107 protein-coding genes, 3 tRNA genes and 3 pseudogenes are annotated in these 114,912 nt (G+C 55.3%); 58 read left to right on the top strand and 55 right to left on the bottom strand.

Annotation, left to right across the window (positions count from 1 at the left end):
• Positions 1-692 precede the first annotated feature (692 nt).
• Positions 693-995 carry a hypothetical protein gene (locus tag BLP93_RS08415; RefSeq protein WP_139162960.1) on the bottom strand — a complete coding sequence of 101 codons (303 nt, stop codon included), beginning with the start codon at positions 993-995 and terminating at the stop codon, positions 693-695.
• A gap of 342 nt (positions 996-1,337) precedes the next feature.
• Between BLP93_RS08415 and BLP93_RS08420 the strand changes: the two genes are divergently transcribed.
• Positions 1,338-2,135 (top strand): class II fructose-bisphosphate aldolase, encoded by a 798-nt coding sequence (locus BLP93_RS08420; protein WP_161946251.1) that lies wholly within the window; start codon positions 1,338-1,340, stop codon positions 2,133-2,135.
• Between the two features lie 80 nt (positions 2,136-2,215).
• On the opposite strand, the gene BLP93_RS08425 is transcribed toward BLP93_RS08420, so the two are convergent.
• Entirely contained in the window at positions 2,216-3,061 is an 846-nt protein-coding gene (locus BLP93_RS08425) for a methyltransferase domain-containing protein (protein ID WP_208596600.1), read from the bottom strand.
• A 699-nt stretch (positions 3,062-3,760) separates the two neighbouring features.
• Between BLP93_RS08425 and BLP93_RS08430 the strand changes: the two genes are divergently transcribed.
• Positions 3,761-4,345 carry a DUF1134 domain-containing protein gene (locus BLP93_RS08430; RefSeq protein WP_092119978.1) on the top strand — a complete coding sequence of 195 codons (585 nt, stop codon included), beginning with the start codon at positions 3,761-3,763 and terminating at the stop codon, positions 4,343-4,345.
• A 257-nt stretch (positions 4,346-4,602) separates the two neighbouring features.
• Here the strand turns inward: BLP93_RS08430 and BLP93_RS08435 are convergent.
• The 12 genes from BLP93_RS08435 to BLP93_RS08490 all read right to left on the bottom strand — a co-directional run bounded on the left by BLP93_RS08435 (position 4,603) and on the right by BLP93_RS08490 (position 11,725).
• A tRNA-Glu gene (locus BLP93_RS08435) sits at positions 4,603-4,680 on the bottom strand.
• A gap of 13 nt (positions 4,681-4,693) precedes the next feature.
• A tRNA-Gln gene (locus BLP93_RS08440) sits at positions 4,694-4,767 on the bottom strand.
• Positions 4,768-4,875: 108 nt separating this feature from the next.
• Complete coding sequence (locus BLP93_RS08445; protein WP_092119981.1) at positions 4,876-5,223, bottom strand: hypothetical protein; 348 nt, start codon at positions 5,221-5,223, stop codon at positions 4,876-4,878.
• 52 nt (positions 5,224-5,275) lie between these two features.
• Entirely contained in the window at positions 5,276-5,776 is a 501-nt protein-coding gene (locus tag BLP93_RS08450) for a DciA family protein (protein ID WP_092119984.1), read from the bottom strand.
• Positions 5,777-5,853: 77 nt separating this feature from the next.
• Complete coding sequence (metK, locus tag BLP93_RS08455; RefSeq protein ID WP_092119987.1) at positions 5,854-7,023, bottom strand: methionine adenosyltransferase; 1,170 nt, start codon at positions 7,021-7,023, stop codon at positions 5,854-5,856.
• A gap of 12 nt (positions 7,024-7,035) precedes the next feature.
• Positions 7,036-7,689 (bottom strand): DUF502 domain-containing protein, encoded by a 654-nt coding sequence (locus BLP93_RS08460; protein WP_092119990.1) that lies wholly within the window; start codon positions 7,687-7,689, stop codon positions 7,036-7,038.
• Positions 7,682-8,071 carry an aspartate 1-decarboxylase gene (panD, locus tag BLP93_RS08465; protein ID WP_092119994.1) on the bottom strand — a complete coding sequence of 130 codons (390 nt, stop codon included), beginning with the start codon at positions 8,069-8,071 and terminating at the stop codon, positions 7,682-7,684. The genes BLP93_RS08460 and panD overlap by 8 nt, the downstream gene beginning before the upstream one ends.
• Before the next feature lies 1 nt (position 8,072).
• Positions 8,073-8,930, bottom strand: a complete 858-nt coding sequence (gene panC / locus BLP93_RS08470) for a pantoate--beta-alanine ligase (RefSeq protein WP_092119997.1) — start codon at positions 8,928-8,930, stop codon at positions 8,073-8,075.
• A gap of 126 nt (positions 8,931-9,056) precedes the next feature.
• Entirely contained in the window at positions 9,057-9,932 is an 876-nt protein-coding gene (truA, locus tag BLP93_RS08475) for a tRNA pseudouridine(38-40) synthase TruA (protein ID WP_092120000.1), read from the bottom strand.
• A 9-nt stretch (positions 9,933-9,941) separates the two neighbouring features.
• The gene (locus BLP93_RS08480) at positions 9,942-10,544 is read right to left on the bottom strand and encodes a MotE family protein (protein WP_244148689.1); all 603 of its coding nucleotides are present in this window, start codon (positions 10,542-10,544) and stop codon (positions 9,942-9,944) included.
• A complete protein-coding gene (gene fliJ / locus BLP93_RS08485) occupies positions 10,537-10,980 on the bottom strand; it encodes a flagellar export protein FliJ (protein ID WP_161946252.1) in 444 nt (147 codons plus the stop codon). Before fliJ ends, BLP93_RS08480 begins: the two co-directional genes overlap by 8 nt.
• Positions 10,981-10,984: 4 nt before the next feature.
• Positions 10,985-11,725, bottom strand: a complete 741-nt coding sequence (locus tag BLP93_RS08490) for an adenosylcobinamide-GDP ribazoletransferase (RefSeq protein ID WP_092120006.1) — start codon at positions 11,723-11,725, stop codon at positions 10,985-10,987.
• A 371-nt stretch (positions 11,726-12,096) separates the two neighbouring features.
• Here BLP93_RS08490 and nifU point away from each other — a divergent pair, with 371 nt between their 5' ends.
• The 4 genes from nifU to BLP93_RS08510 are packed head-to-tail and all read left to right on the top strand — an operon-like array spanning position 12,097 to position 15,632.
• Positions 12,097-12,942 (top strand): Fe-S cluster assembly protein NifU, encoded by an 846-nt coding sequence (nifU, locus tag BLP93_RS08495; RefSeq protein WP_092120008.1) that lies wholly within the window; start codon positions 12,097-12,099, stop codon positions 12,940-12,942.
• Positions 12,939-14,120: a cysteine desulfurase NifS gene (nifS, locus tag BLP93_RS08500; protein WP_092120011.1), complete on the top strand. Its 1,182-nt coding sequence runs from the start codon at positions 12,939-12,941 to the stop codon at positions 14,118-14,120. Before nifU ends, nifS begins: the two co-directional genes overlap by 4 nt.
• Before the next feature lie 14 nt (positions 14,121-14,134).
• Positions 14,135-15,073 (top strand): serine O-acetyltransferase EpsC, encoded by a 939-nt coding sequence (gene epsC / locus BLP93_RS08505; RefSeq protein ID WP_244148690.1) that lies wholly within the window; start codon positions 14,135-14,137, stop codon positions 15,071-15,073.
• 52 nt (positions 15,074-15,125) lie between these two features.
• The gene (locus tag BLP93_RS08510; RefSeq protein ID WP_092120015.1) at positions 15,126-15,632 is read left to right on the top strand and encodes an FmdB family zinc ribbon protein; all 507 of its coding nucleotides are present in this window, start codon (positions 15,126-15,128) and stop codon (positions 15,630-15,632) included.
• Between the two features lie 261 nt (positions 15,633-15,893).
• On the opposite strand, the gene BLP93_RS08515 is transcribed toward BLP93_RS08510, so the two are convergent.
• Both BLP93_RS08515 and BLP93_RS08520 read right to left on the bottom strand, forming a co-directional pair.
• Complete coding sequence (locus tag BLP93_RS08515) at positions 15,894-16,718, bottom strand: SAM hydrolase/SAM-dependent halogenase family protein (protein WP_092120018.1); 825 nt, start codon at positions 16,716-16,718, stop codon at positions 15,894-15,896.
• Positions 16,719-16,720: 2 nt separating this feature from the next.
• Complete coding sequence (locus BLP93_RS08520) at positions 16,721-17,596, bottom strand: YitT family protein (protein ID WP_092120021.1); 876 nt, start codon at positions 17,594-17,596, stop codon at positions 16,721-16,723.
• Positions 17,597-17,950: 354 nt separating this feature from the next.
• On the opposite strand from BLP93_RS08520, the gene glmS reads away from it, so the two are divergent.
• The 4 genes from glmS (at position 17,951) to BLP93_RS08550 (ending at position 23,472) form a co-directional block, all read left to right on the top strand.
• Complete coding sequence (gene glmS / locus BLP93_RS08530) at positions 17,951-19,774, top strand: glutamine--fructose-6-phosphate transaminase (isomerizing) (RefSeq protein WP_092120027.1); 1,824 nt, start codon at positions 17,951-17,953, stop codon at positions 19,772-19,774.
• Between the two features lie 78 nt (positions 19,775-19,852).
• Entirely contained in the window at positions 19,853-20,230 is a 378-nt protein-coding gene (locus BLP93_RS08535; protein ID WP_092120030.1) for a hypothetical protein, read from the top strand.
• 69 nt (positions 20,231-20,299) lie between these two features.
• Positions 20,300-20,782, top strand: coding sequence for a hypothetical protein (locus BLP93_RS08540; RefSeq protein WP_244148691.1), 483 nt, complete (start codon positions 20,300-20,302; stop codon positions 20,780-20,782).
• 1,001 nt (positions 20,783-21,783) lie between these two features.
• Positions 21,784-23,472, top strand: a complete 1,689-nt coding sequence (locus BLP93_RS08550; RefSeq protein ID WP_161946253.1) for an AIPR family protein — start codon at positions 21,784-21,786, stop codon at positions 23,470-23,472.
• Positions 23,473-23,662: 190 nt separating this feature from the next.
• On the opposite strand, the pseudogene BLP93_RS17690 reads toward BLP93_RS08550, so the two are convergent.
• A pseudogene (locus tag BLP93_RS17690) lies at positions 23,663-23,832 on the bottom strand (transposase); the annotation flags it as partial.
• A 102-nt stretch (positions 23,833-23,934) separates the two neighbouring features.
• On the opposite strand from BLP93_RS17690, the gene BLP93_RS08555 reads away from it, so the two are divergent.
• On the top strand, positions 23,935-24,861 hold the full coding sequence (locus BLP93_RS08555; RefSeq protein WP_092120039.1) for a transposase: 927 nt from the start codon (positions 23,935-23,937) through the stop codon (positions 24,859-24,861).
• A 325-nt stretch (positions 24,862-25,186) separates the two neighbouring features.
• Here BLP93_RS08555 and BLP93_RS16900 read toward each other — a convergent pair whose 3' ends face one another.
• Complete coding sequence (locus tag BLP93_RS16900; RefSeq protein WP_153304281.1) at positions 25,187-25,441, bottom strand: hypothetical protein; 255 nt, start codon at positions 25,439-25,441, stop codon at positions 25,187-25,189.
• A gap of 425 nt (positions 25,442-25,866) precedes the next feature.
• Here BLP93_RS16900 and BLP93_RS08565 point away from each other — a divergent pair, with 425 nt between their 5' ends.
• Together BLP93_RS08565 and BLP93_RS08570 are read left to right on the top strand one after the other, a co-directional pair.
• The gene (locus BLP93_RS08565) at positions 25,867-26,388 is read left to right on the top strand and encodes a sodium:calcium antiporter (protein ID WP_244148692.1); all 522 of its coding nucleotides are present in this window, start codon (positions 25,867-25,869) and stop codon (positions 26,386-26,388) included.
• 155 nt (positions 26,389-26,543) lie between these two features.
• A complete protein-coding gene (locus BLP93_RS08570; RefSeq protein ID WP_208596601.1) occupies positions 26,544-26,912 on the top strand; it encodes a DUF1428 domain-containing protein in 369 nt (122 codons plus the stop codon).
• Positions 26,913-27,887: 975 nt separating this feature from the next.
• On the opposite strand, the gene BLP93_RS08580 is transcribed toward BLP93_RS08570, so the two are convergent.
• Both BLP93_RS08580 and BLP93_RS16905 read right to left on the bottom strand, forming a co-directional pair.
• A protein-coding gene (locus BLP93_RS08580; protein WP_425248222.1) for an IS3 family transposase occupies positions 27,888-29,032 on the bottom strand; the annotation gives its coding sequence in 2 pieces (ribosomal slippage) (positions 27,888-28,768 and positions 28,768-29,032; 1,146 coding nt in all).
• Complete coding sequence (locus BLP93_RS16905; RefSeq protein WP_153304282.1) at positions 29,007-29,171, bottom strand: hypothetical protein; 165 nt, start codon at positions 29,169-29,171, stop codon at positions 29,007-29,009. Before BLP93_RS16905 ends, BLP93_RS08580 begins: the two co-directional genes overlap by 26 nt.
• An 804-nt stretch (positions 29,172-29,975) precedes the next feature.
• On the opposite strand from BLP93_RS16905, the gene BLP93_RS08585 reads away from it, so the two are divergent.
• Together BLP93_RS08585 and BLP93_RS08590 are read left to right on the top strand one after the other, a co-directional pair.
• Positions 29,976-30,635 carry a nuclease-related domain-containing protein gene (locus BLP93_RS08585; protein WP_161946254.1) on the top strand — a complete coding sequence of 220 codons (660 nt, stop codon included), beginning with the start codon at positions 29,976-29,978 and terminating at the stop codon, positions 30,633-30,635.
• A gap of 356 nt (positions 30,636-30,991) precedes the next feature.
• On the top strand, positions 30,992-31,411 hold the full coding sequence (locus tag BLP93_RS08590) for a hypothetical protein (RefSeq protein ID WP_092120048.1): 420 nt from the start codon (positions 30,992-30,994) through the stop codon (positions 31,409-31,411).
• A gap of 57 nt (positions 31,412-31,468) precedes the next feature.
• On the opposite strand, the gene BLP93_RS08595 is transcribed toward BLP93_RS08590, so the two are convergent.
• Complete coding sequence (locus BLP93_RS08595; protein ID WP_092120051.1) at positions 31,469-32,104, bottom strand: energy-coupling factor transporter transmembrane component T family protein; 636 nt, start codon at positions 32,102-32,104, stop codon at positions 31,469-31,471.
• A 293-nt stretch (positions 32,105-32,397) separates the two neighbouring features.
• Positions 32,398-33,108, bottom strand: coding sequence for an ATPase (locus BLP93_RS08600; protein ID WP_092120054.1), 711 nt, complete (start codon positions 33,106-33,108; stop codon positions 32,398-32,400).
• A gap of 571 nt (positions 33,109-33,679) precedes the next feature.
• On the opposite strand from BLP93_RS08600, the gene BLP93_RS08610 reads away from it, so the two are divergent.
• The 6 genes and pseudogenes from BLP93_RS08610 (at position 33,680) to BLP93_RS08630 (ending at position 38,623) form a co-directional block, all read left to right on the top strand.
• Positions 33,680-34,213, top strand: coding sequence for a DUF2087 domain-containing protein (locus BLP93_RS08610; protein ID WP_092120060.1), 534 nt, complete (start codon positions 33,680-33,682; stop codon positions 34,211-34,213).
• 427 nt (positions 34,214-34,640) lie between these two features.
• Positions 34,641-34,883 carry a helix-turn-helix domain-containing protein gene (locus BLP93_RS08615; RefSeq protein ID WP_092120063.1) on the top strand — a complete coding sequence of 81 codons (243 nt, stop codon included), beginning with the start codon at positions 34,641-34,643 and terminating at the stop codon, positions 34,881-34,883.
• Positions 34,883-35,197 (top strand): annotated as a pseudogene (locus tag BLP93_RS17695) (HipA N-terminal domain-containing protein); the annotation flags it as partial. The gene BLP93_RS08615 and the pseudogene BLP93_RS17695, both read left to right, overlap by 1 nt.
• Positions 35,198-35,486: 289 nt before the next feature.
• Positions 35,487-36,206: a HipA domain-containing protein gene (locus BLP93_RS17190; protein WP_244148694.1), complete on the top strand. Its 720-nt coding sequence runs from the start codon at positions 35,487-35,489 to the stop codon at positions 36,204-36,206.
• A gap of 187 nt (positions 36,207-36,393) precedes the next feature.
• Positions 36,394-37,359, top strand: a complete 966-nt coding sequence (locus BLP93_RS08625) for a calcium/sodium antiporter (protein ID WP_092120066.1) — start codon at positions 36,394-36,396, stop codon at positions 37,357-37,359.
• A 253-nt stretch (positions 37,360-37,612) separates the two neighbouring features.
• A complete protein-coding gene (locus BLP93_RS08630) occupies positions 37,613-38,623 on the top strand; it encodes an ExeA family protein (RefSeq protein WP_279615055.1) in 1,011 nt (336 codons plus the stop codon).
• Between the two features lie 275 nt (positions 38,624-38,898).
• Here the strand turns inward: BLP93_RS08630 and BLP93_RS08635 are convergent, their stop codons facing one another.
• Positions 38,899-39,750, bottom strand: a complete 852-nt coding sequence (locus BLP93_RS08635; RefSeq protein ID WP_092120407.1) for an aldo/keto reductase — start codon at positions 39,748-39,750, stop codon at positions 38,899-38,901.
• A gap of 324 nt (positions 39,751-40,074) precedes the next feature.
• On the opposite strand from BLP93_RS08635, the gene BLP93_RS08640 reads away from it, so the two are divergent.
• The 5 genes from BLP93_RS08640 to argJ all read left to right on the top strand — a co-directional run bounded on the left by BLP93_RS08640 (position 40,075) and on the right by argJ (position 49,647).
• Entirely contained in the window at positions 40,075-42,156 is a 2,082-nt protein-coding gene (locus BLP93_RS08640; RefSeq protein ID WP_139162961.1) for a M1 family metallopeptidase, read from the top strand.
• Positions 42,157-42,364: 208 nt separating this feature from the next.
• Positions 42,365-45,052 carry a hybrid sensor histidine kinase/response regulator gene (locus BLP93_RS08650; protein WP_092120078.1) on the top strand — a complete coding sequence of 896 codons (2,688 nt, stop codon included), beginning with the start codon at positions 42,365-42,367 and terminating at the stop codon, positions 45,050-45,052.
• Positions 45,024-46,424 (top strand): sigma-54-dependent transcriptional regulator, encoded by a 1,401-nt coding sequence (locus tag BLP93_RS08655; protein ID WP_167353021.1) that lies wholly within the window; start codon positions 45,024-45,026, stop codon positions 46,422-46,424. The genes BLP93_RS08650 and BLP93_RS08655 overlap by 29 nt, the downstream gene beginning before the upstream one ends.
• 98 nt (positions 46,425-46,522) lie before the next feature.
• The gene (locus BLP93_RS08660; protein WP_092120083.1) at positions 46,523-48,367 is read left to right on the top strand and encodes a sensor histidine kinase; all 1,845 of its coding nucleotides are present in this window, start codon (positions 46,523-46,525) and stop codon (positions 48,365-48,367) included.
• 98 nt (positions 48,368-48,465) lie between these two features.
• A complete protein-coding gene (gene argJ / locus BLP93_RS08665) occupies positions 48,466-49,647 on the top strand; it encodes a bifunctional glutamate N-acetyltransferase/amino-acid acetyltransferase ArgJ (RefSeq protein WP_092120086.1) in 1,182 nt (393 codons plus the stop codon).
• A 183-nt stretch (positions 49,648-49,830) separates the two neighbouring features.
• On the opposite strand, the gene lgt is transcribed toward argJ, so the two are convergent.
• Entirely contained in the window at positions 49,831-50,613 is a 783-nt protein-coding gene (lgt, locus tag BLP93_RS08670; RefSeq protein ID WP_092120089.1) for a prolipoprotein diacylglyceryl transferase, read from the bottom strand.
• A gap of 258 nt (positions 50,614-50,871) precedes the next feature.
• Between lgt and BLP93_RS08675 the strand changes: the two genes are divergently transcribed.
• On the top strand, positions 50,872-51,363 hold the full coding sequence (locus BLP93_RS08675; protein ID WP_092120092.1) for an acyl-CoA thioesterase: 492 nt from the start codon (positions 50,872-50,874) through the stop codon (positions 51,361-51,363).
• Positions 51,364-51,378: 15 nt separating this feature from the next.
• Here BLP93_RS08675 and BLP93_RS08680 read toward each other — a convergent pair whose 3' ends face one another.
• Complete coding sequence (locus tag BLP93_RS08680) at positions 51,379-52,107, bottom strand: hypothetical protein (RefSeq protein ID WP_092120094.1); 729 nt, start codon at positions 52,105-52,107, stop codon at positions 51,379-51,381.
• A gap of 331 nt (positions 52,108-52,438) precedes the next feature.
• Here BLP93_RS08680 and yihA point away from each other — a divergent pair, with 331 nt between their 5' ends.
• Entirely contained in the window at positions 52,439-53,089 is a 651-nt protein-coding gene (gene yihA / locus BLP93_RS08685) for a ribosome biogenesis GTP-binding protein YihA/YsxC (protein WP_092120097.1), read from the top strand.
• A gap of 248 nt (positions 53,090-53,337) precedes the next feature.
• On the opposite strand, the gene BLP93_RS08690 is transcribed toward yihA, so the two are convergent.
• Both BLP93_RS08690 and BLP93_RS08695 read right to left on the bottom strand, forming a co-directional pair.
• A complete protein-coding gene (locus BLP93_RS08690; RefSeq protein ID WP_092120100.1) occupies positions 53,338-54,549 on the bottom strand; it encodes an L-serine ammonia-lyase, iron-sulfur-dependent, subunit alpha in 1,212 nt (403 codons plus the stop codon).
• A gap of 255 nt (positions 54,550-54,804) precedes the next feature.
• The gene (locus BLP93_RS08695) at positions 54,805-56,841 is read right to left on the bottom strand and encodes an AsmA family protein (RefSeq protein ID WP_092120103.1); all 2,037 of its coding nucleotides are present in this window, start codon (positions 56,839-56,841) and stop codon (positions 54,805-54,807) included.
• A gap of 615 nt (positions 56,842-57,456) precedes the next feature.
• Between BLP93_RS08695 and BLP93_RS08700 the strand changes: the two genes are divergently transcribed.
• From BLP93_RS08700 to BLP93_RS17580, 3 genes and pseudogenes are all read left to right on the top strand, one after another.
• Complete coding sequence (locus tag BLP93_RS08700) at positions 57,457-58,128, top strand: TIGR04211 family SH3 domain-containing protein (protein WP_092120106.1); 672 nt, start codon at positions 57,457-57,459, stop codon at positions 58,126-58,128.
• 339 nt (positions 58,129-58,467) lie between these two features.
• The gene (locus tag BLP93_RS08705; protein WP_092120410.1) at positions 58,468-59,469 is read left to right on the top strand and encodes an aldo/keto reductase; all 1,002 of its coding nucleotides are present in this window, start codon (positions 58,468-58,470) and stop codon (positions 59,467-59,469) included.
• Positions 59,470-59,476: 7 nt separating this feature from the next.
• Positions 59,477-59,887 (top strand): annotated as a pseudogene (locus tag BLP93_RS17580) (DUF72 domain-containing protein).
• Positions 59,888-59,892: 5 nt separating this feature from the next.
• Here BLP93_RS17580 and BLP93_RS08715 read toward each other — a convergent pair.
• The 6 genes from BLP93_RS08715 to BLP93_RS17020 all read right to left on the bottom strand — a co-directional run bounded on the left by BLP93_RS08715 (position 59,893) and on the right by BLP93_RS17020 (position 64,855).
• Positions 59,893-60,465 (bottom strand): DUF6691 family protein, encoded by a 573-nt coding sequence (locus tag BLP93_RS08715; protein ID WP_092120112.1) that lies wholly within the window; start codon positions 60,463-60,465, stop codon positions 59,893-59,895.
• Positions 60,466-60,468: 3 nt separating this feature from the next.
• Positions 60,469-61,083 (bottom strand): YeeE/YedE thiosulfate transporter family protein, encoded by a 615-nt coding sequence (locus BLP93_RS08720; protein WP_244148695.1) that lies wholly within the window; start codon positions 61,081-61,083, stop codon positions 60,469-60,471.
• Positions 61,080-62,483 (bottom strand): MBL fold metallo-hydrolase, encoded by a 1,404-nt coding sequence (locus BLP93_RS08725; protein ID WP_092120416.1) that lies wholly within the window; start codon positions 62,481-62,483, stop codon positions 61,080-61,082. Before BLP93_RS08725 ends, BLP93_RS08720 begins: the two co-directional genes overlap by 4 nt.
• Positions 62,484-62,862: 379 nt before the next feature.
• Positions 62,863-63,618, bottom strand: coding sequence for a Mut7-C RNAse domain-containing protein (locus BLP93_RS08730; RefSeq protein WP_092120115.1), 756 nt, complete (start codon positions 63,616-63,618; stop codon positions 62,863-62,865).
• A gap of 161 nt (positions 63,619-63,779) precedes the next feature.
• Entirely contained in the window at positions 63,780-64,337 is a 558-nt protein-coding gene (locus BLP93_RS08735) for an NYN domain-containing protein (protein WP_092120118.1), read from the bottom strand.
• Positions 64,338-64,633: 296 nt separating this feature from the next.
• Positions 64,634-64,855: a hypothetical protein gene (locus BLP93_RS17020; protein WP_161946257.1), complete on the bottom strand. Its 222-nt coding sequence runs from the start codon at positions 64,853-64,855 to the stop codon at positions 64,634-64,636.
• On the opposite strand from BLP93_RS17020, the gene BLP93_RS08740 reads away from it, so the two are divergent.
• Genes BLP93_RS08740 through BLP93_RS08750 form a run of 3 tightly spaced genes read left to right on the top strand, consistent with a single transcriptional unit; the run spans position 64,770 to position 67,476 of the window.
• Positions 64,770-65,834: a metal ABC transporter solute-binding protein, Zn/Mn family gene (locus tag BLP93_RS08740; RefSeq protein ID WP_092120121.1), complete on the top strand. Its 1,065-nt coding sequence runs from the start codon at positions 64,770-64,772 to the stop codon at positions 65,832-65,834. The genes BLP93_RS17020 and BLP93_RS08740 overlap by 86 nt on opposite strands.
• Positions 65,835-65,893: 59 nt before the next feature.
• Entirely contained in the window at positions 65,894-66,661 is a 768-nt protein-coding gene (locus BLP93_RS08745; protein ID WP_092120124.1) for a metal ABC transporter ATP-binding protein, read from the top strand.
• Positions 66,658-67,476, top strand: a complete 819-nt coding sequence (locus BLP93_RS08750; RefSeq protein ID WP_092120127.1) for a metal ABC transporter permease — start codon at positions 66,658-66,660, stop codon at positions 67,474-67,476. Before BLP93_RS08745 ends, BLP93_RS08750 begins: the two co-directional genes overlap by 4 nt.
• 27 nt (positions 67,477-67,503) lie before the next feature.
• Here BLP93_RS08750 and BLP93_RS08755 read toward each other — a convergent pair whose 3' ends face one another.
• Together BLP93_RS08755 and BLP93_RS08760 are read right to left on the bottom strand one after the other, a co-directional pair.
• Positions 67,504-68,364, bottom strand: a complete 861-nt coding sequence (locus BLP93_RS08755) for a DMT family transporter (protein ID WP_092120130.1) — start codon at positions 68,362-68,364, stop codon at positions 67,504-67,506.
• Positions 68,365-68,392: 28 nt separating this feature from the next.
• The gene (locus BLP93_RS08760) at positions 68,393-70,234 is read right to left on the bottom strand and encodes a UbiD family decarboxylase (protein WP_092120133.1); all 1,842 of its coding nucleotides are present in this window, start codon (positions 70,232-70,234) and stop codon (positions 68,393-68,395) included.
• 302 nt (positions 70,235-70,536) lie between these two features.
• Between BLP93_RS08760 and BLP93_RS08765 the strand changes: the two genes are divergently transcribed.
• Positions 70,537-71,523 carry a deoxyhypusine synthase family protein gene (locus BLP93_RS08765; protein WP_092120136.1) on the top strand — a complete coding sequence of 329 codons (987 nt, stop codon included), beginning with the start codon at positions 70,537-70,539 and terminating at the stop codon, positions 71,521-71,523.
• Here the strand turns inward: BLP93_RS08765 and BLP93_RS08770 are convergent.
• The 3 genes from BLP93_RS08770 to BLP93_RS08780 are packed head-to-tail and all read right to left on the bottom strand — an operon-like array spanning position 71,505 to position 73,257.
• Entirely contained in the window at positions 71,505-71,858 is a 354-nt protein-coding gene (locus BLP93_RS08770) for a P-II family nitrogen regulator (RefSeq protein ID WP_092120140.1), read from the bottom strand. The genes BLP93_RS08765 and BLP93_RS08770 overlap by 19 nt on opposite strands.
• A gap of 2 nt (positions 71,859-71,860) precedes the next feature.
• Positions 71,861-72,589: a DUF1538 domain-containing protein gene (locus BLP93_RS08775; protein WP_092120143.1), complete on the bottom strand. Its 729-nt coding sequence runs from the start codon at positions 72,587-72,589 to the stop codon at positions 71,861-71,863.
• Positions 72,586-73,257 carry a DUF1538 domain-containing protein gene (locus BLP93_RS08780; protein ID WP_092120146.1) on the bottom strand — a complete coding sequence of 224 codons (672 nt, stop codon included), beginning with the start codon at positions 73,255-73,257 and terminating at the stop codon, positions 72,586-72,588. The genes BLP93_RS08775 and BLP93_RS08780 overlap by 4 nt, the downstream gene beginning before the upstream one ends.
• Before the next feature lie 359 nt (positions 73,258-73,616).
• On the opposite strand from BLP93_RS08780, the gene BLP93_RS08790 reads away from it, so the two are divergent.
• Together BLP93_RS08790 and BLP93_RS08795 are read left to right on the top strand one after the other, a co-directional pair.
• Positions 73,617-76,853, top strand: coding sequence for a PAS domain-containing hybrid sensor histidine kinase/response regulator (locus BLP93_RS08790; protein WP_161946259.1), 3,237 nt, complete (start codon positions 73,617-73,619; stop codon positions 76,851-76,853).
• Positions 76,835-77,227, top strand: coding sequence for an Hpt domain-containing protein (locus tag BLP93_RS08795; RefSeq protein ID WP_161946260.1), 393 nt, complete (start codon positions 76,835-76,837; stop codon positions 77,225-77,227). Before BLP93_RS08790 ends, BLP93_RS08795 begins: the two co-directional genes overlap by 19 nt.
• Positions 77,228-77,325: 98 nt before the next feature.
• On the opposite strand, the gene BLP93_RS08800 is transcribed toward BLP93_RS08795, so the two are convergent.
• Positions 77,326-78,243 (bottom strand): AEC family transporter, encoded by a 918-nt coding sequence (locus tag BLP93_RS08800; RefSeq protein WP_092120158.1) that lies wholly within the window; start codon positions 78,241-78,243, stop codon positions 77,326-77,328.
• Positions 78,244-78,252: 9 nt separating this feature from the next.
• Here BLP93_RS08800 and BLP93_RS17585 point away from each other — a divergent pair, with 9 nt between their 5' ends.
• A complete protein-coding gene (locus tag BLP93_RS17585) occupies positions 78,253-78,639 on the top strand; it encodes a hypothetical protein (protein ID WP_341844796.1) in 387 nt (128 codons plus the stop codon).
• Here the strand turns inward: BLP93_RS17585 and BLP93_RS08810 are convergent.
• Complete coding sequence (locus BLP93_RS08810; protein ID WP_092120164.1) at positions 78,600-79,268, bottom strand: 16S rRNA (guanine(527)-N(7))-methyltransferase RsmG; 669 nt, start codon at positions 79,266-79,268, stop codon at positions 78,600-78,602. The genes BLP93_RS17585 and BLP93_RS08810 overlap by 40 nt on opposite strands.
• Positions 79,269-79,490: 222 nt before the next feature.
• Between BLP93_RS08810 and BLP93_RS08815 the strand changes: the two genes are divergently transcribed.
• The 6 genes from BLP93_RS08815 (at position 79,491) to BLP93_RS08840 (ending at position 85,590) form a co-directional block, all read left to right on the top strand.
• Positions 79,491-80,447: an ACP S-malonyltransferase gene (locus tag BLP93_RS08815; protein ID WP_092120167.1), complete on the top strand. Its 957-nt coding sequence runs from the start codon at positions 79,491-79,493 to the stop codon at positions 80,445-80,447.
• Between the two features lie 29 nt (positions 80,448-80,476).
• Positions 80,477-82,132, top strand: coding sequence for an arginine--tRNA ligase (argS, locus tag BLP93_RS08820; protein WP_092120170.1), 1,656 nt, complete (start codon positions 80,477-80,479; stop codon positions 82,130-82,132).
• A gap of 66 nt (positions 82,133-82,198) precedes the next feature.
• Positions 82,199-82,894: an SPOR domain-containing protein gene (locus BLP93_RS08825; protein ID WP_092120173.1), complete on the top strand. Its 696-nt coding sequence runs from the start codon at positions 82,199-82,201 to the stop codon at positions 82,892-82,894.
• Positions 82,895-82,945: 51 nt separating this feature from the next.
• The gene (locus tag BLP93_RS08830) at positions 82,946-83,494 is read left to right on the top strand and encodes a pyruvoyl-dependent arginine decarboxylase (protein ID WP_092120176.1); all 549 of its coding nucleotides are present in this window, start codon (positions 82,946-82,948) and stop codon (positions 83,492-83,494) included.
• A 448-nt stretch (positions 83,495-83,942) separates the two neighbouring features.
• Positions 83,943-85,070 carry a deoxyhypusine synthase family protein gene (locus BLP93_RS08835; protein ID WP_092120179.1) on the top strand — a complete coding sequence of 376 codons (1,128 nt, stop codon included), beginning with the start codon at positions 83,943-83,945 and terminating at the stop codon, positions 85,068-85,070.
• A gap of 313 nt (positions 85,071-85,383) precedes the next feature.
• On the top strand, positions 85,384-85,590 hold the full coding sequence (locus BLP93_RS08840; protein WP_244148696.1) for a hypothetical protein: 207 nt from the start codon (positions 85,384-85,386) through the stop codon (positions 85,588-85,590).
• 136 nt (positions 85,591-85,726) lie between these two features.
• Here BLP93_RS08840 and BLP93_RS08845 read toward each other — a convergent pair whose 3' ends face one another.
• The 10 genes from BLP93_RS08845 to BLP93_RS08890 form a co-directional block, all read right to left on the bottom strand.
• The gene (locus BLP93_RS08845) at positions 85,727-86,380 is read right to left on the bottom strand and encodes a lactate utilization protein (RefSeq protein WP_092120182.1); all 654 of its coding nucleotides are present in this window, start codon (positions 86,378-86,380) and stop codon (positions 85,727-85,729) included.
• A 98-nt stretch (positions 86,381-86,478) separates the two neighbouring features.
• Entirely contained in the window at positions 86,479-86,871 is a 393-nt protein-coding gene (locus BLP93_RS08850) for a phage holin family protein (protein WP_092120185.1), read from the bottom strand.
• A gap of 24 nt (positions 86,872-86,895) precedes the next feature.
• On the bottom strand, positions 86,896-87,315 hold the full coding sequence (locus BLP93_RS08855) for a MerR family transcriptional regulator (protein WP_092120421.1): 420 nt from the start codon (positions 87,313-87,315) through the stop codon (positions 86,896-86,898).
• 259 nt (positions 87,316-87,574) lie between these two features.
• Entirely contained in the window at positions 87,575-90,022 is a 2,448-nt protein-coding gene (gene pheT / locus BLP93_RS08860) for a phenylalanine--tRNA ligase subunit beta (RefSeq protein WP_092120188.1), read from the bottom strand.
• A gap of 150 nt (positions 90,023-90,172) precedes the next feature.
• Positions 90,173-91,258 carry a phenylalanine--tRNA ligase subunit alpha gene (pheS, locus tag BLP93_RS08865; RefSeq protein ID WP_167353023.1) on the bottom strand — a complete coding sequence of 362 codons (1,086 nt, stop codon included), beginning with the start codon at positions 91,256-91,258 and terminating at the stop codon, positions 90,173-90,175.
• 2 nt (positions 91,259-91,260) lie between these two features.
• Positions 91,261-91,614, bottom strand: coding sequence for a 50S ribosomal protein L20 (rplT, locus tag BLP93_RS08870; protein ID WP_092120191.1), 354 nt, complete (start codon positions 91,612-91,614; stop codon positions 91,261-91,263).
• Between the two features lie 223 nt (positions 91,615-91,837).
• Positions 91,838-92,038, bottom strand: a complete 201-nt coding sequence (gene rpmI / locus BLP93_RS08875) for a 50S ribosomal protein L35 (protein ID WP_092120195.1) — start codon at positions 92,036-92,038, stop codon at positions 91,838-91,840.
• Positions 92,039-92,195: 157 nt separating this feature from the next.
• Positions 92,196-92,726 carry a translation initiation factor IF-3 gene (infC, locus tag BLP93_RS08880; protein ID WP_092120427.1) on the bottom strand — a complete coding sequence of 177 codons (531 nt, stop codon included), beginning with the start codon at positions 92,724-92,726 and terminating at the stop codon, positions 92,196-92,198.
• A complete protein-coding gene (thrS, locus tag BLP93_RS08885) occupies positions 92,713-94,650 on the bottom strand; it encodes a threonine--tRNA ligase (protein ID WP_092120198.1) in 1,938 nt (645 codons plus the stop codon). The genes infC and thrS overlap by 14 nt, the downstream gene beginning before the upstream one ends.
• 128 nt (positions 94,651-94,778) lie before the next feature.
• Positions 94,779-94,853 (bottom strand) — tRNA-Val (locus BLP93_RS08890).
• Positions 94,854-95,195: 342 nt separating this feature from the next.
• Here BLP93_RS08890 and BLP93_RS08895 point away from each other — a divergent pair.
• From BLP93_RS08895 to acs, 4 genes are all read left to right on the top strand, one after another.
• Entirely contained in the window at positions 95,196-96,089 is an 894-nt protein-coding gene (locus tag BLP93_RS08895) for a formate dehydrogenase accessory protein FdhE (protein WP_161946261.1), read from the top strand.
• 197 nt (positions 96,090-96,286) lie between these two features.
• On the top strand, positions 96,287-96,925 hold the full coding sequence (mobA, locus tag BLP93_RS08900) for a molybdenum cofactor guanylyltransferase (protein ID WP_092120204.1): 639 nt from the start codon (positions 96,287-96,289) through the stop codon (positions 96,923-96,925).
• Between the two features lie 107 nt (positions 96,926-97,032).
• Positions 97,033-97,896, top strand: a complete 864-nt coding sequence (locus BLP93_RS08905) for a LytR/AlgR family response regulator transcription factor (RefSeq protein ID WP_092120207.1) — start codon at positions 97,033-97,035, stop codon at positions 97,894-97,896.
• A gap of 183 nt (positions 97,897-98,079) precedes the next feature.
• Positions 98,080-99,996: an acetate--CoA ligase gene (acs, locus tag BLP93_RS08910; protein WP_092120210.1), complete on the top strand. Its 1,917-nt coding sequence runs from the start codon at positions 98,080-98,082 to the stop codon at positions 99,994-99,996.
• A gap of 57 nt (positions 99,997-100,053) precedes the next feature.
• On the opposite strand, the gene BLP93_RS08915 is transcribed toward acs, so the two are convergent.
• Together BLP93_RS08915 and BLP93_RS08920 are read right to left on the bottom strand one after the other, a co-directional pair.
• The gene (locus tag BLP93_RS08915; RefSeq protein ID WP_092120213.1) at positions 100,054-101,013 is read right to left on the bottom strand and encodes a radical SAM protein; all 960 of its coding nucleotides are present in this window, start codon (positions 101,011-101,013) and stop codon (positions 100,054-100,056) included.
• A 164-nt stretch (positions 101,014-101,177) separates the two neighbouring features.
• A complete protein-coding gene (locus tag BLP93_RS08920; protein WP_092120216.1) occupies positions 101,178-102,245 on the bottom strand; it encodes a lipid II:glycine glycyltransferase FemX in 1,068 nt (355 codons plus the stop codon).
• Positions 102,246-102,915: 670 nt separating this feature from the next.
• Here BLP93_RS08920 and BLP93_RS08925 point away from each other — a divergent pair.
• The 3 genes from BLP93_RS08925 (at position 102,916) to BLP93_RS08935 (ending at position 105,479) form a co-directional block, all read left to right on the top strand.
• Positions 102,916-104,310, top strand: a complete 1,395-nt coding sequence (locus tag BLP93_RS08925) for a DUF1343 domain-containing protein (RefSeq protein WP_161946262.1) — start codon at positions 102,916-102,918, stop codon at positions 104,308-104,310.
• A gap of 48 nt (positions 104,311-104,358) precedes the next feature.
• Positions 104,359-104,631 carry an amphi-Trp domain-containing protein gene (locus tag BLP93_RS08930; protein ID WP_092120222.1) on the top strand — a complete coding sequence of 91 codons (273 nt, stop codon included), beginning with the start codon at positions 104,359-104,361 and terminating at the stop codon, positions 104,629-104,631.
• Positions 104,632-104,873: 242 nt separating this feature from the next.
• Complete coding sequence (locus tag BLP93_RS08935) at positions 104,874-105,479, top strand: SagB/ThcOx family dehydrogenase (protein ID WP_208596604.1); 606 nt, start codon at positions 104,874-104,876, stop codon at positions 105,477-105,479.
• Positions 105,480-105,612: 133 nt separating this feature from the next.
• Here BLP93_RS08935 and BLP93_RS08940 read toward each other — a convergent pair whose 3' ends face one another.
• On the bottom strand, positions 105,613-106,224 hold the full coding sequence (locus BLP93_RS08940) for a universal stress protein (RefSeq protein ID WP_244148697.1): 612 nt from the start codon (positions 106,222-106,224) through the stop codon (positions 105,613-105,615).
• A gap of 47 nt (positions 106,225-106,271) precedes the next feature.
• On the opposite strand from BLP93_RS08940, the gene BLP93_RS08945 reads away from it, so the two are divergent.
• The 7 genes from BLP93_RS08945 to BLP93_RS08975 all read left to right on the top strand — a co-directional run bounded on the left by BLP93_RS08945 (position 106,272) and on the right by BLP93_RS08975 (position 114,066).
• Positions 106,272-106,781, top strand: a complete 510-nt coding sequence (locus BLP93_RS08945; protein WP_092120226.1) for a peptidylprolyl isomerase — start codon at positions 106,272-106,274, stop codon at positions 106,779-106,781.
• 306 nt (positions 106,782-107,087) lie between these two features.
• On the top strand, positions 107,088-108,086 hold the full coding sequence (locus BLP93_RS08950) for a TRAP transporter substrate-binding protein (RefSeq protein WP_208596605.1): 999 nt from the start codon (positions 107,088-107,090) through the stop codon (positions 108,084-108,086).
• The gene (locus BLP93_RS08955; protein ID WP_092120228.1) at positions 108,073-108,696 is read left to right on the top strand and encodes a TRAP transporter small permease; all 624 of its coding nucleotides are present in this window, start codon (positions 108,073-108,075) and stop codon (positions 108,694-108,696) included. The genes BLP93_RS08950 and BLP93_RS08955 overlap by 14 nt, the downstream gene beginning before the upstream one ends.
• A gap of 2 nt (positions 108,697-108,698) precedes the next feature.
• Entirely contained in the window at positions 108,699-109,958 is a 1,260-nt protein-coding gene (locus BLP93_RS08960) for a TRAP transporter large permease (RefSeq protein WP_092120230.1), read from the top strand.
• Between the two features lie 84 nt (positions 109,959-110,042).
• Positions 110,043-111,176 carry a glycerate kinase gene (locus BLP93_RS08965; protein ID WP_092120232.1) on the top strand — a complete coding sequence of 378 codons (1,134 nt, stop codon included), beginning with the start codon at positions 110,043-110,045 and terminating at the stop codon, positions 111,174-111,176.
• Between the two features lie 180 nt (positions 111,177-111,356).
• On the top strand, positions 111,357-113,183 hold the full coding sequence (locus tag BLP93_RS08970; RefSeq protein ID WP_092120234.1) for a triose-phosphate isomerase: 1,827 nt from the start codon (positions 111,357-111,359) through the stop codon (positions 113,181-113,183).
• Complete coding sequence (locus tag BLP93_RS08975) at positions 113,170-114,066, top strand: septal ring lytic transglycosylase RlpA family protein (protein ID WP_244148698.1); 897 nt, start codon at positions 113,170-113,172, stop codon at positions 114,064-114,066. Before BLP93_RS08970 ends, BLP93_RS08975 begins: the two co-directional genes overlap by 14 nt.
• Here BLP93_RS08975 and BLP93_RS08980 read toward each other — a convergent pair.
• Complete coding sequence (locus BLP93_RS08980) at positions 114,053-114,343, bottom strand: integration host factor subunit alpha (RefSeq protein ID WP_092120236.1); 291 nt, start codon at positions 114,341-114,343, stop codon at positions 114,053-114,055. The genes BLP93_RS08975 and BLP93_RS08980 overlap by 14 nt on opposite strands.
• 42 nt (positions 114,344-114,385) lie before the next feature.
• On the bottom strand, positions 114,386-114,895 hold the full coding sequence (locus tag BLP93_RS08985; protein WP_341844797.1) for an HIT family protein: 510 nt from the start codon (positions 114,893-114,895) through the stop codon (positions 114,386-114,388).
• Between the last annotated feature and the right edge of the window lie 17 nt (positions 114,896-114,912).

Raw genomic sequence — 114,912 nt, forward strand, 5'->3', positions numbered from 1 at the left:
AGGTTCCCTGACAATTCCTTGAGTACATGCCGTCTCCAAACACCCCGGGCGGATGGTGCGACGCTCCTGTTTTCCCATCGCACCAATGGCAGATTTCCCCATGTAGTTGCAGGGTCACCTCCGCCAGTTTGCTGTAACGAGGCCGAAGCGAGTTCACTTGCGTTAAGGCCTGCACTCTGTCTCGGCCTTTCGGCCTTCTTCCGGCTCGCTTGGCGTCTCGGGTCACCCCTGCTCGCCGAGCCTGGACTTCGTGGTGAACAGGCAATTACCACGGTGGGAACTTTGCATCCCACTGGAATCGCCAGGACTTCGCCTGGCGCACAACTATTCAGCATATTCTTAAAGTACGCAGGATTGGTCCGGCTTGCCTTGATTTTGCGGTCTCGCATGTTTGACTGAGCCAGGATTCGTTCATCAACCATTGCCAAGCACTTGAAGCTCCAAATGCTGTTTATTCACGTAATGGTTTGATGTTACGAAGCCGGCGAAGGAGTCTGCGAGACCGCAAAATAAAGGCAAGCCGGACCTTAGTAGTTACTCCAGCGTAAACTTTGCTCCTGCCCCGCCCCGTCCAGTCATTCATCCTATCATTGATTTCATCTCCAAGGCCGCCATGAAGGGCTTGCTCAGATACACCGGAGCCGATCATTGACCGATTCACTGCAAGTTGTTTGCAACGGCAATATTCGCCCTCACAATTGCTTCATTTTCTGAAACATGTTCAGAAAACCCGGATTGGCGTGGCAAAAGCCGCAGAGGGAATTGGAGAGGGAGATGTAACGGTTGTATCTCAGTTCTTCATGCAGTCTGGCAGGTTCGTTGTAGATTTGGCTCAAGGTTTCAACCAGCGGCGCAAGAGGAACAAAGCGCCTTTCGCACAGCCTGCAACTTCCCAGGCAATTCAGCATGACGGCGAGATCAAGTATTATATCCGGATCTTTGGAAAGTTCTTCGAACAGGGATTCGAGATCCCTCGGCAGGATTATGTTTAGCATGACGCACTCGCATTCAAGATGATTATGTTCCGGAAAATCAACTTTTTCCTGTTCCAATGCCGACCTGCCTGAAATGCATTCCTTAAGCGCGGCGGGCCTGGCTTCTTCCGGTTGCCGGACAGAGCAAAAAAGTTGCCGGAGTAGAGCCTCCGGAGATCATAAATGGAATGTAACGCTGATTCCTGCCGAAGCAATGTAATTGACTGTTTGACTGCTGTCTGTCAGCGCGCCTCAAGCCATGTATTGCTCGCGCAGCTTCCCGGGAGTACACTTTAATCAAACTGACAAATGGATTCTTCCCGGCCACGGCGTTACGCGCCTCAGGAAAAGGAGTTTGTAGCTATGTCATTGACCAGACTCAGCCAATGCCTGGAACACTTTCCCTCCGGATCGGCCGTCGGCTGCTTCAGCGTCTACAGCCTGGAAACACTGCGGGCCGTGGTGGTCGCGGCGGAAACGGAGCGCAAGCCCGCGGTCATTTCCCTGGATGCCGTCGATGTGCTGCATGTGGGCCTCGGCCCGTTGGCCCAGGCCGCCCTGTTCGCAGCACGAAAGGCGAATATCCCCATGACCGTGCATCTCAATCACGGCCGAAGTCTGGCTGATATCCGGGAGGCTTTGGAACTGGACCTGCCTTCAGTGATGTTTGATGGTTCAAACCTTGAATTTACCGAAAACGTCCGACTGACCCGCCAAGCCCGAGACTTGGCTCACGAATCCGGGGCAGAGATCGAAGGCGAGTTTGGTCCCCTATGCTCAACCCACCAGCAAATTTCACAGGTATTGGACTTTCTTGATCGCACTGAGATCGACTTCCTGGCTTTTTCGGTCCCCAAGGGACTCTCCCTGTTGGAATACGCCGGGCGCATCGAACTGCTTGCCGAACTTGCCGCAAAAACCAACGTGCCCCTGGTCCTGCACAATGGCAGTCGATTACCGGAATCCTTGCTCTGCCAAACCCTGGAATTCGGGATACGCAAAGTAAACGTTCACACCGACATTCTGCGCGCTTTGGGCCAGGGACTGCGCGATCTCATGCCTGAGGAACAGGACAACCCGTTGCCCCGCCTTAGTTTGATCACCAAAGAGATCCAGTGGCTGATCGCTCAGCATATTCGCATCTTCTCCACGAAGCGCTGATTGCACTCTCCTCCTGCAAATTCAACAACGCGCTGCTGATCGTCTGCAAAATTTGGTTGAGGCGAAAATCTAAGCGATTCTCACTTGCGCCGGGCGTGCCAGTCGGTTGCCTCCTCTTGCGACGGGTCCGGGACGATGGTGTCGCCCATGATCCTTCCGATATACTGATCTTCGCCAATTGAGAATAAAATCCGGTTTCCCCGCAAACGCAAACCCGTAAGTTCCGTCCTCGAACCATTGATAACAGCATGGCCCTTAATCTGCTGGAAGGTTTGGGTGAATGAAAGTGCAAATTCACTGTGATCCGGCGCCCTGACCGTCCAATCGCCCTCCACCCGTGCCGGCACGATCCAGAGATAAACGGCGTGTCCGGCAACTATTTCGGCCTGATCAGGAATCCAGTCCCCCATGTCGAAAGCATGCGAGACGATCCGCGTACCCGGAGCCATGTCCTTCAGAATTATCGGCTTCAATCGCAGATTGAGCGCGGGCAGCAGATACATCGTCAGGACCGTGGCATCTGAAAAATCCATCCCGAACAAGTCCCCTTCCAGGAAAACGGTACGATCCTCGACACCGTCTCTTCTGGCGCTCTCACGACCTTCGGCCACCCGTTGCGGATCGAGATCGATTCCAAGGGCAAGACGCGCATCAAAGTCCCGTATCGCCGCGACGACAATCCGGCCGTCCCCCGACCCCAGATCAACGACAAAATCGTCGTCATGCACACCCGCCATCTCCAGCATGCGCTGCACGACCTCATGCGGAGTGGGCACGTATCCGACATCGAGTTCTGGCGGCGAGGAATCCGCCCCGTGAACCAGAAACACTCGACCAGTCGAAATCATGAACATGACGAGAAAAAGACAGAATCCGACCATAAGCCGCCAGAGCCGTCCACCAGTATCATGGTACGACGTTAACATCCTGCACCTCCTTTCCCCAGTTTTACACGTTCGAATAGAATCTTTGACCAAGATTATTCTGATTGCTCAGGAATTTCCAGAGCGACATCGAACTACTTGAGCAACTATGACTACGCCCCTATTTATGCCTATGCAGGCCTCGATCAGAATGATAAGCATCCCTGTTGGAAAAACAAAAAATGGTTGGAAGCACTTGTGCTTCCAACCTAAAATTGTTTGACGTCTCCAAGGGAATTCGCCCCCCGTTACCGTAACGGACAAAATTTGTACGATTTATTATTTGTTGGATCCTGGATAAAACTGGCCTAACAGCAGGAAAAGGGTTTAAAAAAAAGTCCCAGCGAGATCCTGCGAAAGAGACGGGCCTGATGAACTGAGTAGGTCACCAGCACATTGCCAGCGATTCATTTTGACGCTCTTTGCGGGGGGGAAGTCCGTATGAGATTCCGTATCGACTTCCTGTAGTGTCAAACTTCCGCGCTGAATTTTCCCTGGCCCGGGAGTGACATTGCCTTGCCAACGCGTTATGAACGCGGAACATTGCAAGTTGATACCGCACCTTGTCCCGCTCAACTTGATGAACCAGGCCTTTGAGCCAGTTCCACGCAAAGGAAGGCAAAGCAAGTGAGCGCAACCCGCCGTACAACAATCAGGCGCTACGGCTATAATCATGTTGTAAAAACATAACTCGGAACAATCATGAACAAACGTTGTACATTCTACCTGTTGGCGCTCTTGCTTCCTCTGTTCCTCCTGACCTTTGCCCAGGCGGACGCATCCGCCCAGACATCCAGCGAATCCAACACCTACAGCAAGGAAGAAATCCAGAACGCCGTTGAAGGCTTTTTTGCAGGTACGACCAGAGGGCTCGCGGAAATACTGGAGCGCATCTTCGCTGACTACGGCCGCCCCCAAGGCTACATCCAGGGCGAGGAGGCCGGAGCCGCTCTGGTCGTAGGGCTGCGTTACGGCCAGGGCTTCCTACACCTCAAGGGTATGGAGCCAGTCCAGGTCTACTGGCAGGGACCATCCGTTGGTTTCGACATCGGTGTCAATGTCGCGAAGAACTTTACCCTGGTCTACAACCTGACGGATCCCAATTTAATATTTCAGCGATTTCCCGGACTGGACGGCAGCGCCTACATTGTCGGTGGCCTGAGCATGAATTACCAGAAAAGCAACGAGATCGTCCTGGCCCCAATCAGGACCGGAATGGGCCTACGCCTTGGAGCGAGCGTTGGCTATCTGCACTATACCGAACGGAAGCATATGAACCCATTATGATCCAACAGAGTCAGCGAACCTTGCCCGCAAGGATCCTGCAAGCTCAACGTTGATTTACTCGTCACTGCGTAGATCGTGGTCATGATGCCGGTACCGGCATCATGACTGGTTTGGCCAAATAGTTCTTCATCCCGGTCTCATGGAAAATTTTCCTAAAAAAAAGCCCCCAAAGTTGCAGCTTTGGGGGCTTAGTACTTCCGCCGGCACTTCCGCCGGCTCTGGCTATGGTCAACAGGCTTGCTACCTGTTGTTGTAATTGGCGTCCCCAAGGGGATTCGAACCCCTGTTACCGGCGTGAAAGGCCGATGTCCTGGACCAGGCTAGACGATGGGGACATTTTGTTGGGTTTGGCTGGGGGACTAGGATTTGAACCTAGGTTGACGGAGTCAGAGTCCGTAGTCCTGCCGCTAGACGATCCCCCAACGCAAAGTCCGTAGATATATGGGAAAGAGGATCGCTTGTCAACATTTTTCTTCTCTAAAATAAAATTTAGAACTAGCTCCTGACAAACCAATTTATTGCAGCATTCGCTAGGCGGCTGCAGCCAAACGACGAGTCCGCTTTTTGAGAAAATTGATTTTCCGGCGCAACTGATCGCGATCCCGGCGCTGGGTGCTGGGGAGCTGGTCCTTTTCGGCGCGCAGTTCGCGAACCTGCCGCTTCAAGGCCCAGATTTGCTCCTTGTAAGGCGATGGCCCCTTGTGGTTCTCGTCCGTGCTGAAGCCAAGAGCTTCTCGGACAGCTACCACCAGTGCTTCTTTGTCCATCCCGCTGGCCCCGGTGATCTGAGGAATCTTGGAAATGCACAGTTCTCGAAGTTCCTTGGCGGTCATCTTATCCAAGGGCTTTTTCAGGACAATATCAGTCGCCTCGCTCATTCCGTTCTCCTTAAAACGACCGGACAACTTATGTTCCGATCTCGTTGAATTACTAATCTCTATTTTTTTGCGCCCGTGTTTCTTCAACAAGGCGAACATAGGCTCTGTAGCATCGTTCAAGTGCCGGGACTGCGGAAAAGCTTCCGGCATCATGTCCCAGATCTCCCGCGGTAAATCCCGCGTCATCAAATGCTTGGCGCGGCGAGCGGGATCGAACTTCCCTCCCCCGAACCAGCGTCTGGGCAATCGCGTCCAAGGGAGAACGGCCATTTAGCAGATCAAGACGAACTTTGTCAAAGCATTTTTCACCCAAAGCCGCATTAACCGCCTCAAGAATCGCCGAAGTCTGGAAGTGGATCTCCTGCATTGCCATGGGATCGTCCACGCCCAGAAGCAAGGTGGTTTTGTTGTGACCGAGTGGTCTTGCCAGTTCCGCCACATGGTCTCCGACAATTTTGCTCCAGGACGTCCACATTCTGGCCAGACGCAGTCGGCGGCGATGCTCCGGATCGCTCCAGAGCCCGTGCAAAATCTCTCTGGCTTGATATGCCATAGCCGCTGTTCCAGTGCATTGCCCGGCTCCCTGCTATCGCCGGCGGGAGAGCAGGGGCAGCTTGCCCTTACCGTGAATTAGACCTTGGCCGCCGTCCGTAAATCGTCCGTGGCGTCCGTGCTTTCCCAAGTAAAATCAACGTCTTCGCGCCCGAAATGACCATAGATCGAAGCTTTCTTGTAGATGGGGCGCTTCAGGTCCAGGCGCTTGCTGATGAAAAAGGGACGCAGGTCGAAAACTTCGAGCACGGCCTTGGTCAGCACCTCATCCGAAACAACTCCCGTGCCCCAGGATGTGACCAGGGTGGAGATGGGCTCCGCCACGCCGATGGCATAGGCCACCTGGACCTCACAGCGTTCGGCCAGGCCAGCGGCCACCACGTTCTTGGCGATATAACGGGCCATGTAGGCTCCGGAACGATCCACCTTGGACGGATCCTTTCCGGAAAACGCGCCTCCCCCATGGTTGCCCATGCCGCCGTAAGTATCTTGGATGATCTTGCGTCCCGTCAGGCCGCAGTCCGCAAGCGGACCGCCGAGCACAAAGCGTCCGGTGGTGTTGATGTAGATTCGCATCTTCTCATCCACCATCTCTTCAGGAAGGACCTTGAAGATGACCTCTTGCTTGACGGCGTCCACCAGGTCGACATGGGCGATGTTTTCATCGTGCTGACAAGCGATGACCACGTTGTCGACCCGCTTGGGCTTGCCATTCTGGTATTCGATGCAAACTTCGGTTTTGCCGTCGGGCCGCAGGAAATCCAAAATTTTCTTTTTCCGAACGTACGCCAGACGTCTGGAAAGCTTGTGGGCATAAAAAATTGGAGCCGGCATCAAGGTCGACGTTTCATTGACCGCAAAACCGAACATCATGCCCTGGTCCCCGGCGCCCTGCTCTTCCGGCTTTGTCCTGTTCACGCCTACGGCAATGTCCACGGACTGCTTGTCGATGGAGGACACAACGGCGCAAGTGTCAGCGTCAAAGCCCATTTCCGAATTGACGTATCCGATGTCCCGGACGGTCTGGCGCACGATGCTGGGCAGGTCGGCGTAGGCGTTGGTGGAGATCTCGCCGGCAATGAAGGCCAGGCCTGTGGTCACCAGCGTTTCGCAGGCCACGCGGGCATCGGGGTCCTGGGCAATAATGCAGTCCAGCACGGAATCGGAAATCTGATCCGCGACTTTGTCCGGGTGACCTTCGGTGACGGATTCCGAAGTGAAGAAATAGGAACTGGTATTCCCGTGCATGTTCGCTCCTTCTTAGGGGTGTTCTTTTTTATCCGGGCTGATGATGCCGCCGGAAACAAGCAGCTTGAATGCGTCTTCAACACTCATCTCCATAGGGATCACCGACTGTTCGGGGACCATCAGGAAAAAACCCGATGTGGGATTGGGAGTCGTAGGGACAAAAACATTGAGCACTTTTTGTTTCGTCTTGCGCTGGATCTCCCCGGTTGCGAAACCCGTGACGAACCCCAGCGCATAACTTCCATCCTTGGGGTATTCAACCAGGACCACTCGCTGAAAATCCTGGGGCGACCGATTGAAAATGGTTTCCACAAGCTGTTTCACGGCAAGATAAAGCTTGTTCACCAGGGGAATGGTCTCGATAACCCTGTCCCAGACTTCCACAAGCTTCCGGCCCATGTAGTTGCGGACAGCGAATCCGGTCAGGAGCACGGTAAGGAAGAGGAGGATCAATCCCAGGCCGGGAATGCGGAAGGGCAGAAAATTCTCCGGCTGAAAGGGTTCCGGCAGGAACCGCAAAAAACCGTCCACGAAATTGAACAGAACACGCAGGAAGAAAAAGGTCGCCATGACCGGAGTCAAGAAAAGAATCCCGGCCAGGAGGTTCACCCTGATGAAATTTTTCAACCTGAACCAGCAGCCGCGTGGTTGAAGATCTTCATTCATTGCCAAATTTATTAAAATCAGGCCCGGCATTCGCCGTCTGAACAATTTTATTTGTCCTGTCCACCAGCACCACTCGCGGCTGCAACTGATCAATCTCATCCGGCTCCAGCCAGGAGTAGGCCACGATGATGATCAGATGCCCGACATCGCCTTTTAAGGCGGCCGCGCCGTTGAGACATATCTCTCCCGGCTCGCCGACGATGGTATAGGTGCGCAACCGTTCTCCATTATTCAGATTGTACACTTCCACCTGCTCATGGGGCAGAATCCCGGATGCTTCCAGGAGGGCCGGACAGACGGACAAGCTCCCTTCGTAGTCCACCCGGGCCGCGGTAACGGTGGCCCGGTGGATTTTCCCGATCATAAAACAACGTAGCGCCATATTATTGTCCCTGCGTATTGATTAAAATATTGTCAATCAAGCGGGCGCCCTGGAATTGAACGGCCACCGCCACCAGAGCCGCGCCGCTCACCTCTTCCAACGGGTACAGCAGCTCCGGTTCCACGATGGCCATGTATTCCACCCGTCCCAAAGGCATCTCCCGGGCATAGAATTCACCCAGCGCGGCCAGAAGCAGGCTCGCCTCTGTCTCGCCGTCGCCGACCCACTGCTGCACTTGACGCAACCCGCTGTAGATGGTCGGTGCCTGCGTCCGTTCGGCCGGATCGAGATTCACGTTCCGGGAACTCATGGCCAGCCCGTCGGATTCGCGAACAGTCGGCCTGGATCGAATTTCCACCGGAAAATTCAGATCCTGGACCATACGCTGGATCACGGCCAGCTGCTGCCAATCCTTTTGGCCGAAAACAGCCAGGTTGGGACAGGTCAACATGAGTAGCTTGGCGACCACCGTGGCCACGCCCCGGAAATGGGTCGGCCGCTGCACCGCGCACAATCCCCTGCACAGCGAAGGCGCTTCCACCCACACGGCATGGTTTGAAGGAAACATGTCCTCCGCACTGGGCATGAACAGGACATCCACGCCAAGGTCTTCGGCAATTTGGGTGTCGCGATCGAGATTCCGGGGATACTGCCGCAAATCCTCCCGCGGCCCGAACTGGGTCGGGTTCACGAACAGGCTGACCATCAACAAATCCGCTTGAGATTTGGCCCAGGTCATCAAGGACGTATGGCCGTCATGGAAATAGCCCATGGTCGGAACGAGAGCCAGGCGCTTGCCCGCGCAACGCTGCTGCATGCTCCATGACTGCATCTGGATCGGCTGAGTAATGATTTGCATAGTGCACCGCCAAGGTATCTTAAAACGAAAATCAGCCCTAATGGTGAATCAACAGGAATTCATCCCATTACCTAATGGAAAAATGATACATGCAATTCCCGTCACCCGCCAGCCTTTCTCCGCCGGTCATCCATCCGGAACCGGATCAGGGCATGCTGCCGATTCACGGTATTCGACCCTTTCCAAGCACAGGCCCCGCGCCGGGGCTGTGGCCGGCGCAGACGCCCGCGAGCCCTGTCGGAGAATGGCCTCCACCTGGTCAGCACAGAGCTTTCCTTTGCCCACCGTGACCAGGCAGCCCATCATGTTCCGGACCATTTGCTTCAAAAACCCGTCCGCCGAAAAAAACCATACTGTTTCATTCGGCCTTCCTCCGATCTCGGGATGAACGTCAAAGACCGTCCGCACCGTGCTGCGGACCGGGGTGCCCCGGTTCTGGAAGGCGGACCAGTCCCTGCGTCCGACAAGGTACTTCGAGGCCTGAACCATGGCTTCCAGATCCAGACGGCCGACTGGCCAGACGTACCCCTTGCGCTGAGGCAGGACATATGTCGGCTCGGTCCACAGGGTATAGCTGTAGGTTTTGCGATTCGCGTCAAAGCGGGCATGGAAGGAGTCGGGAACGATTTGGACCTCGACAACACAGACATCCTGCGGCAACAAGGCGTTCAAGGCGCGTTGCCAGGGCAGATTGCCGCGCCTGGCCGGCACCTGAACGTGGGCCACCTGACCCAGGGCATGAACCCCGGCATCGGTCCTGCCGGCTCCATGCACTCGCACAGGCCGTCCCACCAATTGAGCGAGAGCCTTTTCAAGACAGCCCTGTACCGTGCGGGCCCCGTCCTGAAGTTGCCAGCCGTGGAAGTCCGTTCCAGCGTAGGCCAGCTGGAGCTTCAGCCGGGTCGTGGGTTCTATGGGTTCTTCGGATGCCTTGTCGGATGAGTTGAACGCCGCGATTGTTTCGGATTCTTCGCGCGCAGGCCGATCATTGCAGCTGTACATTGCAGATGATCATTGCAATGGAATGTGAATCCGGGTCAAGGCTTCGGTCAACCTGGCGGCCCTTTCCGCATCCACGAAGGAAAGCACTTCCCCGGCACTGCGGCCCCGCATTCCAGACAGAATTTTGACGGCCACGGGTTCCTCCAGGGCCTCCAGCGCCTTGGCCGCCTCCCGGGGCTTCATGTTCGAGTAGACGTCCACAAGGTGTTTGATCTTTCCGTCCCGGAGCACGTCGGCCTCGTCAAGCATGGTCTGAAGCCGGTTTTCCAGCTGCTGCAATCGGTTCAGCTTGGCATCCAGCTCCCGTTCCAGGGCCTGGAGCGCCTGCTCCTTGCGCTGCAACTCCTCCTGCCGGCGGCGTAGGTTCTGCCACTCCTCGGAAAGATTGCCCTGGCTGGCGAATTGCTGGGGATCGCCCCCCTGTTGCGCCACATTCCAGGCTCCGGGGATTTCGCTTGCCGGCAGCTGGGCATACGCCGGCGACGGCGCCGCAAGAGCGGCCTGGGCTACGGACGTTACCTTATAGTCCGCAGGCTGTATCCCGCTCCAGACCGCCAGAAAAACCAGCTTGGTCAAGCTGAGCACAGCCACGCCCGCAAGCAGGCTAGACACCTTTAAACTGGTGCCGAAGGGCCGCCATTTCATCAAGTTCTTTTTGTTCAGTATTTTTTTCTTGTTCATAATAATCCAGAGCCTTTCTGTTGCGCAGGCGCTCCAAAATCTTGGCGTCCTTCGATCGTTGAATTAGTTCACCGCGGCAGGCGGCGACCTTTGCGGCCAGTTTCTGCAGTTGATGCTCTTCCCGCGCGATATCCTGCAAGAGATGTTCCCTGTACTGGTTCCACAGCCAGAACTGGGCAGTCGCCAAAAGTCGATTGCTCTCCAATTGGGACGCGGCTTCCTCCAGTTTGCGGCGCATGTCGTCCAGCTTCCGGGCCTGGGCCTGATAGATTTTCTGGGCCGCAATCAGCTCCAGCCTGGCAGAGTCTACAAGTTGGCGCCTGTAGTCCAAAACATGTTCCAACGAAAAATGAAACGGCTTGCGCACTCTCCTACCCTCCAATCATCCAGGCGGCAAATACGCTCATCTCGCCCCAGACAATAGCCGTTCCCAAAAAATCGCCATTCAACCCTCCTTGGGCCCGGGCGATGCGAACAAGGACCAGGATCCCGCCAAGGCACAGACCGGCGGCCAACAACAACATGCTCCACGGCACGAAAAACAGCCCGAAAACGACGGCTTGACTCGTTACGAAAGCCAGGCTTTGCCAGGTGAGGGCGTTCAAAAAAAGCCCCGCCAATCCGGGACGATGCAAATCCCTGGCCTGCCAAGCCAGAAGAACGGCGGCGCTTCGTCCCAGGACCGGCGCCCAGATCAGCATCCCCCATTGCCCGGCTTCCACAACACCCTGCACCATGATCAGACAGCCGGCCAGGCCCATGAACAGTCCCATGCCCCCGAAAGCGCCCATCCGACTGTCCTTGATCACCTCCCAGAATCGCTCCCCCCGGGCCCCGCTGCCCCAGGCATCGCCCAAATCCGCCCAGCCGTCCCAATGCAGCCCGCGGGTGATGTACATCGCGAATCCGAGCCAGATCCAGGCCTGCACCCAAGGCCTTCCCGCAGCGAGTCCGAGAACCAACGGCAGGACAAGGACAATCCCCAGAACCAAGCCCACAACCGGAAACCAGCGCATGCTGCGTCCCAGTTCATCATTGTCCGCGATCATGGCCGGAGCCCAGCGCGTCAAAAATCCGGCGGCCAGGAAGAATTCTTTTACAAGCTTCGGCAAACGAGCCTCTTTTTCATGAATTCAGCATGGAAATTTGAGGGGAAGGAGGTGATCAGCATTCTGCCGGTGCCAACGAGTCCACTCTAGAACGACCGCAAGGATACGCCCCAATGGTCACGAGGTATCGCGAGAATTTGTGAATCAAAAGTACGTCCCCCGCCCAAGCACGGACCTGTAGGGGCTCCCCTCGCGGGTGCCCAAGATTAGCACTGCACGACGTACTCCGGTTTGTGCCTACCGTTTCCATCGTCCAGTTTCAACCTGAACGAGATCATGATCCCTGAGAGACAGGAAAGTTGAACCCTGAGTGCAAAAAGCATAGATTTATTTTTTCAAACAAAACATGAACAATCTTTCCAGGAGTTCCAGCCATGTGGGATTACACCGACAAAGTGCGCGACCATTTTCTTAACCCTAGAAATGCCGGCCCCATGGAAGATCCCACCGTGGTGGGCGAAGTGGGCAGTCTGGCCTGCGGGGACGCGCTCAAACTTTTCCTGAAGATCGATCCATCCGGCCGGATCACCGACGCCACCTTTCAAACATTTGGTTGTGCCAGCGCCATCGCCTCCAGCTCCGTGCTCACGGAACTGCTCAAGGGTAAAACCGTTGAAGAGGCCGCGGCCATCACCAATAAAGAGATCGCCGCGGAACTGGGCGGCCTGCCCCGGGAAAAAATGCACTGTTCCGTGATGGGACAAGAAGCTTTGGAGTCGGCGTTAAAACGGTACCGGGGAGAGCTGGAACCGCTGGTCAAGCCCGAAGGGGAGATCGTCTGCAAATGTTTCGGCGTCACGGACGTGCAGATCCGCCGGGCCATAACAGAGAACAACCTGACCACGGTCGAGGAAATCACGGATTATACCAAAGCCGGCGGCGGCTGCGGCGAGTGCGTCCTGGACCTGGAGCGCATCCTGGCTGAAACCCGGGGCACGGAGCAGCCCAAGGCCAAACCGGAAACGGCCAAGCGCAAGCTGACCAACCTCCAGCGCATGCAGCTGGTGGCCAAGGTTATCGATGAGGAGATCCGGCCCAGTCTGAAAAAGGATCGCGGCGACATCGAGCTTCTGGACATCGAGGGAACCAGGGTCCTCGTCTCCATGCGCGGAGCCTGCGCCGGCTGCCCCTCCAGCCAGTTGACCATCAAGGAACTGATTCAGCGCCGGCTGCGCGATGCCGTGGATCAGGAAATCATCGTCGAGGAGGTGCGCTCATGAAGGAAGTCTACCTGGACAACAACGCCACGACCATGGTCGCACCGGAAGTCCTGGAAGCCATGCTGCCCTATCTGCGCAGCGATTACGGCAATGCCTCGAGCATGCACGGCTTCGGGGGCAAGGTGGGCAAGGTGATCCGGCAGGCCCGGGAACAGACGGCGCAGGCTCTCGGCTGCTCCGCCGAGGAAATCATCTTCACTTCCTGCGGCACGGAAAGCGACAACACGGCCATTTTCTCCGCTGTCCGCTCCCAGCCGGAAAAGCGACATGTCGTGACCACCCGGGTGGAGCATCCGGCGGTTCTGAACGTGGCCAGCCACCTGGAAATCGCCGGCTATGAGGTCACCAGCCTCAAGGTGGACGAACAGGGGCGGTTGGACCTGCAGGAACTCGAAGACAGTCTGCGTCCGGACACGGCCCTGGTTTCCGTGATGCACGCCAACAATGAAAGCGGGGTCGTGTTTCCCCTGGAGCGGATCGCCGAGATCGTCAAGAGCCGCGACATCCTGCTGCATACGGACGCCGTGCAGACCGTGGGCAAGCTGCCCATCGACCTGCAAACGCTGGCCGTGGATTTTCTGGCCCTTTCCGCGCACAAGGTGCACGGCCCCAAGGGGGTCGGCGCGCTCTTCGTACGCCGCGGCGTTCCCTTTCGCCCCTTCATGCTTGGCGGACACCAGGAAAAAGGCCGCCGGGCCGGCACGGAGAACGTTGCCGGCATCGTCGCCCTGGGCAAAGCCATGGAAATGGCCGAGGCAGGAATTGTGGATGAAAATACGCGGGTCAAGGCCCTTCGGGATCGCCTGGAGAACGCGATTATGGAATCCATCCCGGATGTGCGACGCAACGGCGACCCTGAAAACCGTCTTCCGAACACGTCCAGCCTGGCCTTCAAGTACATCGAGGGTGAATCCATCCTGCTCATGCTGGACCAGTACGGCATCTGCGCCAGTTCCGGTTCGGCGTGCACCTCGGGCAGCCTGGAACCGTCCCATGTCCTGCGGGCCATGGGCGTGCCCTTCACCTACGCCCACGGCTCCATCCGCTTCAGCCTGAGCCGGTACACCACGGATCAGGAAATCGACCTTGTCCTGCGGGAATTGCCTGGCATCGTTTCCAGGCTGCGAGCCATGTCTCCCTTTACCGGAGACCAAGCCGGACAGGCCTGTGCGTGCTGACCAAGGGGGACCCCATGAACAAGCCAATCATGATGGATCTGCGCGTTGCCCCGTTGAAAGACGTGGTCCGCCAGCTCTGTGAGCCGGAATCCTGCAAGGAGGTCTGTCGGGCGCCGATGCACGATCAGCCCATGCCGTCGATTCCCGCGCTCACGGAAATCGTGGACCGCCTCAAGGGTATTCTTTTTCCAGGATATTTCGGGGATTCCGAGGTTACCCCGGAATCCCTGACCTACTACATCGGAGCGGGACTGGACCGCGTCTACAGGTTGCTCATCGAACAGATCAAGCGCGGGTACTGTTTCCTGTGCCGGTTCAACGGGGAGGAAGACTGCGACGACTGCCAGGAGGTGGCCGTGGATCTGGCAACCAGGTTCATTACCATCCTGCCCCACATCCGCGCCCTCCTGGCCACGGACGTTCAGGCCGCCATGGCCGGAGATCCGGCTGCCAAAACTCCGGGCGAGATCATTTTCAGCTATCCCAGCATTACGGCCTTGACCCATTATCGGATCGCCCACGAACTCTATCACCTCGGCGTGGACATGATTCCCCGGATCATCTGCGAGATGGCCCACTCCAAAACCGGGATCGACATCCATCCCGGCGCCGAAATCGGCAACCATTTCTTCATCGACCATGGAACCGGCACGGTCATTGGCGAGACCAGCATCATCGGCAACAATGTCCGGCTGTATCAGGGCGTCACCCTGGGCGCGAAAAGCTTTCCCAAGGATGCCGCCGGCCAGATCATCAAGGGCCTGCCCCGCCATCCGGTCATCGAGGACGACGTGATCATCTATTCCGGCGCGACGATTCTGGGTCGGGTGACCATCGGCAAGGGTTCGGTCATCGGCGGCAACGTCTGGGTTACGGAAAGCGTGCCCCCGGGCTCGCGCCTGACGCAGCAACGCCCCAGTTCCCAGCTGTTCAGCGGGGGCGAAGGCATCTGAATGATGGTTTGATGACGGGTCGCAAATTCAGCAACTTTTTTACGGAGAAAACATGCCCCTGTACGAATTTTATTGCCGGGATTGCCATACCATCTACAATTTCTTTTCGCCGCGGATCAATACGGAAAAGCGTCCGCATTGTCCGAAATGTGATCGGGCGGAACTGGAGCGCCAGGTTTCGGTCTTTGCCATATCCAAAAACCGCTCCGACGAAGCTGGGGCGGACGGCGCGGACGGCATGCCGGATCTTTCAGGACTGGATGAGGCCAAGCTGGAGCGGGCCATGGCCATGATGGCCAGGGAAGCCGAAGGCATGGACGAGGATGATCCGCGTCAGGCCGCGCAACTGATGCGCAAGCTGTGCGATGTCACGGGAATGAACTTCGGGGACGGCATGGAGGAAGCGCTTGCCCGGATGGAAGCCGGCGAGGACCCGGAACAGGTGGAGGCGGAAATGGGAGACATGTTTGAAAACATGGACTTCAGCCCCAGCGGAGCCAAGAAACTGCGCCGCGCCCTGCGGCCGCCGGCCCAGGACGAAACCATCTATGATCTTTAGTGACGTATTCCTGAGATCCTGTCAGATAAAAATAAAAGGTTGAACCGCCAAGACGCAAAGGACGCGAAGAAGAAAATTTTTGGCTCATGCTGGAAAGATGCAGCCGCCAAAAGACTTCACGCCTGACGGCATTTTTATCCCGGCAGGGAGCGGGATCTTTTGGAAAGCAGCTTTTTCCCTGCTTTCCAAAAGATTTCCTTGGCGTCCTGAGCGAAGCGGGCGGTTCATTTATCTTGTTTTGGGTTGTAGGCAAAGCCCGCGCTAGCTCGTCTGGAGAACGATCCGGATTCCCGGCCGCAGGCCCAGCAACTGGGCCGCATTGCCCTGATTGACGGCCAGCTCCCAATAGCCCTGGCTTCCGGCCAGCATCCCGAAACTTCCTGGCCCGATATCCGCATATGTCCTCACAAGCGCCAGGGGCTGCAGCAGAGGCCGGATCAGTTCCGCGTGTGCCAGGACTTCCATTGGCCATTTTTCCAGTGAGAGATTGAGCAGACAGTTCCCAAAACGATCCACATGCAGCACATGGGCCCGAATCTCCCGCCCCGCCCGTTCGGCCCGCGCCCAGTCCGGCCGGACCAGATCGTCCGGATGCAACGCCGCACCCAGTTCCTTCGGTCGAACGCCTAGGGCCAGATCCGCCGCCAGGGGCATCAAGATGTCCCGGCCATGAAAAGTATTGGCTACCTTTTGTCCTGCACGGGCTTTTCGTCCAGCAAACTCCCACGCTTCAACGTCGGCTTCGTCCCCCAGCAGCAGTGCCGGCAGGCCGTTGTCCGGAGCCAGAAGCAGACGTCCGCTTCGACGGATCATGGCCAGCCTGCGGGCCGTGCCCACTCCCGGATCCACCACGCCCACGCAAATCGTCCCCTCCGGCAAGTACGGCCAGCTGGCCGCCAGATAGAAGGCTCCCTGCAGGATATCAAAGGGTCGCACCTGATGGCTGATGTCCACCAGGACGGCCTCCGGCGCCAACCCGGCCAGGACGCCCTTCATCTGCCCGACATAGGGATCCTCCAGCCCAAAGTCAGTGAGCAGGGCGATGATCGGCCTGCTCACGCGTGCGTGCTCATGGGCGCTTTTCATCGTCAGTACACCTTGCGCTGGGAAAAACCCTTGCCGATTACGTTGAGGGTGTTCTCCTCGATGGTGAAGGCATTGGGGTCTATGGTGAAGATGATCTCCTCCAGGCGCTTGAGTTGCATGCTGTTGACCACCGTGAGCAGAATTTTCTTGCGCTTGCCGGTATAGGCTCCGCGGCCGTGGATGAAGGTCGACCCGCGGTTGATGGTATTCAGAATTGACTTGGCCAGTTCGTCGGGTTTTTCAGAGACGATGAGCACCATCTTGCGCTGGTTGAACAGACCCAAGAAATAATCCATGACCATGGCGTTCACGAAAACCAGAAACACCGAATAGAGCACCTGTTCCAGGCCGATAAAGAAAAGGCTCCCGGAAAACAGGACCATATTAAAGGCAAAGGAAAACTTCCCGATGCCGATGTTGAAGCGCTGATTCAGGTAGACGGATATGATGTCCAGTCCACCCAGGGAACCAAGGGACCGCAGGGCGATGCCCGCGCCCGCGCCCATGATGGCCCCGGCTGTCAATGCGGAAAGCAGGGCGTCCTCGATCACCAGCACCCATGGGATCAGGTCCATGAAAAGACTGGTCAGCACGGTTCCGTAAAGGCTGTAGAAAAAAAAGCGACGGCTGACGTAGATCCATCCCAGAATGAAGATGGGCACGTTCAGGATCAGATACCAGACCCCCGGGGGCAGCAATCCCAGGACATAATAAAGGATCAGGCCGGTCCCGGTCACGCCTCCGCTGATGAACTCCTGCGGAATGGCAACGGTCTTGGCCCCGAAGGAAAAGATCATCGCTCCCATGGTAATCAGCATCAGATTCCACGGTACGGTGAAGGCCAGTTTCGGAAATCCTGTTCTCCAGTTGCGAGCCATGTGTCCTGCCTTTGCGCGGAACAGTTTTTGCTTTTTAAGGCTATCCGCGTCGCGTTTCTGATAAACCCGGAAAACGGGAAAGCGGCGCCATCCGCACCGTGGAAGAAACAGGCGGTGCGGTGGATGACTTTTTGGATGACAGGGGCTAAGTGGAAACACGTTGGAATCAGGTACAGCAACGATTCCTGTTCAGCACCTGAGGCTGTCCATGATGTCAGCGAGCAGTGCGAGACAGCCGAATCAAACAAGCCGGACCTCAGCGCGTAGTGCCGCAGCCTGGACTCCAGCAGCCCGCTGATGCGTCATCCATAACCGGAGACCTTCTTCTCATCAACTCATTACAAGGATTGACACATGTGTGGAATCATCGGCTATGCCGGACACCGTCCTGCGGTTCCCGTTATCATTGAGGGACTTAAACGCATGGAATACCGTGGCTACGACTCGGCCGGAGTAGCCTTTGCCCAGCAGAACGAACTTCAGGTCATCCGGGCCGAGGGAAAACTGGGTGAACTGGAAAACCGCCTCAATGGACATGACGTTTTTCATGCCACTACGGCTATAGGCCACACCCGCTGGGCCACCCACGGCCTGCCCGTGGAACGCAACGCCCATCCCCATTGCGACAGCTCCGGATGTCTGGCCTTGGTGCACAACGGAATCATCGAAAACTATCAATCTTTGCGTGAGATGCTCAAAAGCAAGGGGCGGACCTTCCTCTCGGATACCGATTCAGAAGTTTTGGTCCAACTCATCGCCGAACTCCGGACTCCGGGCACTTCCCTGCGTCAAGCCTTCAGCCAGGCCTTGAGCCGGGTCGAAGGCACCTATGCCGTGGCTTTGATCGACCTGGACGAACCGAATCGGATCTGGGCCGCGCGCAAATCGAGTCCGCTGCTGCTGGGCGTTGGCGTGGGCGAGAACTTCGTCGCCTCGGACATCCCCGCGTTCCTTGGCTATACCCGAGATGTAGTATTCCTGGAGGACAACGAGCTTGTAGAGCTGGATCCCTTTGCATGGCAGGTTTTCAATGCATCCACGCTGGAGCCGCTGGAAAAGAAGGTCAATCACATCACATGGGATTTCCAGTCCGCGCAAAAAGGCGGTTATCGCCATTTCATGCTCAAGGAGATCTTCGAACAGCCGACAGTGATCACGAATTGCCTGGCAGGACGGTTGGATCTCAAAAACCGGACCGTGTCTCTGCCCGAACTGGATGCTTTGGAAATTCCGGAACAGATCCAGATCGTGGCCTGCGGCACCTCCTACCATGCCGGACTCTGGGGGCAACACCTTCTGGAGTCCTGGGCGCAGATACCGGTACGCGTTGAAATCGCCTCGGAATTTCGCTACCGCAACCCCATCTTCAAATCCGAAGACATGATCCTGGCCATCAGTCAATCCGGGGAGACGGCGGACACCCTCGCCAGCATGCGCTTGGCCAAAGAACACGGAGTCAAGGTCCTGGGCCTGTGCAACGTGGTCGGCTCCAGTGTTGCCCGCGAAGCGGATACCACGATTCTTACCCAGGCCGGCCCGGAAATCAGCGTGGCCTCTACCAAGGCCATGTGCAGCCAGCTGATCCTGCTGACCCTGCTCGCCCTGTATTGGGGCCGGCGCAAGCAAACCCTGCCTGCGAACGTGGAATCATCAATTATTACAGGACTGCTCGACCTGCCCCAGATCCTTGAGGCTGAACTGCCGCTGTTGCGCAGCAGGGCCCAGGAACTGGCGCCTGCATACAGCACGGCCCGCAGCTTTTTCTATCTCGGCAGAGGCATGTCCTTTCCCCTGGCCCTGGAAGGCGCATTGAAACTGAAGGAAATCTCGTACATTCACGCCGAAGGCTACGCCGCAGGCGAAATGAAGCACGGCCCCATCGCCCTGATTGAACCGGAGTTTCCCACCTTCGCCCTGGCCCTGAACGACGCCCTGCTCCCCAAAACAGTTTCCAATTTGGTGGAAGTGCAGGCCCGCAACGGCAAAGTGATTGCCCTTTGTCATTCAGGATTCGATCTGGAGGTGGACCACACCTGGGAAATTCCCAATGCCCAGGGCCCCCTGAGCACGTTCCTGGCGCTCCCCGCCCTGCAGCTCTTCGCCTATGAAATGGCCGTCTACCTCGGCAAGGACGTGGACCAACCCCGAAATTTAGCAAAAAGTGTCACGGTCGAATGATATTTATTTGCTCGCCTGAGAAGAAGGAAGAAAAAACAACATTCTCGGTTCAACAAAGTGCTTTAGTGAGGATGATGCATGGCGGACGACGCGCTCACAAGACTCGTGACCGCGCTCAGCGGGGTGGCCAAGGAAATCCGTCGGATCGAGACGGATGCGTTGGCGACCCTGCACGGGCGGGGGGACGATGCTTTCTACAGGAAGCGGATGCGGGAGAAGGCGGAGGTATTGCAGTACCTGCCCAAGACTATGGGATCTTTTGTGGAGCAGCTTCCGCTGGAGGAACGCGAGGAGATCAACTACCGCCTGGATAAATTCTCCATGAGCGCTTCCACCGCGCTCAAACTGGACAGCATTTTCTACATGTCCGCACTGCTCTATCCGGAAGACTACCGAGAAGGAGAGCCCAACGACCTGGAGCGGTTCATATCTGAGCTGGAGCGGAGCCGGGAATAAGCGTTTGCCCTGTCAGGCTTATTCAGCCGCCCCTATTGCCGTTGGTGGTGAAAGATCTCGGGTTCCTTCTTGGCCATCTCCCACTCCGTGAATCCCACCTACGGATTCCTGGCCTCGATCCTGCCATATTCGAATGCCGATTGGGAAAAACTGTCGATCTTCCTGAACTTCCTGATTCCGAAGCTCCCCGCGCCCAAGGAAGAGGATCTCTCCCGGGGCATCCTGGAGGCCATCGACATGGACAGCTACCGCGTCGAGGTGAAAACCAGCCTTAAGATCGGCCTTCCGGATCAGGATGCCGAAATCGGACCCGTGCCCACCAGCGGCGGTCGCAAGCCGGAACCGGAGCTGGACCAACTGAGCAACATCATCAAGACGTTCAACGACCAGTTCGGCAATATCGAATGGAAGGACGGCGACAAGATCCGCAAGGTCATCGCCGAGGAAATCCCGGCCAAGGTGGCCGCGGATTCGGCCTACCAGAACGCCATGAAGAACAACGACAAAAAGACCGCCGGATCGAACACGACGCCGCGCTGCAACGCGTCATGATCGACCTCTTGTCCGACCACACCGAACTGTTCAAACAGTTCAGCGATAACCCATCGTTCAAGAAATGGCTGGGCGACACAATTTTTGGTGTGACGTATCAAGAGAGCGCAAAGGAATATGCGCCAATTTGTTAACAAGGCGCTGCACTCGGAAGGCAATTCCGCTGCGTTCCATTGCTGGCGAGCTTGACCGTTGGGTAGCATCCTGGATGCCCATCCATGACAACAAGCATTGGATTAATCGGAATATTTATCCTCCTCGTTTTGGGAGGGGCGATTCTCCTGCGAGGATCCAACGGACAGAGATCGTTCGGATGGCTGAGAACCATTTATTCGATTCTCATTGCGGCGGTAATGGTTTTTGTCGTGTGGTTGGCAATCATGGTGATCGCGGTTGGTCCATCACTGCGTGGAATGTAACGGAGCCGCATTCGAACTGCTTACTCCGGAATGCTGGGATTCAAGTCGGTTGAGGAAAAACGCATATCTTTCTGACGGTATTCGAACGATTGGGATAAAATATGATTGCTTCCAGGTCAAATGTCGCTTAAAAGTTCCCGCAACAGGCTTATGTTCGGTTTCTCGAAGCCAGTACCGGAATTCGATATGCGCGATAACGATTCGGGAGGGCACCGACCTTCAAGTCCTGCTCCCCATCGTCAAAAATGATCACGAATACGTTCATCTTTTAACTTTATGTCCCACAATGTTGTAAACGTATGACTGCCGCATAAAGCTAACTTCAGCACAAAGTATAAAGCTGACCTCGGATTTAATAAGGATTTGATAGACATTTCTCAATTCACTGAAATACATGGCAAATCTGGACCATTTTTCAAAAAGTGCTTGTAAAATCAGTTGGTGTTAAGGCCGGGAATTTGGAGGGGCGGATTTTTTGCGAGTCCCATATAAAAACACTGTTCCCGCGACGCTTCCGCGTCGCGGGAACGGGTCGGGGCTGACCGGCTTCGGCCCGTTATGCATACTAAAGGATTATTAACAGTGATCGATCTTACTTACCCAAACGTTCTGAATTTATTTCCGCAGCATTTAGCTCCGAGGCGCAACGAAAGTGCATCTTTTCTAATATGGTATTTCGAAAACTATCTTAGACTCGATTCTCTTGAAGCTGTTGATTCTGTTTGTGATGAGAGTGGAGACAAAGGAATTGATGGTTTATATCTGAACTCTGATGCAAATACAATAGAAGTATATCAAAGTAAATTATTTCAAAAACCTAATCCTGATGTTGGAGACAAACTCCTTCGCGAATTTTGCGGAGCACTTTCACAGATATCAACCACAGAGGCCATTGATAATTTGATAGCTACAGCAGGAGGTGCACAGGTTGCACTTCTTATCAATCGTTTAGGTTTAAAGCGGCATCTTTCAGAATATGAAATAAGAGGGTACTTTATTTGTAACGGCAATATTGATGCTAATGGAAAAGCATTTCTGCAATCTGCCCCACATATAACATTCATTGGTACGTCTCAACTTGAGACCACTTATGTTTCTTCTGGCCGGGACATACCTCCAACTCAATCAAAATATTTTGATATTTCAGGTTACGATGTCACAGAATATATAGTTGATCAACAACATAGAGCTGTTATTGCACCAATCAAAGCAAAAGAGCTTGTGACAATGGAAGGAATTGCTAATCAGGCAATTTTTGCCTTTAATGTACGCGGCCCATTGGGTAAGACAGGAGTTAACAAAGATATAGCAAAAAGCATTGCCGATCCAAACAAACATAAACTTTTCCCGCTTTTTCATAATGGCATTACGGTAGTCGCAGATTCTGTTTTGCGAACCAATGAAACTATTGAAGCACAAAATTATTATGTCGTTAACGGTTGTCAAAGCTTGAATTCACTCTTTAATAATCAACGTCATTTAACTGATGAGCTACGTGTGCTCACTAAGTTTATTCAGGCTTCTCCTCAATCTCCACTTTCTGAAATGATTACTCGTTTTTCGAATAATCAAAATGGCGTAAAGGCTAGAGATTTTAAATCCAACAATAATATCCAAATCAGATTACAAAATGAGTTTTCAGATATTTATGGTTCTGATTTTTTTTATGAAATAAAACGCGGAGAAGAATCCGGTGGGTCTGAAGTAATTACTAATGAAGTTGCTGGTCAGTATCTTATGGCTTTTGATTTAAAAATTCCTTGGGCAACACATCGTAAATATCAGATCTTTGAAGAAAAACATTCTGATTTATTTGGTCGTCCGAATGTGACAGCAGACAGAATTATGCTTTGCCATGTTATAGTAAAAGCATTTATCAGCCAGCAGCAACATATAAGCAACAAATTGTTTGCAAAGTATGATTTAACTAAATTTTTTATCCTTTATGTTTTACGCTTACTTTTTGAAGGAAGTGATGGCAATTCAATTGAAATTTTAAAATCTCCCGAAAAATTTGTTAGAGTTCCAAAACATCGGTCTTGTTTTTCCGCTGCTATCTGCAAATTGCTGGCTGAAATAATCACTGATTTGAATGCTGAAATAGATCAGCTCGGAGAGGATTTTGATTATCGCGGTAAATTAAGAGACGAAAAGTGGTGCAAGGAATTAGCGTATGAAATCGCAGCCACTCATTTGAAACTAGTTGTGAGAAACAGAATGGAATCATTTATTACTCTATACAACAAAGAAGTTGCACAACAACCGCATTAAGCCGGATTGCAATTCCGCTGCGCTTCATTGCAACCGCTTATCAGCCCGTTGAGAAAACGACATTTTGATTTCAGGCATAATTGGCTGTGTGAAAGACCAAAACGACAAATTTATAGTCGCCGATCATGAATATGAGCGCCAGAAAGCAAAAAGAGTCACATTTGATCATTATTAAAGCCGATTCAAGCTCATCTGCGGCCCCTTTCGGGGTGCCGAATCCGATCAGTTTGCGCATGAGCAGACCAAGGTTGAATGCGGCAACATGAATCAGGTAGCGTTTCGGACGTTTTCAAGGCCGCGAAGCCAGACGCGCCGCATGCCTCCACGATCCAGGGTATGCGCAAAGCTTCGTTCCACGAGCAAAAAAGCAAAAAGGGGACAGGATAAATATGCTGGACAGGCGCGGATATTCACCTTTACGTTCTCTTTCACCTGCCAACTCAAGACCTCCCGGAGGAAAGCATGGGACGCATAGCCAGATTTGTACGAGATGACCGACCTACCATCTATCACGTTATGTCCAGAACGGCCTTGGACGGCTTTCCGTTGCAGGACATCGAGAAGGACCGCCTCATGGCCATTGTGGCTAGGCTTTGCAAATTCTATTTCGTTGATTTGCTTGGGTTTTGCCTGATGGGCAATCATTTCCATCTGGTTGTCAGGATGCACACCGAGGAAGCGGCCACGGATGCGGAAATCGTGAAGCGGTTCAAAAAGCAGTTCGGCAAGGATGTCGAAATCATGCCGCATCAGGTGCAGGACTATCGGCGGCGGCTGGTCAATCTGGGTGCCTTCATGAAGGACATCAAGCAGGGTTTTACCCGGTATTTCAACAAACGCAGGAACAGAAAAGGCTTTTTCTGGGGGGATCGGTTCAAGAGCGTGATCGTGCAGGAGGGGGCCAGTCTGGTCAATTTGCTGGCCTATGTGGACCTCAATCCCGTCCGGGCCGGTTTGGTGCAGAAGCCCGAGGACTACCGCTGGTCCGGCCTGGGATATCTGGTGCAGCGAGGAAACCGGGACGGCCTGCTTGACCTGGACCTGGGTTTGAAGGAGTGGAATGAGCTTGAGCCAAAGGAGATCGTCCGCAAATACCGGCAGTTCGTCTACGAAACCGGAGCCATGGACACCGGCAAAGGCAAGCAGCTCAATCCGGAAATTGTCAAACGCGAACGAAAAAAAGGCTACAAGCTAAGCCGCGCCGACGTCTTCCGCCATCGATGCCGATATTTTACCGATTCCGGCATCATCGGCTCCAAAGAGTTCGTGTCCGAGGTGTTCGACGGAGTAAAGCACCTTCTGGATTCCAAGAATGAGAGGAGGTTCATGCCAGTCGGCGGGATGGATGGGGTGTACTCAATGAAACGGCTTGCGGCTGTTATCAGTTGATTTTATCTTGGAAGCGAGGTCACGACTCTCACCGCAGGTATCGCAGATGTCCTCGGCGCCTCATTGACCAGGAAAAGGAGTCCGGTCTTATTTCATTTCGTTCAGTTAGGACGATTGCATGGCCAGACCACTTCAGATTGAGTTTCCTGATGCCCTCTATCATGTAGGGGAACAAAAGGGGATTGGGCAAATGTGCTTGCTCGGGGGCGAAGCAAATTCATATACGGCATTCTGAGATGATTTGGCTCTTGGCCATTGGCAGACAAATGTTCTCGAAAGAAGGTCAAGCAGTTATCCCTTACTGTTGCTGTTGCACGGATTTCGATCAGTGGAAACGGCAGAAACGACATTCAGGCAAAAGAAATTGGGCCGCAGGCATATCAAGAGCTTCGCCGGCGGCATCGCCCATATGTTTGCCTGTTCGGCCCAGCATTATGCCTGGCTGGCGTATCAGCACCAGGCGCCTTTGGTGACGATTGACCTCCTTGAGCTGCGAATCGAACCCGCGGAATTCGACATTGAAAGGAACCGGATTCTTGCCGGGATGTGTCGGAGAACGCTCCTTCGAAACGCCGGGCAACTGGCGCCTCCTGGCGCTGTGACCGCGGCGGTTCTCTCGCCCATTTCGGGATTGACGACTATTCGGAGGACGGACGTTCCGTCTCGATTGGCAGGTCCGTTTTCACAGTGATCCTGAACGATGACCGAGGCAGGGAATGGCGTGTTGTCCAAGCTGGGGAGAGGACGCTGATCCAATCTTAACAGTCCGTTAAACTCCCAATGCTGCGTCGCTGCAAAAAAGCTCAAACTCTCACGTATTACTAACTACGCTTCGGCCTTTCACTTTTCTTGCTCCTTGCACTTGGGGTTTTTGAGCGGACTGCCGCCAAAGGGCTTTCAACACTCAGTAAAAGGGGCAGGTCCATCCAATTCGATTCCAGGCTTGGGAACCGAACAGACCAAGGGGGATCCAGGTTCATCCGCTTTTAGCGGTTTTTAGCTCGCATGATACCGGCCTTCATCGCTGTAGTTTTTGGTTTGGCGCTTCTGGTGTGGAGCGCCAACCGTTTTGTGGAGGGCTCGGCCTCCACCGCCCACCATTTCGGCATGCCGCCGCTGTTGATCGGCATGGTGATCGTCGGTTTCGGCACCTCCGCGCCGGAGATGGTGGTTTCGGCACTGGCTGCCTCGCAGGGCAACCCGGGGATTGCGCTTGGCAATGCCTACGGCTCGAACATCACCAATATCGCTCTGATTCTGGGGTTCACGGCTCTCATCAGCCCCATTGCCGTCCATTCGCAGGTCTTGCGCAAGGAACTGCCCATTCTCACCATGGTGACCGCCCTGGCCGCATGGCAGATCTGGGATGGGGAGATTACCCGGTTCGATGCGCTTGTGCTGCTTGCGGTGTTCGGAAATCATCAGATCATTAATACAAAGCAGGCTTCCTGTGCTGATGAGAGATGCTTTGGACATGCCAATATACGGTTTATCCCGCCTGAGTACAGGGTCAACCCCATTGATTAACGAAGTACTTGTGAGAGTTTCGAATAAATACTGGGCTAAAGATTTGCATTTGAGATTGAATTTCATCGTGCATGGACGCTTGGCTCAGTCATTTGTGAATTTACATCAGCAAGAATTTCAATCCGAGAAGGGGGTACTGCAATATGGCGAAGTATGTGGACGGTTTTGTGCTCGTAATCCCTGATGACAAGGGTGAAGAGTACAAGAAGATGGCTGAAAGCGGTCGTGATTCCTGGATGAAGCATGGGGCGCTGGCGTATTATGAATGTCGAGGCGACGACCTTGCCCCCCAGGAGATGGGCGGCGAGAAAACCCGCTCGTTTCCTGATATGGCTGGAGCCAAGGGCGATCAAACCGTGTGGTTTTCCTTCATCATTTTCAAATCCAAAGAGCATCGCGATGAGGTAAATGCCAAGGTGATGAAGGAGATGGGGGAGAAGGCGGAAGAATTTAAGGATATGGTCATGCCCTTCGACATGAAACAGATGGCCTATGGAGGCTTCCAGGTCGTAGTCGAAGGCTAGGCGTCGGAAGCGCGGGAAGACGATTGCTTATTCCGGTTTGCGGCAAAAACATACCTCGGCTTCTTCGGCTAAAGTGCCGTGAAAGATTCGGCAATCTTCGGAAACGCCTTGGGCAGCTTGGCGTCCATGGTTATCAAAGTCGCATCAAGCGCTTCCGCAACCGCCACGAACTCGCAGTCGTAGGCTGAGCAGTCGCTGGCCTCACGAGTTCGAGCACTTGCCTGGAGTCGGCCTCGTGCTCACAGCCGCCAAGCAGCTGCTCAGCCTCCAGCTGTATGGCGCATGCCTGGTCAAAGCTCAGGGTTTTGCGGCGCAATTACCCTGTACTCAGTACGTCCCAAAACGGACTGGATAGCGATAGCGCCCACCTTCGCGGGAATGATTGATTTCCGCTGGTTCCCAAGCCGGAGCTTGGGAACCAGCGAATGAGGCTTTACGCAAGCAGTGCTGAATTGCATAAATCTTTTGCTTCAGAGGGTTGAGGGGCAGAGCTTACTAGTGGCAGAACTCGCAGCCGGCCTTTGTCAAACCCGGCCGCGGGCCGCCGGCCTTCCAGTGCGGGCAGTCGAAATCCCGCATATCCTGCATGAGGCAATCGTTCCTGGTCATCACGCATGCGTCGAGACAATCCATGTCCCCCGGAGGGCACAGTGCCTCGCACTGGTCCCGTTTCGCATCGCAGGCCCCCAGGATGCTCCTGAACGTCTCGTTGCAGCAGTTGTTGCAGGCGATCAGGTCGGGGCAGCCGTGGACGCAGTCGATGTAGGTGCCGGTTGAAGTGGTACCGGTTCATTGGACAGGCCAGCGGCTCTCTTAAGGTGGAGACCTGTTTTCGTTGCCGCTGTCCTTTCTCCCTCGTCAGCAGTTGATCCCGGCCTCAAGCACAAGCCGGTTTCTGGGGACGGTCGAGAATGGGCCACACAAAGCTCGTCGGATACCGTCCCCAGAAACCGGCGGTACCCGCGATATCGCCCTTCATGCCGCATCCCCCAGCTTTATCGAACCAAGCAGTGAATTGTCTGCGTAGACCTCGTTCGGCACCAAGCCTTCCAAACTTGAGTGCGGCCTGTCCGAGTTGTAGTCCTCGAACCAATCGCCAAGGATTGTCCGGGCATCCCGGCCGGTTGCGAACTCATGCAGGTGAATACATTCATACTTCACCGTCCGCCATAACCGCTCTATGAAAACATTGTCCATCCAGCGGCCCTTGCCGTCCATTGAAATGCGCACACCTGCTGAAATCAAAACGCTTGTGAACTCCCGGCTGGTGAACTGACAACCTTGATCCGTGTTGAAGATCTCCGGACGGCCATATCGTACCAGCGCCTCTTGCAGTGCCTCGACGCAGAACGCGGCGTCCATCGTGTTCGACAGACGCCAACTCAATACTTTGCGGCTGTGCCAGTCCATCACCGCAACCAGATACATGAACCCTTGCCGCATCGGAATAAAAGTGATGTCCGAGCACCAGACCTGATTCGGGCGGTCAATCGAGAGGTCCCGCAAAAGATAAGGATAGATCCGATGCGACTGATCCGGAACCGTCGTGCGAGGCTTGGGATAGATCGCGCTCAGCCCCATCAACGCCATCAACCGCCGAACACGTCTCCGGCCTACGCTGTGCCCGTTCCGGCATAGCCAGCGCGTCATTTGGCGAGCGCCGAAGCAAGGAGACTGGAGATACTTCGCGTCTATAAGCCGCATCAATGCAAGGCTCGCAGCCGACTCCCCCTTGGGCTGGTAATAGTACGCCGAGCGGCATGTCCCAAGCAACGCACACTGCCTCACTATGCTGAGCCTCGGGTGGTCGACCTCGACCATGCCCTTCCTCCGGGCCTGGCTCAACGCCCGGAGGCCTTGGCCAAAAAATCTCGCTCCACCGTCAACTGGCCTATCTTGGCGTGGAGTTCCTTGATCTCTTGCTCATGGGATTTGGCTGTCTTTTCAGGCCCTCTAGAGAATACCTCGGCCATGCCGGTTCGAGCCTGAGCCTTCCATTGCGTAATCTGGTTCGGATGAACTCCGTATCTTGCGGCAAGCTGCGACGTCGTCAGATCCCCGGCCAACGCCTCCAAAGCCACCTTCGCCTTGAACTCAGCTGAATATCTTGTCCTCTTCATGGTCCCTCCAGTGTCGTGGACTCCACCTTAACATGCTGTCCAGTTTTTGGGGACCACTTCTGGTTACGGCATGAAGGTTGGGGATTGCGATGAACAACATGGTCAGGGCCAGGAACGTGGTGAGGAACAGTTTTCTCATACCGATCTCCTTTATTCTGTAGATACTATTTGATTACACGGTCGGTCCATGTGGACCAGATGTCATGCTCGCAATCGCCCTGAAAACACTCATTCAGGCATGCCTGAAATTCAACCCTCGAGTTCACCATTATTCGCACCGGATAAAGCAGTTGTCGCATGCATCAAGTGGAGGCCAGATCACGGCTTGCCCGGTCAGGACGGACTGGGGCGGAGGGCAGAAGTTCTTGCAATAGCCCGGCAGGTTTCTACATCGATTCCGGGCAGGGACGTGCATTCCTGCATGCAGATGATGCACCATTCATCTGATCCCGTTTCGGTTATTAGTGCCGCAGATCAACAATCGGTGTGACAGGGCGTGCTGAACCAAGATGCCTCACATTGAGGAGCAATAAAGCTATCAAACATGGCCAAGGGGTGAGCGACTCAAGACCGGATTTCGGAGTGCTCGCGGTCCGGGCACTATCCGCGTCTGGTCGTCAGCATATGTTTGCCTTTGCTTGCATTGAAAGGTATGGCCATTTTTTTCTTGCACATTTCCCAAGATCTGGCCTTCATGCTCACACTTGCATATCAATACATCCCCATTTTGATCCTCTTCATCACGCTTGCGGTTCTCTTCGGTTTTTTGATTGTTCACAAAAAACTTACTGAGACAAGGCAAAAACGATCGCCATTTACCAAAGACTTTTTGCGCGGACCAGGCTACAGCGAGTTCAAACGGATTGAACTGATCAATGAGGACATAACCTGTTGGCTTTTCGTACTTTTATTTTTGCCGATTTTTGTTTACTCAATCCTTTTCATGCATCTTCACCATCCTGACAGAGCCCTGCAAGACAATCTTTTGTTCTACATACCTTTCGCCTTGTTCTATGGCTTCGGATTGTACAAGATGAATTTTCTGCTCACTCAACGACGTAAAGCCCGTCTTGGTTTCGAAGGAGAGATTGCTGTGGGGCAGGAGCTGAATCAGCTTCTGGCAAACGGTTATCATGTGTTCCATGATTATCCAGCAAGTAAAAACAACATTGATCACGTGTTAATTGGTCCCGCCGGTGTCTTTGCCGTGGAAACCAAGGCAAGATCGAAGCCCACGACAAAGAAGAACCCACAGGGTGACCACAAAGTCTTTTATGACGGCAAACTGCTCAAATTTCCAGGTTGGTCGGAGAGCGAACCTATCCGGCAGGCCAAGCGCCAGGCAGCGGAGCTTTCCGTCGAACTGAGCAAGGCCGTTGGCGAGCCGGTCCAGGCTCAGCCTGTCCTGGCCATACCCGGCTGGTATGTCGAACGCACTGCCAAACCGGACATCTTCATTGTCAACGGAAAAGGCGCGCACGGTCTTTTTTGCAAACTGCCTGTTTCTCTGGATGAAAGCATGATCCAGCGCATTGTCTATCAGGTGGAGCAGAAATGCCGGGATGTGAAGCCGAAGGCTTATCGGGAGTGGGAGCAGCATTGATGGCGACATCTCCTGGCACGGCGGCATTGCGGCCATGCGATTACACCTGAAACGTCCCAACCCTCCCTTCAAGCGGACGTCCAACAGAGGGCGAAGCCGTCTATTGAACGCCTTTCACACCAAAGTTCAACACGGTACACGGGATTCATTAACCCCGTGCCGCCCGTCACTCCCTCAAGCAAACAACCCGATAGACGCCGTCTTCCTACTTCCACGCCTTGGGTGCTGTGGGGAAAACACGGGTTTTTCCTCATGGCTGTCGAGCATCGCCTCCGCTTGAATCGGGAAAACCATCTTGTTGTGGACCGGGGAATATTCTGCAAATCGTTTTCACATCTAAAACTCGGGATGGGTTTATGTTGTCATTTGTAAAACTTCAGAGCTGTTCCTTGTTCCTTGCCCTGTTTTTATTCTTTTCAGGGTTCACCAATAATGCCATGGCATTTTGCATCTACAACAGAAATGATCACAGAACACACAGCGGTCCTGTCAAAGGCGATATTATGGTCATCCAAACAAGCGGCAACAAATTCAACAGAGGATACCATGCAACAATAAAAAGGGAGAGCCGCGGATGCGTTCACTGGTCTGAAACAAGCGTCAACACGAGCGGCAAGAGGGATGCTACGCTAACCTTTGATGTCTATTATCTTTTCACAAACAGCAAGGTATTGGTATGCAAGGATGTTCCCCTGAAAGCCGGTGGATGGATGGAAGTCATGAATGAACCAGGCTGGCAATGGAATGATCCAAGAATTTGCAGGACTTTCTTCTAGGAAAACTTCGTTAGCGAAGGAACCGGATCTTGAAGCCTGCGCGGTTAATGCAGGAATCTAAAGCCGGAATTCTAGAACGACCAGCATCACAACCGTTGTGTAAACGGTGCACAGGCCGGCGATGTCTTTGCGGGTGGCCTTGAAACCCGCGGGTTTGCCTTCGGCGTGGCCGTACCCGCGCAGTCGCATGGCTTTGTACACGCTTTGGGAGCGTTCGTAGCTGCGCAGGATCAAGCTTCCGGTCAGCCAGGCCATGGTGCGCAAGTTCTGCCAGGAGCAGGACTTCTCGGCATGGCCGCGAAGGCGCATGGAGATCCGCACCCGGCGCAGATCGGCGGAGAGCACCTCGATGTAGCGCACCACCAGGAGGGCCATGTCCGCCATGATATATGGCAATCCCATGGCCTGGATGGCCTTGATGTTCACCAGGAGCGGAGTGGTTCCCAGAAAAACCACGGCCAGGGAGAGGATGCAGAAGAACCGAGTGGCTACGAGCAGCGCCGCCTGCAGTCCTTCCATGGTCACGCGCAGGCCGCGCCATTCCAGCAGCGGAGTGTAGCCGCTGATGAACGGCAGGAGCAGGACGAGGAAGAGGATGATCAGGGAATGGAGAGCATGGGGACAGGATAAATATGCTTCTTGCTTATTATGACTATGCTCGGAATGTTCCGGCTTGTCTCGATTTTTTGGCATCGCCTGTCTGACTGAGCCAGGATTCGTTCATCAAACCATTGCCAAACGCCTGGAGCGCAAATTGATGTTTATTCAAGCAATGGTTTGATGTTACGAAGCCGGCGAAGGAGTTGCGATGCCGAAAATCGAGACAAGCCGGAACGCAGCTGAATAGTTACTCTCAATCAGACATTTCTAAAGTCTATATCATCGTTGGACAGAGCGCATGCATTCTGAGTACGGCACGCCGACGCCGTACAACGTGAAGGCAGCCGAACGGTTCGCAGCAGACCTGACCAATCCTGATTCCCTTCTCACGATGGCGGCTCCTCCCGGACGATCATCTGTTTTTCCACCTTGCCGTCACGATAGACAACCAAAGGGGTTTGTGTCCGCCGCGCCAGTTCACGTGCTTTTTTCGCAGCCCGTTTCAGTGCTGCAGCCGTATGCAGCATATCCTGGTCTCGAGGGGCTTGTTGCTCCGTCATATTTTTTTCCTCCAACAAAACCGGCACATCTCTGGAATTATCAAAAACCTGCCAGAAGTCTACGCGGTCACGGTATAAATCGCGAAAATTCCGCCAGCCTGCTTCATAACGACGACGGATGACAGCTTCCGGAATATCGTGGCCACCCTGTTTCACTCGCACGGCCACACGTTCGATGGCCAAGTCGACGCTGGCCAGACGAAGAAAAATCAGTTTGATTCGATATCCAGCCGCCTGCCAAACGGGAATCCGCACGGCGTAGCCTCGACCGGCCAACGTGGTTTCAAAGGCAAAACTTTCGTTAAGCCGGACATGTCGGTAGATTTCTTTGAGCATCAGACGACCAGCCTGTAGCGCGGCTTTCTCAGGAGCAAAGGGGGACAGGCCGGATGCAATCAGGTCCGCGTTGATGAACACCGGGCAGGCTGCTTCATTGGGAAGAAATTCGTGGGCAAAGGTAGTCTTTCCCGCTCCATTGGGGCCTGCGATAATGATGATTTTTTTCTCTGACCCGTTCGGTCTCTTTGCTTTTGTCATATTCCTCGAGATTGTCGCATGTGAGGATCAATCCCTTTTCGGCTTGATGTTACTCTGAGTCATATCCATGTCAACTTGATTCGAACTCGATTATGGGAAAGGCTCTACAGCAAGGTCACACTCCCCTTCGTTGCCCATTCATAGCCACCAATGACGATATCGACAATCAGACGACAATCTTTTCGACAGTTAGACGACAAGTTGGGCCTGGCCTGCCCTGCGCACTGCTGGGTTTGAGCGGGGATGCGCTGTGGGCGGACCGTTCACTGTTCGGGAGGATTCTGGAAACGTTCGTCTATCAGGAGTTGCGACGTTTGAAGTACATATCAAGAGCTTCGTCGTCGGCATCGTCCCATATGATTGCCTGTTCGGCCCTGCTCTTGCGTGGCATGGTGGATGGGTGTACTTCTCCCCACTGGTCGGCGGTTCACCCAGGCGTCGCCGCCCCTTTTGGGGAGCTAAACCCGCCATCCATCCTTCCAAAAACTCGACACCTATGCAGCGCGCCGAGTCGGAAGTCGGCGACCACCGGCACTCAAGACGTTGAGCAAGGCGCGTCAGCGAGGATGTCATGTCAAAAAATCCATTGCCTTTCGGGGTGAACGACATTGGTGCGTTCGCCCGCTCTGTGCGCAAGTCCCTGGACGGTCTGGAACGTTCTCCGAGCCACGTGGAGATGCTGAACCTGCTCGCCAGGGCTGGGGGCTTTCGCAACTTCCAGCACTTCAAGGCCCAGCACGAGGCCGGCACGAGCCTGCAAACCTTTCCTCCTGTCCAGGCCGAGGTCGACTACCGGCTCGTCAAACAACTGGTGCGCCTGTTCGACGACAACGGGCGCCTTGTCCGCTGGCCCAAGAAGTTCACCCTTCGCATGTTCTGCCTGTGGGCGCTCTGGTCGCGCTTTCCGGCCAGGACCTCCATGACCGAGCGGGAGATCAGCGACTGGCTGCAGGAGCGCCACTGCTTCGGCGACCACGCCCTGCTCAGGCGCGAACTCGTGGATCGGAGGTTGGTGACCCGCACCCCGGACGGCCGGGTGTACACACGGATCGAGCAAAGACCTCCTGCCGAAGCCGCGGCCCTGTTTGAACAGCTCCGCAAATAGCCAACCCGCGCGGAACGCGTCGAAACAACAGCAGGAGGCCGCACAACCGGCCTCCTGCTTGATCAATGATACCCTCTCCTGTTGCGGGGCGTGATTTCCCACCCGTACTTGTTGAGGTGCCATCACCCCTTGGGATCACCCTCGAGTCAAAAAATCATCGCTCTAAGGCTCGCCCCCGTTCTTATCACGGGAGTCGCCTTTCTGGATTTTGCCTCACGTTTCCTGCCGGAGGAGCCAAGTCCTCCAGTTTCAGGGCGTCCACGTGCCAAATCCTTCGCTGCGGGTCGGGGGCGGTGTACGCCGGGACGGCCCTGCTCCGGATTCCAACGGATCTCCACTTCATTTCTTATCAGAAATGACAATATTTTATAGTTATATCAAAAAAAGAATAAATTTTATTTATAAATTGAAACACTATTCAACAGCCATGCAATCACGAATCAAGGTCACCTCGCCAGAGTCTCTTGGAGCATCGCTCAGAGCCCTGCGCAAGGACAAGGGGCTGAACCAGACTGAAGCCGGGAAACCGGCGGGCGTGAATCAAGTCACCGTCTCGAGCATCGAACGGGGAATTCCGACCAGGGTGGATACGCTTTTTCGACTTCTTGCGGCTCTCGATCTGGAGCTGGTGATCCAGCCGAGAGAAAAGCCGGATGAGGATGCATGGTAATGGGGCGCCGCAAGCTTTCAAGGGAACTCTCCGTCTGGATGAATGGTCTCCGGGTGGGGACGCTCAGGTGTCATTCGAGCGGCAAGCTTGAATTTGCCTATCATGAACAGTGGATGCGCGAAAATTCAGCGCGGCCTCTGTCGCTTTCAATGCCGTTGCGAGCAGAGCCGTATTCCGGGGAAGTGGTGGAAAATTATTATGACAATCTCCTCCCGGACAACCAGGCCGTCAGGCGTCATCTCCAACGGAAATTCCAGACTCCCTCGGACAACAGCTTTGATCTGCTGTCGCATATCGGGCGTGACTGTACCGGTGCGGTGCAACTCTGTCCGATCGAAAGAGACCCTCCACCAGTCCATGACATTGATGCCACTCCCGTCAGCGATGACCAGATAGCCGGGATACTCAGCAACAGCCGGATCATGCCGCTCGGCATTTCCGGCGATGATGATTTTCGGATCTCACTGGCTGGAGCGCAGGATAAAACAGCGTTGCTCCATCACGATGGAAGATGGCATCGTCCCCATGGATCAACTCCGACCACCCATATCCTGAAGCTGCCGATCGGCCGCCTCGAACATCAAAACATTGACTTGTCCGACAGTGTCGGAAAACGAATGGCTTTGCCATCAAATCGTCAAGGAATTCGAGGTCCCCGTTGCCGAAGCAAGCATGCGGCGGTTTGCGGGGGTAAACGCTCTTGTCATCAAACGGTTCGACAGGAGGGCGTCAGAAGATCATTCCTGGATCGTCCGGTTGCCTCAGGAGGACATGTGTCAGGCGCTGGGCGTCGCTCCAGCTCTCAAATACGAAAGCGACGGCGGGCCGGGCATTGAAAACATCATGAAGCTGCTCCTCGGATCATCCAAAAGTTTTGAGGACAGAAAAACATTCCTCACGGCGAATTTCCTCTTCTGGTTGTTGGCGGCGATCGATGGGCATGCCAAAAATTTCAGCATTTATATTCAGGCGGGAGGGATTTACCACCTCACTCCGCTTTACGACATCATTTCCGCGTATCCCTGTCTTGCGAAACGGAATCTGGAGGAACGCAAAATGAAAATGGCCATGGCTGTGCGCGGAGCAAATCGCCATTATCATTGGTTCAAAATTCTGAACAGGCATTGGATCAGTACATCAAAAACCTGCCACTTTCCCACGGATGAGATGGAAACAATCATCTCGGAAATACTCCAACGACTGGATGGCGTGATTGCAAGTGTTGCTCGGCAAGTACCAATCGATTTCCCGAGCAGTGTGGCGGAACCAATATTCAACGGACTGCTGCACGCCCGGGACAGGTTGATTCGAAGCAGGAATTGAAAATTGACCCGCTCTGAGGCATTCAGATCGACAACAATCATAAAAATTTCGGTAACTCAGCACACGTTGCGTGCTCTTCCTCCGGAGGAGCTTGCTGAGGTGAAGCAAGTGGAATAATGGCTGAGCCATTCACGAACCGGCCAAGGGGAATCTTGGCTCATCGGCTTTTAAGGAGGGCTTGGTTCGTATGATGCCGGCCATACTCGCTGTAGTTTCCGGTTTGGCGCTTCTGGTGTGGAGCGCCAACCGTTTTGTGGAGGGCTCGGCTTCCACCGCCCGCCATTTCGGCATGCCGCCGCTGTTGATCGGCATGGTGATCGTCGGTTTCGGCACTTCCGCGCCGGAGATGGTGGTTTCGGCACTGGCTGCCTCGCAGGGCAACCCGGGGATTGCGCTTGGCAATGCCTACGGCTCGAACATCACCAATATCGCTCTGATTCTGGGGCTCACGGCTCTCATCAGCCCCATTGCCGTCCATTCGCAGGTCTTGCGCAAGGAACTGCCCATTCTCACCATCGTGACCGCCCTGGCCGCATGGCAGATTTGGGATGGGGAGATCACCCGGTTCGATGCGGTCGTGCTGCTTACAGTATTCGGCGGGCTGATGGCCTGGACGATCTGGCAAGGGCTGCGGACAAAAGAGGATTCGCTGGGAAATGCGATGGAGCAGGGGCTCGAAGTCAACGCCATGCCCATCCGCCGGGCCGTCTTCCGGCTTGTTGTCGGGCTGGTGCTGCTGATTGTCAGTTCCCGCATCCTGGTCTGGGGCGCGGTGGAGATCGCTCATGGATTCGGAGTCAGCGATCTGATCATCGGCCTGACCATCGTCGCGGTGGGCACTTCTCTGCCGGAACTGGCTTCGTCACTCATTGCAGCCGGGAAGGGCGAACACGATATCGCTCTCGGCAATATCCTGGGGTCCAATCTCTTCAACACTCTGGCTGTGGTGGGGATCGCCGGCGCGATTCACCCGCTGGCGGTGGGTCCGGAAGTCTTCAATCGGGACATGCTGTTCATGGCCGCACTGACCCTGTCGTTGCTCTTCATCGGCTATGGATTTCGGGGGCGGGGCCGAATCAACCGCATCGAGGGCACGGTGCTGCTGGCCTGTTACGTGGGCTACACGGCTTATTTGATCAGTACAATTTTTTGAGCTTGCCAGTGAAAAGATGTTGTTACCAGGGATTGTTCTCAACCTAGAAAAAATATCTTCCCTTGCCGCCCCCCCAAATGGATATCATTTCGATGATGGAGGTCAATCGACGTACCCTCAAGCTGGAATCGCTTGATCTGGTCTGATGGATTCATTCAGCTCGTCTGAGTTGGCATCGGATATGCTTGTAATGCATTCCCGGTATAATTTTCCGCTCCCAACCCAAACAGACCAGAATCCAAGGCTGATCACCATGCAAGAAATTCTGAAAAAGCAAGCAATTCAGTCGTATCAGCTGTCGGATGATCCGTTGTCTACTCCGGAACATTCTCCCCTTTTTTTATCAGAGATCACTTTCAAGGATCATTTTTTCGAGACAAACTCCGCAAAAAAAATAATCGAATCAATTCATTCCGCAATACATGAGCACAAAGGGGTCTTCTTGCTCAGCGGAGAATCAGGCGTGGGCAAGACGACGCTTTTGCTGCATCTGGAATTCAAACTGAAGTCCCAGGACATTATCACGGCCAGGATAACCGATTCCATATTGAACGAAAAAGAACTCTTGGAAAAAATTGCCAAGGGTTTTGGTTTGAAACATCGGCCTGGTTTGACGCCATCACACCTGTTGATCGTATTGCGCACTTTCCTTTTGCACCAGTTCAAGCAAGGACGAAAATGCGTTATTCTTGTGGACGAGGCTCACGACATGGGTTGGACGGCATTGGATACGATCCGGATGCTGACCGACATGAAAAGTGAAGGAATCAAGCTGGTGCAAATCATTCTCTGCGGCAGGCCTGCCCTGCTGGAGCGCCTGCAAATGAAACGGCTGCGCAAGCTTTTGGAAAAGATCACCCTGAATGCGTCCATGGCACGATTTACCAAGTCCGAGACTGCCGAATACGCGACCTTCATGCTTGCCAAATCAAAATCGCGGGTTTCATTATCCCCGACGGAACTTGATGCACTCTGGGCCATCTCCAAAGGAAACCCGAACATGATAAACCGACTGCTGCAAGGCAATGGCGCCATGACCCAACAGCAGCACGCGACCCAGGGACAGAACCAACAGGATCTCTTTCAGAAGCTGAATGAAAGCAGCTCCCAATCAAGTCGGCGAACCAACCCGATGCAAAAAGATCTCAAGAACTGGTGGGGTGATTTTTTTGGGGTCAAAGGGATGTCCGGTTTTGCCGGGTTGGGCTTGGTTGTCGTGTTCGCTCTGGCAACGGTTCTGGTCTGGATTGCCAGCTTAACATAGTGCAGCAGACATCCGTCTCTCAATAATCAATAGCCATCCCCCTTGAAATTCTGACTCTGATCGAAATCGAAATCGAAATCGCAATCGAACTTGAAAATTCGATGACTATCAGCACATTCGTTCAGCCCCACTCTGGCGGCTGGATGCCCGTCTTCACGGGAATGACTTGTCTTAACAAAGCCAATATCAATCACACCCGCGCAGGCTCAATCAGTCCTCTCCGGAGATGGTGGCCTTGTCCGACATTGTAGGGCAGTTACCTGGACGCAACACGTTCACTTCCTGCCGCGATAATACGCCAGTCTCTCCGCGTGGGGGCGAAAGAGGTCCAGCAGTTCCTTTTGCTCGTCGGCGCTCATAGGCTGAAAATCCTTGGCGACGTGCACCAGCAGTTCCACCTCGGCCGGACTGGAGCAGCCCAGGATGACCACGTCCACGGGTTGGGACAGGGCATAGCGCAGATAGCGCTCCGGGGTCAGGCCGTTTTCCGTAAACAGGTAATGCCCGCCGCCCAGCACTTTCATGCCCACGACAGCCATGCCCCGCTTTTTGGCCGCGGGCAATGTATCCGTCAGAAATCCGCCCAGAATGCCTTCCACCGGATTAACCGGCAGGAGGACGCTGTTCAGGGGCCATTCGTTCACGCATCGGGTCAGCACCTCCGGATCATGGTGGCCGGTCACGCCGATGTGACGCACTGTTCCGGCTTCCCGGGCTTCCAGAAAAGCTCGCAGGGCTCCGTTTTCCGATTGGATTTGCGCGATATCGTTCTGATCCCGCACATCATGGATCTGCCACAGATCCAGATAATCCGTCCCCAGCCGGGACAAGGTGCTCCGCAGGTCGCGCATGGCGCCGTCATAGGTTCTTTGGGCGGACTTGGAAGTGTGGAAAATCGAGTCTCGCCGCTCCGGCTTTTCTTTCCAAACCGACCCCAAATATTCCTCGCTGCCGGAATACGCCGGCGCCGTATCGAAATATTCGATGCCCATCTCCAAAGCCGTCCGGATCACCACCCGCGCCTCATCGGTTCGTCCATGGGTTCTGAGAACGCCCTCTCCTCCCAGCCCGATCCGGGTCACGGACCTGTCGGCTGAGCCGAACATGATTTTGGGTATTTCATTCATGGCCATGTTGTTCCCCGCTAAGATTTTTCCCAGTAATATCCATTGCAAGCCGGATCAGTTCGTGTCTTACGATAAGAATTTGCTGAATAGTTCATCCAAGGATTGAAAAGCAGCATTACAACCACTATTGTGAAATCTGATCGTGTCCGCTTGATACAGAAGATCCTCTGGATAAGAATAATCGGCAGGAACCGTATTGCAAGACGGTTTCCAACAATCACCATACACTGAACAGCTCAGATGACCACCATTTGCCCACTCATGCCGCAATTCAGATTTTACGATTTCAGAACCCACATCATGCATGCGGCTCGATCCTGCCTCATGTTTCTGATGCTGGGCGCCTTGATGTTACCGTTGCAACCCGGCCAGGTATCGGCCTCATCCGGGGCGGGACTGGATCTGCGCGTCCAGTTGGATCTGCAGACCGGCATTCTGCGGGGCCACGGCATCATTCGCCCTAAAGTCATCGAAGGAACCAACCTGGACATTTTTCTGCATCCGGCCATGGAAATCCACGCGGTGCAGCTCAACAACAATCCGGTTGATTACCGCTTCGAAAACGGCCGACTCCGCCTCAATCTGGGCATGACCGGCATCGGGTCGGACGTGATCATATCCCTCAGATACTCCGGGCGATTTCACGATCCGGTTCCCATGTCCCTTTTCACCATGGACAACCCGGGGTTCGGGGTCAGCGCCACCATTACGGAACAGGGAGTTTTTTTCCAGGGACAGAGCGGATGGTTCCCACGCCTGGCGAGCCAGGACCTGCCGATCACCCTCGAGATCAGCGCGCCGCTCGGCATTTTGGCCGTGACCTCCGGACGGCTTCTGGAGCATGTGGAAAGCGATGGCAAAAGCATCTCCCGGTGGCAGGTCGATCAGCTGGGCCGCGGCATGCCCCTTTCCGCGGGCAGATACATTCATCGCCGCCTGGAAACCGACACCGTACCTGTCTTTACCTATTTTTTTCCGGACAACGATCACCTTTCCGAAGTCTACCTCCAGGCTTCGGCACGACACCTGGCCCTGTACGAAGAACTGCACGGCCCCTATCCCTTCGACCATTTCGCGGTGGTCGAAAACTTCTTTCCCTCCGGCTTCGGCATGCCCTCCTACACCTTGCTGGGCTCCGCCATTCTGCGTCTTCCGTTCATACCCGAAATCAGCCTGCGCCATGAAATCGCCCACTGCTGGTGGGGCAACGGGGTGTATGTCGACTACAGTCAGGGAAACTGGAGCGAGGGATTGACGACGTACGTTGCGGATTATCTTGCCCAGGAAGAACAGTCCGAAGCAGCGGCCCGGGAGTATCGGGTGCGCATCCTGCGTGACTACGCGCTCCTGGCCGCGGGTGCTTCCGACATTCCCGTCGCCAGTTTCCTGTCCCGTTCCGATCCGGCAACCCAGGTCATCGGGTACGGCAAATCCATGTTCCTGCTGCACATGATCCGCCAGCGCCTGGGCGACGAAGCGTTCTGGGACGCCCTACGCGCTTTCTATACTGAGTGGCTCTTTTCCGCGGCCACCTGGCAGGACATGTTCGCTGCATTCCAGGATCAGGGTTGGGACGCGCAGGAACGGAAAACCTTCACCCGCCAATGGCTTCAGGATTCCGGCGCTCCTGTACTGCACCTGGAAGACGTCCAGGTTGCTCCCAGCTCCCAAGGCTGGCAGGTCAGCGGCGTCCTTGCGCAGCAAAAGCCTTTTTTCGACGTGCACGTCCCGCTCCGCCTGGAAACGACGAAAAATGACCAAACGATGGAAGTCGCGCTGCACGGCGCTGCCGTCCCTTTCGTGTTTCAAAGCCCGCACAGGCCTACCCGGCTCCATGTCGATCCGGACCATCACGTCTTCCGGCTGCTGGCGTCTGAAGAAATCCCACCCACCGTGAACAGCGTTCGGGGAGCAGCCGACCTGACGGTCGTGCAAAGCGACGACCTGGCCCATGTTCCCGATGATCTTATCAGAGGGTTCACAGCCAGCCTGAATCAGCCGAAGGCACGGATAATCACGGAGCGTGAGGCTCAAAAACAGACTTTGAAAACTTCGAACCTGTTGTTTTTCGGCTTTCCCAGGTCCGGACGTCTGCAAGAAATGTTGTACGCTCCGCACAAGTACGACCTGGGACGGAACAAAAACGGCCCCAGCTTCAAGGCCCATCCCGAGGCAGGCACAATGGACACGATCTTTCTCGTCCTGCCCCATGCCGGTCATGCTGACGGCATCATCGCCCTGTTCAGCCCAGCCCGGGATCTGGACACGGATGCCATTGCGGATACTGCCCGCCGGATCAGACATTACGGAAAAGACAGCTACCTTGGCTTCCTGAAAGGCGAAAACAAGCTCCGCGGCACCTGGCCGGCACCTGAATCGCCCCTGATCATGGATCTCGCCGGATGACCATTTCCAAAACCATCTTGTTTGTTGTCCAAAGAATAGCTCTGTCCGCATCCTTGCCATTGCGCCCTGTTCGTTCCGCTCCCGGATTTGAAGCGATATGCAGCCGCGGGATCTGAATGCCGCGCACCCCTTCACCGTCTCTCCTTGTGAACAAGTTCATCTTCACCAGTGCATCCTCCGGACAATTGTCACGAAGCATAACAATCATATGACGTTCTCGAATTCTTTTCGATTCCACATTATTTGTCTCTCGTTACTTCTCCTTCTCCTCCCCGGTCTCGCCGGGGCGGAGAAGGAGAAGCGCCGCGTCTTCTATTTGAACTCCTACCACCACGGCTATGCCTGGTCCGACCACCTTCAGGAGGGCATCCGCCGGGGACTGGAGCAGGGCAGATACCATATCGAGCTGCAGATCGAATACATGGACGCCAAGAAGTACCATTACGAGAACATCACCGATACGCTCCTCTCTCTGTACCAGAATAAATTCGCCCAGGAGCGCTACGACATCGTGATCGTTTCGGACAACGACGCGTATAATTTCATTCTTGAGCACCGGGATCGTTTATTTCCCGACATCCCGGTGGTCTTTTGCGGACTGAACGACGTCGATCCCGCGGACATCGACCATTCATTCGCCACCGGCATCCTGGAGAACATCGGCGTTCGGGACACCCTGGAATTGGCCCTGAGCATCCACCCGAACAAGAATCTGGTCGTTGTCATTGGCGACGAGTCCACCACGGGCGTGGCGATACGTGGGCAGATCGAAGAAGTCATGCCCTACTTCGCCGACCGTCTGGAGTTTGAATTCTGGGGTCGTTATTCGCTTCAGGAGATCCAGGACCGGGTCCAAAGCCTGCCCCGCAATGCGTTTCTTTTTTTCATTCCCTTCTTTCACAATGTCGGCGGTCAGTTCATGTCCGCCTCGGAAGTCCTGGAAGCCGTTTCCGAGGTCACGGATCTGCCCATCTACAGCAACTGGGAGTTCCTGCTCGGCCACGGCATGGTCGGCGGGCGGCTTCTGAGCGGGCATCGGCACGGCAATATCGTCGCGGACATGGCCCTTCGGATCATGGAAGGCGCACCCCCGTCGGACATTCCCATCATTTCGGAAATCGTCGATCAGTACATGTTCGATTACCGGGTTCAGCTGCAACTCGACATCAGCAAGCGTCAGCTTCCTCCGGGAAGCGTCTTCATCAATGAACCGGAAGCCTTCTATGAGCTGGACAAGCAGATCTTCCAGGTGATCATGATCAGCCTCGTCTCCTTGTTGATCATTCTTGGATTCCTGATCCGGAACATCATCCGGCGACGGGCAGTGGAGCGCAAAATCCGCCAACAGCTGTCCTTTCTGGAAATTCTGATGGACGCCATCCCCCAACTGGTTTGCTGGAAGGATCTCAAACAGCGCTATCTGGGCGTCAACCGCGCATTTGCCGATTTTTTCGGCATTGATTCTCCGCAAAAGCTGCTTCACCAGACGGATTCGGACATGCTGCCCCGCTCCGAGTTCCTGGCATGGGTTGCGGAAATGGATCGGCAGGTGGTGCGGAGCAACCGGCCGCTGCGCAAGATCAAGGTCGCCGCGGGCGATGCCGACGGCAGGGATGCCTGGCTCGAAATCAACAAGGTGCCCTTGCACAACGAAAAGGGCGAAGTGGTGGGCACGCTCAGCACGGCGGAGAACATCACTCATGAAATGAATCTGGAGCGCCAACTGCTGCAATCTCAGAAAATGGAGGCCATCGGAACGTTGGCCGGCGGCATTGCCCATGATTTCAACAACATCTTGACCTCCATCATCAACTCCACCGAACTGGCCCTGACCGACATTGATCCGAGGTCACCTACCGCTGAAGATCTGGAACGGGTTCTGCGGGTTTCGATTCGGGGCAAGAATCTCGTGGAACGGATTCTGACCTTCAGCCGCCCCTCTCAGGAAGGGTTCCGCCCAACGGATCTCCCTGCCCTGGTGCAGGAATCCGTGGTCCTCCTGCAACGATCCCTGCCGCGCAACATTGACGTTCAGTCCGCCATAGCCGGCGCTCCTGCGCCGGTCCTGGTGGACCCGACCCAGGTAACCCAGGTGCTGATGAATTTGTGTACCAACGCCTTTCAGGCCATGCAGACCACTGGCGGCGTTCTGGGGGTCGGCCTCACTGAGACCCTGCTTTCGGAAATTGAGGCTTCGGAGTACAATGTCGCGCCTGGGAGGTTCTTCCGGCTGGAGGTGGCCGATACCGGACCGGGCATCGCTCCGGACGACCTGGACAAGATATTCGATCCCTTCTTCACCACCAAGGGCCTGACCGAAGGCACCGGGCTGGGACTGGCCGTGGTTCTGGGCATCGTCAAGAACCATAAGGGTGCGGTCCAGGTCAGCAGCACGCCCGGCAAAGGAACCACGTTCACCATTTTCCTCCCAATGATAGCAGCCGCGTCGGAAATCCCGCCCGCCTCGTCTCCGATCCGCAAGGGCAAGGGGATCATCCTGTTTGTGGAAGACGACGAGGACCAGCTGGCAACAACACCGCGCACTATAGAGCAGCTCGGGTACACCGTGCTGGCGGTGGCCGGCGCCGATGAGGCCTTGCAAATCTTAAAAAAACGTGAGGATATCGATCTTGTCATGACCGATTACGACATGCCCGGTCTCACGGGAATCGAGCTGGCGAAACAGATCGGCGCCCAGCGGCCCGGCGTGCCCGTGATCCTGGTTTCAGGCCGCAGCTATGTCCTGGAGATGGGTAGCGAGGCAGACAACATCAGCATCATCCTGCCCAAGCCCTTCAACAAGGCGGAACTGTCCGCCACCCTGTCCAAGATACTTGTCTCGATTGATCGTGAGGAGGACTTTCCAAGTGCCGAGAATCCTGATTGTAGACGATGATCTTGAAATTCGCGGTACCATGGCCAGCCTGCTCCGCCGCCAGCAGATCGATTTCGATCAGGCGGAGAACCTGAGAGCCACTCGTTCAGCACTGGAAACGGACAATTACGACTTGCTGCTCCTGGATGTGAACCTGCCGGATGGGAGTGGTCTTTCCCTGCTTCCGGAACTCAGGTCCATGGCCAACCCCCCGGAGGTGATCATCCTCACGGGCAAAGGCGATCCGGAGGGCGCGGAACTGGCGATAGAAGGCGGCGTGTGGGACTACCTGGTCAAGCCCGCCTCCATCAAGGACATCAGTTTAAGCATCAACCGCGCGTTGAAATACAAGGATCAGCGCGACCGTTCCATCCCGCGGGCATTGGATCTCAGCCGGATGATCGGAACGAGCCGGGCCATGCGGGAATGTTTCGAAGTCATCGCCCAGGCCGCGGTTTCGGACGCCAACGTCCTGATCACCGGGGAAACCGGCGTCGGCAAGGAATTGGCGGCCCGAACCATTCACGTCAACAGCCGACGAGCCAAATGCCCCTTTGTGGTGGTGGACTGCGCCTCATTGACTGATTCCCTCATGGAAAGCACCCTCTTCGGGCACCGCAAGGGCGCGTTTACAGGAGCTTTTGCCGACCGGGAGGGACTGGTCCGCCAGGCCCATACCGGCGTTCTGTTCCTGGATGAACTGGGGGAACTGCCCCTGGCCATGCAAAAATCCCTGCTTCGAGTGCTCCAGGAGCGCAAATTTCGTCCCATCGGCGAGAATCGGGAACAGGAAAGCGACTTTCGACTGATCGCCGCCACCAACCAGGACCTGGAAGAACTGGTCGATTACGGCACGTTTCGCCGCGACTTGTATTTCCGGATCAAGACCATCCGGCTGCGTATTCCCCCCCTGCGGGACCGGCGAGAAGACATCAAGCCCTTGGCCACCTCTTTCATCGAGCAGCTTTGCAGGGAATCAGGCATCAAGACCAAGGTGTTCGGTTCCGACTTCTTCAGTTCACTGCAGGATTACGACTGGCCGGGCAATGTCCGGGAACTGGGCAACGTCGTTGAACGCGCCCTGGTGGCCGCGGGTGAGGAAAAATTTCTTTACGCCATGCACCTGCCCAAGGACTTGCGGATCAAGGTGGCCAGATCCCGCATCGAACAAGGTGCTGCCATGGCCGACGATACTTCCTCCTCCTGTCTCGACATCGTGGACTTCGGGGCCGATTTCCCCTCGCTGAAGTCCTTCAAAAGGATGAATGAACGACGCTACCTGGAAGCACTGATCCGCAAAACCGGGGGAGATGTCCCGCAAATTCTGACCATATCCGGACTTTCCCGCTCCCACTTCTATGCCTTGCTCAAGAAATATGAGCTGGAGGCCTGAGCCCTTCTTCTCCATTCTTGTATTTCCCTTGCCGAGCGAGTAGTCACGCAAACTTACAGCTTACACTTCCGAACTGTTGACGGTCATGCCGGAACTACATGCGCAAACAATTCGTCATTGCCATAGCCGCAACCTTTGCGCTCATCAGCCTTGCTGTTTTTGGTCTGGCATTTAAGGCAAACCTTGAACTGGAACGAATCGTCTCAGAGCAGTTCAACGAACAGCAACTCGGCTTGACCAGACAGATTTCCCAGGACATCGAGGAGAATTTCAGGCTTCTGGAGCAATCCCTGAGTTTACTTGCCGCGCAAATTACCGATCCTCGTACAGAAAACGATCGCCGCCATGAAACGTTCGAGTTGTATTACCCCTTTCTCCAGGACTGGGGGCTGATCGGCATCGGGATTTTATCGGAGTCCGATCCAGCGGAATCGCCACCGCTCGCGTTGTTCACCGAACAGGGATGGATCAACATCTCTGAATTAGGGATGGATCTTCCCCCTGCGGCATTCAATCTTCATCACCCGCCCCACCATCAGGTCAGCCTGGGAAAAACGCAAAAGCCGTCGCACGGCCCCTTTGCCCAGCAATGGATAATGCCGATGACGCTGGCTCTCCCGCTTTCTCCCCAGACCGAAAACAGCAGGTCCTCTCCGGGAATCGTCTTGTTTGTCCTGGACGCCCAGATCATTGCATCGCGTCACGCGGCGGGTGTACGTTCGGGAAAGACGGGTTACGCCTGGATCATCGACCATGAAGGCCGATTCATGTTTCATGTGGAGGAATCATTTCGCGGCGAGACCTCCTTCACAGTCAGATCGGTCCGCAATCCGGCTATTTCTTACCACCGGATCAACGAACTTGTGGATAATCGCCTCCTGCAGGGTCAGGAGGGAACGGATTGGTACACCTCGGGATGGCACTGGCACGTCACCGGCGAAATGCGCAAACTGTTGGCTTTCAGTCCGATTCAACTCGCCTCCGACGTGACCGGCGATCCGCACATCTGGTCTGTCGGACTGGCGGCTCCGGACACTGAAGTCTACGGGTTGATGCAGCCGGTAGTTGTTCGTCAGTGGCTTCTTGCCGGTCTGTTCTTCATCGGATTGACAATAGCATTTACGGCCTTTCTTTTTATTTCTCTGCGCTGGTCCGAAGCCTTGCGCCGGGAAGTGGACAAGAAAACCGATCACCTCCAGCGCTCGGAAGCGGAACTGCGTCAGGAGCGGGACAAGGTGCAGCAAAGCATGGAACAACTCCTCCAGGCTCAGACAAAGCTTCTGCTTGCCGAACGCTTCGCGGCCATCGGCGAGGCAGCGGCCCACCTCTCCCATGAAATCAAGAATCCGCTGATGCTCATGGGCGGTTTTGCGCGGCAGGTTCAACGCACCCTTCCGGAAGACGACGCCCGAACCCAAAAACTGGAAATCATTGCCGGCGAGGCGAAACGATTGGAGAATCTCTTGCTGGAGGTTCGCGAATTCACCCGCCCCCCCCAACCCCGGAAGGTTGAAACGGACATTACCGAACTGATCACTGAAGTGATCCGCCTGTTTCAGGAGCAGGCCGCAAGTCAGGATATCGAATGCCGCCTCGACATGGCGCCCGGAATTCCAAGGTGCATGCTGGATGTGGATCAGATCAAGCAGGTCTTGATAAATCTGATCAAAAACGCCATGGAAGCCATGGCGTGCGGCGGAAAACTGGGCATCGCCGCCAGTGCCGATGAACGCTTTGTTCAGATCGCGATCGACGACACGGGGGGAGGAATTCCGACGGAAATCATGAAAAAGTTGTTCCACCCCTTTTTCAGCACCAAGCCCAAAGGCACCGGACTTGGTCTGGCCGTCAGCTACAAGCTGGTGCAGGATCACGGCGGGGACATTACCGTCCAGAGCACTGAAGGCCGGGGAACGCGATTCACCGTGACCCTGCCGACATAGCCTACACAGGCGGCTTAAGTTACAATTGACCAATCATCTGCCAAAATTACAAAGCAAAAAAAACATTTATTTCACCTCAACATCTCAGGAGATCGTGCATGATCGCCGTTCCAAAAGGGTTTGACTTCACGGTGGCCGCGGCCGGCTTCAAATACGCCCAGCGCAATGATTTGACCGTCCTGCGCAGCGACACGCCGTGCGTCTGGGCCGCCATGCTGACCCGCAACCTGTTTCAGGCCGCTCCCGTGCTGGTGGTCAAGGAAATGCTGGCTGCCGATCGACCGGTCCGGGCCGTGGTGGTCAACGCCGGGCAGGCCAATGCCTGCACCGGAGAACAAGGTCTGGAAGACTGCCGAAACACCCTGAGCATGACCGCCCGAACCTTGCACTTGGCCCCGGAAGAACTTCTGCCCGCCTCAACCGGCGTGATCGGGGACCGCATCAAAATGGATCTTTGGGAGCAGGCCCTGGCGAAACTGGACGCCGGCCTGGGCGAGGCGTCGGCTTTGGATGCGGCCCGAGCGATAATGACCACGGACAAGTATCCGAAAATGGCTTGGCGAAGCCTGGAACTTTCCGGAAAGGAGATCCGCATTCTGGGCATGGCCAAGGGTGCGGGCATGATCTGTCCGAACATGGCAACCATGCTCGGATTCATCATTTGCGACGCCGGGGTGGACCAGAACTGGTGGCGGCAGGCCGTGGCCGTGGCCGTGGAGCACAGCTTCAACCGGATCACCGTGGACGGCGATACCAGTACCAATGACTGCGTATTTGCTTTGGCCAACAGCCGGGCCGGGATGGTCGAGGAGAAGAAAGAATTGACGCTGCTGGCCAAGGCCCTGGCTGAAGTCTGCGCGGAACTGGCCGGACTCATTGTCCAGGACGCCGAGGGCGGAACCAAGATCATCCATGTCCGGGTCAGCGGAGCCAAAAGCGTGCGTCAGGCGGAATTGGCCGCCCGGGCCGTGGGGCATTCCCCCCTGGTGAAAACAGCCATGTACGGCCAGGATCCCAACTGGGGCCGCATCGTGGCAGCCCTGGGCCGCAGCGGCGCGGATTTCGATCCCAACCAAGTCAGCGTAGCCCTGGCCGGACAGACCATCTTTCACCTCGGCGCTCCGGTGGCCATGGATTGGGACAACCTGCTGGCCGCCGCATTGTGCCGCCAGGAAGTGCATATGGACATCTCCCTTGGCGGCGGCCAGGGCAAATACACGCTCCTGGCCTCCGACTTCACGGAGGAATATATTCGGATCAACGCCAAGTATCGGACGTAGACGGTTCCTTATTCTTTGCCACCGCAAAGGGCGCGAAGACCATAAAGAGACAGAGGACAAAAGCTTTGGGTTCTCAACGAACTAAGAGTTTTCACGTCCCTCCACGTCAATTCCCCCCTTCGTGCCCTTCGTGGTGCAATCTTTGGATAAGTTCAGGTCAGAGGAGTTGCCGTAGATTTTGGTCTATCGTTTCCGGTACGCCAACCACAGCAACAGAGCGCCAATCGCGATCATGGGCAAGGATAAAACCTGTCCCATGCTCATCCAGTCCAAGGCCACAAAACCGAGATGGGCGTCCGGTTCCCGGAAAAATTCCACGCTGAATCGAAATACGCCGTACAGCAGGGCAAACAGGCCGGATACGGCCATGGGTGGACGGGGTTTGGCTGAAAAGGACCAGAGCACGACAAACAGCACCAGGCCTTCCAGAAATGCCTGATACAACTGGGAGGGGTGACGAGGCACGAAGCCCGCATTCGGGTCGGCGAAGATCATGGCCCAGGGCACGTCGGTTACCCTGCCCCAAAGCTCGCCGTTGATGAAATTCCCGATCCGTCCGGCAAAAATCCCGATTGGGGCCAAGGGAGCAACGAAATCCGCGACCTGAAAAAAACTGCGCTTGGTGCGCAGGCCGAAATACCAGATGGCGATCATCACACCGATCAAACCGCCATGAAAGGACATTCCCCCCTTCCAGATTTTGACGATCTCCAGGGGATGGTTGATGAAGGTCGCAAAGTCATAAAAAAGCACATAGCCCAATCGGGCTCCCAGGAGCAGCCCCAGGGCGCAGAACGTTATCAAATCCGGCAATTCCTGAGTATTCCACCCGGACCCCGGCTTTTTTGCCCGGATATGGCCCAGAATCCAGGCAGCAAGAAAGCCGATCAGATACATCAAGCCATACCACCGGACCTCCAAAGGCCCAATGGTAAACGCCACGGGATCAATTTTAGGATGGATCACAAATAATTACCCTTGGTTGAAGTGATAAGTATACTTTCATAAAAATCGAAATCGAAATCGAAATCGAAATCGCAATCGAAGTCGAAATCGCATTCGAACAAAAAGCCTTCACGCGTCAGGCTTCATACAGTTCACATTACACGCGACAGTTGATCAGCTCCATTTCCATCTCCCACGAAGATGACAGCTCCCGGCTTTATCGCTAGAAAATGTACCTGCCGGCAAAACCCATCCAACAATCCATCATCCGGAGCCGCCATGCAGCAAACCAGTTCGCCAGAAACATCCATCACCATTGCAATTCAGATGCTTCCTCAGGATGCCAACCCCTACGGCAGCATTCACGGCGGGATCATCATGAAGCATATCGACACGGCAGCGGGTATCGTCGCCATTCGCCATGTGCGGGGAAATGCCGTGACCGCGTCCATCGACCGGTTGGATTTCCATTATCCGGCCTATGTGGGCGACCTGCTGATGCTCAAGGCCAGCATCAATCTGGTGGGCAGATCGTCCATGGAAGTCGGCGTCCGGGTCGAAGCGGAAAATCTCCTGACAGGCGAAGTCCGCCACACCGCGTCAGCCTATCTGACCTTCGTCGCCCTGGACAAGAAAGGGCGCCCCACCCTGGCCAGGCCGTATCATCCGACAACTCCGGAACAGATTCATCGCCACGAAGAAGCCAAGATTCGCAGGAAAATGCGCCTTGCGGAAAAAAACAGGGAACGAAAAGCCGCAAAACTTCCTTGAAACTTCACCAGATATTCAATCACGTTCTCCAGGGCCCAGGGGCACAAGATCGCCGGTCATGGGCAGGGTTTCAGCCCTGACCTGAAGTTGGAAAAACAGATCTCCCGGCAATATTTCCCGCGTCGATTCCTGGATGAGCATCTGGCCCATGGTATCCGTCAGTTGGGTGATCAACCCTGAACCGACAACCTGGACTAATCCTGTTTCCAGGCCGGGGGATTGCTGCACAATCAGCACTGGAACAGGTTCTTCCTTCAGCGGTTGCCCGAACAGAGAGACATACGCACGGGAAAGCAACCCGCCCATGGTTTTGTTGTCCTGCAACGCATCAATCATGCCCCCAAAAGGCTTGATCGGCATTAGAACAGAACTGTAGCGCACCCGCTGAGAGACAGCGCCGGTGATGCTGTCCAGCCAGGGGTCGCATTCCGGAACATGGATTTGCGTTGCTCCGGCGGGAAAGCTTGGGCTTTCATCCGGAGGCTCCACGGGGCGCAACACTGGAGCCTGATCGACATAGGCGCGCAGCAACTGCCGAATTCCGTCATCCCATGCCAGTTGTCCCAATTGGTCGCAAATGCGATCATAATCGTCGATATGTGCAGGGTGCAAGGACACAAGAATTTCGGTTTCCTGGGGGACGGCCCTGGGGGGATGATCCCCAAAAAAATGCTCCGGGGTTGCTTTTTGAGGCGCGCACGAACTCAAAAATGCGCTTATCGCCAGTAGGCATAACAACTTCACGATGGTCCTCCTTGCAGAGATGATGGTCGCCGGGTAGGTTTGTTTGGTGTTCACTGAACATCTTGCATAGTTGGCGAATGCCCTCAGCAGACCTTTACAAAACTCCTGATTGCTGCGTCGTGAAAAAAAATAAAAACCTTACGTATGAGTAAACACGCTAAAAATTGAACTTTGCGAGCCTTGCACTTTTTAGCTACTCAGTAGATTCCGCGTACGGCCTCTGTTCCCGTTGATAACCGCGGCAAACCCGGCGAACGCAAGTCTGCCGGACGCGACTCAACATAAACTTTCAACCATCAATCCCTTTCGTTTGATATCAGGAATAATCCCAATGACAAGTCCGGACACTCTCGAAAAAACGCGGCACACCACCGTCAGCCTGGAGAAAACCATCTACACGCTGGGCCAGATGGAAAAGATCCCCGAACCGCAAATCGCACTGGCCGGACGTTCCAATGTGGGCAAATCATCCCTCTTGAACTGCATGACCAACAGGAAAAAACTTGCCAAGATCAGTTCCGTTCCGGGTAAAACACGGAGCCTGAACTACTATCTAGTCCAGCCCGGGAATTTCTACCTGGTGGACCTCCCGGGCTACGGGTACGCCAAACGCCCAAAAAGCGAACGTAACGTCTGGGGAAATGTCATGGAACATTTTTTCACCAGAAACAAGAGCTTGGTCGGCCTGATCTTGATCCTGGACTGCCGTCTGCCGCCCCAGACGATGGATATGGAACTCGTGGCCATGGCCCAGGCCATTTCGGTTCCGTTGCTGCCGGTACTCACCAAGGCGGACAAATGCAATCAGCGCGAACGAACCGTGACCCACCGTGCCTGGGTGGATGTTCTCGGCCCGGATGCCGATCCCCTTTTCTTTTCCTCCAAAAGCCGCCAGGGCCGCGCGCAGCTCTGGAACGAAATTCATAACCTGGTCCAGGCGGTGACATCGGATCTGGAACAAGCCCCGACGGATACACTCTGAACGGGATGAAATTTCACTTTTTGAAAAACCTAAAAATAGGGCATTTGTCTTCTATAAAAAGTCCAAAGTCTATCCGTGCGGGGTATGTCATTCACATCCAGGTAAACGGACCCGCCTCCCATCCATCTTGTCGTGCTGATTTCGATTTCGATTGCGACTTCGATTGCGATTTTGACGGATAACGCCCCGGCTACACTTTGGTTGCATGGATACTGGTGCGATATGGAAGGAAACAAATTTTCCGGCAATTATGCTGTCGGCCTTGAGCACTGATAGACTTTGGCCAGGCCGCCCTGGGCCGTTTCACGGTAGAGGCTGGGGAGGTCGTGTCCGGTTTGCTGCATGGCTTCCACGACCTGATCAAAACTGATCAGGTGCCGCCCGTCGGAAAGCATGGCAAACTCCGCCGCGGCCAGGGCCCGAATGGCGGCAAAGCAGTTGCGCTCGATGCAAGGTACCTGGACCAGCCCCAGGATCGGATCACAGGTCAAGCCGAGATGGTGCTCCAGGCCCATTTCCGCGGCATACTCGATCTGGTGCGGCGAGCCGCCCAGCAGTTGGGCAGCGGCAGCCGCGGCCATGGCGCAGGCCACTCCCACTTCACCCTGACAGCCCACGTCCGCGCCGGAAATGGAAGCGTTGTGCTTGACCACATTGCCCACAAGTCCGGCCGTGGCCAACGCCCTGAGCATGTAGTCCTCCTCAAGACCGAGTTCCTTCTGCAGATAAAACAGCACTGCCGGCACAATGCCGCAGGATCCGCAGGTGGGCGCTGTGATCACGAATCCGCCCCCGGCATTATGCTCCGCGACGGCCAATGCGTACGAGGAAAGCAACCCAGTCCGGCTGGCGCTGCGTCGCAGTTGCTTTGTTCGGGTCAGAAACCCCCTGGCCTTGCGTTGCAGGTTCAGCCCCCCGGGCAAGGAACCCTCCTCGTCCAGACCGGCTGCGATGGCTTCCTGCATTTTTACCCACACGAAGCCCAGGTGATCCCACAGGTCGGCGCCTTCGGTGGTTTCGGCCAGAGCCCAGAACGGCTTGCCCCGCGAGCAGGCCCAATCCAGGATCTCCTGCATCGAGGTCTGGGAGTAGAGGCGCGGGGTTTCGGAATCCTTTTGATCCGCGTTGCGCAGTTCCCCACCGCCGATGCTGAAAACTGTCCAGTCGCCCACAACAGCTCCATCACCGTCCAGAGCCTGAAAATGCATCCCATTGGGATGAAACGGCAGAAACTCCTCACTCCAGACCACCTCGCAACGCAACGGCTGCAGCCCCTGCGCCACGGCCTGGTCGGTCAGGTGCCCGCGTCCGGTCAGGCTCAGACTGCCGTACAGCGTGACCCGGACTGCCGCGGCCTGGGGATGGCGGCTTCGAAACTGCTCCGCGGCCCTGCGCGGTCCCATGGTGTGGCTGCTGGAAGGCCCCATTCCATATCGATACAGTTCACGCAGTGACTGCACTTGCATCTCCTCATCACAAAAAAATCAAAAAAATTACTCAACACATTTTGATACCATGCATGAAGTGGTCCGGCTTGTCTCGATTTTTCGGCATCGCATGTCTGACTGAGTCAGGATTCGTTCATCGAACCATTGCCGGACGCTTGAAGCGCCAAATGCTGTTTACTCACGCAATGGTTCGATGCTAAGAAGCCGACGAAGGAGTTGCGAGGCCGAAAAATCGAGACAAGCCGGACCGCTGGTGAGTCGTTGCGATCAGAACAGCTTTTTCAACAGTCCACCCAGTCCTTCTTCGGCATCATCGCCCAATTGACGGCGCAGAGTTCGCTCGAGCTCCTGCTTGGCCTTGCCTTTGAGCTTTTCCGCCTCCTCCGCGGCCCGTTGCCGGAGTGCGTCATCGACATTCAGGGCAAAGTTTGGGTCACTCAACGGGCCGGAAATGCGCAAAGGGATGGTCAGTCCCTTGAGCTCCTCCCATTCCCTGCCGTGCTGGCCTTCCAGGGTTCCCACGACGCCGACGTCCACCACCATGTCTACGCTTTTCGTGGGCAACTCCAACACGCCCTCCCCGTTCATGCGCAATAATGGGGAAGCCATTGCCAGGTCCTGGGTCACGGCTTTGGCGTCGCCAATCTGGAAGGAACCGCTGAGACTGGTGAAATCGGTCTTTTGGACCAGATCCGTCTCCCCAATGGTCCGCCCCCGGAAAGCTGCATGCACCTTGCGCACTTCGTGGGGCAGGTTCACGCCCCAGAGGGCGCCGTCGACAAAATCCAGGGACAGATTTCCGCGCAGGCCATGCATGACGGCATGTTCACTCAGCCCGGCGCCCTGCAGTTCGGCCGCAACCTCCGCCGTACCGGACAAAATATTTGTTTGCGCCAGAGCGATCAAGGCTTCCTGGGCCTCAACGCCCTGGACCCGCAGATCGACAATATAGGTTGGCGGCGCAACTGCGCTGTCCAGCAACGCGCTCAGGTTAATCTGGCCGGCAAAAGCGTGGGTGAGCAGGTCCTGGAGCGTCAACTGTCCATCGCGCAGGCTCAGGGCCATCCGGGAATCCGTCAGTCGCAATTCATCCGCAAGCACTGTCGCCACGTAAAGCGAAAGCTGCCCATTCACACTCTCCAGTATGGAAAGATCCGGTTCTTCCCGCGAAAGCTGCCGCTCATCGGAGGACACGGAATCCTGGACCGCATTCGTAGACGATGCCGCGGCAGATTCTTGGCCCCGCACATCGCCGGCCATATCGTTTTCGAAACCTTCCGTTTTTCCAGATGTTCCATCGGGTCTTGCGGAACCATTCAGGCCGTTGACCGTACGCTGATTCTTCAGTTCCCGCAGCAGCGGATTCAGATCAAGCGTATCCGCGGTGAATGCCGCGGCAATCTCAGGTTTGCCGCTGTAGTCGACCCGCAGATCACCGACCAGCCTGAGGTCGTCCAGGGAAAACAGCAGCGGGTCGATGACTGCCACCCGGCCCTCCATGTCGAGCCTGACCTCGCCTTGAACAGCAACAACCTTGCTCCCGCCGGGGACGTCGTCACCCCGGGCCACGACATCGGCCTTAACATCCCGCAATTCTAGGAGCTGAAAATCCGGGGCCAGTCGGGCTTCTGCCCGCAGAGTGTTCGCCATGCTGACCTGATCGACATCCGCCCTGCCCTCCAGCGCAATGGACACCCACTCTCCCGGCGCAAACCGGGACAAAGTCAGATGCAGATCACGCACCTCTGTTGTCCTGCCGGCCTGGCGGTCGTCGATCACGATTTCCGCATTGGCCATCCGCAGTCCCTCGACCACGATCTCCCATTCCCTCTCGGTTGCCGTTTCCGGAGTCGGCTCTTCCGTACGATCCGGTACGGAACGCGGATCTTCCCGCGCATCTTCCGGTTCCGGTTGACGTAAATTATCCAGATTGGAACGGCCGTCGTCCAGGGTCAGCACGTGCACGGCCACGTCGTGCAGCACGATCTCGCCGACCTGGAGACGCTTGCGGAACAACGGCGTTACGTCCACGAACAGTTCGGCGCTGCCCACGGTGAGCAAGGGACGATGTTCTTCCATGCCCGGTGGGTTGCCCAGTTCGGCCGCGCCCATGGAAATGCCCAGCCGCGGCCAGAAGGTCCAGGAAAGGTCGCCAGTGATGAGCACTTCCCGATCCGTAGCCTCCTGGACTTGCCTGGCAATCAGGGGACGGAAGGCATTTGGGTCCACCAGCATCGCCAGCGCAACAACGGCGCCGACAGCCAGCAGGACGAGAATGCCGATTATAATAAGGATTTTTTTCATGAAACTCCTTCTCTATGTAAGGCCCCAGATTCAAGTACTGATTTACGAGGATGAAAGGTCTTGACGTCAACCCGTCTCCTTCAGACACAACACACGACCATTCCCTCCACCACATCCATACCGCGAATGTCAGGTGTGAGGCCGGAGAAAAGGCGATCAAAGGCTTCCAGACCCTTGAGATACAGGATTGACACTGTCCGGCCGGAGTCTTCTCCCGCATGCGCAGCGTAATGCTCAAAGGATAGGCCACAACTCCAGTGACGACAATCCTCCCGGCCATGAATGTGTAGAATCATCACTCAACACGTGGCAACCCTCTGAGCAAGTATTACTGGAGAGGCTGAGGGGGCATTCGAACTCAAGGCTCAATTTATCTTTCCACGAAGAACTACGCTGCAGAAGTCCGGCTTGCCATCCGAGAAATATGGATTAGGTGATATGTGCCCGACCCATCCTTGAAGAACAGCAACTGCCGTACGGCAGCGCCCCCCCACACTTGAATAATTTTGTTGTCAAGCCATGACATTTATTTGAATTTAACTATTTCTACTTTGAAACGAAGGCTGAACTCGACGGCTTCTGCTGCCATGAACATGTTTGAACTGAGGATACACCATGAAAATCATCTATTGGAAACTGATCTTGATCGTTGCGATTGTCTTGTTGGGAGCGGAAAATCTCTCCGCGAGAACGGTTTATGTCGGGGAACGTCAGGAGATAACTCAACGCACCGGCCCGTCGACCGATCATCGAGTATTGAAAATGCTGCCCACCGGGGCTCGATTGACAGTTTTGGAAACGAATGACGGCTGGTTGCGCGTTCAAGGCCCAGACGGAACCGTCGGCTGGGTGCTGCAGCGATTTACCTCTGGAGAACTGCCCAGCAACCTGCAACTGGAACGCCTCCAGCAGGAATACGACCAGCTTCGGGCCGCTTCCGGGGGTGCTTTGGACAGGGTAGCCGAACTGGAAGCCTCCAACACGAACCTCATGGATTCACTTTCCGAAGCCACCAGCAGTCTTGCCGCTTTGGACGAAAAATATACGACTCTGGCCGCGGAGGCGGCTAACGTTATTGAATTGAAGGAACAACATGACCAAGCCATGCAGGATTTACAACAAGCAGAGGCCCGGATCATTCGATTGAGCGAAGAGAACGCGGAACTGCGTTCATCTGAACAGTTGCGCTGGTTTCTTTCCGGAGCTGGAGTCGTTTTCGGTTCCTGGCTGTTCGGCTTTCTCATGGGACGCCGGCGGCGCCGACAACCTTCCAGTCTGAGGTTGTAGAGTCACTGTCACCAATGTGGCCTTTTATCATCATCCTGCCTCAATACATTCCTTGTCAGTGGCATATGAGGTCGTGCCCCCATTGTTCACAGGGAGTCGGATTCTAGAATTGGGTCACTGGCGTTCATTATTCGTTGGCCTGACGGCTCACGCCCTCTCCTGGCCATGAGCCGACAAATGCGAAAGGACTGAACCTATGCGGTCTGATTTTGAAATCCTCGGAGGGCTGGGACCTCGTTTCCAGCCACTTCGATCATGCCGTTGCTCATGGCCAATGGGCTGCGGCTGAAAAAATTTCGGGGCATAGGATTCATTAAACAGCGCAACGAGGAGGAAAAAATGGAACATGTTACAATCCCGCAAACAAAACTTGATGTCAGCCGTGTGGCGCTGGGCACCTGGGCCATCGGCGGCTGGATGTGGGGCGGAACCGATGAGCAGGAGTCGATCAGGACGATTCATGCGGCTCTGGACAAGGGCGTGAACGTGATCGACACAGCTCCGGTTTACGGCTTTGGCCGCTCTGAAGAAATCGTCGGCAAAGCCCTGAAGGAATATGGGCGTCGCGAGAACGTCCGCATCGCCACGAAGGCGGGCCTGAACTGGACCGCCGACGGTCAGGTCTTCCGCGACTGCACTCCAGAACGGATCACGAAGGAAATTGACGAATCCCTGCAGCGGCTCGGGGTCGACCACATCGACATCTACTTCGTGCATTGGCCGGATCCGACGGTGCCCATCGAGGAAACCGCCCAGGTGATGAACAATCTTTTCAAGCAGGGCAAGATCGGCTCCATCGGCGTGTCCAACTATTCAACAGCGCAAATGGACGCCTTCCGCGGCGAAGCTCCGCTGCATCTGTGTCAGCCGCCGTACAACATCTTCGAGCGGGAAATCGAACAGGACATATTGCCCTACTGCAAGACCAACAACATCGCCCTGATGACCTACGGCGTGCTCTGCCGCGGCCTGCTCAGCGGAAAGATGCGCCGCGACCGGGAGTTCAAGGGGGACGACCTGCGCAAGGCGGATCCGAAGTTCCAGCAGCCCCGATACGACCAGTACCTAGCGGCAGTCGAGGAGCTCAAGGCGCTGGGCTCGAAGAAGAACAAGGGACTGCTGCCCTTTGCCGTGCGCTGGGTTCTGGACCGTGATGTGGAAATCGCGCTCTGGGGCGGCCGCAATCCGGACCAGATGGAACCGCTGGCGGAAATCGAAGGCTGGAAAGTGGATTCCGAAATCATGCAGCGCGTGGAAGACATTCTGGATGAGCATGTCACGGACCCCGTTGGTCCGGAATTCATGGCCCCCCCTTCCCGGAACGACGTCAGCATGGATTGACGGAAGGATGAAAAACTATGTGGGGTGTTCGGGATACAGCTACGACAGCTGGACTGGCGCATTCTATCCCAGGGATGTTCCGAAAAAGCGATTGCTGAAATATTATGCAGAATATTTCGATACGGTGGAAACCAACAGCAGCTTCTACCGCCTGCCCAATGAAAGCACTTTAAAAAACCTGGTATCATGGCGTACCGGCAATTTCCGCTTCACGCTCAAGGGAAGCCGGTACGTCACCCACAAAAAAACTTAACGATGTCGGGGACGCAGTCGGATTTTCTATGATGCTGCCAGCATGCTCAAAGGGAAATTGGCCTGCATCCTGTGGCAGTTACCGGACACTCTGCATAAGAACCTGGACAAGCTGGAATCGTTCTTCAGGGTACTCAGTGACGACTTCCTGATTCCTGAACAATAACGACTTCATCTCGGTGCCAGCCATTCAACTACGATCAGCAGAATAATCAGAGCTATGGCCGTCAGCACGGCAACGGTACCTCTCTGGAGATCCAGCAGTTCATGCAGGGTCAGCTTGCCGTAGTCTCCCCACTCCTGCACCTTTTTCTTGATCTTTTCCGGAACTTCCGCAAACAGCCACGATCCGGCTATCAGCCCAGCGGCCACTGCCAGGGCATCGAAGTTCCCCTGGCCAATGGCCGCGGCGTTGGTGCCCGGACAGTATCCGCTCAAGCCGAAACCGGCACCGAAGATCAAGCCGCCGATAATATTGGCAGCATATCGCGTTGAGGGCAGCTGGTACTGGACCATTCCCATGCGATGCATGACGTAAATCCCGATCATCCCGACCAGAATCGCCGATGCCATGACCTTGATGACGGTGAAATCCTCCAGCAGCAGAACGCCGATCAGTACGTGATATTTGGCCACTCCGCCTTTCTGGAGGAGAAAGCCGAACGCGACTCCGAAGACCAGACCGAGAAAGAGCTGGCCGGAGTTGCTTTCCGGAAACGAAGTGGATTCTGGTTTCGCTGACATGATCTAGACCCTGTAGAGCAGCATGGCGACAAGGATACCGCCGATAAAAAAGCAGATCACCGCCACCCAGCTGCCGACGGATAATTGTAATGTTCCGCTGATACCGTGACCACTCGTACATCCGCCTGCCACTCGCGCGCCAAAAGCCATAAGTACGCCACCGAAAAAGGCGGCAATCAGTCGCAGCGACAGCGCACCCTCGCCGAATCTCGCTTCCCACAATGGCGGCAGCCATCGTCCCGTGATTTCACCACCGGTCCAGGCAGCCAAAAACGCCCCGATGAAAATCCCGGCAAAAAGCATCAGGCTCCATGAGACTTGCGGTTTATTCTGCTGAAAATAGGGAAGAACATTTACTCTTCGCGGCGCGAAAAGCTTACCCAGCATACCTGCGATGATCGCATAGGCGCTGGATGCGCCGATTTTCTTGCCGGAAAAATAGAATGTCAGCCAGGAGAGAACTCCAATCAATCCGCCGGCAAGATACGGCGACCAGGCTGGTCCGGGATAGGACAACGGGCTGAGGGGATCCGTTTGCTGTCCCAGAGCATGCGCGGAACATGCAACAAGGAACGTCCCCGCAGTGACGACAGCCCTGCCCAAGGTCATCCCCGTCATGGCTTGCCGCCTTCCACCGGAAAACCGGCATTCGTCCAGGCCTGCCAGCTTCCGGGGATATTGCGCACGTCGTCGAAGCCGTTTTGTTTCAGGACGCTGGCCGCGATGCTGGAGCGATAGCCGCTGCCGCAGTAGGTTACCGTTGTCTTCTCGCGATCCAGCTTTTCGATATTGTCTCGCAGATAGGGGACGAAAAAATGCCGGGCACCGGGAATGTGACCGGATTTCCATTCCGCTGGGGTTCGGACGTCCACAAGCTGAACGTTTTTCAGAACGTCCTTCAGTTCATGGACGCTCATCTGAGGAATGTGGTTCAGCATTAAGCCGGCATTGTTCCAAGATTTCATGCCGCCCACCAGGTACCCCGCAAAATGGACGTACCCGGTCCGCCAGAGCAGTTTCACGATCCGCTCCAGTTGGTCGTCGTTTTCCAGGACCAGCAGCAACGGGTCGTCGAACTTGAGCATCCAGCCGGCCCAGGACGACAGTTCGGCTCGGGCCCCAATATTCAGGGCTCCTGGGATATGCCCACCGCAAAAGGCCATCATGTCCCGGGTATCGAGCACGATGTTGTTCTGATTCTCGGCTGTTTGCTTGAAATCCGCTACGGACAGGGCCGGAACGGGAGGATAACCGCCTTGGACATCCGCTCCTCTTGCGTTGAGATGATGCATCGGCTTGTAATAAAATGGTTCGGGGCCGGACGACTCGAGAACCATCTGGATGAAGGCGTCCCGGTCCTTGGTTCGCATATAGCGATTGTGTTTCTGCTCGTAGCCGATGGTCGAGCATTTGAGGTCGCCGATATCTGGGCCGCAGGACGAACCGGAACCATGACAGGGAAACACGAGCACTGAATCATCCAGGCTGCCGTAGAACCCGACAATGCTTTCGTACAACGCCCCGGCCAACCTCTTCGTCTCCTCTTCTCCCACCAGATCAGGACGCCCCACGGAATTGACGAAGAGACTGTCCCCGCTGAACACCGCCCAGATGGAATCCTTGTGCTTGGATTCGCTCATCAGGTAAGCCAGATGCTCCGCCGTATGGCCGGGAGTGTGCCTGGCCGTCAGAATGAAACTGCCGAAGTCCAAAGTATCGCCGGAATGGACCGGTTCATGATCATACCCATACTCACCGGCGTCCGCCTCATGACTGGCATAGATCTTCGCATTGGGAACCTTGGCCCTGAGTTCATGGGATCCGCTTACGAAGTCAACATGAATGTGGGTTTCGATGATATGGGTGATGCCAACCTCATGCTTTCGGGCCAGGTGCAGATAGATGTCGACATCAGGACGGGGGTCGATGACCACGCCAATCCCTTTGGAGGGATTTCCCAGCAGATAGGAAAGCTGCGCCACACCCGGCGTATGGATCTGTTCAAATACGATTGCCATGGAAACCTCCATCAGTTGCAGCGTCGAAAGGCTGACCACGTTCTGAACTCATATCAATATCAGTGCCAGCTCGTTCGTCATGATATCAGCTTAATTTCATGGGGTTGATTCCGCACGTGGTATGAATGTGGGTAAATTCTCACTCAATAAAATACAATTTCTTAAGACATTGGAATTCAGGGGCAAGAATCATAAATTTTTAAAAAATCCGGACGCTTTTCTGTATAACGACTTCCACCGTTGTTGCGTCAACATGCTACGATATTGCGCGCATCACTCATTCCGGAGAAGCCGGAAATCCAGGCCATTCGTCGAGTTTAATTATCCAGTTTTATCTGAAGAATTAACGTGGATTGTGGAGGAAAGACAGATCATGTTTTCAGGAAGATCGGGACTCATCCGAAATACCATGAGCCTTCAGATTGGCTACCATTCGCTGGTGATGGGAACCTGCCCAGTAGATACGCCGACATGCGGGGCATTCGTGGAATGTCTGATAATAGCGGGATGTCAACGGCTCAAGCCGGTCCGCGACGTCGGCTTTGGCTCGTGGTTCGAGTCTGATGTTGCAGTGGATGCATCTTGAGAACGCCTTGATATCGGACGCAAGCCCAAATAAATCGACAATTTCCTTGAGTTGATCCCAGGGGCGATGCGCACGGACCAACCGCCCGAAGACAACACGGCTTCGCCTGAGCAACCGATGGTCCCTGCTCAGTAGAACACGTCCGCTTCTCGCTGATTCAGCGGCTATCGCGGCATCCGACATTCCGCGGCAACCCGCGGCATCCATCCCGATCATGCGCAGCAATTCAGCAAGACGGTGCACGTTCTCATCAACCAGAAAGGCAAGACTTGGCAGGGGATTCGGACGAAGAAGAGTTGCCTTGGCCACATCCCATGGAGCAGCAATCGGAAAAACATTCAATTCAAATCCCGCTTCCACAACAGCATCAAATCCTACCGGTACACCATCGAGAAGAATCTCCCCGACTTCAGTGTGCGGCGGCCCAACTGCCTCGATGACATCCTTGACGGAAGCACGGCGTAGCAACGGATAACCACGTTTAGCGCCCTGCCTTGAGAAGGACGCGAAAACCCGCAGATCGTCATGAAAGGTGATCACTACAGGCATTTCGAAGCACCGAAAGTACAGTGGCAGAGATTTTCTTGTCTACCACGAAGGGCACGAAGAGCACGAAGCGGAACTGGGGGAGAAACTTCTTCGTGTCCTTCGGGCTCTTCGTGGTTATCTATTTGTTTCTATGAATTCAGTTGAGTTGTTGTCTTATACATTTACTTTATCACTGCGTTGATTTTTTTGATCTTCTTGAACACTTCGTCGAGATTATGATTTCGCCAAGCCACCCGCCGCAGATCGGAAGCCAGCATGTGTGGAGGGGCCGCGACTTCAGTTCGAATGCCCTGACGGCGAAGTTCCTCGACCATGGGGGCGTAATCCCCATCCGCGGCGACCAGAATCAGAAAGTCGGGATTCAACCGCAGACATAGGGACAAGGTGGCAATAATCAACCGCTGATCATCACTTTGCTTGTAATACCATTCCCCAACATCGCCGGTACTCCGTTTGGCCGGAGATTCAATGACCGTGGCGCCGCTCATCTGGAGGGCGTACTTTTTGCGCTCGAAATTCTGCGCCACCTGCATGAACGATTCGGCGGTATCATCATCGGGCACCCGGCGCACGAGGGGGACAAGTATTTCAAGGACATCAACATTTTTGGTCTCGTCAAGGGCATGTACGAAATCATCAATGGGGAACCATTCAAAACCAAATTCCTTGGCCCGCATTTCCGCGGGCAATAAATCGATACTGACAATTTTCCTGATCATGTCGTTCCTGTTTGATTATTCATGCACAATAGTTGCATGAGGTTAAAGTCATTTGAATGCTCAAGCTCAAGTGAGAGCAAAAGCCTTCCTCATTGAATGGCTAAAAAATCCGAATGCATAACTAAAACTCAGTAAGGAGTGAAAGCCTTCAAGAACAATCGATTGTATGCCACAAACAAAAGGCACATTTTATTTCACTGATATTGGTATTCATCCATAGGGGAAAAAATGATAGTACAACCTCCTGTATTTACTGTCATCAATTATCCATGCTCTGCCCTCTGTTCCGCCTTAACTCACTGAAAACATAGTTTTTCATCCTTGACTCTTTTATCGTTCCAATTATTCTCTTCCAAACAAACATCAACTTTGGAGGAAATTGTGGTGAAAATGCGAAGTCTTAAAAATTTTAGAACACCACCGACGCGGCGGATGTTTTTTTGTAATATTCTTTTTTTTCTGCTTTTTATCAGCATATCCCCAGCCGGCGCGCAACCTTTCAATGTTTTTGTGAGCATAGCGCCTCAGAAATATTTTGTTGACCGCATCGGAGGGGGCCTGGTGAACGTGTCCGTAATGGTTCCCCCTGGCGCCTCTCCCCATATGTACGAACCTCGACCGGCCCAGATGCGTGCTTTGGCGGAAGCCGAGATTTACTTCGCCATCGGAGTGGAATTTGAGAATGCCATATTGCCGAAGATCTCGTCCATGCATCCAAATCTACGGATCGTGCATACGGACCGGAATATCGAGAAAATCCCGATGATCCCGCATCACCACCATGACCATGAGCACGAAAGTGAGAAGGCTCACGGGCACGCTCACTCCCATGATCATAAGCAGGATCATGGACACAAACATGACAATGACCATGGGCATAAGCGTGGCCATGACCACAAGCATGATAACGAAAATAAACACGGCCATGGACACGATCAGGATAATGGACATAAGCAGGGTCATGGCCATACACATGCTTACGGCGATCCTCATCACGTTGATGCCCACAATGGACCGGACACCCACATCTGGCTTTCACCGGACCTTGTCCGCATCCAGGCAGGAGTAATCTTGGAAGCCCTGAGCGCTCTCGACAGCGCCCATGCAAGCGTTTATGAAGCCAACTTCAACAGCTTCATGAAGGATCTTGACGACCTGGATGCCGACATCCGGAGCACCCTTTCCGAAAAGGAAGGCGCCGCCTTCATGGTCTTTCATCCGGCCTGGGGATATTTTGCCCGTCATTACGGACTGGAACAGATTCCCGTTGAGGTAGAGGGCAAGGACCCCAGAGCCCAGGACTTGCAAAACCTGATTCAACGCGCCAAAGCCGAACAAATCCGAGTCGTCTTTGTTTCCCCCCAGTTTTCCGCACGTAGCGCGGAAACCATTGCTACAGCCATAGACGGCGAGATCATCGCCATTGATCCGTTGGCGGAAGACTGGATGGCGAACATGCGACTGGTCGCGGAAAAATTCAGGAAAGCCATGCTCTGATCATCGAGCCGGATGTTCGCGGACATTTTTCGGTAGTAAAGCCCAGGAGTCCTATTCCAATGCCAGCGCCTGTTGTCCATGTACAGGATGTTCATTTCGCCTATACCGGGCAGCACTGCGTGCTGGAAAACGTGAATCTGGATGTTCAGCAAGGAGACTTTCTGGCGGTTCTCGGTCCGAACGGCGGTGGCAAAACCACGCTTCTCAAGCTTCTGCTGGGTATCCTGTCGCCGCACAAGGGAACCATCTCGGTACTGGGCGAGCCTCCAGGCAGCACTCCTTCCCAGGTGGGATATGTTCCGCAGAACACCAACATCCACAACCTGTTTCCGATCACCGTGAAAGACGTGGTCCTGCTTGGCCGATTGCCGCGGCGAAATCGATGGCGCAACTTTTCCCAGACGGATGAACAGGCGGCCCGACAGGCCCTGGAGCACGTCGGCATCTGGCCGTTACGCAACAAGCGCATCGGACAGCTTTCCGGCGGGCAACGGCAGCGGGTCTTCATTGCCAGGGCGCTGGCAAACAGTCCGGAGCTGCTGTTTCTGGATGAACCCACGGCCAGCGTGGACCGTGAATTCCAGACGCTTTTCTACAATCTGCTCAAGGAACTCAATGCCACCACGACCATCATCGTGGTCAGCCATGACCTGTCCATTCTTTCCAGCCACGCCAAGTCCGTGGCATGTGTGAACAAGGCCCTGTTCTATCACGACCAGGCTGAATTCACCCAGAACATGCTCGAAGCCACCTACCACTGCCCCGTTGAACTCGTGGTTCATGGAGCGTTTCCTCACCGCGTACTCAAGGAACACGGCTGCTCATGAGCCTTGATTTCCTGCAGTTCGAATTCATGCGCAACGCCCTGCTGGCCTGCCTGCTGATCAGCATCAGTTGCGGAATCATGGGGACCCTGGTGGTTGTCAACCGGCTGGTCTTTCTTTCCGGCGGCATTGCCCACGCCTCGTATGGCGGCGTCGGCGCGGCCATGTATCTGGGAAGTTCGCCCTACTTCGGCGCGGCTCTATTTGCTCTTCTGGCTTCTGGAATCATGGGCGTGGTCAGCCTCAAATCCAAGCATCGCAGCGACACGGTGATCGGCGTCATCTGGGCCGTGGGAATGGCCGTGGGAATAATCCTGGTAGACATCACGCCGGGCTACAACGTGGATTTGATGAGCTACCTGTTCGGCAGCATCCTTCTGGTGCCCAGGGAAAGTCTCTGGCTGATGGCCGGCTTGAATCTGGCGGTTCTGGCGTGGATATGGTTTTTCTACTCGGATATGCTGGCCATGTCCTATGATGAGGAATATGCCCAGGTCATGGGCGCGCCTGTTCGGCTGCTGTACTTTGCCCTGCTGGCCTTGACCGCCTTGACCGTGGTCGTGGTCATCCAGGCCGTGGGATTGATCCTGGTCATCGCCCTGCTGACCATTCCGGCGGTCATCGCCGAGGGATTCTCCCGCTCCCTTGGCACGATGATGGCTTGGTCCGTATTCTTCAGCGCCACCTTCTGCATTTTCGGCCTGCTCCTGGCCTACCATCTGAATCTGACGGCCGGCGCATCCATTGTCATGGTTGCCGCGGCGGCTTTTTTTCTCGTCAAGACCCTCCAATGGGTGCGCGGCAGAAGAATTCCGTAAGCTCCCGTCCTAACTCGACCAGTTCGATCACCCGCGCACCAGAATGATCGCCCCCACGGCGAGAACCAGGGCCGCGACACGATTTCTCGTCATCTTCTCCCGGAATACAACCACGGACAATACCACGGCCACCAGGAAATGCATTCCGTTCACGGCTGCCACAATGGCCAGGGGACCCAGGGCCAATGCCTTGAGAAAAAAATAGAAACCGGCCAGATTGAGCAGTCCCATGGCCAAGCCGATGCCCACGGCCGTTTTTTTCGAGTCGTGATCCGGATCCGGCGCGAACATGCGCGGCGCCAGGACCAGGGTGAACAGGGTCGAGAAGATGTAGGACAAGGCGATGAAGGCCAACAGATCCGTGCCGTCGGCCGCGTACTTGGAACTGATGGCGGACAAGGCGCCGGCCACCATGGCCAGAACAACCAGCAGCATTCCCCTGGCCCGGGTGTCGGCTCCGTCCGCCGAAGCACTGTCGCGACTGAGTATCCAGATTACGGCAAAGGAAAGCAGCACGCCCGCCGCCTGAAGCGGTTGGAGGCGTTCCTGAAGCAGGAAGACGGCGAAAAGGACCACCAGGACGATGTTCATCCGGATCAACGGATAGGCCACCGTAGCGGGCATGTGTTTCAAGGCTTCGATGTGGGCCAGGGTGGCGCCGACAAAGGTCAGGCTGTTGGCCAGGGAAATGAAAATCAGAAAACCCAGGCTCGGGATGATGGGAGGATGCAGGACAAGCAGGACGCTACTGAGAACGGCCACCGTGACCATGAAACAAAACGTGGTCAGAAACGTGCCGCAATTCCGGGCCGCCGCCACCTTGTACAGAAAGCGCTGTCCGCCGAGGAGCAAGAGGGCCAGAAGGGAATAGGCGTACCAGGCTTCCATGCGAGTGGATCGTGGTCTTGCGAATCGCCTAGATCACCCTGTGCAGAGGACCGCCCCTGGCTGCGAGTTGATCCACCCGTTTCTCGACTTCCGGGTCCGGCTCCAGCGCCGGAGCGTGATGAGGCTTGCTTCGGGCGTCGATGACCAGCGGCCCGGTACAGCCCCAATGTTTGCAGATCGTGCTTGCGCCGACGCCGTAGATGTCGCACCCCGGATCAGAGCGGGTGAAGCAGATCCACAGAAAATTGTTCAGACTGGCAGCCGTGAAAGCGCTGTCGTCCACTACCAGGATCAGCGGCCATTCCTGGAATTGCCCTGTATCACGCAGTTCCCGACATAAATCCTCCATCCGCGGGTCCTGGGCATGGCGGTTGCGGACACATGGCGGCCCCTGGACGGCCAGCACGCCGGGAAGGCAGATTGTGGGCACGTCGAACCCATCAGGCAGACGCATGTCCCTGGGCAGGGTCGTGGGCAGGGTTCGTCGCGGCGGCCCCGCGGCGGCAATGACGACCTTGGAGCCCTCGTTCAGCCCCAGGCCGGAATAATCCAGGGTATCTACCGTGGTCCGGGTCTGAAAATGCAGATCCCGGGTCCAGTCGACGCGTTGCAGGACATGGCGGAAGAAAGCGGGGATGTCGTGGATGTCTAAAGCCGGGTCGTCGCCGCTGTTCGCGATGAACAGATACTTGGCCAGAGAAAGCTGGCCCTGGCCAAGGATGGCGTTGGCCTGAGTCAGCAGTTCCCGTGGGGACTTATGCGGATCATAGGGCACGTATCGCTCGCTGCCCAGGGCCAACAGCAGGGGATGGACTCCGGCGGCGTCCACGGCATGGATGGCCCGGACCCCCGGCAGGACCGTGGGAATGGCCTCCCCGGTCAGTTCGTGGATCAGCGCGCCGAAGGACGTATCCTCCTGGGGCGGGCGCCCCACCGTGGTAAAGGGCCAGATTGCGTCCGGGCGGTGATAGACGCGGTCCACTCTGAGCACGGGAAAGTCATGCTCCAGGCTGTAGTATCCGAGATGATCGCCAAAGGGTCCTTCAGGCAGGGTCTTGGTATCGTCGATGACGCCGGAGATGCAGAAATCCGCATGGGCAGGCATGACCAGACCGTTGGCCGCGGGAACCAGCTCCATCCTGTGGCCGCCGAGCATCCCGGCAAAGCTGATTTCCGGCATGCCCTCGGGCAACGGCATCACCGCGGCCAGGGTCATGGCCGGCGGGCCGCCGATAAAGACATTCACGCGCAACGGCTGACGACGTTCCAGAGCCTGGGCGTGGTGTACGGCTATGCCGCGATGAATCTGATAATGCAGCCCGACCTCCCGGTTCGGTGCATATTGCCCCCCGCTGAACTGAACCCGGTACATGCCCAGATTGGAATGCATCCAGCCGGGACTGGCCGGACTCTCGGAATAGACCTGGGGCAGGGTCACGAAGGCGCCGCCGTCCTTTGGCCAAGAAACCTGGTTCGGCAGATCGGTCAGGTCGCAGGTGCCGGCCAGAATCGGCCCGTTGGACACGAACTTGGGACGGGCATTCCAAAGCGTCCGGATCAGGCCCAAGTTTTTCCAGGGCGCACGCATGGCCTCTCCGGGATCGACCTTCAATCGGACCAGTTTCTCCAGGGCCGGCAGGGTATCCCGGAACAGATACCTGGCCCGGTCCAGGGTGCCGAAAAGATTGCCCAGCATGGGGAAACGGCTCCCCTTGACCCTGGTGAACAACAGAGCCGGCCCCCCGGCCTGATAGACCCGGCGCTGGATCACCCCGGCCTCAAGATACGGATCGACTTCCACATCCAGACGGACCAACCGCCCGGCAGCCTCAAGATCTCGGATGCATTCCTGCAGATTGTTGTATCCCATGCCCTACTTGTACCCGACGAAATATCCATCGTCCAGATCAACGGGGACGCACGTTCAAACTCAAGATCGAAATCGAAATCGTAATCGATATCGAAATCGAGATTTGAACGCTTTTGATTTCTCAGCAAAGGATGACGATATTGGGCGGGAATACAGTTGAGGTTCGATTTCGATTTCGATTTCGATAAAGCAAACTCATGAAGGGATCATGATTCCAGAATTTGACGGAATCAGCGGCACAGGGTATCCAAAAAGGTTTGGCAATAAAAAATCCGACTGATTCAATCAAGGAGAATATACCCATGTGTCCGACGCAACTTGGTCCGGTAGGATCGTTCATCAACCATCATTATCGCCATTTCAACGCCGCTGCTTTGATCGACGCAGCCAAGGCATACGATGATTTTTTGACCGGTGGCGGCAAGATGATGATCACCCTGGCCGGGGCCATGAGCACGGCCGAACTGGGGCTTTCCCTGGCCGAGATGATCCGCCGGGATAAAATTCATCTCATCGTCTGCACCGGAGCCAACATGGAGGAGGACATCTTCAACCTGGTGGCCCATGATTATTATGAGCGGGTGCCGCATTACCGGGACCTGACGCCCCAGGACGAGGCGGAGTTGCTGGCGCGGCACATGAACCGCGTGACCGACACCTGCATCCCGGAAATGGAGGCCATGCGGCGGATCGAAAAAGCCATGCTGGAGGTCTGGACGGCCGCGGACGCCAAGGGAGATCGCTATTTTCCCCATGAGTTCTTCCGCCAGATTCTGGCCAGCGGGGCCCTGGCATCCTCTTACCAGATCGATCCCAAGGATTCCTGGATGGTGGCGGCTCTGGAAAAGAACGTGCCCATGGTGGTTCCCGGCTGGGAGGACTCCACCTTGGGCAACATGTACTCGGCCGCGGTTCTGCGCGGGGAGGTCAAGAACGTCCATACCGTGCGCACCGGAATCGAGTACATGACATGGCTGGCTGAACATTACATCCAGACCACGAAAACCAATCAACTGGGGATGTTTCAGATCGGCGGAGGCATTGCCGGCGACTTTCCGATTTGCGTGGTGCCCATGCTCCATCAGGATATGGAGATGACCGAAGTGCCGTTATGGGGGTATTTTTGTCAGATCAGCGACAGTACGACCAGTTATGGTTCCTATTCCGGGGCCATTCCCAATGAAAAAATCACCTGGGGCAAATTGGGCGTGGATACACCGAAGTTCGTCATCGAATCCGACGCGACCATCGTCGCTCCATTGATTTTCGCCTATTTACTGGGTTGGTGATCAGGTTCCAGCATGCACATGTGACAAATCCCGGCGACCTTTTTCAGTTCAACCACAAAGGAAATACCGGCGCCGGGTTTGTCCAGTTTGCCCGCCTTCATCAAGGCCTTCAGGACGGTGTCGGTTATCTCCTGCGGCACGATGGTCAAGATGATGTCTTTCTCCGGTTCTATGGGAATGCCCCAGAACTTCTTGTTTTCCCGTACTCCGGTTCCCCGCCCCGGGATGATCGTGCCGCCTTCGGCTCCGGCTTCCTTGGATGCCTCAATGATCGCATCACTATGGCCCTTGTTCACTATGGTGACAATAAGGTCAAAGGGGATACCCACTTCCATGGTCAACTCCTGTTTTTAATGAACGTCACAACCATGCCCAGAATCATGACCGAGAGAATCGGCGCCATGGCCACCAGGGCGATCAGACCGAAGCCGTCCAGAATCGCATCCCGGCCGTCGATGGCCGAGGCGATGCCCAGGGCCACGGCCAGAACGAACGTTACGGTCATCGGACCCGTGGCCACTCCTCCGGCGTCAAAGGCAATGGCCACGAAGGTACCGTCGCAAAAAAGCATCAACAGCAGGGCCAGCAGATATCCGGGCACGATAATGTAGTGAATGGGAATGCCGTAGATGATCCTGGCCATGCCCAGGGCCACGAACAGTGCGACGCCCAGCGACAGGGTGACCAGGATCACATCTTTACGGATACTCCCGGCCGATGCCTTTTCCACCTCATGACTCAGAATTCGCACGGCCGGTTCAGCCACCGTAGCCACCAGTCCCAAAATGAACCCAATGGGCATGAGCAGCCACTTGTGGTCCATGCCCCCTAGAATCTCCCCCATTTGCGTGCCCACGGGCATGAAGCCCACCTGGACTCCCTGTAGAAACAAGGCCAGTCCCAACATGGTCAAGATCAGCCCCTTGACCATGTTCACCACGTATTTTTTGGGCAATTTGAGATAAAATATCTGAAAAAAAATGAAAAAGCCCACCAAAGGAATCATGGCCTGTAGAACTTCCCAGCTGACATGGCCGAAATGCAGAAAATCCAGAAGTTCTCTCATCCGTAAATCATCCCCAGGAGCATGACGCCGATGACAGGCCCTATGGAAGCTAGGCCGACTAGCCCGAAGCCGTCCGAAAAGGAGGACCGCCCGCCCATGACGGCCACCGTGCCCAGTCCCAAAGCCAGAATAAAGGGCACGGTCACCGGGCCGGTGGTTACGCCGCCGGCATCAAAGGCAATGGGCACGAAGGAAGGAGGCGTGACGAAGGACAACGCCAAAATAAGCAGATATCCGCCGCTCAGCAACCACTGAATGGGCACCTTGAGCACGATGCGCATCATGGCCATGGCCACGAAGACCGCCACACCCAGGGCCACGGTAAAAACCAGAAGATTGCTCCCAATCATTCCGTCCGAAACGAAATCCACCTGATGCGCCAGTACGCGGACATCCGGCTCGGCCACGGTCACGGCAAAACCGAGTAGAAATGCAAAAAAAAGCAGGAAGAACATCGATCCGTGCTTGGGCAGTTCCGATCCCACCGCCTCGCCCATGGGCAACAATCCAATCTTGACGCCCTGCAGGAACAGCATCAGTCCGAGCAAAACCATGAACGCGCCGATGAGGAATCGGGCAAAAACCAGCCAAGGCATGCCGACTAGGAAGATCTGGAGCAGAACGACCACGATGGTTATGGGCAGAACAGCCTGAACCACTTCCTTCATGTTTTCTTTCCAACCCGTGCGCAATCATTCCTCCTTAGGTTTCTATCAGCGTTCACCTTCAATGCTGATTGATCAGCCGGGAACATTCACCAAGCACGGGAATGCTCTTGTGATCAAGAGAATTCAATATTATGCGTTGAAGGACGTCAAGCTGAATTTAACAAAAGATATGCTGAATCCCAAACAGCATTGATCACTCTCTCCTGCCACTCACCGAACCGTATTCAGAATCAAGCCTTTTTTCTTGAACAAGAACAACATTACGCGTCCTGATTCCAAACCGAGGTTGTCGGGATGACCGTGAAAGGGATGTTATGAGCAAAGGCGGAAATGAGGGAATCAACCAACCGGATCGGAACTTGGACCCTTCTCATGACGAGTACCAGCATCTGGTGCAGGAATTGCGGATCTACCAAGCCGAGCTGGAGACGCAAAACGAGGAATTGCGTCAAACACAGCTGGAACTGGAGCGATCACGTACGGAGTACTTCCAGCTCTTCGAATTCGCACCCATGGGGTATGTGGTCATTGCCGAAAACGGCATGGTTCAAAACGCCAACCTCACCGCTGTCAATATTCTGGGACTGAGTCGTCAAACGCTGCTCAGACAATCTTTTTACAGGTTTGTACCTGACCAGGACCAGCACCTTTTCAATACCTACCACAAACGACTGCTCACTGCTCGCGCCCCGCAAACATTCGAGCTGCGGCTGCAACGCTTCGATGGTTCATTTTTCTGGGCTCGCTTGGACATGGCTCCCGCCGAGGAGGAACAGTCCAAAGATCGTTATTGCCGGGCCACGATTACGGACATTTCCGAACTCAAGCAGACCCAAGATGCCATGCTGGAACAGCAGCGACTGGCCGAAGAAGGCGGAGAACAATGGCAGCGCACATTTGACACCGTGCCGGACATGATCGCTTTGATCGACAGAGACCACCGCATTATGCGAGCCAACCGAGCCATGGCCGAACGCCTGAACCTTTCCCCTAAAGATGTGGCAGGCAAATTCTGCTATGAAGCGATTCACGGTCTTTCCGCCCCACCGGAATTTTGCCCTCACTCAGCAACACTGAGAACCGGCAGAACAGAATGCGCGGAGGTCGAAGAAAAACTTCTCAGTGGGCATTTCGAGGTCACGACCACACCGCTGAGCTCCACTGATGGACATTTAATCGGCAGCGTTCATGTCCTTCGTGACGTCACGGAGAGGAAAAAGGCCGCATCCTATATTGAGCGAAGCGAAAAAATGTTCCGCCTGCTTTTTGAGCAAAACAAGGATGCCATTTTATGGGCCGACACCAACGGCAACATCATTCGGTGCAATGCCGCCGCGGAGGACTTGTTCGAGTGGAGCCGCGATGAACTGCTGCAATTGAACCAGGTCGAACTGCATCCGGCTCACAAGCGGGAAGACTATCGACAGATGTTCCGGAACAGCATCTCCGGCCTCAAGAAACTGAACATTGCTGTCCAGATCGTAACCAAATCGGGCACGATCAGGGACATTGAACTGATGTCCACGGTCATCAATCTGGAAGGTCAGGAGGTCAACCAGGGTATTTTCGTGGACGTCACCGAGCAGAAAATCGCCCAGGAAGAATTGCAGTATCGCCTGCAGCTGCAGCGTCTGCTCATGGACATGTCCCTGGTCTTCCTGACCGCTCCCGTGGACTACCTTGACCATGCCGTTCGCGAGACGTTGATGCAAACCGGAGAATTCACCCAGACAGACAGGGCCAGTCTGTTCATTTACGATTTTGAACATCAGGTGATGCGGAACTCTCATGAATGGTGCGCTCCGGGAATCACGCCCAAAATAAGCACGCTGCAATACGTCCCCTTTGCATTGAATCCGCAAATGATCATGATCCACAAGGAAGGCCGCCCTTACCATGTCACCCGAGTCGCTGAGCTGCCAACGAACGACCCATTCCGCAACCATCTGGCCGAGCAAGAGATTCAATCCTTCATTGCCGTACCTCTCAAGGATCACCAAAATTGCTATGGTTTCATCAGTTTTGCGGCAGTCGCAGCCCCCAGGGAATGGACAGTAGCCGAAGCCGATCTTTTTCTACTTCTGGCTGAATTGCTGCTCAATGCCATGCACCGGCAACAGCGAGAAGAAGAGCTGAATCATGCCCGCAAGCTGGCCGAGCAGGCAACCCTGGCCAAGAGTCATTTTCTCGCCAACATGAGCCATGAAATCCGTACTCCTATGAATGGAGTGATCGGCATGACCGGACTCCTACTGGACACGGAACTGACTCCGGAACAACGCAGCTTTGTAGAGGTGATCCGTTCCAGCGGCGACGCTCTGCTCACGCTGATCAATGACATTCTTGATTTTTCCAAGATCGAGGCCGACAAGCTGGACCTGGAGGACCTGGATTTCAACCTGCGAGCCACGGTTGAGGATACAGCGCAAATGTTGTCCCACCAAGCTCACTCTAAAGGTCTGGAATTGATTTGCCGGGTCGACCCGCGAATCCTGACTACAGTCCGTGGCGATCCGGGCAGACTTCGTCAGATCCTGCTCAATCTTGCCGGCAATGCCATCAAATTCACTTCCCACGGAGAGGTTGTTCTGGATGTCAGTCCAGTCGGGATGGAAAAAGGACGCCAGATAGTGCGCATCGAGGTTCGGGATACGGGAATCGGGATTTCCGCGGATAAGCTAAATCAGCTGTTTCTTCCGTTTCATCAACTGGATGCATCCATTACGCGCCAATTCGGCGGCACCGGCCTCGGGCTGGCCATCTCCAAACGGCTGGTCTCGATGATGGGCGGGGAAATCGGCGCGACCAGCACTCCGGGAGCGGGCTCCATCTTCTGGTTCACGATATCCCTGGGCAAAGCCTTACAAGAACCAGCCAGGTATTCCATTGGCGACGACTTCCATGAAAACATCCGCAACGCCCGCATTCTCTGTGTCGATGACAACCCGACAAACAGATTGATCCTGTCCGAACAGCTGGAACGCTGGCATGTACGCCATGAACAGAGCTCTTCCGCGGAAGAAGCTCTGGAAATGCTGCGTCGAGCCAAGGCTGAACGCGATCCGTTCCAGATCATGCTCACGGACATGCAAATGCCCCAGACTGACGGTGAAACCCTGGGTCGCATGATCAAGGCGGATCCGGAACTGCAAGACCTGAGCATGATCATGCTCACATCATTGGGACAGCGCGGAGACGCCAAACGACTTCTGGACATCGGTTTCGCGGCATATCTCCAAAAACCTCTCAGGCAGTCCCAACTGCTGGACTGCCTGCTCATGGTCTTCAATTCATTGGGTTCAAATGATTACGAAAAGCCTTCTGAACCGCCCGCAATCCGCTCCCATGTTTCTTCCTTGATCACCCGCCACTCGCTCAACGAAGAAAGTCGGTGCAAGTCGCGTATCCTGCTGGTCGAGGACAACCCCGTGAATCAGCTCGTTGCTGGGAAGCTGCTGGAAAAATGGATGATTATCTGGCCAAACCCGTCTCCCCCCAACAGTTGGAGGATATATTGTCCAGATGGCTGCGTTATGGCGAATGCGATGATGCCTCTGAAGCCGGATCCGTCGATTGCATGCAGGACGACAAGCTGATGGCCCCGAACCTGTTGGAGAATACGCAAACCGATCAAGCTGTGTCTGCCGTTTTCGACCGAGAGGGGCTGTTGCGTCGATTGATGGGAGACGAGGAAATGGTTTTCTCCATCATGGACATGTTTTTGAAGACCGCTGCTGAAAGAATTTCCGAACTCAACACCAGATTCGAGAAGAACGACATGCCGGCCATCTGGAATGAAGCCCATGCCATAAAAGGATCAGCCTTGAATGCTGGATTTTCAGCTATTGCCGAAGTCGGAGTACGTCTGGAACAGGCGGCCAAGGAGCAGGACGTCGCGCATATCTCTAACCTGTTGATCGAACTTGAACGACAATACAACCTGGCACAACGATTCCACCGCCAACAATAACTACCCAGTTCAAGCTCGGCTTATCTTGATTATTCGCATCTCAATTCCTTCCATGAGCAGGCTTTAACGATGAACGTTGCCCTATGAACGACAGCTGATCAGGTGCGAAAGATCCCAAGCACCAAAGGCATAGTCAGGAAGGCGGCCAGAGTTTGAATCGTAATGATTTCAGCCATAAGCAAGATATCTCCGCCGAGTTGGCGGGCCAGCACATATGCTGCCGGACCGCAAGGCAGGGCGGCGAAGATCAGGACGACGACCGCATTATCATGTTCCAGACCGAAAAATATGGCCAACCCCGCGGCCGAAAGTGGCAGCAATAGCAGTTTGATCGCCGATGCCAGGGCAATGACCCGACTGTCTCCCACAAGACCGCTGAACCGCAGTCCTGCCCCCACGGACAACAAGCCAAGCGGCATCGAAGCCTGGCTGAGTACCGTAATCAATTCCTGTGTGCCGAATCCGAGAGAAAGGCCGGATAGATTGGCGACAATGCCCAGGAAGCAGGCCGTTATCATGGGGTTGTGAAGTAATGTCTTGACGGTTTGCAGCCGATCGCCCGGCTTGTTGGCATTCACCAACGAGACCACGACCACACTGATCAAATTGGAGAGCGGAATCATTACGGCAATGACCAGAGCAGCCAGGACAAGCCCCTGGTTGCCGTACAGGACATAGGCAGCCGAAATGCCGACATAGGTGTTCGGGCGCAGCCCACCCTGGAAAAACGATGAATATGAAGCTCCGGTCAGCTTCAAGCGCCTGCGTAAAGCCAGCATTAAGATGCTGACCAGAAGCATGGACAAAATGATGGTCAGGGCCACGTATCCAAAGTGCATCTCATCAAAGCTGGCTGAATACAGGCTGGAGAAAAGCAAGGCCGGGAAGAAAACATAATAGGTGATTCGACCGGCCATGGGCCAGAAGGCTTCACCCGGAAAATCCAGCCTTCTGAATCCCCATCCCATAAAGATGAGAAGAAATATCGGCGTCAGAGCGGTGACGATCTGGAACATGGTCGACTCATGGATTACTTCTGTTCATCAAGATCATGTTGGGGGCAGAGCAAAAAAAGATTTGTGACTGCTCAGCTGCAAGCGGATTTTTCAAAACGACGAAAAGCAGCTTTACGAAAAAACAATTTCCTGCCATTGTATCTGTTTTTTGTACACCACCAGTACGAGGTGACAGTTATGCTCCCCATGGACTGTTTGCGGGAAATCGAAGAAATGCTCACCAGCGGCCAACTTGCGAAGGACTTTGAGGACGGCTGTGAAAATGATCGCTATATCATCCTGGATTTTCTTGAAAAACTGATGGAACTGGGCGAAGCAGCGGACAAGACGGCTACGGAAGTCATTTTCAAAGGTTCTTATCTGGAAATGTTAGCCGGGACCAAGGACCAGAAATAGCGATCTTTATCACTCCCGGTATAACGGTGCGAACCGGTCGCAACCCAATCCGGCGGCATGACACTGGGTACGGGCTCATTGGCCATGATTACGACGGCTGCCCCCCTTGCCAGCCAGGGCTTGACCAGCTTGAGCAGTTCCGGCCAGGGTAGGAACGCCCTGCTCAGGCAGAGATCCACCGGCGCCAATGCCGGCAATGCCTGTTCAGCGCGTTGCGGCCGCACAAACGTCCGTTGCAGCTGCATCGCTGAAAGAACCTGCAACAAAAAAGCGGTTCTTTTGCGTCGAATTTCCACGAGATGATACACGCCGTGTGGCCAGAAGAGACGAAGCGGCAGTCCGGGCAACCCCGCACCAGCACCCAGATCAACGGTGCAGGGCGCTTCAGGCAGGTTCAACGAATTCAGAAAATCTGCCAGATGCCAACTGTCCGCTATCAGATCCGCAAGGATGGTATGCCAGTCCTGGGGGCCCACCAGATTCATCCGCTGATTCCAGACGAGCAGCAGTTCAAGGTATCGGCTCAATCCGAGGACTTGCTCCCCATCCAGGACGCGGCCCAAGGATACGGCCGCGTCGGCAATCTGATTCGGAGTCGGAACTGCAATGGATGTTTTTTGCGCGGCCATGCGGCTGTCCTTGGCTGATTTATTACATAATTGCAAGCACCTGAACAACGAAACATATTAGTCATGCAATCGCAATCGCAATCGAAATCGAAATCGAAATCGAAATCGAAAACACAACCGGAATTAAGACCTCATCGTCAACCAAGCGATTATTCAACAGATCTAACTACCCGCCAAATGTAAACGATCAGACTGCACCTCGAACACCATCAGGAATAATTTATGAATACTCCGGAAGTCAAAACGGTTGTCGTTTTCCCTGGTCAGGGCTCGCAGGAAAAGGGCATGGGCCGCGATGTGGCGGAACGCTTCACCGAAGCCATGGATCTTTGGAAGCAGGCGGAAAAGGCCGCTGATGCGCCGTTGCGGGAAATCTACTGGGATGGGACGGATCAGGACATGGCCAGAACACGGTATCTGCAACCGGCCATGACCGCGACCACGCTGAGCCTCTGGATCGTGGGCCACCAGCGGTTGCGTGCCGATTGTCTGGCCGGTCACAGCCTGGGAGAGTTTGCCGCACTGGCCGCGGCACGCATTCTGGAAATCCCTGATGTATTGGAATTGACGGCTTTGCGTGGACGATTGATGGATGAAGCGGGTTCGGCCCAGGGCGGCAAGATGGCCGCGGTGCTCAAGCTGTCCCGGAATCTGGTCCAGGAAATCATTGACGCCGCACGCGGTGAGAGCGGTCAGGAGTTGCGCATTGCCAACGACAACTCGCCGGGACAGTTCGTGATCAGCGGAACCGCCGAACTGGTGGAACAAGCGACGTCCCTGGTCAAGGAGCGCAAGGGCCGCGCCGTGCCCCTGGCTGTGAGCGGAGCGTTTCACAGTTCCCTGATGGCCGAACCGGCTCGGGAATTTGCCGGCGTGCTCAAGAAGATGGATTGGCGCTCTCCCCGAATTCCTCTTTATTTCAACGTCACGGCACGACCTGAATCCGACCCGGCCCGCATTCAGACCCTGGTCGCCGAACAGATGACCTCCTCCGTGCTCTGGACCCAGAGCGTACTGGCCCAGTGGCAGGACGGAGCGCGAAACTGGGTGGAACTGGGCCCCAAGGGCGTGCTGACAAGGCTGATCAACGCCATTCTGGCCGACAAGACGGACTCCTGGGAGAGCAAGAGCATCTCGGGTCTGGAACAGCTCGATACGCTCCCACCATCCTCTGAATGAACCGCTGAAGACAACCACGAGAACCATCCATGCGCGCACGAACTTATCTGCGGGAACTCCTGCAGCCTTTTTTGTCGGAACACGGCCTGGACTGGAGCGCCGGGACCACCCTGGAACCGCCCAAGGACAAGCGCTTCGGTGACCTGGCCACGAACATGGCCTTCACCCTGTCCAAAAAGGCGGGCAAGAATCCTCGGCAGATCGCCGAAGACATTGCCCAGAGGCTGCAACACCAGGATGACCGTCTGGCCAAGGTGGAAACAGCCGGTCCGGGTTTTTTGAACTTCACCCTCGCCCCCTCTTTCTGGCAGCAGGGCGTCCTGGACATCCTGGCCCAGGGCGACGGGTACGGCGCAGCGAATGTCGGCGACCGGCGCAAGGTTCAGGTGGAATACGTATCCGCCAACCCCACCGGACCATTGCATATCGGACATGGCCGAGGGGCGGCGCTGGGCGACAGCCTCGCGCGCATCCTGCGGTTCATGGGCTACGACGTCACCACGGAATATTATCTCAACGACGCCGGCCGCCAGATGCGCCTCCTGGGCGCCTCAGTCCTGGCGCGTTACCGGGAACTCTGCGGCCGGGAGGCAGCCCTGCCCGAGGACGGTTACAAGGGCGAATACATCCGTGATTTGGCCCAAGGACTCCTGGAAAGGGACGGGCAATCCATCGCGGAACTGCCGGAAAGCGAAGCCCTGGACGTTGCCCGCGAATTTGCCGTTGCCGGCATCCTGGATGGCATCAAGCAGGACCTGCTGAACTTCCGGGTGGAGCATCAAGTCTGGTTTTCCGAATCCCGGTTGATTCGGGAAGGCGCCGTGGAGAACACTCTGCAGAACCTGCACGCAGCAGGCCTGGCCTATGAGCAGGACGGAGCGCTCTGGTTTGCCAGCACCCGTTACGGCGACGACAAGGACAGAGTTCTGCGCAAGTCCGACGGCTCTCTGACATACCTGGCCTCGGACATCGCCTACCACGCGGACAAATACCAACGCGGTTTCGATTTGGTTGTGGATATCTGGGGCGCGGACCATCACGGGTACGTGGGCCGAATGAAGGCCGCTGTGCAGGCCCTGGGCCGCGATCCCGACGACTTGCAGGTCATCCTGGTTCAGCTCGTCAACCTGTTGCGGGCCGGCGAGCAGATTGCCATGTCCACCCGTGCGGGAAAATTTGAAACACTGGCCGATGTTTGCGCCGAAGTGGGCGAGGATGCAGCCCGGTTCATCTTTTTGAGCCGCAAAAGCGACAGCCATCTGGATTTCGATCTCGAGCTGGTCAAACGCCAGACCATGGACAATCCCGTCTATTATGTTCAATATGCCCATGCCCGGATTCACTCCCTGCTGTCCAAGGCCCTGGATGCCGGCATTGCCTTGGATACGCCGAACCTGGATGTCCTGACCGCGCTGGATACCGAAGTCGATTTGCAGATGCTGAGAGCTCTGGACCAGTTCGGCGACGTGCTGGTCTGTGCGGCCGGCACCCTCAGCCCCCACCATCTGAGCCATTATCTTATGGATTTGGCCGGCAAGCTGCACCGCTACTACACCACCCACCCGGTTCTGGCAGCGGGCTCGTCCGACCTGGTCCAGGCCCGGCTGGCGCTCTGCCGTGCCGTGGCCCAGGTGCTGCGCAACGGTTTGGACTTGTTGGGCGTCTCCGCTCCGGAGAAAATGTAGCCGGTTCAGGCTCTTGGTTGCAAATGCATCACGCAGGAAATCCTCTTATCTACTAAAACTGTGGCAATGGCTCAGAACAACTCAAAATCATCATCTTCCTCAAAGCCCAAAAAGCGCTGGAAATTCGAACTAGGGCCATTCGGAATGATCGGGGCCGGCATGGTGGGAATCCTGATCATGGCCTGGGCCTTCATCCTGGGCATCCTGGTTGGAAGAGGATATAATCCCGAATCCGTCATTCCGGAAATTGGCCGCATGATGACGCCTCAAACTTCGGCAATAACTTCAGCTCCTCCGAGAACCGTCCTGCAGCCGGAGGAACTGCGCTTCTATGAAACCTTGCAGGAACGGGCCAGCCAGCCTGCTCCATCAGCACCAGTAAGAAACGAACCAACGACACGACCACAGCCCCAGCAGCAAGTTCAACAGCAACCGGCAATGCGGATCGAGCAACCACAACCACCGGTGCAAATTTCCGCGACGGAAACGAGTCCCGCGCCGGTGCCATCATTGGGGCCGCAATTTGAATTTGTCTTTCAGGTGGCATCATTTCAACAAGACGGTCAAGCCCGTTCTTTGCAGCAACGCATCTCTTCGGCCGGCATTCCAGCGACCGTCGAGGCCGGGACAGTCGATGGCCATCAATGGTACCGAGTCCTGGTGACGGTGCGCGGCGCACAAACAGATGCGAATTACATTAAATCCCAGCTTCAGGGATTGGGGATAGAAAACCCTTTCCTTCGAGCCAAAAAATCTTTATGAGGCTTCTCACTTCCATGGGAAGTAGTAATAAATGTTCAGGAGGATCGAATCATGATTAATTTTGTTCCACGGCAAGCATTTTTCACCAAAGGAATCGGCCGACACAAGAACAAGCTCCAGTCTTTCGAGCTTGCCCTGCGCGACGCGGGAATCGAAAAGCTGAACCTGGTGTACGTATCCAGCATTTTTCCACCGAACTGCAAGATGGTCACGGTGGAGGAAGGCGTAAAACAACTCAACCCCGGACAGATCACCTTCTGCGTTATGGCGCGCAACGCCACCAACGAGAAGGGTCGCCTGGTCGGTTCGGCCGTCGGGATGGCTTTTCCGGCGAGCAAAGAGCACTATGGCTATATTTCCGAGCACACGGCATTTGGCGCCGACGAGCAGGAGCTGGGCGACTTTGCCGAAGATCTGGCATCGACCATGCTGGCCACCACGCAAGGCGTGGATTTCAACCCTGAGACTGCCTACGATGAGCGTCGGCAAATCTACCTGATGAGTGGGAAGATCATTGACTCGGCTTCAGCGCCCTGCGTGACCACCGGCTTGGCCGGAGTCTGGACGACCACGGTTTCCGCAGCGGTCTTTCTGCCCTAACCTACACTCCATCCGCCTTTCCTCAGGCCGGGGAAAGTTCCCCGGCCTGTTTTTTTTGCACCGATCAGGCAAGGGCATTAGGGCGCCCTGCACCAAAAACCAGAATCCTATTGAACCGTCGCATTGATCCCCTGCGGTTATGCAAGTGCAACTTCGCCGCAGCGGCATTCGCGGATGGCAACATATTCCGAGTATCGTCGGAGTCCCCTTTCGATTTGCGACTCCCCTGCCATTCATCCATATATGAACCGAATATTCGCTCTCGTGGGATGATTGTATCGGAGGCGAATGACAGTTTATGCTCTGAAGCGTGGCCCATTAAAATGTTCTGGGTATTGGCTGATACCGATCTCGATACGCCAAATGATCTCCCTCAACCATTGATCCCAGTGACTTGAATTGAACTGTTCGTCACCTTGCAACCTTTTTTGGAGATCCCCTAGACGACATGAATATTCGACGTATCAACACCCTGCATTGCGGAAACGAGGACGGATTGACGCCCCTGAAATGCCTGGACCTGGACACGGTTCAGGACTTTGACGAACTGCTCAAAGCCATGTCCCGGACTGCTTTCGGGGGCAGAAACCTGGGAGAGGCCCTGGATGTTCTGGAGGCTATGGTCATTGATCCGGAATGCCTTGTCGTAGGTACTTTTTCCGGGGCAATGACCGTGGCCAAGATGAGCAAGGTCTTGTGCAAGATGATCGACAACGGATGGCTGGACATCGTCATTTCCACCGGAGCGCTCATGGCGCATGGTTTCATCGAATCCATCGGCCTGAAGCACTACAAGTACGAACCGGACCGGATGTGCGACAAGGGGCTGTTCGAAAAAGGCTACAACCGGGTTTACGACACCCTGGAACCCGAAACGAACTTCATGCAGGCTGAGCGGGTCATATCCAGGGTCATGGAAGAAATTTCAGATGCGACGCATCTGTCTTCGGAAAGCGTGTGCCGGGCTATTGGTCGGCACCTGACAGAGAACTATGAAGGTTCGGGCATCCTGAAAAGCGCCTACGCCAGAAAAGTGCCGGTGTACATCCCAGCCTTCACGGATTCGGAGTTGGCCCTGGACATCGCGTCACACATGTTGCGCAAGAACCCCGAGTGGCAATCCCTGACCATCGACGATCCGGCGCAACTGCCCTTTCAGTTCAATCCCTTCCTCGATCTCTTCAGTTATACAAAGCGGATATTGGGCGCCAAGCGAATCGGCATCTTCACCATCGGCGGCGGTGTGCCCCGCAACTGGGCCCAGCAGGCAGGCCCGTTTCTGGAGATACTCAGCCAACGCATCGAGACCATGAAAACCACGGCCCGCCGCTTCCAGTACGGGGTGCGAATATGTCCGGAACCGGAGCATTGGGGCGGGTTGAGCGGATGCTCTTATCAGGAGGGAATTTCCTGGGGCAAGTTTATCTCGCCGAAAGACGGCGGTCGTTTCGCCGAAGTTCCCAGCGATGCAACCCTGGTCTGGCCACTGCTCGTCAAGGCCTTGGAGCAGCGGTTGGCCAAAAAGAAAGGCAAGATCACGCATGGAAAGGAGGATCTAAAAAAAACTAGGAGTTGATCAATCTGACTTCTCCAGGCGGCGTTTCATCAATCATCGCCCCAATGATGCCTTGAATCAGCAAAGAACCGCTGACGCATTCATTCGTCTTGACAGTCCCATACGCTTGCGGGGAGAATTCATCCGTAAAGATAAGACGCGCCTTGAATGATCATCACATTGATGATCAAAGTTACGGCCTGATCGGAAATTCTTTTCGTCAGTGAAAGCACATTCAGAAAATGGAGTTCGCCTCCCAACCGTGCTTTATCGAGTGGGGTGTTTCATGGAAAAACGCTATCTTTTACGCAAGTGCGGCAGTGGATCCAAATCCATGCCCATTGATTGCTTTACGGCAAACGGCATGGCTGAGGCCAACGAGGCGGTAAAATGGCTTCGCCAACACCACCCCGAACGCCAGGATCTGCAACTCGAGACAGGGGAATTCTTTGAACTTCTGGAACAAGGCCATTGCCCTCCCGAAGAATGGGAGGCCGACCTTGCGGAATTGGCAAGAAAGCGAAAGCAAACTTTGCCATGAACGAAATCCGTTATTATGACAAAACTCATTCACGATCGTTTTCCTGCCACCCCTAAATACCAAGACGGTACTTCAACTCCTCGGGTGATATGAAAGACGATATTCTCACCCACCTGGAATTGACACTTTGCCCTGGCTATAGCCCCAGGTCCTCATTGATCAAGACCACCTTGATCCGCCCTTTGGGAAAGGATTTTTCCGTAATCGTCCAGACATTGCAGATCCGTTCAGGGCTCTTGCAGTCTTCACAAAACGCGGTCTTCACACACGGGGTTTTCATCTTGAGACGCGTGGCGTTGGCCGGAGCAACATAGCCCTTCACCCTGAGCATGGCCTCCTCGACATCGACACACAACTTGTTGCGGCCCACAAGGACGATTACATGGCGCGGACCGAAAGCCAGTGCCGCGACCCGGTTGCCGTACATGTCCAGGTTGATCAGTTGCCCGCTTTCCGTCAGAGCGTTGGTACCTGTGAGATAGAGGTCGCTCAGCAGGGCTTGACGCCGCCGCTCCAGCTTTTCCTCCTTGCTGATGGATGGATCTGACGGATCCAGCATCTTCAGCCCCTTGCGCTGCTTCAGGGCGTCCAAAATTCCGGCTTCGTTGAGGGTCACGGATCCGCCCCAGGCAACATGGACAGGCTTGACGGCAGCAAGGATGGAGTTCAGGACGATATCCCTTGCCTCTGCCTTGTTCTTGGCCTGGTAGACGTCAAAATTATTGTCTTCCAGATTATCTTGCACTTTTTTCAATCGCTTCTGCCAGAAGGAATCCAAAAAATCATTCATATCTTCTCCAGTCAATCAATGAGATGACAACATCATTTCACATAACGACTCGGTTGAAATTCTATTTTGAAATCAGAATGTACTGAACAGTTGTCGTTCTACATTCGCCACCGCCCCCTGCGCTGTACCTGTACGTATTCCACCCGGCCGCGATCGCTGATGAACGAGTTGAGCAGCCAACCCGTTATCGTGATGATCAAGGATCCCAAAAGAGCCGATCCAAAACTGGCGACGTAAAAGGTTCCGACCACGCCGGAGACCATCATCAACAGCAGAGCATTGATGACCAGGAGGAACAAGCCCATGGTCATGATGGTTATGGGCAACGTCAGGATGATTAGGATGGGCCGCAGAACGGCATTCAAAACGCCCAGGATCGCGGCCGTGACAAAGGCCGACCAAAAACCCGCGGTTTGAATTCCTTCAACAAGATAGGCCGCGGCCAGAACGGCCAGAGTGAGCATCAACCAGCGTAATAACAACCCCCGCATAGGTCCCCCCTATCGTCCTTCATATCAAGGATCAGCAGAAATTACCTCTCCAACCTCGCAGCCGTCGGTGGAGATGGATTGCCGACCATCTCCTGCATCAATGGTTTTTTGGTCGGTCTTCTCCCGTCGTCTGCCACTTCCTGAAGAACCTACGATGATCTCGCGGATTTCACATAATTCCTGGATGATATCCTGGGTCAGTTCCCGGATTTGCGTACCTTCGTCCAGGCGACGACGGGCACCGTCGATGGTCAAACCCTCTTCGTGCAGCAGTATTTGGATCTTGCGCAGCATGTTCATGTCGTCCTGCGAATAGAGCCGCTGGCCTTTCACCGTGCGGAGCGGGGTCAAGTGCGGGAACTCCGCCTCCCAGAAACGCAGGACATACGGCTCCAGCCCGAGGACGCGCGCAGCCTCGCCGATGCGCAGCAGCTTCGGTTGCATGGAAATATGGGATATGCGCTGTGGACTTGGCATGGCGTAACACAGGTTCAGCGGCTAAAATTACGTTTCATTTATAGCAGGAAAGGCAAAAAAGAGCCAGTTGCGGAAATCTCGGAGAATGTTCACAGGTTCAGTTTCGGAAACCGCCCAGGAACGCGATGACTTGGCGATCAACAACCCAGCACCTCTGCATGAAGAAAAGATACATGCAGAGGTGCTGGATAATTGCGAATGGAAATTTCGAAGTAAGAAAAACGGGTCAGGAAAAACGAATCGGCAGCTGTTCTTGCAGAAAAGAACAGAGGCCCTGGTGGAGTTGGTCAACCTCTTCATTGGTCAGGCTGCGCTCCGTGTGTCGGTAGGTCAGACGCAGGGTATGGCGAACTTCGTTTGCTTTGTCGGAATCCGCATCCGAAGATCGGCTGCTGACGGCAATCTGGGCTCCGGGCAAGAAACGGTCCACCAGAACCACGTTCTGGAGCAGATCGAGGCCGGCGGCCTGAATGGCTTCGATGATTTTCACACAGGTCAAGTCCAGGTCGCTGATCACCGTCAAATCCCGGCGTACCGGTGGAAAGACGGGCAAGGCCTTGAACGTTGGTCGGGATTGCTCACAAAAGCGTTGCAGCAGATCCAGATCGATTTCAGCGAGGAACAGCTCTCGCCGTACGTGGCACTGCTCGGCTATCTCGGTTCTCACCCTGCCGATCCAGCCGCAGACTTCGCCGTTCAGAAGGATCTCGGCACAGGGCAGGCAGATGGAATGCTCGGGCAAAGTGCGATATTGCGCTTCGGGAAGCTGCAAATGCCGCAAAAGATGTTCCACCATGCCCTTGAGATCGGCAAATTCAACGAACTCTACCGGACACGGCCATCCTTCAGGATACCGTTGTCCGGTCAGGGCCAGACCGAGTCGGGAGGGTTCATTGGCCCCGGTTTCAGAAGCTGATTCGGGCTGAAACACCACGGCGGTTTCGAAAATCCGCAGCGATGTATTGCCCTGGGTCATGTTGTGCCGCACGCTTTGCAATAGGCCGGGGGCCAGCATGGGCCGGAGAACGTTCTGGTCCTCGGAGAGAGGGTTGCGCAAGGCAATGGTCCGGGAGTCGTCGACAATGCCCAGCAGCGCCAACTCCTGTGTGGAGACGAAGCTGTAGTTGATCACTTCGGTCAATCCGAGACCGCGGCCCCAGTGCTTGACGCGGCGCCGAAAAGCCGTGTTCGGGGCCAACGTCTTCAACGCATCCAGAGATTTAGACAGCCTGGGCAGGACCGCCGGAATGCGGTCCAGACCGTAACAGCGTCCAACCTCTTCAATCAGGTCCGCCTCCCTCTCCAGATCCCTGCGGGAACCGGGAGGCGTAATCTGCCAGGCCTTCTGATCCTCGGCGGCAACCTTGCAGCCCAAAGCCTCCAAGGTGTCGCGACAAAATGCGTCCTCTAGAGGCAAACCAAGAAGTTTCCTGGCCCGCTCAGGGCGAAAGGAAATCACAGGGGATTGCCAGGGACGTGGCTGGTTCAAGGCTACACCGCGCATGACCTTTCCGCCGGCTGTTTCCAGGATCAAAGCCATGGCCCGGTCCAGAGCCAGTTTTGACCCGGGCTGATCAACACCGCGCTCGAATCGATAGGACGATTCACTGGACAGTCCAAGCCGACGTGATGTCTTGCGGATGCTGATGGGATTAAAGACCGCGCACTCCAGAAGAATGGACGAAGTCCGTGCCGTGACCTCGGAATTGGCCCCACCCATGACTCCGGCCAGGGCAACGGCCTTTTCCGCATCGTGAATGAGCAGGTCAGAGGACAAGAGAGTCCGTGTCCGGCCATCCAGCGTTTCAAAGCTCTGCCCTTCCCGAGCAAGGCCGACGCGGATCATCTTTCCGGCGAGCAGTGCCAGGTCGAAAGCGTGCAGCGGTTGGCCCCACTCCATGAGAATGAAGTTGGTCACGTCCACGACATTGTTGATGGGCCGCTGTCCCACGGACAACAGCCGACGCTGCAGCCAGGCCGGGCTGGGAGCAATCCGAATGCCCTCGATGATCCGAGCCTGGTATAGCGGACACAGTTCCGGCTCATCAATGACAATGGTCACGGCCTCGCTACAGTCCGGCCCTTCCTCATGCACGTTCAGCCGGGGCAGCTTCAAAGGCAGATTGAACTCCGTGGCTACTTCCCGGGCTAATCCGAGGACGCTCAGGCAATCACCGCGGTTAGGCGTGATGGAAACATTCAGGACTTCGTCATTCAGGTCAAAGACGCGAAGCAGGCTGTGCCCGAGATTGTAATGTCCGTCCAGAACCATGATCCCGTCACTTTCTTCGCCCAGCCCCAGCTCGACCTCGGAACAGATCATGCCCTGGGACGTCTCTCCGCGGATCACCGTTTCGGCAATGACTTTCCCATCCGGCAATTCGGATCCGGGTTTTGCCACGGCAACAAGCTGCCCCTTGGCGACATTTGATGCTCCGCAAACTATGGGCAGCGTCTTCACCTGTCCGATGTCGACGCGGCAGAGGCTGAGTCGTTCCGATTGGGGATGCCGGTCGCAATCCAGAACCCGCCCCACGACAACATTGGCGAGATGGGCAAAAGGACGGATTACTTCCTCCACTTCCAGACCGAGCATGGTCAATCGATCGGCCAGTTGTTCGGATGTACCTTCATAGGGAGTGAATTCACGCAACCAGTTCAGGCTTAAAAACATGGGGAACCTCAGGCAAAAGGAAGGGTTCAGGAAGTCGGATTATGGAGTAGTTCGGTAGATTGCCCGCTCATTTTTTGGATCGACGCAATAACCAAAAACTGAGGGACGTGATTGAAGAAAGAACCTCCACCTATAAGGTGAAGGGAATTGTCAACCGAACTGGGAGACGAAACGGGTATCGTTCTCAAAGAACATTCGCAGGTCGCCGATCCCGTATTTGAGCATGGCTACGCGTTCAACACCGAGACCGAAGGCAAACCCGGTATAGACTTCAGGATCATATCCCACGGCGGCGAACACCGCCGGGTCGATCATTCCGCACCCGAGAATCTCGAGCCAACCGGTCTGCTTGCAGACCCGGCAGGCCTGTCCGGCACAAATACCGCGTCCGCCGCAAAGCATGCAGGAAACATCCACCTCGGCACTGGGTTCGGTAAAGGGAAAAAAGCTGGGCCGAAACCGGACAATAGCTTCCTGGCCGAAAATCTGATGCACAAAGGCGGTCAGAGTTCCACGCAGATCTGCCATGCTCACGTCCTTATCCACCACAAAGCCCTCGATCTGGTGGAACATCGGAGTGTGAGTCAGGTCGGAATCGCGGCGGTATACCTTTCCCGGAGCGATGGCCGCCAGAGGCGGGCTCATCCGCTCCATGGTCCGCACCTGCAACGGGGAAGTGTGCGTTCGCAGAAGGGTCTGATCACCAATGTAAAACGTGTCCTGCATGTCCCGCGCCGGGTGATCGGGCGGAAGATTCAAGGCCTCGAAATTGTAGAAATCCGTTTCCAGTTCCGGGCCTTCAACGATGTCGAAACCGAGGGAAACAAAGGCTTGGCAGATTTCTTCGGTGACCAGGGTCACCGGATGCAGGCTGCCCAACCAGTGAGCTCTTCCCGGCAGGGAAGGGTCAAACCGCGCCAGAAGCTCCCGTTCCTTGTTCCGCTCTAGATCCTGCAAGCGGGCATCCAGACGTTCCTGGAGCATGGCTTTGACCTGGTTGGCTTTCTGGCCAAGTAGCGGGCGTTGTTCCGGCGGAGTCTTGGCCAGACTGGACATCAGTCCGGCCAAGAGCCCTTTGCGGCCAAGATAGGCTACGCGAATATTTTCGACGTCTGGAGCGGAATGGGCTGTGGCCAATCCCTGCTCCAGAGCCTGAACCAGGGATTCCAATTGTTCGGCAAGGCCGGTTCCGTTGGAGGATTGCCCCTGGGAATGCTCCATGCTCGATGCGGTCATGATCAGGCCAGTTTGGCTTTGGCAATCCCGGCCAACTGACCGAAATGTTCTTTTTCCCGTACAGCCAAATCAGCAAGTACCTTGCGGTTCAGCTCGATGCCAGCCAGGGTCAAACCATGCATGAACTTACTGTAGGATAGACCGTGAAGCCGTGCCCCAGCATTAATGCGCATGATCCACAGCGAGCGGAACTCGCGCTTGCGGACCTTTCGATCCCGGTAAGCGTACGCCAGAGCGCGTTCAACGGTCACCCGCGCGGTACGGTACAGTCTGCTCCGGGCGCCCCGATAGCCTTTGGCCATGTCCAAATATTTTTTGTGCCGACGGTGAGCCGCCAAGCCGCGTTTTACACGCATGGTTTCAACCTCCTCATTAATAGCTCATTCTTATAGATAAATCTTGATGGGGGAGACAAATCGTTTCGCACAAGGGATTTCCTTGGTCGAATACGGCGTCGGAAGGTGCTTCCGGAAATTCAACTTGGATTCACGTTTACGAAACCGTTCAACGGAAAGTCGAAGCACGATCCCCCGATCGACAACACCCACTCCGTTATCCAGGATAGGTATGATGATGATTCTATTTGGCGAAGGGAATCATCCGTCGAACGGCTTTTTCGTTGGATTTGTCCAGAATGGTGTCCTGACCCAGCTGGCGCTTCACTTTCGGGCTTTTCTTGGTCAGGATGTGGCGCATACCAGCGCGGCGACGCTTGATCTTGCCGGTACCCGTCAGCTTGAACCGCTTGGCTGCACCTTTACGTGTTTTGAGCTTTGTCATGTAATATTCTCCTGAGTCGTACTAGTTAAAAACAAACTTACTCTGTTGCGCTCACCAATTCCCGTTCGCGGAAACCGGAAAATGACGGCGAACAGTTTCGCGCGCAGAGCGGTCAGCACGGATAAGATACTGCTTCAAGACATGCCGGACGCGGAGCTTATGCCTGCTTCTTTTTCTCCACGGAAGCCAAAACCATGTTCATGGTACGTCCCTCCATGGATGGATGCTGATCAATCTTGACTTCATCCCCCAAGATTTCCAGAACACGTTTCAGTACCTTTTCCCCTCTGTCCCGGTGCATCATCTCACGGCCACGAAAGGCCACGGTGACTTTGCATTTATCGCCGGCTTCGAGAAAACGTCGAATGTGCTTGAGCTTGGTTTCAAAGTCATGATCATCAGTCTTGGGGCGGAACTTGATTTCCTTGAGCTGGATCAAGGTTTGCTTCTTTCGGCCTTCCTGTTGCTTTTTCTGCAACTCATACTTGTACTTGCCGAAATCCATGACCCTGCAGACAGGTGGAGAGGCATCGGGAGAAACTTCCACCAAGTCCACGCCTTGACTTTCCGCATACTGAAGAGCCTCGGCCAGAGGCAAAATTCCCACCTGCTTGCCGTCTTCGCCAATGACTCGTACTTCTTGAGCCCTGATCTGCTTGTTGCAGCGGGTACGTTTAACCGAGGTAATAAGGCATTCCTCCGCGTTTGAAAGGTTCGACACATTCGTGTCGGAGCATGCCGATCACGTCGTCCAAGGATTTTTCACCAAGATTCTCTCCAGTGCGGGTCCGGACGTTCAAAGCCTGGGACTGGGCTTCGCGTTCGCCGATCACGAACATGAAGGGGATTTTCTGCAATTGCGCTTCACGAACCTTGTACCCGAGCTTTTCATTGCGCAGGTCTGTCTCCACACGATATCCCGCATCCAGCAATTGCTGGCAAGACGTCATCGCCCACTCGTTCTGGGCGTCGGTGACCGTGAGAATCCGCGCCTGGACCGGTGCGATCCAGACCGGGAAGGCTCCTGCATAATGCTCGACGAGGATGCCGAGAAATCTCTCCAGGGCGCCAAGGATGACCCGGTGCAGCATCACCGGACGATGCCGGTTGCCGTCCTGACCGGTATAGAAAAGGTCGAACCGTTCCGGCAAGGTAAAATCGCATTGGATGGTGGAACATTGCCAGCGGCGATCTAGAGCATCCTTCAGCTTGATGTCAATCTTCGGCCCATAAAATGCGCCGTCACCGGGATTGATGGTAAATTCCTGCCCCAGAGTCTGCAGGGCATTCGTCAAGGCGGTAGTGGCCCGTTCCCAGTCTTCGTCCAGCCCGATGGATTTTTCAGGGCGGGTGCTTAAGGCAACCTCGTACTCGAAACCGAAAAGATGCATCACATCCCGAACAAATTGCAAAATGGCGATGATTTCATCCTGGAGCTGATCGGGGCGGCAGAGGATATGGGCATCATCCTGAGTAAACTGACGTACACGCAACAAGCCATGAAGCACGCCGGACTTTTCATGGCGCTGCACCGTACCCAGTTCGAAATACCTCACCGGAAGATCACGGTAGCTGCGGATCTGTGATTTGTAGATGAGCATGTGCGAAAGGCAGTTCATGGGCTTGATGCCGTAGGCCTGCTCGTCAATTTCCGTGAAGTACATGTTTTCACGATAATTGTCGTAGTGGCCGGAACGTTCCCACAATTCACGGCGCAGCATTTGCGGCCCCTGCACCAGCTGGTAGCCGCGGCGCAGGTGCTCCCTTCGCTCGAAATGTTCCAGGAGAAAGCGAAGCATGGCGCCCTTGGGATGAAACAACGGCATGCCCGGTCCGGCTTCGTCGGAAAAGCTGAAAAGATCAAGCTGAACGCCCAGTTTGCGATGGTCGCGTTTCTTGGCTTCCTCCAGACGATGCAGATATTTCTTCAGATCCTTGTCCGAGGCGAATGCCGTCCCGTAGATGCGCTGGAGCATGGGCTTGGATTCGTCGCCCCGCCAGTAGGCCCCGGCAACCGAGGTCAGTTTCACGGCCTTCACGAACCCGGTGGAGGGCACATGAGGACCGCGGCACAGGTCGGTGAATCCGCCGTGTTCGTAGAGGCAGACGGTTCCATCCTCCAGAGCGTCAAGGATTTCCAACTTGTAGGTCTCGCCCATGGCCTCAAAGAGATTCCGGGCATCCTGCTTAGATATGGTGCGGCGGGAAAACGGTTGGTCCTGGGCGATGATTTTGACCATTTCTGATTCAATGGCCTCCAGGTCCTGCGGAGTGAACGGACGTTCAAAATCGAAGTCGTAATAGAAGCCGTTTTCAATATCCGGCCCAATGGCCACTTTTGCGGAAGGAAAGAGCCGCTGAACGGATTCGGCCATGATATGCGCGGCACTGTGCCGAATAATGGACAGACCTTCGGGGCTGTTCATGTCCACGACCTCAAAACGGGCACACGGACTGGGACCGACAGGCGAATGAACGTCAAAAACGCCGGATTCGCAACGGCATCCAACGGCTGACTTCAACCGTTTGTTGCTTAACGTCCGGGACAGGATCAGGCCGCAGCTTTCTCCCTCCTCGATCTCCACCCTCTGCTCCCCAAACTCAATCTGCACTCTCTGCTCCTTGCCTGAAAACAAGCGCCCGAAACTGGAAAACTTTCTTCACGCGATGATAATCAGACATGATGGTAAGGCTTTCAAACAAAGCAGGGAGGCCTGGGCCTCCCTGCTTGGATGCTTTGTGGTAGGCACGAGGAGATTTGAACTCCTGACCCCTTGCGTGTCAAGCAAGTGCTCTCCCCCTGAGCTACGCGCCTGCGATGCTTTCGGCAAAGGGAACATTTGCCTTCACTTGCAGGAAAAGTCAATACCTTTTCTGCAACAAAGTTGTTTTTGTAACTACTCGGCTGCGGACGGGATTGTCTCGATGATTCGGCCCTCGCAACTCATTCCCCGTCACGCTTTCAGGGAAAAGGAAACTCATGAAACTCCGTAATTGGCTCAATGGCAATCCTTTTTCCTCTGCGCGGATTGATTGTCCGGGAATGTTCAATTATGGATCACGGAGCACAGAACATGATATAGCCGGGGCATTGACTTGTCCTTGCCCCTTTGGCGGCGAACGCCATCACGGATCCAATCTCTCTGGAGTATATGATATGCGCAACCTTGAGAAAGACCAGCAACATTTCACTAAAAAAATGGCTTCATTACGAAAAAAAGGCACGTTTCCAGGTGCTTTGCTTGACCTTTTGGAAAAGGTTTCAGCCAAGCAGTTCCAGGTGCTGGCAGACAGCAAACACGCCGAAGATTCGGCCTCGTCCTTGCCCGAACTGGCTTCTCCGGAGCGACATAGTCAAGGCGCAAGCCTCTTGCCACGGGCATCGTTTCCCTTTCCGCTGGAATCTGCCAGTGAATTAATGAAGTCCATTCTTGAAGACGTTCAGGCCGTGGGCTCCGATCTTGGAGAGGGAGCCGTCCGTGTCAAGGACGCTCTGGATTCCGAAGAACTGGAGTTTGCTCGTATTTTCCAGGCCTACCTGGACGAAGAGCAGGACTTCTTTAACATTTGGGCCGAGAAGACGCCAAAGTCTCCAAAACTACTTCTCTTTCTCACCCAAACCACCCTTGCCCCTTTCCTGCAGATCGTTGCCCGACAAATTCAAGATGCTCGTCCCCTGACCGGCGTCTGGAACCACGGACATTGCCCTGTATGCGGCAGCCTGCCCTATATTTCCACCCTGGAAACCCGGGAAGGCATGCGCATGATGCATTGTTGCTTCTGCCAGACCCATTATCGTGTGGCAAGGTTGGGCTGCATCTATTGCGGTGAGCGGGATCCCAAAAAACTTCATTATTTTGAAACGGAAGAAGAGCCCGGATTCCGGGTCGATCTCTGCGACCAATGCAAGATGTACATTAAAACCATGGACTTTCGAACATTGGATCGCATTTCGGTCCCAGTCCTGGACGACCTTGAGTCCTTGGCCATGGACGTCCTGGCCCAGGCCAAAGGCCATGTCCGGCCCACTGTTTCGGCCTACGGTTTCTGATCTGCCGGGATGAGACGGATCACCGATTGACGGCACCCTGTCAATCGCAGACCCACAGACGAATGTTGCCGATCAGCAGCCAAATGCCCGGAGTGACCTCCGTTCAAAATTGTAACATTATCGGGAACATGTACGACAACCAAGGATCAAATCCTATAATACACAGGCACGTTCGGCGTGTCCGGTAAGGTGAATTCATGAGCCAGCCTGGCATGCCGGCCGGAATTGTTCTGGCCGGGGGCAAAAGCACCCGACTGGGGCATGACAAGGCCCAGATCGTTTTTTCCGGATCAAATCTGCTCTCCAGGACAGTGGACCTCCTGAAACGACATTGCTCCGCCGTCCACATCGCGGGCAGGACATCCGCCGAGCATGGACTGAATGTACCGAGTTTTCCTGATAGCGTGGCGGGCTATGGCCCTGCGGGCGGAATAGCGACCATGTTGCGACTGCTGCAACAGCCCTGCCTTGTGCTTTCCTGCGACCTCCCGCTCATGAACGATCTTATGTTGCGCCGGCTGACCAATGGTTGGCGGGAAAAGCCGGACACCGCGCTGATGACCACGTTCCAGCAGGAAGATACCGGGTACATTGAAGCGCTGGTCGCCATTTACGAACCGCAGGCCCTGCCCCTGCTGGAACAGGCTTTTGTCGACGGCCTGTTTCAACTCAATCGCATCCTGCCGGAACACCTTCGACACCACTTGCCCTACCCTCGATCCGAGGCCACTCCTTTTTTCAACGTCAATCACCCCGCGGACCTTTCCATGCTGCGTCAAATGGAATCCGTCGCCAACCGAACATGGACCGGCCCAGATCCAATCACGACTTCATGATCATACGGCTGTATTGCCCTCATTTCGTTCTTGCGAGTTGTCCTGTTCATGCGCTAAGGAATCATCAATCCCGTATCCCGCACCTCATTCCAACACTGTGGTGAATTATGAATGAATTACGCGTATTGCTAATCCATCCGGATCCCCAGTTGCGTCACGAGCTGCGCAATCTGTTGCGTGAAGTTGACGGGATTCAGGTACTGGGCGAGGCTGTCTCCGCCTTCGAGGCCGTCGAGCTGATCGACGGCGTCGGATACCATGCTTTATTTTTGGGCGTGGACTTGCCGGAAGGAGTCAACGGCTTCGAACTTGCCCAGATCCTCAGCCAACGTAAGCATCGGCCGGCCATGATTTTTCTGGCCGCCGATGAAGCCCATGCCTTTAAAGCCTTTGAACTGGGGGCCACGGACTACCTGCTCTGGCCGTGCTCCCAGGAGCGGATGAAACGAACTCTGACAAGGCTGCGCCAATTTCCCGCCGAAACCCATATTGCCGAACCCGGCGGCGTACCCGGCAGCGTGCGGACGACTGAAGGAGATGAAGAGACGGTTCAGCTTGCCCTGGGTGAGGAGGAAGAGGACAACTTCCTCAAGGCGTTACGCAATGCCTGGGATTACAACCAAAGCCGGCCGGTCGAAATCGAAAAGCTGCCCATCAGCCTGGAGGGGCGGGTGATCCTGATTCCCTACAGCCATATTGTCTTTGTGGAAGCCTACGAAGACTACAGTTTCGTCCATACCAACCAGGATAAATACCTCACCTCTTTCCGCCTGAAATATCTTGAGGACCGATTGCGGATGCATCGTTTTTTTCGGGTCCATCGCAAGTTCCTGGTCAATTTGGAACTGGTCACGGAAATCGCCTCCCTGCCAGGCAGCAATTTCATGCTCAGAACCACCGGCAAAAAACGCATCGAATTGCCGGTCAGCCGCAGGCGGATCGCTGATCTGAAACAAATTCTCGGACTTTAACCCGCGCGGGCTGTTGCCGTTTACCCTTCCCCCCCTCCCTTTCGCCGAGATTCAATGCAACCCTTGGCGGGATAGCGTTCAACATCGTGGCCAGACCGTGAACAGCGGTTGGTGCTTATTGTCAGTGTGCTTACTGAAAACAAAACCCAGACGTTTTTCGCTCACCGCCAAGGAGGAGACATCATGTCACAAGACGGCGCCCTAGAAACATTGCTTCATGAAGATAGAGTCTTTCGGCCGTTGCCGCAGATGGTCATCGAAGCCAACGCCAACCCCCAGACCCTGGATAATGCCCGGAGACAGGCCGCGGAAGATCCGCTCGCCTACTGGGAAGAAGCAGCCAAAGAACTGGAATGGTTCAAAAAATGGGATAAAGTACTCGATGAGAGCGATGCGCCGTTCTACAAGTGGTTTACCGGCGCCAAGTGCAACATCGTGCATAACGCCCTGGATCGGCACATCAAGACGGGAAACAAGAACAAGCTGGCCATCATCTGGGAAGGTGAGGCGGGCGACTCCCGGAAAATGACCTATTTTGAACTTTACAGGGCCGTCAACAAGTTTGCCAATGCCTTGCGGTCTCTCGGCGTTCAGAAAGGCGACCGGGTCATGCTGTACATGCCTCCCTTGCCGGAAACGGTCATCGCCATGCTGGCCACGGCCAAGGTCGGCGCCATCCACACCATGGTCTTCGCCGGGTTTTCCGCCAAGGCCATGCGGGACAGGATCTCGGACGCTCAGCCCAAGGTCATCATCACAGCGGACGGCTTTTATCGCAATGGGCGTGCCGTACACCTGAAATCCCTTGTCGATGAATCTTTGATGGGCCCGGATTGCGACAGCGTTGAAACCGTGGTTGTCGTGCACCGGGCCAATGTACAGGTGGAAATGCAGGAAGCACGGGATCTGTGGTATGAAGAGTTGGTTCGGGCTGAAAGCTCCGAGTCGCCAACTGAATCCATGGACTCCGAGGACATGCTCTTCCTGCTCTACAGTTCCGGAACCACCGGAAAGCCCAAGGGCATCGTCCATACCCACGGCGGATATCAGGTGGGCATCAACCGAACCCTGAACTGGGTCTTTGACATCAAGCCTACGGACATCTTCTGGTGCACGGCGGATGCCGGATGGATCACCGGCCACAGTTACGTGGTTTACGGCCCCCTGATTGCTGGCACCACCACTGTCATCTTTGAGGGACACCCACTGTATCCACAGGCGGACAGAGTCTGGGATTTGATAGCCAAATACGGTGTTACGGTCCTGTACACCGCGCCCACCCTTGTCCGGATGCTGATGCGGTTCGGCACCCAGTATCCCAAGAAACACGATCTTTCCTCCCTGCGCATCCTTGGATCAGTGGGCGAGCCCATCAATCCCGAAGCATGGGTCTGGATGTACAAGAACATCGGCCGCTCCGAATGTCCGTTGGTGGACACGTGGTGGCAGACCGAAACCGGCTCGATCATGATCAGTCCGCTTCCGGTAAGCGTTCTCAAGCCCGGCTCCTGCACCAAGCCGCTGCCGGCCATCGAGGCGGACGTGGTGGATGAAAAGGGCAATCCCGTTCCTCCGGGCAAGGGCGGCCTGCTGATCATCCGCAAGCCCTGGCCTTCCATGGTTCGCACCCTGTTCAAGGATCCTGAGCGGTACAAGAAGACCTACTGGGAAAAGATCCCCGGGGTCTACCTGGCCGGCGACATGGCCCGCAAGGACGAGGACGGCTATATCTGGATTCAGGGCCGGTCCGATGATGTGATGAACATCGCTGGACACCGCTTGGGGTCCGCCGAGTTGGAAAGCGCCTTGGTCGCCCACAAGGCCGTGGCCGAAGCGGCTGCCATCGGCATTCCGGACAAGATCAAGGGCGAGGTGGCCAAGGCCTTCGTCACTCTCAGGGAAGGTTTCGACGCCTCCGACGACATGGTCAAGGAACTCAAGATCCACATCCGCAATGAACTGGGCCCCGTGGCCATCGTCAAGACAATAGAGTTCCGGGACAAGTTGCCCAAAACCCGCAGCGGCAAGATCATGCGCCGGGTTCTGAAGGCCGAGGAACTTGGTCAGGATGTTGGCGACATCTCCACATTGGAAGATTGATTCTACGGATAAAGTGACCTGATTAAAGGCCGGCGCAAATCCTTGCGCCGGCCTTTTTTACTGCTCGCGGAGAAGCGCTTCCAGGAGCCTTGCAGCAAAACGCTGGTGACGCTGATCCAGGCGGTGTATTCCCGCTTTTTGCGCCGCCTCCAGCGCAGCGGCAAATTCCTGGGAACTGATGGAGCGTTGCAGTTCCGGAAACTGATCGACGAAGCCGCAGGGCCGGTACTGATCCATGAGGTTCACGTAAGTATTCGGAGAGAGTTCCCGGGCCAGAAATTCCATCCACTGCCGTGTTCCGGCCAGATCCTCGGGCATGATCAGGTGGCGCACCAGCACCCCCCGCATGGCGATGCCCTGCTCGTCCAGTTCCAAATCCCCCACCTGACGATGCATCTCCTTCAGGGCTGTTCTGGCATGTTCCGGATAGTCTTCAGTCCGGCAATAAGCACGGCTGGCATCGGATGAGAAAAACTTGGCATCGGGCATGTAAATGTCCACGACGCCGTCAAGCCATTGCAAGGTCTCCAGGTTGTCATAGGCGCTGGTGTTGTAGACCAGAGGCAGATGCAGTCCCTGTTCCACGGCTGCAAGCAGTGCCTCCAGAATCTGGGGCACGACATGGGAAGGGGTGACGAAATTGATGTTGTGAACCCCCTGGCCCTGCAAGTCCAGCATGATCGCGGCAAGCTGCTCCGCGTCGACTTCCTGAGCCCCCGCACTCTGGTGACTGATGTCGTAGTTCTGGCAGAAGACGCAGGCCAGGTTGCACCGGGCAAAAAAAATCGTCCCCGAACCCCCATGCCCGACCAGAGGTTCTTCCTCTCCAAAGTGCGGACTGTAGCTGGCCACCTTGGCCAGACGTCCGGTTTCGCAAAAGCCGGTCTCATTGTTCAGGCGATCCACCCGACATAGCCGTGGACAAACGGTGCAGTCTCTCAGAGCTTCCAGGGCTTTTGCGGCCCTGATGCGAAGTTCGCCCGTTGCATGGAGTCGCAAATATCCAGGTTTGGTCATCGTGCCCTCCCAGGTTCAGTGGAGATGGTAACCATGGATAATGTTGATGTCACGGATTCCAAAGGGACATGAGGGGGGGCGCTGATCAGCAACGCAGTTTCGTGGAATTATGCGCTTTGCTTCAGTCCCGAATAAGAGCGATCTCGATTGGTGGGAGGGGCGAATCAGAAGTTGCCGCGAGAGAGGATGTCCGCGTTACGGAAGGCGTTGTAGACTTCCTCGTTCAGCGGAAAATCCCAGGAACCGCTGCGCAGTTCAATTTTTCCCCCGAAACCGGTTTTGAAACGATACAGACCGTAAAACGGATGGTCCGGCGAAAGCCCAGGAGAAACAGCTCCCATGTCATACCTGGTGCAACCCAGAGCACGAACATGCCGGATCGCTGCCCAATGCAGGGCATGGGAACCCATCAGCCTTCTGTTTTTCGTGGATGACGCACCGTGCAGAAAAATCGCGTTCTTTCCGGAAACGGCGACAATGGCTCCCGCAAGAATGTCAGAGCCATGCCCTGCCAGTAGAAAGACCAGATCTGAAGTGATCGGGTTCTGGGTATGAGCCTGAAAGAGCGCTAAAAAATGCCGGTAGTCGCATGTCGGAAAGCCGTTGCGCAGAGCAGTCTGGCAATAAAGATCGTAAAATGCCGGCAACTCCTCCATGGAAGCAATCGAGACGCGAACTCCCTTGCGTCCGGCCAAGCCGATATTATAGCGCGTCTTGGGCTTCATTGCCGAAAGTATGCGCTCCTCGGGCCCCTCAATATTCACGACCAGCGAGCTGGCCACGGTCATGTCCATTTCCGCTTTGCGCAGATTCCAGGTTCTGGTGCCGATGTTCATCCGCATCTCGCGGATGCGCGGCTCAGGGAAAGCGCTCCACTGTTTTTCTCGCATTTCAGGAGCATACGGCGATTCCCACGGCAGATCGTAACGAATGAAGGCGACAGCGGGATCCAGATGGCGCTTCAGGGCTTCAGACAGATTTTCCAGATACGGACCGCGGTCTTCGGGAGATGGACCGCATTCCGGCCCCTGAGGAACATAGGCAGCCAACCCGTGTTCTCCGAAAGGCTGAATCAAAACCAGCATATCCCCTTTCGAACCAGGTGTGAGGATATCGAAGGCCATGGGCTTGCACCCCAACCGGGACTTGACCTGCGCCCAGTAACCGGTTTGAAAGAGGATGTCCGTAGGCAAAAGCGATTGGGTGTTTTTTGGAGCGAGTCGAAGTTGCATGATGATACATATTGTGGCTTACATTTACGTGATCAGAATCTTCTCAGTAAATTCCGAACAGATACTGGAACAGGTCCTACCTTTTTTTGCCGTTCAAACAAAAAAAGACCCCGACAAAGTGTCGAGGCTGAAGAGTCGAGATCTGGTTTAATTGACGCAGATTCGTCAATCAAATGTAGATGTAAAACTACCCGAATTGCACCCAAACCTCAAGTCCGGTTTCCGTCTCCTTAAATTTGACTGCAGTTCGATGTGATTCGTCCCTCTCCGCCCTTGGGAGTGTCAGATTTTTTTCAAGATGAGCGGAATATCCTGCACGCAGAGGGAACGCCTTGAATTCCGCAACTCGAGCCATTAATCTCGGTACTCACCCCATGGTGCTCACCAGGGCTTCTGCAAGCTGCCCTTCTTAGATGTTTGCAACTATTCAGCACTTTTGATTGCATGGCATTATGTGGTCCGGCTTGTCTCGATTTTTCGGCATCGCCTGTCTGACTGAGCCAGGATTCGTTCATTAAACCATTGCCAAACGCCTGGAGCGTAAATTGATGTTTATTCAAGCAATGGTTTGATGTTACGAAGCCGGCGAAGGAGTTGCGATGCCGAAAAATCGAGACAAGCCGGAACGCAACTGAATAGTTACATATATTTTAACCAAATCCATAATCCTATGACACATTTCCGAACGACTCACCTTCTTTTGGGCCTGCTTCTCCTGCTCGTCAATGGACATCTGGCCGGTTGCGGCGCCCGTTTCTTCGGGTCGCCTGACCAGCCGGCGCTGCCGGCTTCTACCATCGCCGCACCGCCTGCTCAGGCTCCGCTTCATCGCGTGACCAAACCGCATGTCATTCCTGGGATTGAAGTACTTCTGGACGAGGAGTGGTTGATTTCAGTTGCCGGACAGGATGGGCAGAGAAAGATGATCTCCTTCTTTGACCTATTGCTCAAAGGCCGCACTATGGGGCTTCTCACCAACCCTACCGGGGTGGACACGAAGCTGCGCTCCACCATAGACCTGCTCCATGAGCATCCCGAAGTGCTTCTGGGTGCCTTGTTTGCTCCGGAGCATGGCATTCGCGGTGATCTTTATGCCGGCGAGACCGTCCATGACGATGTGGAGCCGCTGACGGGAGTCCGGGTGTACAGCATATATCGCCAAAAACCCACGCCGGAGATGCTCTCCGGACTGGATGCGGTACTCTACGACATCCAGGACATTGGCGCCAGTTCCTACACCTATATCTATGCCATGGCCGATATGATGGTCGCCTGCGCCGAGTTGGGCATCCCGTTCATCGTTCTCGATCGGCCCAATCCTATTGGCGCGGACTTTGTGGATGGTCCGGTCCTGGATACGAGCCGATTTTTCAGCGGCATCGGCCAGTATGATATTGCCGCTCTCTACGGCATGACGCCGGGAGAACTTGCATGGATGCTCAATACGGAGTTCCTGGCCAAACCATGCAAGCTGTCCATTGTCCCCATGGCCAACTACCGCCGGGACATGCGCTTTCAGGACACCGGCCTGCCTTGGATTCCCACCTCCACGCACATTCCTCAGGCCACGACGGCCGTCTACTACAGCTTAACTGGAGTGATCGGTGAAATGCGAGGGGGGCTGAACACCGGCATCGGCTACACTCTGCCCTTCGAATGCCTGACCGCGCCGTGGATGGATCGCCATGCCCTGGTAAAGGCCATCAATGACCGCGACATCCCAGGTCTTCGTGCCCGCCCCATTTCCTATCAGCCCGGATACGGCGGCCATGCCGGAAAAACTGTTCATGGCGCGCACCTGATGATTACCGATCCCCTTGCGCTGCGTCCCATGAGTGCGCAGATTATTCTCATGGAAATCCTGCAGACCCTCTATCCCGAACGTCGATTATTCGATAATCCGGCCATAGAACAAAGTCTGTTCGACAAGGCTCTGGGAACCGACCAGATCCGCAAGATGCTGGCTCAAGGCGCAAACACACGTGCCATTGATCAAGCCATGGCCCCTCGTCGTGAAAAATTCATGGAAATGCGTGCAAAATATCTGCTTTACGAACCGCGGTGAGAAGTATTTTCTCATTACCTGACACTTTTTACCTGGGAGGTAATTGTCATGGAAGAAGTTCTGTTCAAGAGCGAGGAACCGAAAAGCCGTTCAGATGTAGCCTCATTCTTGCGCCTGCTGGCCGACAAGGTTGAGTCCGGAGTCGTGACGTTGCGGCAGGGAGATCAGGAGCAACGGGCGGAAATTCCTCAAAATCTCATCCTGGAAACGAAGCTGGAGCGGGAAGTGAAAGGCGAGAGTGAAAAAATGAGTCTGGAAGTGGAACTGGAATGGCGTTCGGGAGGCGGAGGATCAGGCAAAGCCGGAGTGAAATTGGCCTGATGAAGTTTCCTACACGATGACAATTGAGCCGAAACAAAAGGCTTCTTGGCACTCTTACTCATCGGGACAAGGTTATATAATATTGTGTAACGACTGAACAAAATTCGTTTTAATCATTTCATTTCAACATACTTTCTGCGATCACGGGGAGAGTCAGGATGCGACGACTACTGATAACATTGCTGTTCAGTTTTGTGGTTTTGACGATATCCTGTGATGCAGCTCACGATGGAGAGATTGACATGTCGAACTCCAATCTCGCGTTACCCCCACCGATTCTGTCAGGAGAGACGGCCCTTGAGCAGGCGCTGAACAAGCGCCGGTCAGTTCGCCAGTTCAGCAATCAACCGTTGAACCTTCAGGAAATCGGCCAACTGCTCTGGGCAACGCAAGGCATCAGCGATCACGATCGAGGTTTCCGCACGGCGCCTTCGGCCGGAGCGACCTATCCTTTGGAAGTTCTCATTGTTGTCGCCGATGCCAAGGAACTTGCCCCAGGATTGTACCGCTATCATCCCCAAGGACACGAATTGCGGATCATGAAAAAAGGAGATCTTCGCTCGACATTTTTCAGGGCCGCCCTGAATCAATCCCCGATTGAGAGCGCTCCCGCCACCATTGTCATCACGGCGGTGCATGAGCGAACCGAGACCCGCTATGGTGGAAGAGCAGAACGGTATGTTGCCATGGAAGCCGGTCATGCAGCGCAGAACCTTTCCTTGCAGGCGGTCGCTCTGGGCCTGGGTACGGTTGTCATCGGCGCTTTTGATGATGCCAGAATAGCAGAGTTGCTTGCCCTGCATTCCGGAGAATCACCACTATACCTGATTCCCATGGGCAGGCCGTAATGGTGTACTCATAACAAGCAGTCTTCGCCAACGGCCGAAAAAGCATTTTACCGACCTCGAATCAGTCCACGGATGCAAAGCGCCGGAGCATGTCGTCACGCTCCGGCGCTATAACCACGCAAGAAATTTCCGGTCATGATGGACGAATCGCCACTACCGGGCAGGGAGCCTGGCGTAGAACTTTTTCCGCCACGGAACCGAACAATAATTTATCCATGCCCTTGCGGCCATGGGTTCCCATAACGATCATGTCCACCTGTTCTTCCTTGGCGCATGCCAGAATCTGCTCTGAGAAATCCCCGCATGTCACCTTGGCCCGGTATTGTTTATCGTAAAAATGTTTTTCGTTAAAAGCAGCTAGGGTTTTCTCGCCTTCCGTAATCATGGTCGTGCAGAACGATTCCATGGAATTCATGGGAATGCCGAAATCTGCATAGATTGTTCCGGATGGCACCACGTGAATGCAGATGATCTCCGCATCCAGGGGGCCAGCCAAAGACTTGGCGTAATCCGCCACCTTGTCGCTAACGGGGGAAAAATCCACCGCGCACAGGATTTTCTTGATTTGCATGAAACCTCCTTCCGTATTTATGTACCCCGAAGGCCAGGATACCTGTTTGGGCTTTTGTTCTTTTTCAACATAACCCCACCACCATAAATCAGCATAAACACAAACCGCTCCGGCATCCTCCCCTTTGTCTTTTCCGTTTATCTTCATTATGAACACCACCACCAGGATTTGCAAGACATTCAACTTTCTTTTCTCATAATTAATATTTCCGGGAGCCGTTCATGGAAAATCCTTTCGTTCTTTTGGAAACCAATCTGGGAGATCTGCTTATCGAGCTCTTTCCGGACAAGGCTCCGCAAACAGTAGCAAACTTTCTGCGTTATGTGGACCAGGGCCACTACGACGGAACCATCTTTCACCGCGTCGTCCGGGGCTTCGTCATTCAGGGCGGGGGCTACGACCGTAGTCTGAACAAGAAACCGACTCACCCGCCCATACCCAATGAAGCCCGCAACGGTCTGACCAACCACAAGGACAGCGTTGCCATGGCTCGTGGACCGGAAAAGGATTCAGCCACGGATGAATTCTTCATCAATGCCGCGGACAACGGCGCGGACCTGGATCACCAGGATGATTCCGACGAAGGATTCGGTTATGCGGTCTTCGGCCAGGTCGTTGAAGGCTCGGAAGTGGTCAAGAAGATCAACTGGAAAGTCGTCAAAGCCACCGACGAATTTCCCGAACTGCCCAAGGACGAAGTGTACATCATCTCGGCGAAACGATTCGAGTAATCCGTAACGACCGTATGCCAAACTGCCGGAGTACCACTTCCCATCGATCGTAATCGCTATCGCAATCGTAATCGCAATCGAAATCCCAATCGATTGATCACAGCGTAAAGAACGACGTGAAATGCAGTTGCTGTATACTGAGCCATTCCGACGATGAAATAGAGGAGCGACATCGATTGGTATCGAATCGATTTCGATGGCGATTTCGATTTCGATAGCGATTTCAATTGGGTTGGGATTGCGGTGAAATGAAAACACGCACCATCCAATCAGCTTTTTTTCCAAACAATCTACCGGAGGCGTGAAATGACGAGAATGGTATTAGCTTTTGTATTCTGTGCCGTGCTGCTTGGCGGCAATTTGTGGTTGGGCATGGTTCCCGCAGCCCAGGCCGCCCAGAAGATGAACATCCGGCTGGCCCATGTGGTCAACGAGCAGGACGGGTTCCACATCGCGGCCCTGAAATTCAAGGAGATTGTCGAGGAACGTACCGGCGGAAACGTTACCGTGGCCCTTTTCCCCAATGCCCAGCTCGGGGACGAGCGGACCCTGCTCGAAGGGATGCAGATGGGCATCGTGGACATGGGCGTGATCACCAACGGCCCGGTGGCCAACTTTGTCGAAGAGATCGCCGTATTCGAGCTTCCGTTTCTTTTCCCTAATCCGGAGGCAGCCTATAAGGTACTGGACGGCCCCATCGGCCGTGAGCTTCTGAACAACCTGGAGCGGGTCAATCTTAAAGGACTGGCCTATGCCGAAAGAGGATTTCGCAATCTGACCAACTCCGTTCGCCCCGTGAACAGCCCGGAGGATATCGTCGGTCTGAAAATCAGGGTCATGGAGAATCCGGTCTACATCGACACCTTCACCACCCTGGGCGCCAATGCCGTACCCATGGCCTGGACCGAGGCCCTGACCGCCATGCGTCAGAAGACCATCGACGGCCAGGAAAATCCGGTCAACGTAATCCATTCCTTCAAGCTTTTCGAGCAGCAGTCCCATCTTTCCATGACCCGGCACACCTATGCCCCGGCCATTTTCGTAATGGGTTTGGCCAAATGGCGAAGCCTTGGCCCTGATTATCAGGAAATTTTTCTGGAAGCGGCCCAGCAGGCAGCCGAACATGGACGGCACGTGAACGCGGAAATGGAGGCCGGCCAGCTCGAGGAGCTCCGCGAGGCTGGCATGGAGATCATCATGGAACCGGACGTGGCGGCATTCCGGGAAAAGGTCAAACCGGTCCACGCTAAGTACGGCGAAAAGTTCGGAGCCTACCTGCAGCGCATTCTGGATGAAATCCAGTAATCCCCGTCTCCTTGGTTACGTGATCCATGGCGTCGGCCAGCTCTCTGGCCTGGTCGACGCCATGATCCGATTCCTGGCGTTCTGCTCGCTGCTGGCCATGCTGGCGATCATCACGATGCAGATCGTCTTTCGGCTCTACTTCCAAGCCTTGCCCTGGTCCGAGGAACTCTCCCGCCACCTGCTGGTCTGGACCACGTTCCTCGGCGCGACCATGGCCTACCGTCGCGGCGCGCACATCAGCGTCACGTTTCTGGTGGATTCCTTTCCACTCCTGCTGCGCCGGATCATCCGCATCGGCGCGATCCTCGCGTCACTCTTCTTTTTCAGCGTGGCCATGTGGTATGCCGTGCGCTACATGCAGATGCAGTCCTTCCAGGTCACCGCCTCGCTGCGCCTGCCCATGCCGTATGTCTACGCCGTGATGCCCTTCGCTTTCTCGGTCATGATTCTTCACGCCGTCCACGCCCTGCTTCTGGAGATCTTCCCGCGGTTCAAGCCGGCTCTCGAAACCGTGACCATCCGGCATGCCGCACCTTCTGAAGTCCCGGCTTCCTGCTGCGCCGCGCGGCCGAATTCCCACGTTCCGTCCCCTGCCGGGCGGGAAGGCTGATTATGGGTCTGCTGCTCTTTGGATCCTTCCTGGCATTGATGTTTCTCGGAGTGCCGGTGGCCATAGCCATTGCCTTGGCCTCAATGATCATTTTGATGCATGAAGGCATTCCGCTGATGCTCATCGCCCAGCGCATGTTCTCCGGCACGGACAGCTTTCCGCTGGTCGCGATCCCGTTTTTCATTCTGGCTGGTGACATTATGGCCAAGGGCCAGGTGTCCGCCCGGCTGGTGGACTTCGCCGACGCACTGCTGGGTTTCGTGAAGGGCGGCTTGTCCATTGTCGCGGTCCTGGCCGGGATGTTTTTTGCGGCCATCTCCGGTTCTGGAGCCGCTACCACCGCGGCCATCGGCTCCACCCTGGTCCCGGAACTCAAGCGCAAGGGGTACAATGAAGCCTGCTCCGCTTCCCTTATTGCCGCAGCCGGAACCATCGGAGTGGTCATTCCGCCGTCAGTGCCCATGATCCTGTACGCGGTCATGGCCCAGGAATCGGTGAGCCGGCTCTTTCTGAACGGCTTTCTGCCCGGCCTGATCATGAGCATCGTGCTGATCGTGATCGCGGTGCGCCAGGCCTGCGCCCGCAACTATCCTCGAGGAGCACAATTCTCCGGCCGCAATATTTTGCGAACATTTTTCCATGCCGTCTGGGGACTGATCACCCCGATCATCATTCTCGGCGGCATCTTTTCCGGTTTTTTCACCCCGACCGAAGCCGCGGTGGTTGCCGTGAACTATGCCTTGTTCGCCTCCCTGGTAATCTACCGGGACATGTCCTTGAAAGACATCTACACAATCATGTGCCGATCAATCATGACCACCGGCGTGATCATGTTCATCATCGCCACGTCCTCGATCATGAGCTGGGTTCTGGCCAACTACGGCATCCCGTCCATGATCGCCGAGGCCGTGCTGAACGTGTCCACGAATCTGTACGTCATCCTGTTCCTGGTCACGCTGGTCATTCTGCTGACCGGCATTTTCGTGGAAACCGCCTCCGCCCTGATCATCCTCACGCCGGTCTTCCTGCCCCTGATCCGCCAACTGGAGGTCAGCCTGATCCATTTCGGTCTGATCATGGTCATGGGCCTGGCCATTGGGATGATCACCCCGCCGGTGGCCATCAATCTTTACGTGGCCTCCTCCATCACCGGGCTGTCCATCGAGCGCATCACCCGCTCCATTATCCCCTACATGCTCGGTCTGCTCTTCGTGCTTTGGCTGGTGGTCTATTTGCCGCTTTTTCTGCCGGTCCTGCTGTGACCGTGAACTTAAAAATGTCGTGACTGCCCCGTGAACTTCACCACATCCAGTACTTAAACCGGATCAAGCAAGACAAGGACAACCATGAAAATCGTCGTTGCACCCAATGCGTTCAAGGGATGCCTCTCCGGGACCGAAGCGGCCGAAGCGATCAGCATGGGGATCAGGAGAGTTCCCAAGCCGTTTGAGATCGTCAAACTGCCCATAGCTGACGGTGGCGACGGCTTGCTGGATGTTCTGTGCAAGCGCTTTCCCGGAACCATGGTCACGATGGACGTTCACGATCCGTTGTTTCGAAGCGTCAGATCCGATTTTTTCTGGTCCGCTGGGCAACGCATCGCCCTGATCGAAATGGCCAAGGCATCCGGGTTGGCCATGGTGGCGGAGCACGAGCGAAATCCGGACGGCACCACCTCCTACGGCACCGGGGAGCTGATCCGACGGGCCTTGGACCTGGGCGCCGAGACGATCTACCTGGGCATCGGCGGGAGCGCCACCGTGGACGGCGCCATGGGCATCGCCAATGCTCTCGGCATGCAATTCCTCGACGATAGCCAAAGGGAATTGCCCCCCGTGGGCGCCTCGCTGGCCCATGTCCGCGCCATTGATCGTTCCCGGACGGATCCCAGATTGGAGGAGGTTCAAATTGAAATCATCTGCGATGTCGATAATCCTCTCCTCGGCCCCAACGGGGCGGCTCTGGTCTATGGTCCGCAAAAGGGCGCCGGCGTCGAGCAGGCCCTGGCTCTTGACGCCGGATTGGCCAACCTGGCCGATATTGTTGAACGTTCCACAGGCAGAGACATCCGCAACGTTTCCGGCTCCGGAGCCGCGGGAGGCGTCGGAGGGGCGATGTACGGCCTCTTTGACGCCAAAATCCGGCCCGGGATAGATGTCGTCCTTGATCTTCTGGATATGGAAACCCATCTTAACCAGGCCAGACTGGTGATCACAGGCGAGGGACAAATTGATTTTCAAACGGCCCACGGCAAAGCACCTGCCGGAATTGCGCGTCTGGCGAAAAAACATCGCATCCCGTGCATCGCCCTGGCAGGAAGTGTTGGGGAGATCTCGGATGAACTGTACGCAGCTGGCATCACCGCGGTCATTCCCATCTGCAGCGGCCCCTTGACCTTGAACGACGCCATGTGCAACGGAAGGAGCCTCCTGGCGAACTCAGCGGAACAGATCATGCGAATTTACGCCGACTTCATTTAACACGGTAATCTGATTCCTTTTGAACTCTATCGGCCATCAAAAGGAATCCGGCACAATGAAGATCTGCGCCGGCCTTCATAGCCTCTTGCCTTTTGCCGCTTCTTTGGCAAATAAGAACTGAAGAGCGAACAAGAAAGCGCGCATCTCCCGCATTAGGGACAAACCTGGAAGGAGCAATTCATGAGTCTGATGCATCTCAACCGATCCCGGGGTCGTTTTGAAATCGACCATCGCACCGATCCCGAACTGTTTCGGGACATTTATCCATACAAGAATATCTGCCGGATCAGCTTTGACGATTCCTTTTCCATGCCTCGTCCCGCAGATCCGATGTACATCACCGACACAACCTTTCGCGACGGCCAGCAGGCCCGGCCGCCCTACACCCTGGAACAGATCAGCCATATCTTTGATCTGCTGCACAAGCTTGGCGGTCACAGCGGATTGATCCGCCAGAGCGAATTTTTTCTGTATTCGGAAAAGGACCGCAAGGCCGTGGAAAAGTGTCTGGCCAAGGGCTACCGCTATCCGGAGGTCACCGGCTGGATCCGCGCCACCGAGGATGACCTGAAACTGGTCAAGGACATGGGCCTCAAGGAAACCGGCATGCTGACCTCGGTCTCGGATTACCACATCTTTTTGAAGCTGGGCAAAGACCGCGAGAAAACGGCCGAGAGCTATCTTCGGGTAGTGGAAAAGGCACTGGAATGGGGCATTATTCCCCGTTGCCATTTCGAGGACATCACCCGGGCGGACATCTACGGCTTTTGCATTCCCCTGGCCCAGAGGCTGATGGCCCTGTCCAAGGAAAGCGGACTGCCCGTGAAGATCCGGCTCTGCGACACCATGGGCTATGCCGTCCCCTATCCAGGCGCGTCCCTGCCCCGCTGCACGGCCAAGATCGTCCGGGCCTTCACCGACGATGCCGAAGTTCCCGGCCACTGGTTGGAATGGCACGGACACAACGATTTTCACAAGGCCCTGGTGAACACGGTCACGGCTTGGCTCTACGGATGCTCCGGGGCCAACGCCACCCTGCTCGGCTTCGGGGAGCGCACCGGCAACGCCCCGGTTGAAGCGCTGGCCATCGAGTACATTTCCCTGACCGGCGAGGACGACGCCGCAGCCACCCAGACCATCGCCGAAATCGCGGACTATTTCGAAAACGTGCTGGGCTATGCCATCCCGGACAACTATCCCTTCGTAGGCAAGGACTTCAATGCCACCAAGGCCGGGGTGCACGTGGACGGCCTGCTCAAGAACGAAGAAATCTACAACATCTTCGACACGCTTCAGATCCTGGGCAAGCCGGTCTCCATCATCATCACGGACAAATCCGGCCGGGCCGGGGTAGCCTACTGGATCAACAACCGCTTCGGCCTGCGCGGCGCTCAGCAGGTGGACAAGCGCCACCCGGCCGTAGGCAAGATCCATAACCGGGTCGTCAAGGCCTATGATGAGGGACGGACCACCTCTTTTTCCAACCAGGAAATGTGGAACCTGGTCAAGCGCCACCTGCCGCAGCTCTTCTCCTCTGAGTTCGACCAGCTCAAGAAGACCGCGCATACCCTGGCATCCAGAATCATGACCAAGCTTTCCGAGGACGAAGGAATCCACTCCATGGACCAGAAGCGGGTCCTGGCAAGTCTTGAATCAGTTCTGGAAAAGTATCCCTTCATCCAGTACCTCTACCTGGTGGATACCAAAGGCCGCTTGATCACCGGCAGCATTTCCCATCCCGAGGACAAGAGTAAATACAAGGCCTACGACCCCGGCAAGGATCTTTCGGACAGGGAATGGTTTACCGCGCCGATCCAGACGGGCAAGCTGAACATCACGGACTTCTACCGCTCGTTCATCACAGGCAAACTTTGCCTGACGGTTTCCATGCCCGTCTTTAACTCCAATGACGATATTCAGGGCATTCTTGGCGCGGATATTCGCTTCGAAGAACTGCTGAAGCGTCGCTCAGAACTGGAAGAGGAAGTCGGCGATGCGCCGGTTTGATCTGCTTTCCAGGTACGTGTCGGCCGGCCCATCCGGGCCGGCCGTACGAGAATTGAGGCCCGCCCGGGACCAGGTTCGGCCGCTGTCCAAGAAACAGCAAGTGATAACCGGCGCGGTGATGCTATGGATGCTCTGCGGGATGATTCTGTTAGTCGGTTGCGCCGCCAAGCCTGCTCCCGAACCGCAACGGCATCCTTCCCCCATGCGGGAGGAACCGCGACCCGCGGTAAGCCGCCCCCAGCCGTCTCCTGCTCCAGCACCATCTCCCGCCCCTGCCCCGCCAACGGCGAGGCCGTACACGGTACTTGGCCAGACCTATCATCCCCTGGCCACGGCGGATGGCTTTGCCGAAGAAGGAATAGCCTCCTGGTACGGTCCGCAGTTTCATGCCAAACGCACGGCCAGCGGCGAGGTCTACAACATGTACGACCTCACGGCGGCGCACAGGGTCCTGCCGATGCAGACCAAGATTCGAGTCACAAACCTGGAAAATGGAAAATCTGTGGTCCTGCGGGTCAATGATCGAGGACCATTTGTCGGCAACCGGGTGGTCGATCTTTCCTACAAGGCGGCTCAGGAGCTGGACGTGATCCGTCCCGGCACGGCCCCGGTCCGGGTAGAAGCCCTGGGACGGTGGCCGGGAGGTATTCCAGGCAGGTTTTTCGTGCAGGTCGGGTCATACACCCAACGTGAAAATGCCGCCCGGCAGGTGGAAGATATGCGGAGGAACGGGTACCCGGGAAGCAGGATGGTTCAGGCTGTCATCAATGGCCAGAATTTCTGGCGCGTTCAGGTCGGTGAGTTCAACAACCTGGATAAGGCCGTGTCCGTTCAGCAGGAACTCGTCCGCAGGTCCCCTGGGGTGTTTGTTATTGCGGATTGATATCGTTGCGGAACTTCTTTGAAAGCCGAAACACCACCACCTTGCGAGGATCCAATGTAATGGTTTCGCTGGTCTGCGGATTGCGGCCCTTGCGAGCTTTTTTGGGATATGCTTCGAACTTGCCGAAACCGCTGATCAGCAGGGCATGATCGCGTTTGATGGCGGACTTCATGATCGTCAACAAGGATTCAACGTGATTTTTAACTTCTCCGCGACTGCGATCAATTTTTTCGTAAATGGTATCGACAATTTCCGCTTTCGTGAGTGTTCTGTTCATGGTCCCTCTCCCGTTGTCACAATAATTGATCCGAATGGTGGATCAAGCCAGTTCCTTCTTGATCAAATCGGCCACGGCCCGCATTTCCTCGGATGAAGGATACGATGATTGCGGCCACGCGCGTAAGCCGTCGTTCTCGTAGCGAGGAATCAAATGAAAATGAGCATGCTCCACCAACTGGCCGGCTGCCTTGTGATTGTTCATCACCACATTCAGCCCCTGGGCGTTCACCGCCCGCACAAGAGCCTTGGACACTTTCTGCATCGTCTCCAGCATCTCCTCTCCAAGCCCCGCCGGCAGGTCCCACAACGTCGGATGGTGCGCCTTGGGTATGACCAGCACGTGGCCTGGATGAACAGGGGCGATATCCAGAAAAGCCATGGTGTTTCGTGAGGAGTAGACAAGCTCACAGGGAATCTTCCTCTGAGCAAAACTGCAGAATATGCATTCAGACATGACACATCTCCTTCTCTTTGGGCAAATAAAAGCATTTTCAACCGGAAGACATTGGCGATCCGCAGTATGGAACTTGATGGCCGCAAATACCCTCAACGGACGAAGATGCCCGG

The sequence above is a fragment of the Desulfonatronum thiosulfatophilum genome (assembly GCF_900104215.1).
Taxonomy (GTDB): Bacteria; Desulfobacterota; Desulfovibrionia; order Desulfovibrionales; family Desulfonatronaceae; genus Desulfonatronum; species Desulfonatronum thiosulfatophilum.

What these genes read in the sequence shown, in the direction of transcription:
- BLP93_RS08415 (WP_139162960.1), bottom strand. Translation starts at nt 995, where the DNA reads ATGCTAAACATAATCCTGCCGAGGGATCTCGAATCCCTGTTCGAAGAA.
- BLP93_RS08420 (WP_161946251.1), top strand. Translation starts at nt 1,338, where the DNA reads ATGTCATTGACCAGACTCAGCCAATGCCTGGAACACTTTCCCTCCGGA.
- BLP93_RS08425 (WP_208596600.1), bottom strand. Translation starts at nt 3,061, where the DNA reads ATGTTAACGTCGTACCATGATACTGGTGGACGGCTCTGGCGGCTTATG.
- BLP93_RS08430 (WP_092119978.1), top strand. Translation starts at nt 3,761, where the DNA reads ATGAACAAACGTTGTACATTCTACCTGTTGGCGCTCTTGCTTCCTCTG.
- BLP93_RS08445 (WP_092119981.1), bottom strand. Translation starts at nt 5,223, where the DNA reads ATGAGCGAGGCGACTGATATTGTCCTGAAAAAGCCCTTGGATAAGATG.
- BLP93_RS08450 (WP_092119984.1), bottom strand. Translation starts at nt 5,776, where the DNA reads ATGGCATATCAAGCCAGAGAGATTTTGCACGGGCTCTGGAGCGATCCG.
- metK (WP_092119987.1), bottom strand. Translation starts at nt 7,023, where the DNA reads ATGCACGGGAATACCAGTTCCTATTTCTTCACTTCGGAATCCGTCACC.
- BLP93_RS08460 (WP_092119990.1), bottom strand. Translation starts at nt 7,689, where the DNA reads ATGAATGAAGATCTTCAACCACGCGGCTGCTGGTTCAGGTTGAAAAAT.
- panD (WP_092119994.1), bottom strand. Translation starts at nt 8,071, where the DNA reads ATGGCGCTACGTTGTTTTATGATCGGGAAAATCCACCGGGCCACCGTT.
- panC (WP_092119997.1), bottom strand. Translation starts at nt 8,930, where the DNA reads ATGCAAATCATTACTCAGCCGATCCAGATGCAGTCATGGAGCATGCAG.
- truA (WP_092120000.1), bottom strand. Translation starts at nt 9,932, where the DNA reads ATGTACAGCTGCAATGATCGGCCTGCGCGCGAAGAATCCGAAACAATC.
- nifU (WP_092120008.1), top strand. Translation starts at nt 12,097, where the DNA reads ATGTGGGATTACACCGACAAAGTGCGCGACCATTTTCTTAACCCTAGA.
- nifS (WP_092120011.1), top strand. Translation starts at nt 12,939, where the DNA reads ATGAAGGAAGTCTACCTGGACAACAACGCCACGACCATGGTCGCACCG.
- epsC (WP_244148690.1), top strand. Translation starts at nt 14,135, where the DNA reads ATGAACAAGCCAATCATGATGGATCTGCGCGTTGCCCCGTTGAAAGAC.
- BLP93_RS08510 (WP_092120015.1), top strand. Translation starts at nt 15,126, where the DNA reads ATGCCCCTGTACGAATTTTATTGCCGGGATTGCCATACCATCTACAAT.
- BLP93_RS08515 (WP_092120018.1), bottom strand. Translation starts at nt 16,718, where the DNA reads ATGAAAAGCGCCCATGAGCACGCACGCGTGAGCAGGCCGATCATCGCC.
- BLP93_RS08520 (WP_092120021.1), bottom strand. Translation starts at nt 17,596, where the DNA reads ATGGCTCGCAACTGGAGAACAGGATTTCCGAAACTGGCCTTCACCGTA.
- glmS (WP_092120027.1), top strand. Translation starts at nt 17,951, where the DNA reads ATGTGTGGAATCATCGGCTATGCCGGACACCGTCCTGCGGTTCCCGTT.
- BLP93_RS08535 (WP_092120030.1), top strand. Translation starts at nt 19,853, where the DNA reads ATGGCGGACGACGCGCTCACAAGACTCGTGACCGCGCTCAGCGGGGTG.
- BLP93_RS08555 (WP_092120039.1), top strand. Translation starts at nt 23,935, where the DNA reads ATGGGACGCATAGCCAGATTTGTACGAGATGACCGACCTACCATCTAT.
- BLP93_RS08565 (WP_244148692.1), top strand. Translation starts at nt 25,867, where the DNA reads ATGATACCGGCCTTCATCGCTGTAGTTTTTGGTTTGGCGCTTCTGGTG.
- BLP93_RS16905 (WP_153304282.1), bottom strand. Translation starts at nt 29,171, where the DNA reads ATGAGAAAACTGTTCCTCACCACGTTCCTGGCCCTGACCATGTTGTTC.
- BLP93_RS08585 (WP_161946254.1), top strand. Translation starts at nt 29,976, where the DNA reads ATGCATCTTCACCATCCTGACAGAGCCCTGCAAGACAATCTTTTGTTC.
- BLP93_RS08590 (WP_092120048.1), top strand. Translation starts at nt 30,992, where the DNA reads ATGTTGTCATTTGTAAAACTTCAGAGCTGTTCCTTGTTCCTTGCCCTG.
- BLP93_RS08595 (WP_092120051.1), bottom strand. Translation starts at nt 32,104, where the DNA reads ATGCCAAAAAATCGAGACAAGCCGGAACATTCCGAGCATAGTCATAAT.
- BLP93_RS08600 (WP_092120054.1), bottom strand. Translation starts at nt 33,108, where the DNA reads ATGACAAAAGCAAAGAGACCGAACGGGTCAGAGAAAAAAATCATCATT.
- BLP93_RS08610 (WP_092120060.1), top strand. Translation starts at nt 33,680, where the DNA reads ATGTCAAAAAATCCATTGCCTTTCGGGGTGAACGACATTGGTGCGTTC.
- BLP93_RS08615 (WP_092120063.1), top strand. Translation starts at nt 34,641, where the DNA reads ATGCAATCACGAATCAAGGTCACCTCGCCAGAGTCTCTTGGAGCATCG.
- BLP93_RS08625 (WP_092120066.1), top strand. Translation starts at nt 36,394, where the DNA reads ATGATGCCGGCCATACTCGCTGTAGTTTCCGGTTTGGCGCTTCTGGTG.
- BLP93_RS08630 (WP_279615055.1), top strand. Translation starts at nt 37,613, where the DNA reads ATGCAAGAAATTCTGAAAAAGCAAGCAATTCAGTCGTATCAGCTGTCG.
- BLP93_RS08635 (WP_092120407.1), bottom strand. Translation starts at nt 39,750, where the DNA reads ATGAATGAAATACCCAAAATCATGTTCGGCTCAGCCGACAGGTCCGTG.
- BLP93_RS08640 (WP_139162961.1), top strand. Translation starts at nt 40,075, where the DNA reads ATGTTTCTGATGCTGGGCGCCTTGATGTTACCGTTGCAACCCGGCCAG.
- BLP93_RS08650 (WP_092120078.1), top strand. Translation starts at nt 42,365, where the DNA reads ATGACGTTCTCGAATTCTTTTCGATTCCACATTATTTGTCTCTCGTTA.
- BLP93_RS08660 (WP_092120083.1), top strand. Translation starts at nt 46,523, where the DNA reads ATGCGCAAACAATTCGTCATTGCCATAGCCGCAACCTTTGCGCTCATC.
- argJ (WP_092120086.1), top strand. Translation starts at nt 48,466, where the DNA reads ATGATCGCCGTTCCAAAAGGGTTTGACTTCACGGTGGCCGCGGCCGGC.
- BLP93_RS08675 (WP_092120092.1), top strand. Translation starts at nt 50,872, where the DNA reads ATGCAGCAAACCAGTTCGCCAGAAACATCCATCACCATTGCAATTCAG.
- yihA (WP_092120097.1), top strand. Translation starts at nt 52,439, where the DNA reads ATGACAAGTCCGGACACTCTCGAAAAAACGCGGCACACCACCGTCAGC.
- BLP93_RS08695 (WP_092120103.1), bottom strand. Translation starts at nt 56,841, where the DNA reads ATGAAAAAAATCCTTATTATAATCGGCATTCTCGTCCTGCTGGCTGTC.
- BLP93_RS08700 (WP_092120106.1), top strand. Translation starts at nt 57,457, where the DNA reads ATGAAAATCATCTATTGGAAACTGATCTTGATCGTTGCGATTGTCTTG.
- BLP93_RS08705 (WP_092120410.1), top strand. Translation starts at nt 58,468, where the DNA reads ATGGAACATGTTACAATCCCGCAAACAAAACTTGATGTCAGCCGTGTG.
- BLP93_RS08715 (WP_092120112.1), bottom strand. Translation starts at nt 60,465, where the DNA reads ATGTCAGCGAAACCAGAATCCACTTCGTTTCCGGAAAGCAACTCCGGC.
- BLP93_RS08720 (WP_244148695.1), bottom strand. Translation starts at nt 61,083, where the DNA reads ATGACGGGGATGACCTTGGGCAGGGCTGTCGTCACTGCGGGGACGTTC.
- BLP93_RS08725 (WP_092120416.1), bottom strand. Translation starts at nt 62,483, where the DNA reads ATGGCAATCGTATTTGAACAGATCCATACGCCGGGTGTGGCGCAGCTT.
- BLP93_RS08730 (WP_092120115.1), bottom strand. Translation starts at nt 63,618, where the DNA reads ATGCCTGTAGTGATCACCTTTCATGACGATCTGCGGGTTTTCGCGTCC.
- BLP93_RS08735 (WP_092120118.1), bottom strand. Translation starts at nt 64,337, where the DNA reads ATGATCAGGAAAATTGTCAGTATCGATTTATTGCCCGCGGAAATGCGG.
- BLP93_RS08740 (WP_092120121.1), top strand. Translation starts at nt 64,770, where the DNA reads ATGTTTTTTTGTAATATTCTTTTTTTTCTGCTTTTTATCAGCATATCC.
- BLP93_RS17020 (WP_161946257.1), bottom strand. Translation starts at nt 64,855, where the DNA reads ATGCTCACAAAAACATTGAAAGGTTGCGCGCCGGCTGGGGATATGCTG.
- BLP93_RS08745 (WP_092120124.1), top strand. Translation starts at nt 65,894, where the DNA reads ATGCCAGCGCCTGTTGTCCATGTACAGGATGTTCATTTCGCCTATACC.
- BLP93_RS08750 (WP_092120127.1), top strand. Translation starts at nt 66,658, where the DNA reads ATGAGCCTTGATTTCCTGCAGTTCGAATTCATGCGCAACGCCCTGCTG.
- BLP93_RS08755 (WP_092120130.1), bottom strand. Translation starts at nt 68,364, where the DNA reads ATGGAAGCCTGGTACGCCTATTCCCTTCTGGCCCTCTTGCTCCTCGGC.
- BLP93_RS08760 (WP_092120133.1), bottom strand. Translation starts at nt 70,234, where the DNA reads ATGGGATACAACAATCTGCAGGAATGCATCCGAGATCTTGAGGCTGCC.
- BLP93_RS08765 (WP_092120136.1), top strand. Translation starts at nt 70,537, where the DNA reads ATGTGTCCGACGCAACTTGGTCCGGTAGGATCGTTCATCAACCATCAT.
- BLP93_RS08770 (WP_092120140.1), bottom strand. Translation starts at nt 71,858, where the DNA reads ATGGAAGTGGGTATCCCCTTTGACCTTATTGTCACCATAGTGAACAAG.
- BLP93_RS08775 (WP_092120143.1), bottom strand. Translation starts at nt 72,589, where the DNA reads ATGAGAGAACTTCTGGATTTTCTGCATTTCGGCCATGTCAGCTGGGAA.
- BLP93_RS08780 (WP_092120146.1), bottom strand. Translation starts at nt 73,257, where the DNA reads ATGAAGGAAGTGGTTCAGGCTGTTCTGCCCATAACCATCGTGGTCGTT.
- BLP93_RS08795 (WP_161946260.1), top strand. Translation starts at nt 76,835, where the DNA reads ATGCAGGACGACAAGCTGATGGCCCCGAACCTGTTGGAGAATACGCAA.
- BLP93_RS08800 (WP_092120158.1), bottom strand. Translation starts at nt 78,243, where the DNA reads ATGTTCCAGATCGTCACCGCTCTGACGCCGATATTTCTTCTCATCTTT.
- BLP93_RS17585 (WP_341844796.1), top strand. Translation starts at nt 78,253, where the DNA reads ATGGATTACTTCTGTTCATCAAGATCATGTTGGGGGCAGAGCAAAAAA.
- BLP93_RS08810 (WP_092120164.1), bottom strand. Translation starts at nt 79,268, where the DNA reads ATGGCCGCGCAAAAAACATCCATTGCAGTTCCGACTCCGAATCAGATT.
- BLP93_RS08815 (WP_092120167.1), top strand. Translation starts at nt 79,491, where the DNA reads ATGAATACTCCGGAAGTCAAAACGGTTGTCGTTTTCCCTGGTCAGGGC.
- argS (WP_092120170.1), top strand. Translation starts at nt 80,477, where the DNA reads ATGCGCGCACGAACTTATCTGCGGGAACTCCTGCAGCCTTTTTTGTCG.
- BLP93_RS08825 (WP_092120173.1), top strand. Translation starts at nt 82,199, where the DNA reads ATGGCTCAGAACAACTCAAAATCATCATCTTCCTCAAAGCCCAAAAAG.
- BLP93_RS08830 (WP_092120176.1), top strand. Translation starts at nt 82,946, where the DNA reads ATGATTAATTTTGTTCCACGGCAAGCATTTTTCACCAAAGGAATCGGC.
- BLP93_RS08835 (WP_092120179.1), top strand. Translation starts at nt 83,943, where the DNA reads ATGAATATTCGACGTATCAACACCCTGCATTGCGGAAACGAGGACGGA.
- BLP93_RS08840 (WP_244148696.1), top strand. Translation starts at nt 85,384, where the DNA reads ATGCCCATTGATTGCTTTACGGCAAACGGCATGGCTGAGGCCAACGAG.
- BLP93_RS08845 (WP_092120182.1), bottom strand. Translation starts at nt 86,380, where the DNA reads ATGAATGATTTTTTGGATTCCTTCTGGCAGAAGCGATTGAAAAAAGTG.
- BLP93_RS08850 (WP_092120185.1), bottom strand. Translation starts at nt 86,871, where the DNA reads ATGCGGGGGTTGTTATTACGCTGGTTGATGCTCACTCTGGCCGTTCTG.
- BLP93_RS08855 (WP_092120421.1), bottom strand. Translation starts at nt 87,315, where the DNA reads ATGCAACCGAAGCTGCTGCGCATCGGCGAGGCTGCGCGCGTCCTCGGG.
- pheT (WP_092120188.1), bottom strand. Translation starts at nt 90,022, where the DNA reads ATGTTTTTAAGCCTGAACTGGTTGCGTGAATTCACTCCCTATGAAGGT.
- pheS (WP_167353023.1), bottom strand. Translation starts at nt 91,258, where the DNA reads ATGACCGCATCGAGCATGGAGCATTCCCAGGGGCAATCCTCCAACGGA.
- rplT (WP_092120191.1), bottom strand. Translation starts at nt 91,614, where the DNA reads ATGCGTGTAAAACGCGGCTTGGCGGCTCACCGTCGGCACAAAAAATAT.
- rpmI (WP_092120195.1), bottom strand. Translation starts at nt 92,038, where the DNA reads ATGACAAAGCTCAAAACACGTAAAGGTGCAGCCAAGCGGTTCAAGCTG.
- BLP93_RS08895 (WP_161946261.1), top strand. Translation starts at nt 95,196, where the DNA reads ATGCGCAACCTTGAGAAAGACCAGCAACATTTCACTAAAAAAATGGCT.
- mobA (WP_092120204.1), top strand. Translation starts at nt 96,287, where the DNA reads ATGAGCCAGCCTGGCATGCCGGCCGGAATTGTTCTGGCCGGGGGCAAA.
- BLP93_RS08905 (WP_092120207.1), top strand. Translation starts at nt 97,033, where the DNA reads ATGAATGAATTACGCGTATTGCTAATCCATCCGGATCCCCAGTTGCGT.
- acs (WP_092120210.1), top strand. Translation starts at nt 98,080, where the DNA reads ATGTCACAAGACGGCGCCCTAGAAACATTGCTTCATGAAGATAGAGTC.
- BLP93_RS08915 (WP_092120213.1), bottom strand. Translation starts at nt 101,013, where the DNA reads ATGACCAAACCTGGATATTTGCGACTCCATGCAACGGGCGAACTTCGC.
- BLP93_RS08920 (WP_092120216.1), bottom strand. Translation starts at nt 102,245, where the DNA reads ATGCAACTTCGACTCGCTCCAAAAAACACCCAATCGCTTTTGCCTACG.
- BLP93_RS08925 (WP_161946262.1), top strand. Translation starts at nt 102,916, where the DNA reads ATGACACATTTCCGAACGACTCACCTTCTTTTGGGCCTGCTTCTCCTG.
- BLP93_RS08930 (WP_092120222.1), top strand. Translation starts at nt 104,359, where the DNA reads ATGGAAGAAGTTCTGTTCAAGAGCGAGGAACCGAAAAGCCGTTCAGAT.
- BLP93_RS08935 (WP_208596604.1), top strand. Translation starts at nt 104,874, where the DNA reads ATGTCGAACTCCAATCTCGCGTTACCCCCACCGATTCTGTCAGGAGAG.
- BLP93_RS08945 (WP_092120226.1), top strand. Translation starts at nt 106,272, where the DNA reads ATGGAAAATCCTTTCGTTCTTTTGGAAACCAATCTGGGAGATCTGCTT.
- BLP93_RS08950 (WP_208596605.1), top strand. Translation starts at nt 107,088, where the DNA reads ATGACGAGAATGGTATTAGCTTTTGTATTCTGTGCCGTGCTGCTTGGC.
- BLP93_RS08955 (WP_092120228.1), top strand. Translation starts at nt 108,073, where the DNA reads ATGAAATCCAGTAATCCCCGTCTCCTTGGTTACGTGATCCATGGCGTC.
- BLP93_RS08960 (WP_092120230.1), top strand. Translation starts at nt 108,699, where the DNA reads ATGGGTCTGCTGCTCTTTGGATCCTTCCTGGCATTGATGTTTCTCGGA.
- BLP93_RS08965 (WP_092120232.1), top strand. Translation starts at nt 110,043, where the DNA reads ATGAAAATCGTCGTTGCACCCAATGCGTTCAAGGGATGCCTCTCCGGG.
- BLP93_RS08970 (WP_092120234.1), top strand. Translation starts at nt 111,357, where the DNA reads ATGAGTCTGATGCATCTCAACCGATCCCGGGGTCGTTTTGAAATCGAC.
- BLP93_RS08975 (WP_244148698.1), top strand. Translation starts at nt 113,170, where the DNA reads ATGCGCCGGTTTGATCTGCTTTCCAGGTACGTGTCGGCCGGCCCATCC.
- BLP93_RS08980 (WP_092120236.1), bottom strand. Translation starts at nt 114,343, where the DNA reads ATGAACAGAACACTCACGAAAGCGGAAATTGTCGATACCATTTACGAA.